The following is a 115,343-nucleotide window of genomic DNA, read 5'->3' as shown; positions in this document are numbered from 1 at the left end:
TTCCGGACGGCGGCGGCGAACCCGGCGAATACCCTTTCACCCGCGGCATTTACCCGGTGCATTATCAGCACCAACCGTGGATGGACCTGCAGATCATCGGTTACGGCGTGCCTAGCCAGCTACGAGAGCGGATGGATCTCGTCAAAGCGGCGGACGGCGCCAAAGGCTACTTCGGCGGCGAGGCGTACAATATCATCTTCGATATGCCCACCTCGATGGGCTATGACCCGGACACGCCCGGCGTGCGCGGCGCGATCGGCGAGGCCGGCGTGTCGATCTGCAAGGTGTCGGACTTCGAGGTCCTGTTCGCGGGCAAAGACCTTTCGACCACCCACGTGTCGATGGTGTGCAACGCGGGCTCCCCGCCCATGCTGGCGCTCTACCTTGCCGCAGGCGCCCGGATGGGATTCAGCGGAGATCAGCTGGGCGGCAACATCACGAACTACATCTGGGATTTCTTCGGGCACTGCGGCGGTGTCAACTTCTCGCCGGCAGGCAGCTACCGGCTCTGCGTGGACCTGGCGGTGTACTGCGCACAGCATGCGCGGAAGTTCAACACACTGACGGTGAGCGAGCACAACATCTGCGAAGCCGGCGCGAACCACACCCAAGCGCTTGCCTTCAGTCTGGCCACGATCATCGCACTGAACGAGGAGTGCGTGGCGCTGGGAATCGACCCGGAGACAGTGGTCGGCAGGTACGGGTTCCATGTGCGCTACGGCGAGGACTTCTTCGAGGACATCGCCAAGACGCGGGCGCTTCGCCGAATGTACGCGACGATCAACGCGAAGCGGTTCGGCTGCACAAAGACTTCGTCGCTGACAGCACGCATTCACGCGCAGACGGCGGGCTCGCTCTTGACCGTGCAGCAACCCCTGAACAACCTGGTGCGTAACGCCTACGGCGCACTCTCCGCAGTGATCGCGGGCGTCAACGGCATGACGATCAATGCCTACGACGAAGCCCTCGGACTGCCGACGGAGGAAGCAGTCACCCTCTCCCTTCGGACGAGCCAGATCATCGCCTCCGAGACCGGTGTCGCGAAGGTCTCCGATCCGCTCGGTGGCTCGTACTACGTCGAGTCGCTCACTTCGGACATCGAGGCCGCGGCGACCGCGATCATCGAAGAGATCGACGCGATGGGCGGTCTCGTCGCGTGCATCGAGAGCGGCTGGGTGCAGGATCAGGTCGTCGCATCGGCCTATCGCTGGCGCCAGGAGGTCGAGTCCGGCGAGCGGGTCATCGTCGGCGTCAACCGTCACGTCACCGATGAGCCCGACGGGACCAAAGTCTTTCAGCCCAACCCCGACGCCGCTGACCTGGCTCTGGCCGACCTCGAGCGGCATCGTCGCGAACGCGACGGCGCGGCCACTGCAGCGGCTCTCGAGGCTTTGCGTACTGCAGCGAATGAAGTCCGCGCAGGCCGGGCGATCGGGTCCTGTACCGCAGCCCTCGTCGCTGCAGCCGAAGCGGACGCGACCCTTGGCGAAATGCAGGCGGTGCTGTTTGAGGTCTTCGGCCGCAACAAGTGAGAACGGAACGATGATGAAATCTGGTCCGGTGCGGGTTCTGCTCTCAAAGAGCTTTATCGACAGTCATGATCGCGCTATCAAGACAGTCGCGACGGCGCTTCGAGACGCGTCCATGGAGGTCGTCCTTATCGACTACGAAACGCCCGACGATGTCGTGGCCGCAGCCGTGGACGAGGACGTCGACGTGATCGGATTGAGCTTCATGTCCGGCGGACAGGTGGACGTCACCGCGAGCGTGATCGAACAACTGCGGGCACGAGGCGCGACTGACGTTCCGATCGTGGTCGGCGGCACCATCCGCCCGTTCGACGTTCCCGCCCTGGAAGCAGCAGGAGTCGCGGCGATCTTCCGCGGCGGCGAGAAGCTGAGCGCCATGGCCGAGACGTTCGAGAAGCTGGGTCGCGACCGGACCAAGGGCACACGCGATGACGCGAACTGATCCGAAGGTGACGGCCGCTGGTCTGATCACCGCGGCCCGGACCGGAGACCGCCGGGCTCTCGGCAAAATCATCAGCGCGATTGAAAACAGCTCCGCTCTTGGCGAGGAACTCAAGGCCGAGCTTCCGAACGTCCCCGAGCCTGCCCTCGTCGTCGGGATCACCGGTCCGCCCGGAGCGGGTAAGTCCAGCCTGGTCCGAGCTCTCACCGCGGCACTCACCGAAGCAGGCCACCGGGTCGCCGTGCTGCTGGTCGACCCATCGAGCCCGGTGACCGGAGGTGCCGTCCTCGGCGACCGTATCCGACTCAGCCGGGGCTTCGAGCCGGCCAACTCGTATGTGCGCTCCCTCGCCAACCGAGGCCATCCAGGCGGGATCGCAGCTGCGGTCCCAACCGTGATTCATGCGGTCGGAGCAGGTGGATACGACACAGTTCTGCTGGAGACCGTCGGCACCGGACAGTCTGATGTGGACGTCACCGCTGTGGTGGACTGCTGCGTGCTCGCCTCCCCACCAGGCCTTGGCGACGACATCCAGGCAATGAAGAGCGGAATCCAGGAGGTCGCCGACATCCTGGCGGTGACCAAGGCCGACCTGCCCGGCGCCGACCGGGTGGCGAACCATTTCAGCGAGATCGCCCAGCGCCCTGGGGACACCGAGCCACGACCGGTCATCCGGACAGCCGCACTCAACGGGGACGGGGTGGCGGAACTTGCCGCAGCGATTCGCTCGTGGCCGCGGCCGGGGCAGACCCGGACTGGGCGAGCAGAGCCGGCGGGCCGGAGCAAGCAGCAGACGAAGGCCGAGAGGTTGTTCGACCTCACCGGCCGGGTCGCCGTGGTGACGGGGGCGTCCGGCGGGCTCGGCCGCCATTTCGCGCGGGTCCTGCACGCAGCCGGAGCCACAGTGATCGTCGGGGCCCGGCGGCGGGACCGGCTCACCGAACTGGCCGACGAACTCGGCGAGCGAGTGATCCCGGTGCCGTGCGATATCACCGTCGAGTCCGAATGCGACCGACTGATCGACGCCGCGGTTTCGGCGGGCGGGCTCGATGTGCTGGTGAACAATGCCGGCATCGGGGATGTCGGCAGAGCCGAGGACGAATCGGTCGAGCAGTTCCGCGGCGTGGTCGATCTCAACCTGGTCAGCCTGTTCGCGATGAGCCAGCGGGCGGCACGGATCATGATGGATCGCGGCAGCGGCTCAATCGTCAACATCGCATCCGCGCTCGGGCTCGTCGCGTCCACCCCGATCAAACAAGCCGGCTACTGCGCATCCAAGGGAGCGGTGATCAACCTGACCCGGGAGCTGGCCGCGCAGTGGGGCCGAAGCGGTGTCCGGGTGAACGCGCTTGCGCCGGGATGGTTCCGATCCGAGATGACAGACGGCATGTTCGACGATCCGAAAGGCCAGGTGTTCATCGAGCGCAATACGCCGCTCGGTCGCGCCGGCCGCGCCGACGAGCTCGACGGCGCCCTGCTCTTCCTTGCCACGGACGCCTCAACCTACGTCCTGGGCCAGACCATCGCCGTCGATGGCGGCTGGACGATCCATTAGACCTAGGCCTTCTGAGGTCAGAATGCGTAAGCGCTATCGCGAAACGAGACTCCCTCTAGACGGCGCTCTGCGCCCTATCGGCCGACAGATCGTTGTCGGCGGGGCGCGCAGACACCGAACAGGACTCGGGTGGTGAGTTAGGGACGAAACGATGGCGGTCCACTTCCAGGGCGTGCGGCTCGCTTGCTCGAGACGACCGAACTCGGACACCGACCGCTGGATCGTCGCCGCCCGCCCTGCGAAGCTACCGCGCCACTCCTTCGTCTTGCGTGCGGCATGACAAACACGGCCAAGATCGCGCCCGACGTCTTCCACGCCCGCGATCCCGATCATCCGCGAGGCCGGTGTCGGCGCGATCGTCAACACCTCGTGGGAGGGCACACGTCAGGGCGACCCGCATGTCCCCTCGACCTGCGCGACAGTCAAGGGCGGTGTCGAGGCGCCGACGACGTGCATCGCGGTGCAGTACGGCAAACGCCGAGTGCTCTGCAACTCGATCGCCCCGGGCTGGCCCTGACCGAGACGGTAACCGACGGGCTGGTGCCAGAGCAGCCGCAGAAGGCGAAGCTGTTGCGATCCCCTCGCCGCAGGAAGGCACACCGGACGGCGGCGGCGGTCGAGCGTTCCTGGCCTCCGATGAGGCCTACTACGTCATAGGGTCGGTCATCAATACCGGTGGCGGCTCGCACGCCACGGGCGGGCTGTACCAGGTCCTGACCTCCGTCGATGGCGCTCGGCAACATCGACGCGCGCGGACGCGGGCTTGATGGCCGGTCCCTCGAAGCTGCCCGGCTGCCCGGTCGATCCCGCGAACGCGCCCGCGCACGCAGCACCAGGGTGTCGATCCCACCCGAGCGCAGGACGAGTGCCAGATCGCTGCCCGCGAAAGCATTCACCCGGCGCTTGGTGACCAGGATGTCGGCGCGCTCGATCGCCATCGCCGGGTGTATCCCGGTGCCGGGGTTGGACTCGGTGAGGTCGAGATCAGCGGTGAGGCGGGAGAAAAATATGTTCCCGGGGGCCACGTCCGGATAGCCGTCCCGGAACGTTACCCGGACGTGGACCACGTCGATGCCGGCCGAGCGCGCCGCCTCGGCGGCGCGGGCGAGACGGCTCAGCAGCGCGTCGTCCCCGGCGAACGCCGGGGTGACGATCGGCATCAGGCCCAGCAACAGGAATGCCGTCCTCTGGTCCGATGTGGGTCTCCCCGGGTCGCGGGGTCGGTCACGAAAGCTCCCCTATCCAGCACCTTCAGTCGATCACTACAGTCGACTCAACCATGGCGCGCGACAGGTCAGCTTAACGCGCCCGCACTCACACCGGAAGGGCCACCGGGGCGTTCTCGGCCGAAAGTCGCTTGAGGGCGTAAAAATCGATAACCATCCACAATGGACATTCCTCCGAGTAGACCGGGCAACACGCTCCGCTTGACTCAGGTGCCCCAAGCTGACACCATCCAGAGCGACCGTTCGGTTTTCCGAGGGCCGTTCGGTTTTTCCGTGGCAGCGCCGCCCAGCGGAGAGGAATCGACCGACATGACGACCGATACCACGGTAGTGCCCGGCAAGCTGACGGGGGGACGATCTGCTCGCGTATGGAGCCGACCACGTCTTCCACATGCGGTATTCGACAGTGGAGGCCGTGCGCCAGGCCCTGATTCTGACCCGGGGATCGGGCATGGTCCTCGAAACCCACGACGGCCGTCGGCTGCTCGACGCGATCGCCACGCACCACAACGTCAACCTGGGACATTGTCACCCGGAGCTGATTCGCGCCGCGCACGAGCAGATGCAGAGTCTCGATCACGTTCTGACCGTCCCCGGATTCACGAACGAACCGTTAGTCAATGTCACGAAAGCGATTCTGCGCAATCCGCTTCCCGGCATGGCGACAATCTTCTACACGCTGACCGGAGCCGAGGCCGTCGAAGCGACGATGAAAATGGCGCGCTACTACTGGCATGCGCTCGGCCGGAGCACGAAGTCGAAATTCATCTCGCTCAACCTCGGCTATCACGGCAACTCGTTCGCGACACTCGCAGCCACCGGTCGCGACCACGACGGGCTGCCCTCGGCCTCCGGTCGCAGGCTCTTCCCTGCCTTCGATCCCCTTCCCGAGGGATACGTCCATGTCCTCGGACCGTACGACTTCCACGACGGGTCCCGTTCGGCCGAGGAGGAGGCGAGTGCCGCGTGCGACGCCCTTGAGAAGCGCATCGCACGCGAGGGAGCCGACACCGTCGCTGCCTTCCTGTTCGAACCGTTGCAGGGGCACAACTTCTACCAGCCGCATCCGGCCTACTACCGGCGCGTCCGCCAGATCTGCGACGACAACGACATCCTGCTCATCTCCGACGAGATGATCACCGGCTTCGGCCGCACCGGCCGCTGGTGGGGCATGTCCCACTATCCCGGCGTGGAGCCGGATCTGACGGCATTCGGAAAGGGCGTGACGAGCGGCGCGCTTCCGCTCAGCGGTGCGATCACCTCGGCGAAGGTGTGGGAGGTGATCCAGGGTCACGCACCAAAGCGCTCGGTCGAGATCACCGGCACCTACGGCGGTCATCCCACCTTGTGCGCGGTCGCGCAGCGGAACATCGAAGTGCTCGAGGAACAGAACCTGATCGAGCGGGTGGACACCGTGGGCGATTATCTGCGGCAATCACTGCGCCGCGCATTCGACGGCCCAGAGGTCTTCGAGGTCCGTGGAACCGGCATGATCGGCGTCGTCGAGTTCAAGGTCGGCGGGGACACCGACGCCCTGCGCCAGCAGATGGCACTCGAAGCGTTCCTGCGCGACGTCATCATTCGCGCCGAGCGCGGAACAGTGGGTCCCCTCATCAGCATTACCCCGCCATTCATCGCGACCGAAGAGGAGATCGACACCGTGGTGGCGAGGGTCCACGAGGCAGTCAGCGTCGCACTCGCGGCGAACTGAGCACTTCGTGCCCTCACCCGCCCATTCCGCGAGAGGAGTAAGCGTGACCGAAGGTGGGACTCGTGCCCTTATTCCGCCGGGCCGGGAACGGACCGCCGGAGCTGGCTACTCGCCAGGCGTGGTGGTGGCAAACCGGCGACTGGTGTTCGTGGCCGGTCATACCGGACAGGACGACGAGGGCAGGCCAATCGCCGATCCGGAGGCGCAGTTCGTGTCTCTCTTCGAGCGCCTGCGCCAGGTCCTCGCGGCCGCGGACGGAAGTTTCGCCGATGTGGTCGACATGACCTCCTACCACGTTTCCTTCGACACGCTGGAGGTCTTCCTGAAGGTCAAGGCTCGCTACCTCACCGGGCCGGTCCAACCCGCGTGGACAGCGATCGGGGTCAGCGCCCTGGGCATCCCCGGCTGCTTGGTCGAGGTGAAGCTCACGGCCGCCGTATAGAGCGCCCGCACGGGAAGCCGAACCCGCCGAGCGCCATGTTCGGCTTCCCGTGCGTGGGTAGGGCGCTTGCCGCGCACTCAGCTAAGTGATGTCTCATAACTGAACTTGCAAATCGGGCTTGGCCAGGTTCGTGGTTACCCAGCGAGGGTCACTTTGCCAAAAATCGAGTTGCCGGACGAACCCAGAACCCACCCGCATCGGAATCATCGGCGCGGGCGGCATCGCCAGGAAGCCCAACCTGCAGGCGATCCCTTGCGTTGAGCTGGTGGCGGCCTGCAACGCGAGGCCAGAGACAGCCCGTCAGGTCGCCGGCGAGTTCCGCATCCCCGAGGTCGTGGCCCGCTCGTCGATGATCAGCCGAGACGACCTCGATGCGATCTGGATCGGAACACCGCCGATGACGCATGTGCCAAGCATGGGTGCGTGGGAAGGCTTGGCGACGACCTTGTCGCGCACGATCCGAGCTCACTAGTGGATCGTTCCAGCCGCCATCGACGGCGATCGTCTGGCCGAGGACGTAGCTGGAGGGGTCAGTGGCGAGGAACAGGAGCGCGCCGTCCGGCTCGTCAGCGCGGCCCAGCGGTATGTTGCGCAGCCGGGGTGCGCGACGCCGCCGCCTTGGATCCCACCTGCGTCCTGGGAGCACGATAACGGCGAGGCGCAGCACCAACCCGCGGCGGCTGCACTGATCGCCTTCGCTCCGCGCGCGATGGCTCCTCGAGAAGGTCGTGCGCCTCGGGTGACGCCGCGGAGCGCTCGAGTGGCTAACGCCTCGTTAATGGCGTCTTGGTACCACTGATTGCGCCAGCCGCGCGAGCTCACGACGATGTGAACGGATCGGAGGATGGGCCATGACCCAAACCAACGAGGCCTGCGGTGCCCGGCCCATGTCCAGGCAACGAGCAGTCTCGGCTTCAGCTCCCCGGGCGGTTGGCATCGCGAGGCACTCCTCCACGCTCGCCGCGACGTTGACGAGCGAAGACGACGCCCACGAGCAAGGCAGGCTGTCACCGCACGACCGGCTCACGTGCCCGGTACACCGGCGGTGGATCTACGAGTGCGTTTCCTCACCCGCGCACGCCATCCGGGTAACCGGCCACCGCTGGTGCCGACACTGCGACAGGCCGGCGAACATCGCGATCGACGAACTCGCCGGCACTGTCTCAATGACCTGCCCGCACTGCCACCTATCGCAGGACAGCGCCGTGAACCGGCAATTGCTTCAGTGGTGCCGAGCGAGCATCATCGCGGCTCGGCATGATGATGCTCGAAGCTCGTCCGACGCTGGGCGCATGCGAGTTGCGTGACGACCGATCGGCACCACCGGGTCCAACGACACGGAAGATCGGCTGCCGAGCATCCGGGGGTGCACAACACTGCAACCAACCCTGATCGCACCGACATTTCGCTTTCAACTGCGCGTTGCAGGCAATCCATCGACACCAGCCAGGCCTCCGATGGCCACGAGAGATACGCACCCGCCGAGGTTGAGCGTCCGGCGAGGCTGCGGTCGATCTGGACACGACCGCGGCATTGCAGGCCAATTCACCAGCCACATCACGACCGCAATGGACCAGAGGAAAAAGGCGGATCGACGTCGACAAATGAATAGCCGAGCCAGGAATCGAGTTGGCAGATGAACACGGTACGCACCCGCATCGGAATCATCGGCGCGGGAACCATCGCCCGAAAGGTGAACCTGCCCAACTTGCAAGCGCCGCGCACGTCGTACGCGTCGGCCGGGACCGTCTCCAGGGCGCGCTCAGGGAGTTTCCCAGCACGCTTGTGCGCTCCAAGCCCGGACAGCGCTTGCGTGCGCGCGAATTCGGCGAGCGCGATCCATACGTGTTCGCCGAGCTTCAATGCCGCCTCGTGCCCGCGGTCGGCCGCGATCCACGCCAGCTCGAACGCGCCCAGCCCCTTGGTCAGCAGCGTCGTGGTGTGTGTAGCGGTCACCAGCGACCGCAACGCCTCCGGCCTGTCGACATGAGTGTGCAAGGACAGCAGCAGGTCCGGCAGCCGCGCACCGACCTCGGCGTCCTGGTTGGCTTGACGCAGAGCCGCGAGGAGCTGCGTTTCCGACTGCAGCTCGGCCAGGTCACCGGTCGGCGGCTCGGCGCCGTCGAGGTCGGTGGACAGCAGCGCGTCCCGGATCGCGGGGATCGTGGCGTCCGCCTGCGGGTCCCGGATCTCCAGGCCGTCCCCGGTGATGTCTGACAGGCTCACCCGAAGCGCGCCCGCGATCTTCACCAGCGTCGAACGTGGTCGACCGGCTTCTGCTCGTTTTCGATCTTCGACAAATAGCCCTTGCTGATCCCGGACAGGCCGGCGAGCTGGTCGAGCGTCAGACCACGCCAGCGGCGAAAGCGTCGGACGGTGACACCGATCGAGTCCATGCCGACCAGGGTACAGACCCGGGTTTCCCGCAGGGAAACTTTTGTGACCTGCACGTTTGTACGGTCTCTGACCATGCGTAGTCGACCGCCTACCGCCGACCTCCGCACCGGGTGCGCGTGCCGGACCCTGGACAACGCCGAGAGCGTCCTGCGCGTCGAGGTCGACGCCCACGGCCGCATCACCCTCTCCGGCCCTGTCGGCGCCGTGCTGCTCACCGCCGAGCAAGTCGCCGTGCTGCGCAATCTGCTCGGCGACGCGCTCACCGTCTCCCTGCGCGACGCCCGGACCCCTCGGCGGCGTCCGACATGACCGCGCTCATCTACCTCAACCTCGACCACCTCCACCCCGTGATCAACGGAGTCTGGCATCACGCCCGCTTTGCCGCAGTACCCGCACCGAGCGACGCCATCACCACGCTGTGCGGAGAAACCGCCGTCGCGGCCTTCGAGCCGATGACCAGGCGCGCAGCCAACGGCCCGCCGCTTCAATGCCCGGTATGCCATCCCTGATTACGGGATGCGTCCCCGGTTTCCTCCACAAAGCGACCGCTTACAATGTAACGACGGGCGGGCTCGCCGGCCGGCGCGGGACTGGAGGAGGATCGGCGGATGACCACGCTTTCGGCCGACCTGTGGCCCGACGTGCAGCCCGAGACCGCGCGGCGGCTGATGCTCGCCGGGGTGGAGTCGTTCGCCGAGCGCGGGTACCACGCCACCACTACGCGCGACATCGCCGGAGCGGCGGGGATGAGCCCGGCCGCGCTGTACGTGCACTTCCCCTCCAAGGCCGCGCTGCTTTTCGCGATCAGCCGCAACGGCCACGAGCAGACGCTCGCCCTCGTCGAGGACGTCCTCGAGCGCGTCACGGACCCCGTGGAGCGGATGCGGCTGCTCGTCGAGGACTTCGTCGCGTGGCACGCGCGGCGGCACACGGTCGCGCGGGTCGTGCAGTACGAGCTGAATGCGTTGCCGGAGAAGGAATATCAGGTCGTCGCGCAGCTTCGGCGGCAAATCGAGCAGCGCGTGCGCGAGGTGATCGCCGAAGGGGTCGAGTCCGGCGCGTTCACCGTCGCCGACGTCGGGATCGCGGCGCGGGCCGTGCTGTCGCTGGGCGTTGACGTCGCGCGCTGGTACAGCGAACGGTCCCGGCAGACGCCCGCCGAACTCGGCAAGGAGTACGGCGAACTCGTCCTCCGCATGCTCGGCGCGAGCTAGATCGCCAGCACCAGCTTGCCCCGCGCCCGCCGCGACTGGCTCAGTTCGAGCGCGGCCCGCCAGTCGTCCAGCGGGAAAATCCGGGAGACCGGAATCGAAAACCGGCCCTCCGCCGCGAGCGACGCGAACTCGCCGAGGACGTCGTAGCGCGGTTGTGCGCCCGAGCTGACAATGGTCTGGACACCCGGTATGTCTGAGCTGAGGTCGAGGGTCAGCACGTGCCCGGGCTCCTTGACCGTGCGCACGAGTTCGGCCACTGCGCCGCTGAACGGAGCCGCGTCCAGCACGCGGTCGACCGGTCCCCCGGCCAGCGCCGTCACGCGCTCGGCGATCCCGTCCTGGTAGCTGGTGACTTCCGCACCGGCCGAACGAAGCGTCGACGCGTGCGTTTCGCCTGCCGTGACGATCACGCGCGCCCCGCGCAGGAGCGCGATCTGGGCCGCGGCGAACCCGGTGGTGGTGCCCGCACCGTGCACCAGCGAGGTGCCGGAGCCGAGTGCGTCGAGTGCCGCGTAGGCCATTCCGACGGCCATCGGCAACGCCGCGGCGTGCACCGCGTCGAGCCCGTCCGGGCGCGGGAACCACGAATCGAGCACTGCCAGCTCGGACGCGCCCGCGGTCGGGCCGGTGAACGGCGCGCAGCCGAACACCGGGTCGCCGACCTCGACGCCGGTCACGCCTTCGCCGAGCGCGTCGACCGTGCCGGACACCTCAAGCCCGACCCCGCGCGGCAGGTCACCGGCGAACAGGCCCTCGCACAACGCCCAGTCCGCCGGGTTCAGGCCGCACGCCTGGACCGCGACGCGGATCTGGCCCGGCCTGGGTTCCGGGGCCGCCGCGTCCTCGACCCGCAGGACCTCGGCCGCGGGGCCGTGTTCGTGAAAACGAAGGGTGCGCATGGGACTGTCTCCTCGTGAGTGATGACAGAAGCTGTCGTCACTCACGCTACCAGAGGGATGACAGCATCTGCTGTCGCTACACTGGGCGCATGGCTCGATGGGAGGGCAACACCCGGAACCGGCTCGAACAGGCCGCGCTGGCGTTGTTCGAGGAACAGGGCTACGACCGGACGACGGTCGCGCAGATCGCGCAGCGCGCGAACCTCACCGAGCGGTCGTTCTACCGCTGGTTCGCCGACAAACGGGAAGTGCTGTTCGGCGGCAGCCAGGAGCTGGAAGCCGAGTTCGTCGCAGCGATCGACGCCGTCCCGCCGGGCACTCCCGCGCTGCCGACGCTGCTGGCCGCGTTCGCCACTGCGCCGCGCGTATTCCGTCCGCGCGAATTCCTGCTGCGGCGAGCAGCGGTGATCGCGGCCAATCCCCCGCTGCGCGAACGGGAACTGATCAAACTGGTCACTATTTCGGAAACGCTCACCAGCGCATTGCTGGACCGCGGCATTGATCCGGAAACCGCACGATTGGCCACCGACCTCGGACTGTCCGTCCTGCGACTGGCCACCGAACGCTGGGTGGCCAAGGAACGCCGTGACGGCAACGGTTTCCCGGAGGCGTTGTCAGCCGCCGCCGCGGATCTGCTCGCCGTCGCCGCCGACGGAATGCCGCGCTGACACCGCCCGCGCGAAGCGGTCCGCGATGTGCCCGAGGCGCTCCAGCAATTCCGGCGGCGCGTCCTCCACCACGAAGTCGAATTCCCATTGCGCGAGGTAAAAAGGAATGTAGTCGAAGGTTTTCGCGCCGGTGCGCAGGCGGCAGGTTTCGTCGTCGATCGGCTCGACCACCGCGGTCGTCGGCGAAACCCGTGCCGCCAGCACCTCCGCCGGAGCCGACACCCGCAGCGTCACGATGTGCGGATACGGCGCGGTCGCGATCCGGCTCGACACATACGCGGCGAGGTCCTCGGCCGGTGGTTCCCTTGGCGTGAAACGGAAACTGGGCGTCGGAACCCCGTCGATCCGGTCCAGCCGGAAGGTGCGCCAGTCGTCGCGGCCGAGGTCCCACGCGACGAGGTACCAGCGCCAGCCGGTGTGCACGAGCCGCAGCGGCTCCACGTCGCGCTCGGCCACATCGCCCGCGTGCGTGCCGTAGGTGAACCGCAGCCGTTCGTTGTCCCGGCAGGCGGCGGCCACCACGGTGAGCAGTTCCGCGTCGATCATCGGCCCGCGTCCCGGCATCCGGACCAGCGCCGAATCCATCGCCCGCACCCGGTGCCGCAGCCGCGCGGGCAGCACCTGTTCGAGCTTCGCCAACGCCCGCACGGACGTCTCCTCGATGCCCGACACCGTGCCGTTCGCCGCCGTGCGCAGGCCGACCGCCACTGCGACCGCCTCGTCGTCGTCCAGCAGCAATGGCGGCAACGCCGCGCCGGAACCCAGCCGGTACCCGCCCGCGACCCCCGGCGTCGCGTGCACCGGATAGCCGAGCTGCCGCAGCCGTTCGACGTCGCGGCGGATCGTCCGGACGTCGACCCCCAACCGGCCCGCGAGATCCGGACCAGGCCAGTCGCGGCGCGCCTGCAGCAACGAGAGCAGGCGCAACAGGCGTTCGGAGGTTCCATACATGCCGCTCACTCTGCCACGCATCGCGGACAGATTCGGTCCTCGATCACCCAGGACTTGCCGTACTCCGCGATCACCGGCAAAGGTGACCGCATGCTCGACGACCTGCTCGCTGTCGCCCGCGAAGAGGCGGAAGCCGGAAAAGCCGAGGGCGGCGTGCCGATCGGCGCGGCCCTGTTCGACCGGGACGGGAAGCTGCTCGGCCGCGGACACAACCGCCGCGTCCAGGACGGCGACCCGTCGCTGCACGCCGAAACCGCCGCGTTCCGCGCTGCCGGCCGCCGCCCGCACTACCGCGACACGATCATGGTCACCACGCTGTCGCCGTGCTGGTATTGCAGCGGCCTGGTGCGGCAATTTGGCATCCCGCACGTGGTGATCGGCGAATCCCGCACGTTCACCGGCGGCCACGACTGGCTGGCCGGGCACGGCGTCCGCATCGACCTCCTGGACGACCCCGCGTGCGTCGCCCTGATGACGGAGTTCATCGAGCGGGAGCCCGCGCTGTGGTTCGAGGACATCGGCGAGCCGACGTGACTCACGCCAGCGGCGAGAACTCCGTCGGCACCGCGATGATCGAGTCCGCGTCGAGGATCTCCTCCGGCGCGCCCGGCGGCGGCCACATCCCCTTCGCGTAGAGCTCGCGGCGGATCGCGAGCCGTTCGTCCAGGCTCTGGAACGGCCAGATCTGGATGATCCGGTCCGGACCGTCGAGCGCGTACATCACCACGGTCAGCGGATCGACCAAGTGCCGCGCGGGCAACGCTTTCCGCCAGCCGTCGATCGTCGCGGTCAGCCCGCCCGGCCGCAGGTGGTAGTCGCGGATCTCGTACACCGAGCCGTACTTCCCCGGTCGCACCGGCGGGACGAACGGGAACGGCGCGTAACTCTGCAACGACAGGTCAGTCAGGCAGCCGCCGCCGAACGGCTTGCGGCTGCGCCGGGCCCGCAACCGCTCCTCGTCCAGCGCTTGCTGATTCTCGAATCCGCGCAGCACGACCAGTCTGCCGAGCGGGCCGTTCTCCGTCTGCCAGCAGCCGAGCAGCTCGCCGTGCCCCTCGACCCACGGCTGCACGCCCTCGATCGCTTTCGGTCCGTCGAGCAGCTGAAACGACAGAATCGCCAGCTCGTACCGGACGGCTTGCTGCTCCGGGGAAACGTCGGCCCCGCTGATCTGCACTGGTTCGGTCATGACGCTCCAGTTCATGCCTCGCGTTGGTGCCGCTCCGAGGGCGCCGATGACCGGGATTGGCCCCTCCAGCGTGACACAGCGTTCCGACCGCGCACGCTGACCGGTTTCGCCCGCACGTCGTTTGCCCGGTCGTCCGCCCACGGCTTCCCGATAGTCCCGCTCACCGGCATCGCGGAAACCTCCCGGCGACCTCGGTGGGCTTCGGTGAGGTTTTTTCCCACCCGCGCCCATGTCTTGACACTTCTCAATGGTCTAGTCCATTGTGACTGCGCACACACTCGCCCGAGTGCCTGCGAGGCGCCGCCGCCACGTCCGGCTTCGCCAGGTGCTCCGATGCCGCGTGCCTCCGGGCGCGCGTTCCCCCATTGGAGGGCCCATGAAATCCTTGCGCCGCACCACTCCCCGCCGGACACTCGCCGGACGGATCGGCGTACTGGCGCTCGCCGCCGGAGCCGCTTTGTCCACGGCGACCGGCACCGCCTCGGCCACGGGGGATCCCGTTCTGGCGGCGCCGTATCTGTACCAGTGGGGCGGGCAGAGCGATCCGTCCGCCGCGATGGACGCGACCGGCGTCAGCGCGTTCACCCTGGCGTTCATGCTTTCCAGCGGCGGCTGCGCACCGGCGTGGGACGGCAACCGCCCGCTCGACGGCACCGACGCCGCGATGATCCAGAAGATCCGCGCCGCGGGCGGCGACGTGATCCCGTCGTTCGGCGGCTGGCAGGGCAACAAACTGGGCCCGAACTGCGGGTCGCCGGAGGAGCTGGCCGGCGCGTACCAGAAGGTGATCGACGCCTACGCCCTCAAGGCGATCGACCTCGACATCGAGAACACCGACGAGTTCGAGAACGCCGCCGTGCAGGACCGGACCCTCGGCGCGGTCAAGATCGCCAAGGACAAGAATCCGAACCTGCGGGTCGTGATCACCATGGGCACCACGCCGCAAGGCCCGAACGACTGGGGCAAGCGGCTGATCACGCAGGCGAAGGCGCTGGGCGCGGACGTCGACGTGTGGTCGGTGATGCCGTTCGACTTCTCCGACGGCGGCGACATGGTCGCGATGACGAAATCCGCGGTGGACGGCCTGGTCAGCGAACTGAAGTCGACGTTCGGCTGGGACGACGCGACCGCCTACCACCGCGCCGGGCTGTCGTCGATGAACGGCAAGACCGACCGGGCCGGCGAGGTCGTGTCCGTCGCGGACTTCACCGCGATCCGCGACTGGGCCGCCGAACACCACCTGGGCCGCGTCACGTTCTGGGCAACGAACCGCGACTGCGGCGGGATCGACCAGGAGAACTACGCGTTCACGAAGGTCGTGGCCGGATACAACGGCTGATCCCGCCGGGGGGCGGGTTGGCCGCGGTTCGACTGGGCTGCGCCCGGCTGGCGGCGGTTCGGCCAGCCTGCGCCGGACTGGCAGCGGCTCGCCAACCCGAGCCGAGCTGGCGGCGGTTCAGCTGACCGCGGGCGGGCTGGCGGCGGTTCAGCTAAGCGAACCGGAGCTTCGTGCGGTCAGCCGAGCAGGCCTGCGTGGACTGAACCACTGCCTCGGGCCTCTCAGCCGCCCGGTCTGGCGGAGCGCGGCGACGGGGACCTTCCTGCCCGGAGGGTCCCCGTTCCGCCGTCCGTCACGCACTGTGTGCGAGTACGGCCGAACGGGTGAAGATCAGGCAGCGGCGGTGACCGACAGCGCGGCCACTCCGGCCTCGGTCAGCTCGGCGGGGACCCGTCCGGCGGAAGCCACGCCGGTGCCGGGGCGGACGTAGCCGCCCTTGGCGAGCGCGTGCGCGGTCATCTGGTCGCAGCAAGCGAAACCGTCGACGAACAGGTCGGGCTCGCAGCTGGTCGACATCTCCGCGCGCTGCTCCGCGACCGCCTTCAGCATCGCCATCGCGCGATGGGTCAGCTCGACGGCCGCCCCTTCTGAACCGGACACCGGGATCGCCTTCTTCCTCGTGAAGCTACTTACTCCACGTTATCGCCGATTGGGCCGAATGTGTTAACACCCACACTGTAGCCGTTCGGGAATGAGACGAGGCCTAGACCTGTTGGGTTCCCGCCAGACGAGACTCGAGCGTCCGCGCCCACTCGCGCACGATCTGCTCGCGGCGGCGGGTGTCGTCGGTGAGAAGGTTGGCGAGGCCGAGCCCGCGGCCAAGGTCGAGAGTGGCCTGGACCAGCTCGCGCACCCCCGGCTGGGTCTCGTCGACCCCGAGCAGTTCGACCGCGACCCGATGCGCCTCCCGGCCGACGCGCGCCTCCAGCGGCACGAGCACGTCGCGCAACTGGTCGTCCGTCGACGCGACGGCCCACAGTTGCAGCGCTGCCCGGAACATCGGCCCGGTGTAGAGGGTCAGCAGCATCTCGACGACCCACTCGATCCGCGACGCCCCATCCGGCGACCCGGCCGCGCGCGTGCGCAGTTCGTCCAGCTGAGCCTCGCCGAGCAACTCGACAGCCGCGGCGACCAGCGATTCCCGGGTCGGAAAGTGATGCTGCGCGGCACCCCGGGAAACCCCGGCCCGCTCCGCGATGACCGCGACGGTGACCCCATGCCAGCCGCGCTCCCCGATGCAGTCCATCGCGGCCTCGATCAACCGCCGCCGCGTGGTGCGGCTGCGTTCTTGCTGCGGTTCGCGGAGCATCAGGCGTCACCTGCTTGACGGGCGAGGTTTGCCCGCGTGGTGCGGGGTTGGGCGAGGATTGCCCGCGCAGTAAAGAGACGAGCAGGGTTTGCCCGTCCAATACGGGAGGCGGTGAGGTTTACCCGCGAGGCGTAGTGGTGGGCGAGATTTGCCGACGAGGCGCGCGACACCAACCCGCTCCGGGCATCACCAGCCCGCCGAGCCGACTCCTGCCCAGCACCGCGGCCGCCCCGCGCCAGTTCCCGCCGGTCCACGCCCGAACAGGCCATCCGCCACGCACTCCGCGCCGCGAGACTTTCAGCGCGGCCGCCACCAAACCGCCCCGGCCCGCGCCGAACGCCCGGCCGCGCGCCGCAGCCGGGCATCCGATCGCCGACGCACCTCATGACTTCACCACTGCTCAGTACGACTTCGGCAGCCCAAGGCTGTGCTGCCCCACGAAATTCAGCACCATCTCGCGGCTCACCGGCGCGATCCGGCCCAGCCGCACGGCCGTCACCAGGCTGCCCAGGCCGTATTCGGTCGCCAGGCCGTTGCCGCCGTGGGTCTGTACTGCCTGGTCGACCGCGCGGATCGCCACCTCCGCCGCCGCGTACTTCGCCATGTTCGCGGACTCGCCGGAGGCGAAATCGTCGCCCGCGTCGTACAACGAGGCGGCCTTCTGCGTCATCAGTTTCGCCAGCTCAAGCTCGATTTTCACCTGCGCGAGCGGATGCGCGAGCCCCTGGTGCGACCCGATCGGCGCGCCCCACACCTGCCGTTCGTTCGCGTACCCGACCGCCTTGTCCAGGGCGTACCTCGCGGTCCCCAGCGAGAACGACGCTCCCATGATGCGTTCCGGGTTCAGGCCCGCGAACAGTTGCGCGATCGCCGCGTCCTCCTCGCCCACCAGGGCTTCCGCGGGCAACCGCACGTCGTCCAGGAACAGCGAGAACTGGTTTTCCGGCGCGACGATGTCCATGTCGATCTTCGTGAACTCGAACCCGGGCGTGTCCGTCGGCACCACGAACAGCGCCGGCTTCAAGCGCCCGGTCTTCGCGTCCTCGGTGCGGCCGACGACGAGCACCGCGTCCGCCTCGTCGACGCCCGAGATGAACACCTTGCGCCCGGACAGCACCCAGTCGCCGCCGTCTCGGCGGGCGGTCGTGGTGATGCGGTGGGAGTTGGATCCGGCGTCCGGTTCGGTGATCGCGAAGACGATCTTCTTGCTGCCGTCCGACATTCCCGGGAGCCATTGCTTTTTCTGGTCCGGCGTGCCGAAGCGCGACAGCACCGTCCCGACGATCGCCGGCGACACCACCATCAGCAGCAGCGGCGAACCCGCGGCCGCGAATTCCTCCAGCACCGCGGCGAGATCCGCGATCCCGGCTCCCCCGCCGCCGTACTCCTCCGGCAGGTTCACGCCCAGGTAGCCGAGCCGTCCGGCTTCGTTCCACAGCTCGTCGGTCTTCTCGCCCGCCCGGGCCTTCTTCGCGTAATAGTCGTGGCCGTACTTGCCCGCCAGATCGGCCGCGGCCTTCCGCAGCGCCATCCGCTCCTCAGGCTCGACGAAGTTCATCGCGTTCATTCGGTCTCTCCCACCACAGCCAGCACCGCGCCTACCTCGACCTGTTGCCCGACCTCGACCGGCAGTTCGGCGACCACGCCGTCCGCCGGGGCCGAGATCCGGTGTTCCATCTTCATCGCTTCCAGCCACAGCAACGGATCGCCCGCCCGCACACTGTCCCCAGCGGACACGGCGAGCCGCACGACCGTGCCCGGCATCGGCGCGAGCAGCGATCCCGCGGCCAGCGCCGCATCGGGATCGGCGAACCGCGGCTCGGCGGTCAGCGCCACCGAACCCAGCGGCGAGTCCACATAGGACACCGAGCCGTGCCGGGCGACCGCGAAGGTCCGGCGCACTCCGGCGATGTCGAGGACCACCCGGTTCGGTTCGGCCGAGACCAAGACGACATCGTCATAGCCGTCAGCGCGCAGTCCGTCCCGGGTCAGCGAGTAGACGACCTCGTAACGGTTGTCTCCCTTGGCGAATACCTTGCGCTGACCGGCGGAGCGGACGTTGCGCCAGCCGCTGGGCAACCGCCCCAGCGTGGTGGCGGAGGCCCGGTTCCCCGCCGCGTCGGCCAGTGCTGCCGCCAGCGAGGACCACCGTTCCGTGTCCACAGTGGCCAGCGGAGCGGCCAAGGTATCCAGCCCGTGCCGGTCGAAGAATGCGGTATCCGTTTCCCCGGCCAGGAAGGCCTCGTGGCGCAGGATCCGGACCAGCAAGTCGCGGTTGGTCACCACACCGTGGATCTTCGCGCCGGCCAAAGCACCGGCGAGCCGACGCGCGGCTTCCGCCCGCGTGGGCGCCCACGTGATGACCTTCGCCAGCATCGGGTCGTAGTGGACGCCGATCACCGAACCGGATTCCACGCCGGAGTCCAGCCGCAGTCCCGCGCCGTGCGTGAATTCGCGGTCCACTCCGGACACTTCGAAGGTGTGCAGCGTTCCGCTCTGCGGCTGCCATCCGGCCGAAGGATCTTCCGCGTACAGGCGGACTTCGATCGAATGCCCGTTGGCGGCAGGCGGCTCCCCAGGCAAGCGAGCGCCCTCGGCCACCGAAAGCTGCAACGCCACCAGGTCCAGCCCGGTGACGTTCTCCGTCACCGGATGCTCGACCTGCAGCCGCGTGTTCATTTCCAGGAAGTAGAACCGGCCGTCCGGACCGGCCAGGAACTCGACGGTTCCCGCACCGACGTAGTCGATCGCCTGCGCGGCCTTGCGCGCGGCGTCGAACAGTTCGGCCCGCATGGCCTCGTCCACAAAGGGCGATGGCGCTTCTTCGACGACCTTCTGATGCCGGCGCTGGATGGAGCACTCCCGCTCCCCCACCGCCCAGACCGTGCCGTGCGAATCGGCGAGCACCTGGACCTCGATGTGCCGTCCGGTTTCGAGGTACCGCTCGCAGAACACCGTCGGATCGCCGAACGCCGACCCGGCTTCGGCACGGGCGCTCTCCACCGCTTCGGCCAACTCGCCCAGCGAGCGGACCACGCGCATGCCTCGACCGCCGCCCCCGGCGGAAGCCTTGACCAGCAACGGAAGATCGGTCTCGGTCACCGTTTCCGGGTCCAATTCGGACAGCACCGGGACCCCGGCGGCGGCCATCAGCCGTTTCGACTCCACTTTGGAGCCCATGGTCTCGATCGCCGCGGGCGGCGGGCCGACCCAGGTGAGCCCGGCGTCGAGCACCGCGCGGGCGAAACCGGCGTTTTCGGACAGGAACCCGTACCCGGGGTGGATCGCGTCGGCCCCGGCGTCCGCCGCGGCTTTGACGATCAGTTCGGCGCGCAGATACGTGTCGCCCGGAGCGTTGCCCGGCAGCCGGACCGCGACGTCGGCTTCCCGCGCGTGCGGCGCGTCGGCGTCCGCGTCGGAGAACACCGCGACCGTGCCGATTCCGGCGTCCCGGCAGCTGCGGAACACGCGGCGGGCGATCTCGCCCCGGTTGGCGACCAGCAGATTCTGGATCATGGCCCTCACATCCGGAAGACGCCGAAGCCGCCTTCGACGCCCTTCACTGGTCCGTTGTGGATCGCCGACAGGCTCATCCCGAGCACCGTGCGGGTGTCGCGCGGGTCGATGATGCCGTCGTCGTAAAGCATGCCGGAAAGGAACATCGGCATCGATTCCGCCTCGATCTGGTTTTCCACCATGGCGCGCATCGCGGCGTCGTTCTCCTCGCTGTACTCCTGGCCGCGGCTCGCCGCGGCGGCACGGGCCACAATGGACAGCACGCCGGCCAGCTGGGCTGGTCCCATCACCGCGGATTTCGCGCTCGGCCAGGCGAACAGGAACCGCGGATCGTAGGCGCGGCCGCACATTCCGTAATGCCCGGCCCCGTAGGACGCTCCCATGAGGACGGACAGGTGCGGCACCTTCGAATTCGACACCGCGTTGATCATCAGCGCGCCGTGCTTGATGATCCCGCTCTGCTCGTATTCCTTGCCGACCATGTAGCCGGTCGTGTTGTGCAGGAACACCAGCGGCGTGTCGATCTGGTTGGCCAGCTGGATGAACTGCGCGGCCTTCTGCGATTCCTCGCCGAACAGCACGCCCTGCGCATTGGCCAGGATTCCCACCGGATAGCCGTGGATGCTCGCCCATCCGGTGACCAGGCTCGGCCCGTACAGCGGCTTGAACTCGTCGAAATCCGACCCGTCCACGACGCGTGCGATCACCTCGCGCGGGTCGAACGGGATCTTCAGGTCGGTCGGCACGATGCCGAGCAGATCCTCGGCGTCGAACAACGGCTCGGCGTAATCCGGTTTGGGGGACGGACCCTGTTTGGTCCAGTTGAGCCGCTTGATGATGCCGCGGCCGAGCCGGATCGCGTCCTCCTCGTCCACCGCGAGGTAATCCGCGAGCCCGGACGTCCGCGCGTGCATCTCCGCGCCGCCGAGGGATTCGTCGTCGGATTCCTCGCCGGTCGCCATCTTGACCAGCGGCGGACCGCCGAGGAAGACCTTCGCGCGTTCCTTCACCATCACGACGTAGTCGGACATGCCCGGCAGATACGCGCCACCCGCGGTGGAGTTGCCGAACACCAACGCGATTGTCGGTACCTTCGCCGCCGAAGAACGTGTCAAATCACGGAAGATCCGGCCGCCGGGAATGAAGATTTCCTTCTGCGTCGGAAGATCCGCGCCGCCGGACTCGACCAGGTTGATCACCGGCAGCCGGTTCTGCGCCGCGATGTCCGCCGCCCGGAACGACTTCTTGGTCGTCCACGGATTGCTCGCGCCGCCCTTGACCGTCGGGTCGCTGGCCGAGATCAGGCATTCGACGCCCTCTACGACACCGATGCCGGTGATCACGCTCGCGCCGACCCGGTAGTCCGAGCCCCACGCGGCCAGCGGCGACAGCTCCAGGAACGGCGAATCCTCGTCCAGCAGCAGTTCGATCCGCTCGCGCGCCAGCAGTTTCCCGCGCTTGCGGTGGCGTTCGACGTACTTTTCCCCGCCGCCGGCGACCGCCTTGGCGTGTTCGGCGTCGATCTCCGCGAGCTTCTCCAGCATCGCCTCGCGGTTCGCGGCGAACTCGTCGGCCCGGGTGTCGACTGTGGACCTGATAGTGGTCATGCGGTGTATCCCAATCGCTTCGCGGCCAGTCCGGTGAGGATTTCGGTGGTGCCGCCGCCGATGCCGAGAATGCGGACGTCTCGGTAGTGCCGCTCCACTTCGGACTCGCGCATATAGCCGAGTCCTCCGTGCAATTGCACCGCCTCGTTCACAACCCATTCGGCAGCCTGCACCGCGGTGTTCTTCGCGAAGCACGCTTCGGCGATCACTTCCTCGCCGGACACGTGCCGAATCGCGACCTGCCGGGCGTACGTCCGCGCGACGTCGATCTTGCAGGCCATCTCGGTGAGCTTGTGCTGGACGAGCTGCCGCGAAATCAACGGACGCCCGAACGTCTCGCGCATCCGGCACCAGTCCAGCGTCAGATCGAGTGCTCGCTGCGCGTGCGCATAGGCTTGCACCGCCAGCGAAAGCCGTTCGGTGACGAACTGCGTGGCCACCTGAGCGAACCCGCTGTTCTCCGCACCGACCAGGTTCTCCGCCGGCACTCGAACGTCCACATACGACAGTTCAGCGGTGTCCGAAGCCGCCCAGCCCATCTTCTCCAGCTTGCGCGACACGGTGAACCCAGGCGTCCCGCGCTCGACCACGATCAGCGAAAGCCCATGCGCGCCTGCCTCGCCCGTTCGAACCACAGTGGTCACGAAGTCCGCGCGGCACCCTGACGTAATGAACGTCTTGGCCCCGTTGATCACATACTCGTCGCCCTCGCGCACGGCCGTGGTGCGGATCCCGGCGACGTCGGAACCGCCGTCCGGTTCAGTAACCGCCAGCGAACCGATCTTCTCGCCTTCGAGGGTCGGCCGGACCCAGCGTTCGATCTGCACCGGGTCGCCGGCCTCGACGATGTGCGGGACCGCGATCCCGCAGGTGAACAGCGACGCGAACAGTCCGCCGGACCCGCCCGCGTAGTGCATTTCCTCGGCGACCACGAGCGCGTCGAGGTAATTGCCGTCGCCGCCGCCCGCGGATTCGGGGAACGCGACCCCGAGCAGGCCCAGTTGCCCCGCCTTGCGATGCAGGTCGCGCGGCAGTTCCCCGGCCCGCTCCCAGTCGTCCAGGTGCGGCAGCACGTCCTTCTCCACGAACCGGCGCACCGTCGCGCGCAGTTCGGTGCGTTCCGGCGTGCGGAACGGATCCACGGTCACAGCAGGGCCTCCGGAACGTCGAGTTCGCGCGCTCGCAGCCACTCGCCGAGCGCCTTCGCCTGGGGATCGAACCTGGCCTGCGAAGCGACGCCGTCGCCGAGAATGCCCTCGACCACGAAGTTCATCGCCCACAGGTTCGGAAGCAGATGCCGGGTGACCGGCAGTCCTTCGGTTTCCGGCAGCAGACGGCGGAATTCCCCGACGGTCAGCCGGTGCACGAGCCAGCGCCAGGCTTCCTCGGACCGCACCCACACGCCGAGGTTCGCGTTGCCGCCCTTGTCGCCGCTGCGCGCCCCCACCACGAGCCCGAGCGGCACGCGCCGCACCTTGTCCGCCTGCAACGGTTCCGGCAGTGCCGGTTCGTCCACTTCGGACAGCTCAAGCGTCTCGGAAGCGGGGGCGATGTCTACTTTGGATCCGTCCGGCAGCACCGCGACGTGCGGCACCGCGGCAGCGTCCACAAAGGCCGCCGAATAGACCCCGAACGGCGACGCGTCCGAAGGCGGTGCGGTCACGTGGAATCCCGGGTAGCTCGCAAGCGCCAGCTCGATCGCCGCTCCGCTGAACGCGCGTCCGGCGATCTTCGGATCGTTGTCCTTCACCGCGACGTGCAGCAGCGCGCTCGCGCGTTCCTCGGTGTCGGCATCCGCATGATCGGTGCGGGCGAGCGTCCACCGGACCTCGGCTGGCGGACGCTTCGCCAGCGCGCCTTCCAGCTGTTCCCGCACCAGCGCGGCTTTTTCCTCGATGTCCAGTCCAGTAAGGACGAACGTCGTCTCGTTCCGGAACCCGCCGAGCCGGTTCAGACACACCTTCAACGTCGGCGGCGGCGCTTCCCCGCGAACCCCGCTGATCCGCACCCGGTCCGGTCCATCGTCCGACAGCGACAGCGTGTCGAATCGCGCCGTCACATCCGGATTCGCATACCGCGCGCCGGTAATCTCGTACAACAGCTGCGCCGTGACAGTTCCGGTATTGACGACACCGCCTGTGTCCGGATGCTTCGTGATCACGCTGGACCCGTCCGCGTGGATCTCCGCGATCGGGAACCCCGGCACGCCGATCGGCTGTTCCCGGAAGAACGCGTAGTTCCCGCCGGTCGCCTGCGCGCCGCATTCGATGACGTGACCCGCCGCGACCGCACCGGCCAGCGCGTCGTAGTCGTCGCGGGCCCAGCCGAAGTGCGCCGCCGCCGGTCCGACGATCACCGACGCGTCCGTGACCCGCCCGGTCACCACCACGTCCGCGCCGGCCTTGAGACATTCCGCGATGCCCCACGCGCCGAGATAAGCGTTGGCGGTCAACGGTTTCTCGAAGCCGAACTCGTCGGCGCGCGCGATCAGGTCGTCGCCCTCGACGTGCGCGACCTTCACCTCGACCCCGAGTTTCGCGGCCAGTTCGCGCAGCGCGTCGGCGAGCCCGGCCGGGTTGAGCCCGCCCGCGTTCGCGACGATCCGGACGCCTTTGTCCTTCGCCAGTCCGAGGTTTTCCTCCATTTGCCGAAGGAATGTTTTGGCGTAGCCACGAGCCGGGTCCTTCATCCGGTCCCGGCCGAGGATGAGCATGGTCAGCTCGGCGAGGTAATCGCCGGTCAGAACGTCGAGCGGGCCGCCGGTCAGCATTTCCCGCACCGCGGAGAACCGGTCGCCGTAAAATCCGGACGCGTTCCCGACGCGCAACGGCGCGCTCATGCGAACTGCCCCGGTTTGCGCCCCGCCCCGGGCGGGCCGGCGAACGCCTGCGCGATGCCCAGCCATTCCTCGACATCCGCGCCCGTCGCGACCAGATCAGTGTCCGCCGGATGCCGGCGCTGCGTCGCGACCAGGCAGAAGTCGAGCGCACTCCCGGTCAGCCGCTGCTTCGCGTCCTCCGGCCCGAACGCCCACGTGCTGCCGTCCGGCGCGGTCAGCTCGACCCGGAACTCCTCGGTCGGCGGCGCGAGCGAATGCACCTTGTACGCGAAATCGCGCGTCCGCGTGCCGAAGCGGGCGATGTGCCACAGCCGTTCGGTGGGCTCGCGCTCGACGCCGAGCGCGTCGGCGATGTCCTGGCCGTGTGCCCAGGTCTCCATCATCCGCGCGGTCGCCATGGAAGCCGCGCTCATCGGCGGGCCGTACCACGGCAGCTTCTGCCCCTCCGGCACCACGGCCAGCGCCTCGGCCAGCGCGGCTCGTCCGGCTCGCCACTGCGCCAGCAGTTCGGCCGGGGGCAGCTGAGCCCCTTCCTCGGCACCCGCGTCGACGTAGTTTTCGCCGATGCTCAACAGGTTCTCGACCTCGGACTGCCAGTCCTCCGGCCGGCTGGCGGAGATCAGCGATTTGCTGTCGGTCCACGCCAGATGCGCGATCTGATGCGCGATGCTCCAGCCGGGTGCCGGCGTCGGCCGAGCCCATTCCCCGGCGGGCAACCCCGCGACCAGGTCGTCGACCGCCTGCGATTCGGCCGCGAGATCCCGGAGGATCCCCGCGAGATCAGCCATTCCTGCGCCTCCCTGCGTCCGCCGCACCACCTCGTGCGGACCCAGCGTGGACCCTGCCCCCGGAAAAATCAAGCGCGCATGATTGTTTTCCCTCGGCAGCCGAGCTCGCGAGAGAACCCGGGGCTCTGATTCCCTCAGGGTGCCCCTCACGACCCGCCACCGGTCGCCGCCTCCGACGCGCCCCAAGGTGGCATTGGATGCGTTCCACGAACCCAATGCCACATAGGGGCGCAAGCCCCACCACCCACGAAACCGCAACCGCGCACCCCGCCATCGAGGCACCCAGCCTCTCCCCCGCAGCCCGATACGAAGCCTCCCTGCGGGCGGCGGGTGCTTGTCAAGGCATCTTTCCCGCCTTGACAAGCACCCGCCGCCCGTCAGCACAATCAAGCTTCGGGGTGCCCCACGCCAACCCAAGGGCGCAATGTCGCCGCCAGGCGACGAGCCGCCCGCCCAGCCGCCGCCCCACCCTGTTGACACAGTGAAAACAAGCGCCCTACCGTCCTCCCATGGACTCCTACGCGGAGATCGCCTACGAGGTCGCCGCCAAGGTCGCGACCGTCCTGCTCGACCGGCCCGGAGCCCGCAACGGCTACACGATCCGGATGGCCGACGAACTCGCCCACGCCCTCGACCGAGCCGACCGCGACGAGGACGTCCGGGCGGTCGTGCTCGGGACCACCGGCAAGGACTTCTCCGTCGGGGCCGATCTCTCCTCCGGCGGGTTCGACTTCGGCGACCGGCCGCCGGACGACTGGCAGGAGCCCGCGGGCCGCGTGTCGAAGCGGATTTTCACGATGAACAAACCGGTGCTCGCCGCGTTGCGCGGGGCGTCCGTCGGCGCGGGCATCACCATCACGCTGTCCTGCGATTACCGGTTCGCCTCCACCGACTCCAAGTTCGGCTTCGTCTTCACCCGCCGCGGCATCTACCCCGAAGGCGCGTCCGCATGGTTCCTCCCCCGCCTCGTCGGGATGGGCACGGCCGTCGACTGGATGGTCAGCGGACGGCTCTTCGGCCCCGACGAAGCGCTCCGAGCCGGGCTCGTCCACCAGGTCCACGACCCCGACGAGGTCCTCGCGCAAGCACAGACCAAGGCGAAAGAAATCGCCGAGACCACCGCTCCGGTGGCAGTCGCGGTCACCCGGCAGCTGCTCTACCGGATGGCCTCGGCACCGTCGCCCTTCGACGTCCATCAGGTGGACTCGAAGCTCATCTCCCAGCCGGGCTCGAACCCCGACGCCGTCGAAGGCATCGCTTCCTTCTTCCAGAAACGCCCGCCCGAGTTCCCGTTGCGCGTCGACCGCGATCTGCCGCCGTATCTGCCCTGGATCGCCGAATGACCGACTACCCGCCCGAACCGTGGCGCCTCGTCGCCGACGCGTGCATCTCGATGTGGCGAGTCCCCGTCGACGAACTCCCCGCCTTGCCCGCGGAACCCCTGGTCGTCAACAAGCAGGCCGCCGTCTTCACCGCCTGGATCGACTACCTGCCGTCCGGCCAGCTGAGCTACCACGAACTCCTCTCCTGCGTCGCCGTGCGCGGCCGAGGGCTCGCCGCGTCGATCACCGACATCTGGGTCGACAGCGAGGTCTCGCTCGCGGGCGGGCGCGAGCTGTGGGCCATCCCCAAGGAGTTCGCGGCGTTCACCTTCACCGGCGGGCGCACCTTCACCGCGGCGACTTCCGACGACTGGATCGCCACCGCCGCCTTCACCCCGCGCCTCGGGCTCCCGATCACCGTCCCGATACGCTTCGAGATCGCCCAGGACCGCGGCGGCAGCCCGCTGCGTACCCCGGTCGAGTGGCGTTCGAAGCCCCGCGCGGCCGCCGCGGACTGGTCGGTCAACCCCGCCGGGCCGCTGGGTTTCCTGGCCGGGAAACGGCCCGTGGCCAGTGCGGCGCCGCGCGCCGCGAAGCTCCGTTTCGGATCTTGCCCTCGGTGATCGGATAACCCGCCAGGGTGAGACCGACACGCCATACCTTGGGGCCCGTGCGAGCCTCCACCCCAACATGTAGTCTCTGAGAACCGGCAGCCCCCAGCGACGGGGAGACCGCTTGAAGAGGGCGGCCGGGCTGTTTCGCCGAAACCGCAGCGCATGGCCTTGACCGGCCGTGTGCCGCTCGAACGCGCCCATTTCGAGGAACTGTTGGAGACACGCATGTCAGTGGAAACCGGTCAGCGGCCGCCGTCGGCGGCGGAGGGGGCCCCGAGCGCGGTCCGCGTCATCCGGCGGGACGGAAGCGTCTCGCCCTTCGACGCGGGCAAGATCTCGGTGGCGCTGACCAAGGCCTTCCTCGCGGTCGAGGGCGGCGACGCCGCCGCGTCCTCCCGCGTGCACCACGTGGTCGCGGAGCTGACCGGGCAGGTCGAGGCGGCGCTGCTGCGCCACACCGGCCCGGAGACCCCGCTGCACATCGAGCAGATCCAGGACCAGGTCGAACTCGCCCTGATGCGCGGCGAGCACCACAAGGTCGCCCGCGCGTACGTCCTCTACCGCGACGAGCGCGCGAAGGCCCGCGAGGCCGCCGCGCCGGCACACGCCGAGGTCGCGCTGAGCGTCAAGGGCGCCGACGGAACGCTGCGCCCGCTCGACTGGGCGCGCGTTTCGCACGTCGTCGGCGAGGCCGTGGCCGGGCTCGAGGACGTGTCCGCCGAGCCGGTGCTGGCCGAGGCGAAGCGCAACCTCTACGACGGCATCACCGCCGACGAACTGGCGCTCGCGCAGATCATGGCCGCGCGCGTGCTCGTCGAGCAGGAGCCGAACTACTCGTTCGTGTCCGCCCGGCTGCTGCTGGACAAGCTGCGCGGCGAAGCGCTGAGCTACCTCGCCGGAGCCCCGCGCCAGGCCAGCCAGGACGAGATGGCGAGCGAGTACGCGCCGTACTTCCGCGCCTACCTGCGCCGCGCCGTCGAACTCGAACTGGTCGACCCCGAGCTGACCACGTTCGACCTGGACAAGATCACCGCCGCGATCCGCCCCGAACGCGACCTCGACTTCGGCTTCCTCGGCCTGCAGACCCTGTACGACCGGTACTTCCAGCACCACAACGGCGTGCGGTTCGAGCTGCCGCAGGCGTTCTTCATGCGCGTCGCGATGGGCCTGGCGATCCGCGAGGACAACCGCGAAGCCCGCGCGATCGAGTTCTACGAACTGCTCTCGACGTTCCACTTCATGGCGTCCACCCCGACGCTGTTCAACAGCGGCACCAACCGCGCCCAGCTGTCGTCCTGCTTCCTGACCACTGTGGACGACGACCTGGACTCGATCTTCCAGGCGTACAAGAACAACGCGCTGCTGGCCAAGTACTCCGGCGGCCTCGGCAACGACTGGACCCCGGTCCGCGGCCTCGGCGCGCACATCAAGGGCACCAACGGCCAGTCCCAGGGCGTCGTGCCGTTCCTGAAGATCGCCAACGACACCGCGGTCGCGGTCAACCAGGGCGGCAAGCGCAAGGGTGCGGCGTGCGCCTACCTGGAAACCTGGCACGTCGACATCGAGGAATTCCTCGACCTGCGCAAGAACACCGGCGACGACCGGCGGCGCACGCACGACATGAACACCGCCAACTGGGTCCCGGACGAGTTCCTGCGCCGCGTCGAGGCGAACGCCGAGTGGACGCTGTTCTCGCCGAACGAGACGCCGGACCTGCACGACCTCTACGGCAACGCGTTCGCGCAGCGCTACCGCGAGTACGAGGCGGCCGCCGCGCGCGGCGAGATCAAGGTGTTCCGCAAGGTCCGCGCGGTCGAGCTGTGGCGGCGGATGCTGACCATGCTGTTCGAGACCGGCCACCCGTGGATCACCTTCAAGGACCCGTGCAACCTGCGTTCGCCGCAGCAGCACGTCGGCGTCGTGCACTCGTCCAACCTGTGCACCGAGATCACGCTGAACACGAACACCGAAGAGGTCGCGGTCTGCAACCTCGGCTCGGTGAACCTGCTCAAGCACGTCACTCCGTCCGGTTTGGACACCGAGCGGCTCGAGAAGACCGTGCGCACCGCGGTCCGCATGCTCGACAACGTGATCGACATCAACTTCTACACGATCCCGGAAGCGCGCCGTTCCAACCTGCGCCACCGTCCGGTCGGCCTCGGCATCATGGGCTTCCAGGACGCGCTGTTCGAGCTCGGCGTGCCGTTCGCGTCGGAAGAAGCGGTGAAGTTCGCCGACGTGTCGATGGAGCACCTCTCCTACTACGCGATCTCGGCCTCGACCGATCTCGCCGAGGAACGCGGCCAGTACCAGACGTTCGAGGGTTCCTTGTGGAGCAAGGGAATCCTGCCGATCGACTCGATGCAGCTGCTCATCGACGCCCGCCAGGGCGACGGCCTCGACGTCGACACCTCCACGACGCTGGACTGGGCCCCGCTGCGCGAGCGCGTCAAGACCGTAGGCATGCGCAACTCCAACGTCATGGCGATCGCGCCGACCGCGACGATCTCCAACATCTCCGGCGTCGGCCAGTCGATCGAGCCGCTGTTCCAGAACCTGTACGTCAAGTCGAACATGTCCGGCGACTTCACCGTCGTCAACCCGCACCTGGTCAAGAGCCTCAAGGCACGCGGCCTGTGGGACGAGGTCATGGTCAGCGACCTGAAGTACTTCGACGGCAGCCTCGGCCAGATCGACCGGGTTCCGGACGACCTCAAGGCGCTGTACGCGACCGCCTTCGAGATCGAGTCGAAGTGGATCGTGGACGCCGGTTCGGTGCGGCAGAAGTGGATCGACCAGGCTCAGTCGCTGAACCTGTACATCGCGGCGCCGAGCGGCCGCAAGCTCGACGAGCTGTACCGCTACGCCTGGCACAAGGGCCTCAAGACCACGTACTACCTGCGGGCGCAGTCCGCGACGCACGTGGAGAAGAGCACCCTGCGCGGCACCGACGGCAAGCTGAACGCCGTCTCCGCCACCCCGGCCCCGGCCTCTCCGGCTGCCGCGGCCCCGGCCGCCGCGCCTTCCCCGGCGCCGTCGCCTTCGCCGTCCGCCGCGGTTCCGGCCGTCTCCCCCGCGCCGTCGCCGTCGCCCGCCGCGGCCGTCCCGGCGGAACCGAAGGAGATGCCGAAGACCGACGTCGACTTCGTCGCCACCGAGGGCGCGGCCTGCCGGATCGACGACCCCGACTGCGAAGCCTGCCAGTAAGGAACCCCTGCACCATGACCAACGTGGAAACGACGGACGCGACCGGCCTCGGCGAGATCGAGGTCGGCGCGGCCCGGATCAACGTCGACGACAAGCGGATGATCAACGCGCGCGCCGACGTCAACCAGCTGCTGCCGATGAAGTACCGGTGGGCCTGGGACAAGTACCTCGCGGCGTGCAACAACCACTGGATGCCGACCGAGGTCGCGATGCAGGCCGACATCGCGCTGTGGAAGTCGCCGGACGGCCTCACCGAGGACGAGCGGCAGATGCTCAAGCGCAACCTCGGCTTCTTCGCCACGGCGGAGTCCTTGGTGGCCAACAACATCGTGCTCGCGGTGTACCGGCAGATCACCAACCCGGAGTGCCGCCAGTACCTGCTGCGCCAGGCCTTCGAGGAGGCCGTGCACACGCACACCTTCCAGTACATCTGCGAAAGCCTCGGCCTCGTCGAGGGCGAGCTGTTCAACATGTACCGCGAGGTTCCGTCCATTTCGGACAAGGACGCGTGGGCGCTGAAGTACACGCAGAACCTCGAGAACCCGGACTTCGAGACCGGCACGCCGGAGGCCGACCAGGCGTTCCTGCGCGACCTCGTGGCGTTCTACGTGATCTTCGAGGGCATGTGGTTCTACACCGGGTTCGCGCAGATCCTGTCGCTGGGCCGGCGGAACAAGATGGTCGGCATCGCCGAGCAGTACCAGTACATCCTGCGCGACGAGTCGATCCACCTGAACTTCGGCATCGACTGCATCAACCAGATCAAGATCGAGAACCCGCACCTGTGGACCGAGCAGTTCCAGGCCGAGGTGCGCGGGATGCTGCAGGAAGCGTGCGAACTGGAAGTCGCCTACGCGCGCGACACCATGCCGCGCGGCATGCTCGGGCTGTCGGCTGACCTGTGCGAGCAGTACATGCACTTCATCACCGACCGGCGCGCGCAGCAGATCGGGCTGGCCCCGATCTACGGCGAGAACGAAAACCCGTTCCCGTGGATGTCGGAGGCGATGGACCTGAAGAAGGAGAAGAACTTCTTCGAGACCCGCGTCATCGAGTACCAGTCCGGCGGCGCGCTCGACTGGGACTGATCCCGAGGCGCCCGCTGACCGCTCGGCCACGCTCTGGTTCGCCAGGGCGTGGCCGAGTCGCGTCTGAGGATCACCCGAACGGCACGCTCGCGGGTATTGTCAATGCGTCAATAAGGGTGGACCGTGGAGGGCGACCGACATCCCGGACCGGGAGGGCCGCCATGGCGGACACGACCGCGAAAACCGGAATCCCGACGGCGGGCGGCGCGCTCGGCAGCCTCGCCCACGCCGGAAGCGACGGCGTCACCCGGCTTTCGGAAAACCTGCGCGGCCGGATGCCGCCGCTGACCGCGATCCCGTTGCCGCGCAAGGTCGACGAACGCTGGCTCGGCGCGCGCTGGCCGGTCCGCGAGCTCGCCGCGCCGCCCGCCGGCAGCGGCCTGAAACCGGTGCTCGGCGACGACGGGCCGCCGCTGATCGGCCACACGCTGGACGGGATGCGGTTCGGCCTCGACTTCAGCCTGCGCCGCTTCGACCAGTTCGGCCCGGTGTCGTGGATGGGCGTGTTCGGCCAGCGGATCGTGACGCTGTCCGGGCCCGAGGCCACCCAGTCCGCGCTCGTGAACAAGGACAAGGCGTTTTCCCAGGAGGGCTGGAAGTTCTTCATCGAGCGGTTCTTCGAGCGCGGGCTCATGCTGCTCGATTTCGGCGAGCACCACCTGCACCGGCGGATCATGCAGGAGGCGTTCACCCGCGACCGGCTCCGCGGCTACGTCGCGCAGATGGGCCCGGCACTGCGCGAAGGCGTCGCCGCGCTGCCGTCCGGCCGCCCCCGGCTGTACTGGGCGTTCAAGCAGCTGACACTGGACGTCGCGACGCAGGTTTTCATGGGCATGCGCTCGGCCTCCGACGCCGAGCGCATCAACCGCGCGTTCGTGGCCGCTGTGCGCGCCGGTACCGCCGTGGTGCGCTATCCGGTGCCTGGCGGGCGCTGGGCCGCGGGTTTGCGCGGCAGGCGGACGCTGGAGCGGTATTTCGGCGAGAACCTGGCGGCGAAGCGCGACGCGGACGGCGACGACCTGTTCTCCGCGCTCTGCCACGCCGTCTCCGAGGACGGGGACCGGTTCAGCGACGCCGACATCGTCAACCACATGATCTTCCTGATGATGGCCGCGCACGACACGACCACCATCACCGCCAGCGCGATGGCCTACTACCTCGCGAAATATCCGGAATGGCAGGACCGCGCCCGCGAGGAGTCGCTGCGGCTCGGCGGCGACCTGCCGGACCTCGAGGCGCTGGAAAGCCTCGAAACGCTGGACCTGGTCATGAAGGAGGCGCTGCGGCTCCGCGCGCCGGTGCCGTCGCTGGCCCGGAAGACCACAAAGGACACTGCCGTCCTCGGCCACTACCTGCCGGAAGGCACGCTGGTCGGGGTTTCGCCGACGCTGAACCACTACTCCCCCGAGCACTGGACCGATCCGCTGCGCTTCGACCCCGAGCGGTTCGGCCCGGACCGCCGCGAGGACAAATCGCACCGGTTCGCGTGGATGCCCTTCGGCGGCGGCGCGCACAAGTGCATCGGGCTGCAGTTCGGCGGCCTGGAGGTGAAAGCGCTCATGCACGAGCTGCTGCGGGCGCACCGCTGGTCGGTGCCCGAGGACTACGTCGCCAAATGGGACTATGTCTCGCTTCCGGTGCCCGCCGACGGACTGCCCGCCCGGTTGGCCTATCGTTGACGGCCGCCGAGCCGGACGGAATGGTCGACAGCTGGAGACAAAACCGCAGCACAAGCCACCTTCGTGTACTCAAGGTGACTTGATGTCACCAGTTGTGTAGCATCCATCACTCGTTCAGCCGGTAGACACCCTGTTTGGTCCGTGATGCCGTGGCATCACTTGCGGCCAACTCGTACCCAGTGTGGGTCTTCGGATCCTCCGCACCGGGCCTGAGCTGGTCTTTGTCCGCGTATGAAGAGGTGGAGTGTGCCGGAGCCTGGTGCCATGCCAGGGTTGGTCGACGTCGCGCGCAAGTACGCGGCGGCGCTGACCGACACCAACGGAGTAACGCTCCCTCCCGCCGAGGTGGAGCGCCTGCTGCTCGACTTCGCCGGCGAGGTCGCCGCCCGCCCCGAGGACGCGGGCGCCACGCGGCGGTTCACCGCGCTCTTTTCGTCCGCGCCGCTCGGCATCGCGCTGACCGACCCGGCCGGGACCGTGGTCGAGGCGAACGCCGCGCTGGCCCGGCTGCTCGGCACGTCCACGACCGCGTTGCGGGACAAGCACATCGCCGATCTCGCCGCCGGTCCGCAGGACGCGGAGCGGCTGCGCGCCGCGCTCGACAGCCTGCCGCTCACCGCCGACGCCCGCCGGACCGTCCAGAGCGTGCAGCTCGGCCACAGCCGCGACGGCGAACTGACCACGAACGTCACGCTCGCGTCGCTGCCCGGCGACCGGCCGGACACCTACTTCCCGGTGTTCATGGCGGCCGATGACGACGACCTGCACCTGCTCGGCGAACGGCTGCGGCACCAGAACCTGCACGATTCGCTGACCGGCCTGCCCAACAGCGCCGCGTTCAACGCCCAGCTCGAAGTCGCGCTCGGCTCGGGCGGATCCGACGAGATCGCCTTGCTGTACCTGGACATCGACGGGTTCAAGGTGATCAACGACGGGCTCGGCGCCGGCATGGGCGACCTGGTGCTGAAGGCGATCTCGCGAAAGCTGGAGGCGGTGTTCGCCGGTCAGCACGAGGGCTACGTCGCGCGGCTGTCCGGCGACGGCTTCGCGGTGCTGCTGCGCGGCCCGGAGCTGACCGCGCAGAAGACGGTCGTGCTGGCCGACCGGGTGCTGGAGGAACTCAGCGAGCCGGTGTACGTCGACGGGCACGGCATCGGCGTCAGCGCGAGCATCGGGATCGTCGTGCGCCCGGCGAACGAAGGCAGCCACGGCGACCTGCTGCGCGCGGCCGAACTGGCGCTGCACCGTGCCAAGGAGGCGGGCAAGGCGCAGTGGATGCTGTTCGACCCGCAGCTCGACGCGCGAGACCGCAACCGCTACCAGCTCGGCGCGGTGATCGCCGGTGCGCTCGAGAACGGCGAGTTCTCGCTGATCTACCAGCCGACGGTCAAACTCGCGAAACCGGACGAGATCGCCGCGGTGAACGCCGGGCTGCTCTGGAGCCACCCCGAACGCGGCGAACTCGGGCCCGAGGAGTTCTACCCGCTCGCGCAGACCACCGGAATGACCGTGCCGCTGGGCAAATGGCTGCTGCAGGAGTCGCTCGGCGCGACCGCGCGCTGGCGCGAGCAGTACGGCCCCGCCGCGCCGGACGTCTGCATCAAGCTGCCGAACCGGCTGGCCATCGACCCGGATCTGGTGCTGCTGGTCAAGAATCAGCTCGACCGGCACCGCCTGCCCGCACGAGCGCTGCGGCTGTGCACCGACCGCGAGTCGCTCTTCGACGGCGAGGGCGAGGTGCTGGACTCGTTCAGCGTGCTCGCCGACCTCGGCGCGCAGCTCGTGCTCACCATCTCCGGATCGTCGGACCTGGAACTGATCCCGCGCTACCAGCTCCCGGTCAAGCACGTGATCCTGAGCGGCCCGGTCGTCGACGCACTGGCCGTCCCCGACCCGGCCGAGACCGACGTGCGGCACCTGTCGCAGCTGGTCACGCGAGCGAAGGAACTGGGGCTGCGCATCGGCGCGGAGGGCGTGCGCGACGCCGGACACGCGGAACGCCTGCGGGAACAGGGCGTACTGGCGGCACGGGGCTCGTTCGTGGCGGAGTCCGCGACGGGCGACGAGGTCGACGAAATGATCGCCCGGCACGCCAGCTGACCCATCCGCTGCCAGCCCGGTACCGAACTACAGGCACGACGACCTTTCCGGAAGGACCCCTCCGCGATGCAGCCCGGCGACCTCGCCCCCGACTTCACCCTTCCCGACGACCAGGGCGTGGAGCGCACCCTGTCGGCCCTCCTCGCCGACGGCCCGGTCGTGCTGTTCTTCTACCCGGCCGCGATGACCACCGGCTGCACCGCGGAGAGCTGCCACTTCCGGGACCTGGCCGCGGAATTCGCCGAAGCGGGCGCGCAACGCGTCGGCATCAGCCCGGACGCCGTCGGCAAACAGCGCGAGTTCTCCGCCAAACACGGTTTCGACTATCCGCTGCTGTCCGATGTGGACGGTACGGTGGCGAAGCAGTTCGGCGTGTGGCGCAAAATCCTGCCCCTGCACACGAAACGGCAGACGTTCGTGATCGGAACTGACCGGCGGGTGCTGGACGTGATCAAGAGCGAGCTGAACTTCACCGCGCATGCTGACCGGGCGCTGAAGGTGCTGCGGGAGCGCGCGGACGCCTGACCGGCACCAGTCGAGAACACCGAGCGGTCTCAAGCCGATTACGCGGGCCGCTCGAGCCGCCACACCACGTTCACCTCGCTGCAGGCCGACGGAAGCCGCCCCTCCGCCGGTTCCTCCCCCGCCTGGGAAAACCCCAGCCGCTCCGGGACCGCCTGGCTGCGCACGTTCCGCGCGTCGTGCTTGATCATCACCTGTGCAGCCCCCAGCCGCCAAGCCAGAGCGACCAGCAGAGCGCTCGCCCGCGTCACATACCCCTTGCCCGTCTGGGATTTAGCGAGCCAGTATCCGATTTCCCACCCGTCCGCGCGGCGCATCAGGCCGCAGCTGCCCGCCAGCTCGCCGTCCGGGGTGTAGATCGCGTAGTTGTATTCCTCGCCGCTCTCCCACTGCGAGGCCGCGCGCGTCAGGAACTCGTCGCCCTTGGCCAGGTCGTACCCGTCGATCGCCCACGGCATCCACGCGGCCAGGTGGTCCAGTGATCCCACGACGGTCTCCACCTGCGCGTCCCGATGCTCCGGGCACCAGCGAGCGAGGGTGACCACACCGTCGGTGAGCGTGTCTTCCATCGGGCCATCCTGACAGCGCGAACGGCGGCGGGCTCGCGATTTTCCGCGAAGCCCGCCGCCGTCTCGCGACCGAGCGTCAATTCACCACGATGTCCTGCGGAACCTCGGTGTCGTTCTTCAGCGCGTCGAACAGCTCCGCCGACTTCTTCTTGTCCCAGTGCTCCGCCGACGCGTCGGTGATCGGCATCGTCGTGGTCGTGACCCCGCCCGACGAGATGCCGCGCATCGCGAACGCCAGGCCGACCAGGTTGTGCACGTGGTCGCCGGTGTCCATGGTCAGCGCCTTCGGCGCGGAGCCCAGCAGCGGGAAGAAGTCGAACGGGTTCAGCAGCGTCCCGGGGCTCGCGATCTGGCTCACCAGCGCGCCGATGAACTTGCGCTGGTTCGCCACCCGGTCGAGATCCGAGCGCGGCGTCGCGTCGGCGTGCCGCATCCGGACGAAACCGAGCGCCGAGCGTCCGTCGAGCTTCTGGCAGCCAGCCTTGATGTCGATGCCGGTCATCGGGTCGTTCATGTCCTTGTCGATGCACATGTCGACCCCGCCGATTGCGTCGACGATGTTCGCGAACCCGCCGAACCCGATCTCCGCGTAGTGGTCGATGTGCAGGCCGGTGGCCCCTTCGACGGTTTGGACCAGCAGCTTCGGCCCGCCGAGCGAGAAGGCGGCGTTGATCTTGCTGGTGCCGTGGCCCGGGATCTTCACCTGCGAGTCGCGCGGCAGGCTCAGCAGCGTCGGCTTCGTCGAGTTGTCCGGCAGGTGCGCGATCATGATCGTGTCGGTGCGCGCCCCGCCCGCCTCGCCCGAATCGCCGGTGGCCAGGCGCTCCTCGTCGGCCGCCGTCATGCCCTGGCGGCTGTCCGACCCGACGATCAGCCAGTTCGTGCCCGAGGCCGCGGCCGGGCGGCCGGAGTAGTCGCCGATCGCGTCCACCCGGTTGATGGTGAACTCCAGGTACGCCCAGATCGCGCCGAGGAACAGCACGAACACGATGAGCAACGTCATCAGGATCTTGCCGATGCTCCAGCGGCGACGACGGCGCGGCCGCGGCTGGCGGCCCCCGTAGTCCGGAGGGTCCTGCCTCGGCGGCGCGGGCGGCGGCGGGGCCGGGGCCTCGCCGCGCGCGCCCATCGGCCGGGTGCGGCCGTCGTACGGGCTGGGTCCTCTCCCTGGCAGCGGCAGCATCTGTGCCCGCTGCTGCTGCCGCGGGCGTGCGGGGGGCTGCGGTGGCCTGGGCGGCATCCGCCGCCTGCCGTCGTCGCCTCCGTACGTCATGGGCCTGTCTCCCCGATCCGGTGGTGCGCGTGGCCGCACAGCCTCCTGCACGGCCCTCCTGCGTTGGACGTGCGGGACCCTACGCGGGTTGTTCCGGAAGCGGGAGACGGGCTCAGCGCGGGTCCGCGAACCCGAACTGGTGGACCTTGAGATACCCCGACCGGAACCCGGCCTCGGAGTAGGCGAGATAGAACTCCCACATCCGCCGGAACACGTCGTCGAACCCGAACCCGCGGATGTCGTCCCAGCGCTGCTGGAAGCGGTCCCGCCACAGCTTGAGCGTGCGGGCGTAGTCCTGGCCGAACTCGCGCATCCCGGCCAGCTTCAGCCGGGTGTTCTCCCGCATCCCGTCCTCGATCGCCTGCACCGACGGGATGATGCCGCCGGGGAAGACGTACTTGTGGATCCACGTGTAGGACTTGGCCGCGGCCAGCATCCGGTCGTGGTCCATGGTGATCGCCTGCAGGCCGAACCGCCCGCCCGGGCGCAAGCGCTTGCCGATCGTGGAGAAGAACGTGGGCCAGTAGGACGCGCCGACCGCCTCGATCATCTCCACGCTGACGACCGAGTCGTACTCGCCGGTGGCCTCGCGGTAGTCGCACAGCCGCACGTCGACGCGGTCGGAGAAGCCCGCCTCCGCGATCCGGGCGTCGGCCAGCACCTTCTGCTCCTGCGAGATCGTCAGCGACGTCACCTTCGCGCCGCGCGAGGCCGCCCGGATGGACAGCTCGCCCCATCCGGTGCCGATTTCCAGCACCTCGCTGCCTTCGCGCACTCCGGCGTAGTCGAGCACGCTGTCGAGCTTGCGGTGCTGCGCCTGGGTGAGCGTGTCCCCCGGGCCGAACAGCGCCGAGGAGTACATCATCGACTCGTCCAGGAACGCGCTGAACAGGTCGTTCGACAGGTCGTAGTGCCGGTGGATGTTCGACCGCGCGCCCTCGATCGTGTTCTCTTCCGACGACGGCTGCATGCGCTCGGCGAACCGGCGGAACCGCTGCAGGAAGGGCGGCACGAGCGTGGCGAGCCGTTCGGCGAAGGGCGTCAGCACGCCGGCCAGGTCTTCCGCTGTCCAGTCGCCGACCAGGTACGCCTCGCCGAAGCCGATCTTCGCGTCGGCGCCGAGCCGGTGGAAGAACGCGGCGGGCCGGTGGATGCGCATTTCCGGCGCGTCCGGGCCGCCCGCGCCGAGCACCGTGCCGTCCGGGAACGTGACCCGTACGTCCAGCGTTTTCACCGCGTGCCGGAACAGCGCCTCGGCCGCGCGCGCCCGCAGCGGCGAATGCGGCGGCGTGGCGAGACCGGGCCATCGGGATTCGTCGGGCACCGGCTGCGAGACCACTGTCGGATCGACTCGTGACGTGGACAAGACACTCCCTCCGAACGGGCTTTCGAGCCCTTCCCCATGATATTCCCGCTTCGTCCCCGCTGCCCTCGCGACCGGGCCGCGCCCTCCGGTTACCCCGGGATGCGCAGCCGGTCGGCGGAAGGGCGGGACCAGGCCTGACGAAGAGTTTCGTCCGTCTCGCCCACTCCGATCCGGTCCAGTGTGAAAGCACACATCAGCCGGGTCCAGACCGCGGGACGGCGGAGCATCGAATGGCCCTCCCCGGCGATCTCGAACCGCGCCACCAGGTCGGTGACCTCGCGGGCGCGCACGGCGAAGGCGTAGGACTCGGCGGGCGAGGTCATCCGGTCGCGGGTGCCGTGCGCGATCAGCACCGCACGGCCCGCGACGGCGTCCACCGGCTCGCCCTGCGGCGTCCACGGGGCGAGGGCGCACACCCCGGTGACCGCCGGGTCGTCGGCGACCCGCAGCGCGACGCGGCCGCCCATCGAATGGCCGACGAGGACCACCGGGAGCCCGGGATGGTCGGCGCGGATCCGGTCGAGGGCCCAGCGGGCGTCCGGCACCGGGCTTTCGGTCCGTCCGTTCCAGCCGTACAGGCGGTTCCGCATCAGCCGGACTTCCAGGCCGTGCCGCCGTCCGGCGCGGTGCAGCGCACGGGCCAGCGGCACCATCCGCTGATACGCCAATCGCCAGGGCCGGACGACCACGGTGCTGCGTTCCGCCCCGCCGTGCAGGACGAGCGCCACCGCGCGGGTCTGCCCGGTGGCCCGCCACACCCGCACGGCCGGATCCTCCTGGCCGCCTTGCCATTTCCCGTTCACCGGCACCCCCGTCGCGATCAACTCCACGGTAATCCACCACGAAGCGTGGCCACCCGATAGATTCGGCCCCCGGACCCGCGAGGAAGGGCAGGTGTGGTGAGCGCCACGGATCTCGTGAAGAGCACTTCGGACCAGCTTGCGGCGGCCGCGGAGGCCAACGCCGCGCAGGTGTCCGCCGCCGCCGGCCTGCTGCTGGGGGTGATCCGGGCCGATGCGCTCGTCTTCACCGCCGGAGCCGGGCATTCCTTGGCAGCGGTCGCCGAGACGTTCTACCGCGCGGGCGGGCTCGCCTGCGTGTATCCGCTGTACCACCCGGAACTGCTGCCGCTGCACGGCGCGCAGCAGAGCACGCGCACCGAGCGCCGTTCCGGGCTCGCCGAGGAGGTGCTGGCCGAACGCGCGCCGGGACCGGACGACGTGCTGGTCGTCTTCTCCACGTCGGGCGTGAATCCGTACCCGGTCGAACTGGCCGCCGGAGCGCGCCGCCGCGGTGCCGCGGTGATCGCCGTGACCTCGCGGGCTTGCGTAGCCGCCGCGCCCCGCCGGTCCGCGACGACGCTGGCCGAGGAGGGCACGGTGGTGCTGGATTCGCTGGTGATTCCCGGTGACGCCAGTTACCCGGCGTCCGCGCCCCGCACCGGACCGCTGTCCACTGTGGTCAACGCGTTTCTGTGGAACCTGATCCTGGCCGAGGTTTACGACCGGGGCACCGCCGAGGGGCTCGACATCCCGTTGTGGCGCAGCTCCAATGTGGAGGGTGGCGACGCGGCGAACGCGGCGCTGCTGGCCAAGTACGAACCCCGGGTGCCCGCGTTGCGCTGATCGCCTCATGGGTGTTGGTCACGGTTCTCACCGTGACCAACACTCACGAGCCCCTACGCCGCAGCGGGTTCCTCCGAGAACTGCGTGTGGTACAGCTCCGCGTACCGGCCTTCCCTCGCCAGCAGTTCCTCGTGCGTGCCGCGTTCCACGATGTCGCCGTTTTCCACCACCAGGATCAGATCCGCCGCCCGCACGGTCGACAGCCGGTGCGCGATCACCAGCGACGTCCGGCCTTCCAGCGCTCCGGTGAGCGCCTCGCCCACCGCGGCCTCGGATTCCGAGTCCAGGTGCGCGGTCGCCTCGTCCAGCACCACGACCTTCGGCTGCGCCAGCAGCAAGCGCGCGATGGTGAGCCGCTGCCGTTCCCCGCCGGAGAGCCGGTAACCGCGTTCGCCGACCGTGGTATCGAGTCCGTCCGGCAGCGAACGCACCAAATCGCCCAGCCGGGCCTTTTCCAAAGCGGACCAGATCTCGTCGTCGGTGACCTCCGGGCGCGCGTAGCTCAGGTTGGCCCGGATCGTGTCGTGGAACAGATGCCCGTCCTGCGTCACCACGCCGACGGTTTCGCGCAGCGAAGCGAAACTCAGCTCCTTGACGTCCACATCGGACAAACGCACCGAACCGGCGTCCACGTCGTACAGCCGCGGCAGCAGCGAAGCGATCGTCGACTTGCCCGCACCGGACGAACCGACCAGCGCGACCATCTGCCCGGCTTCGGCGCGGAAGCTCACGCCGTGCAGCACCTCTTCGCCGCCCCGGCTGTCCAAAGTGGCCACGTCCTCCAGCGAGGCGAGCGAGAACTTGTCCGCCGCCGGGTAGCCGAACCGGACGTCGGAGAACTCGACCGAAACCCCGCCCGCGGGCAGCTTCTTCGGCTCGGCCGGCTCCTTGATCATCGGCTCGAGGTCCAGCACCTCGAAAACGCGCTCGAACGACACCAGCGCGGTCATCACGTCCACGCGCACGTTCGCGAGCGCGGTCAGCGGCGTGTACAGCCGGGTCAGCAGCAGCGCCAGCGCCACCACGGTGCCCGGTTCGAGCTTCCCGGTGAGCGCCAGGTAGCCGCCGAGGCCGTAGACCAGCGCCTGCGCGAGCGCGGACACGAGCGTCAGGCTCGTCATGAACCAGCGCGTCAGCATCGCGGTGCGGACGCCGATGTCGCGCACCCGCCCGGCGCGGAGGCCGAAGTCGGCGACCTCCTGGCGCGGCCGGCCGAAGAGCTTCACCAGCGTCGCGCCCGGAGCGGAGAACCGCTCGGTCATCTGCGTGGTCATCCCGGCGTTGAGCTGCGCGGCCTCGCGCTGCAGTCCGGCCATGCGGCGGCCGAGCCGGCGGGCGGGCAGGACGAAAATCGGCAACAGCACCAGCGCGACGAGCGTGACCTGCCACGAGAGCGACACCATCACCGCGAGCGACAGCACCAGCTGGATCACGTTCGTGACCAAACCGGACAAAGTCGCGGTGAACGTGCGCTGCGCCCCGATCACGTCGTTGTTGAGCCGGCTGACCAGCGCACCCGTGCGGGTGCGCGTGAAGAACGCGATGGGCAGCTTCTGCACGTGCTCGAACACCGCCACGCGCAGGTCGTAGATGATGCCCTCGCCGATCCGGGCCGACTGCCAGCGTTCGGCGAGCCCGAATCCGGCGTCGAGGATCGCGAGCGCCGCGATCACCACCGACAGCCAGATCACCACGTTCAGCTCGTGCCCGCCGACGATCGCGTCGACCACCTTGCCCGCGAGCACCGGCGTCGTCACGGCGAGCACCGCCGAGATCACGGTGAGCACCAGGAAGGCGAGCAGCCGCGCCCAGTGCGGACGGGCGAACCGCGCGACGCGGCGGACCGTTCCCCTGGTCAGCGCTTTCGGCGCGTCGCCCGCCCGCATCGCGGAGCTCAGCAGCGCCCACGTGTTGTCCATCGGAGTGTCCCCCAGTTGGTGAAAACCTCTAGTTTAGTTGAACTTTTTTCCGGAGATGCCCTGCACAACACCGGGACGACCGGCATTCTTCCCGACGGCCGCGAGGAGAACCCCGAGGGACTCCGATTCCCTCGCGGACCGGGGCACAGGCGGCGCGGCCCGGCTCGGTAGCCTGGCGTTTCGGGGTCGGCGAGCCGGGGAGGAAACGCGGGTGCAACTGCTGATGGCCCCTGCGCGCGGCGAAGCTGCCCGTCCCGTGCGCGTCGCCGCCTGGGATCTCGTTTTTTATCTCGGCTGCTTCGCCTTCGCGCTCGGCACCGCGCTCGCTTCGGAGTTCTACGGATACCGGATCTGGGGCAATTTCGCGGTCGCCGGATATGGATTGGCCGCCGCGCACAGCGCCTGGCTCACCATTTCCGCGCGCCGCGGAATGCAAACTAACGGCAAATTCTCCTCGCGCTGGATCGGAATCGGCGCCGTTGTCGTACTCGCGATGTGCGCGCCGTTGCTGATGCTCGTGATCCGGCGGCTGACCGGAACGGACTGGCTGATCACCCCGTTCTCCTGGGCCGCGCAGCCCGAGGTGTGGGTGATCGAACGCAGCGCGGATCTGTTGCTGCGGCACGGAACCCCGTACGTCGACATCGCCGCGCTCGGCCGCGCACCGGAAGTGAACGACTACACGCCGTACGGCCCGGTGATGACCGTTTTCGGGCTTCCGCGCGCGTTGTTCGGCGGCAGCCCGGTCCTCAACGCACTGACCGACGCGCGCTGGATGTTCGCGCTCGCCGCGGTGCTCTGCGCGTACGCGTCCTGGCGGCTGCTGAACCGGCCCCGGATCCCGGTTTTCGCCGCACAGCTCGCGATCGCCTGTCCGCTGACCGCGCTGACCTGGGCGGTGGCCGGTCCGGACCTCGCGATCGTGGGCCTGCTCGTGCTGACGTTCGCGCTCGCCGCGGCGGACCGTCCAGGATGGAGCGGGTTCGTGCTGGCGCTGGTGATCAGCGCGAAACTCATCGTCGCGCCGGCGGCCGCGGTGCTCGCGGTCTTCGTTTACCGACGTGCTCGCGGCAAAAATCCTTGGGCGGCAACGGGTCGCTTCGCGGCGGCGCTGGCCGCGGCGACGATCGCGTTGCATCTGCCGGTGTATCTGGCGAACCCGGCGGCGTTCACCGAGCACGTGATCCGCTTCCCGCTCGGCATGGGCGCGGTCCGCTCCCCCGCGGCGAGCCCGCTGCCCGGGCATCTGATCGCACAGACCGGACCGGCCGGCACCGCGATTTCCCTGGTGCTGGTGGGTGTTGCGGCGGTGGCGATGCTGATCTGGCTGGCACGCCGGCCCCCCGCGACGGGATCCGCTGCGCTGACGCGAACCGCCGTCGGACTCGGCGCGTTGATCCTGCTTACTCCGGCCACCCGGTACGGCTACCTCGTGTACCCGCTGGTACTCCTCGGCGCCGCACTGACCTTCCGGGCCTCCGGACCGACCGCGCGCCCCCCGCGCAACGGCCGCGCTGACGCTACTTCTTCTTGACTCGCGTGGCCCCGCCGCGCCCCCGCAACTGGACCCCGGACTCCGACAGCACCCGGTGGACGAACCCGTAGGACCGTCCGGTGGATTCCGCCAGCGCCCGGATGCTCGAGCCCTTCTCGTATTTCTTCTTCAGGTCAGCGGCCAGCTTGTCGCGCGTGTTGCCGGTGATCCGCGCGCCTTTCTTGAGATCAGCCACGTCGATCGCCTTCCCGCCGAGTGGTGGTTCCGGGCCATTCACGGCCCCTGCCGGGGCAATGATCGAACACTACGCGCCGGATTGCCAGACGACAGCCGTAAAACGATCGAAACCGCGATCACATTGGGCCATTCCAGTGCCGTGCCCGACACGGTCAGCACCCGAACGGACGCACTCGGTCAGGCAAGCTGGACAAGTTCCAGATAATCCGCCGACCAGTGGTCCTCGGTTCCGTCCGGAAGCAGGATCACGCGCTCGGGTTCGAGCGCCTCGACCGCGCCCGGGTCGTGCGTCACCAGCACGACCGCGCCGGCGAAGCTGCGCAGCGCGTCGAGAACCTGCGCGCGACTGGCCGGGTCCAGGTTGTTCGTCGGTTCGTCCAGCAGCAGCACATTGGCTTGGCTGGACACGAGTCCGGCGAGCGCGAGCCGGGTCTTCTCGCCGCCGGACAGCGTTCCGGCGGGCTGGTCGAGCTGTTCGCCGGTGAACAGGAACGAGCCGAGCAGGTTCCGCAGCTCCTGCGCGCCGGTGTCCGGCGCGAGATGGCGGATGTTCTCCCACACCGACGCTTCGTGGTCGAGCGTTTCGTGTTCCTGTGCGTAATAGCCCAAACGCAATCCGTGACCCGGTTGGACGGATCCGGTGTCCGGGGTTTCCATTCCGCCGAGCAGCCGGAGCAAGGTCGTCTTTCCGGCGCCGTTCAACCCGAGCACCACGACCTTCGAGCCGCGGTCGATCGCCAGATCGACGCCGGTGAAGATCTCGAGCGAACCGTACGACTTGGACAATCCGTCGGCGGTGAGCGGCGTGCGCCCGCACGGGGCCGGTTCCGGGAATTTGATCCGGGCGACCTTGTCCGCCTGACGGGTCTCGTCGAGCGAGGACAGCATCTGCTCCGCGCGCCGGGCCATGTTCTTGGCCGCGACGGCCTTGGTCGCCTTCGCGCCGAGCTTCGCGGCCTGCGCCTGCAGCGCGGACGCCTTCTTCTCGGCGTTCGCGCGCTCGCGGCGGCGGCGCTTCTCGTCGGTGGCGCGCGCGTCGAGGTAGCGCTGCCAGCTCATGTTGTAGATGTCGATCTCGCCGCGCGTGGCGTCGAGGAACCACACCTTGTTCACGACGTCCCCGAGCAGTTCGACGTCGTGGCTGATCACCACGAGCCCGCCGTCGTGCTGTTTGAGGAAGCCGCGCAGCCAGGTGATCGAGTCGGCGTCGAGGTGGTTGGTCGGCTCGTCCAGCAGCAGGATCGTCTCGGATTTGCCGCCCGCGCCCGCCTCGGCGGCGGCGAACAGGATGCGCGCCAGCTCGACGCGGCGGCGCTGGCCGCCGGACAGCGTGCTGAGCGTCTGGGCGAGGATGCGGTCGGCGAGGCCGAGGTTCGAGCAGATCCGCGCGGCCTCGCTCTCCGCGGCGTACCCGCCGAGCGAGGAGAACCGCTCCTCGAGCCGCGCGTAGCGGTTGATCGCCTTGTCCCGCTGCTTCTCGTCGACCAGCTCGGACATCGCGGTCTGCGCCTTTTCCATGTCGCGCAGCAGGGTGTCGAGCCCGCGCGCGGACAGCACGCGGTCCTTCGCGGTGACCGACAGGTCGCCCTCGCGCGGGTCCTGCGGCAGGTAGCCGAGTTCGCCGCTGCGCCGGACGTCGCCGGCGTGCGGTTCGCCCTCGCCCGCGAGGACTTTCAGCGAGGTGGTCTTGCCCGCGCCGTTGCGGCCGACGAGGCCGATGCGGTCGCCGGACTGGATGCGGAGGGTGGCGCCGTTGAGCAGGATGCGCGAACCGGCGCGCAGCTCAAGGCCGGTGGCCGTGATCAAGAGAACTCCCGGAGACGGGGGCGGTCAGGTGGACGTGCTGGAGCGCCCCGGCACCGCGTGCGATGCGGGGCGGGCGGTTATTCTCTCTGAATCCGCACCAATGCCCTGTTGACCACGAACCCAGTGTACGGGTCGGCGTCGAACGGTTTTCGCGGCCGTGTCCGGATTCACTCGCTGTCCACTGTCTGTTCTCTCACCACCAGCTCCACCGCCCGGGCCCGCAGCGCCGCTTCGGCCAGTACCTCGCGACGGGGTTCGGGGATGTCCAGCACGCGCGGCTCGGCCCGGTCGAACAGCTTCGCGAGCCGTCGGTCGGCGCGCAGTTCGTCGAGCGCCCGGCGGTCGCCGCCGAGCACCACAGCGTCCACTTCGGACAGTCGGGGCAGCAGGACTTCGCAGGCGTCCTGCGCGGCCGATTGCAGTGCGGCCCGGGTCTGGCCTTCGCGACGGCGCGCGAAGCGATGCTGCGACCAGCCTCCCGCCGCGGTTCGGCCTTGCACGCGATGGCGGTCGGTCCGGGAGAGAACCACGCGGCCGTCGTAAGCGAGTCCGAGCGAGTGTCCGCCTTTCCGGACCAGCAGCAACGCGATCAGCCTCGGCGTTCGCACGTGGGAGAGCAACGATTCGACGGCCAGTCCGGGGTATTCGCCTTGCTGTCGTAAGGGTCCAAACGGGACAGTCGCGGTGGCCGTGGTGCCGTTTCCGGCTTCGATCCGCACCTGTGTCGCAGCGAGAACGGTGGCGCGCACGCCGTCGTTGCGTTCGGCGAAGCGCGCAAACCAGCCCTCGAGCCGTTCGGGCGGGACTTCCACCGCCCGTCCGCCGCCTGCGACCTGCCGTGCCATATCCGAAACGGTACGGGGCCGCCGCGTGGTGCGACGGCCCCGCATCCCTCAGGTGGGCTGAGGCCGCACCGGCGCCGCGGTCACCGTGGCCTTGGCGATTCCCGGCAACGCGGCCGCACTCAGGCCCTGCGTGCGCATCTTCTCCCGCACGAGCAGCTTTCTGTCTATTTTGGACTCGATCGTGGTCGGGCCCGCCGGACGTCATAGGCCGTTCAGCCGAGCCGGTCTCCTCCCCGACGGATCCTCCCTGAATCTCCTGCCGCGCAACGCCGCATGGTCACAGTTCCAGCCACATAATGCGCAATCCGACCCGCCCCTCGGCCGGATGCTGAAACGCCCCCGGCGCGACGCCCAGCGTCACGAACCCCAGACTTTCGTACAACCGGATCGCGTGGACATTGGTCTCGACCACCGCGTTGAACTGAATCGCCGCGAACCCGGATCGCCGCGCCCAAGCGATCAGGTCGACCGCCAAGGCCCGCCCGACGCCCGAGCCGCGCGCGTCGCGGGACACCATCAGACTCCCCGAAGCGACGTGGCTGCCCGGACCGGGCCGGTTGGCGTACATGTTCGCCGTGCCCAGCACCCGGTCGCCCTCGACCGCGACCACCACCCGGGCCGGGACCGGAAGCATCCACCGCTGCTGGGCTTCCGCTTCGCTCATGGCCGGGTCGTAAGCAAACGTCCGCTGCTCGGTCACCACGTCCTGCACGATCGGCCAGATCCGCGGCCAATCGCCGGCACCGGCTTCCCGGATCGCACAAGGCATCTGCCTACGGTGCTGATTGGACGCCCGAGGGCGCAACTTATTTACAGCACAAAGGAATCCGACCAAGGCTGGCTCGACCGGCCGGACAACGCTTCCAGCAGCGTCACCGCCTGCTTGTCCGTCAGCGAAGCCACGAAGTCCACGACGGCCCGCCCCCGGGCCAGCCCGCGCACCGCGTCCGCGCCCTCGACCCGCTCGCCCGTCGCGCCCACCAGCAGCTCCGGCGCGGTCCGGGCGAGGGCCGAATACTCGCCGTGCGCCAGTTCCATCAGGTCGTGCAGCCGGCGCGGCAACCGGGACGCCTCGTCGCGGTCCAGGAGCCAGGCGTCCAGCGCGTCGACCAGCGTCGTCACCAGGCTGGCCTGGCCGCGCTGGTGCAGGGCGAGATCGGGGCGCAGCAACACGAACCGCCGGTGCACGAACTTCAGGACCTGCACCTCGTGCCACTGCGCGGGCCGCAGCGAGACGTGCCCGGACCGGGTCGGGGGCGACGACAGGACGAAAACCCCGTCCACCAGCCGCACCATCCAGTTCGACGAGAACGCGGCCGTCGCCTGTTCGGCTTCGGTCGAGCCGTCGAAGCCGTCCGCGAGCAGGCCGTCGACCAGTTCGCGCTGGACCCGGGCGACCGCCGCGGCGAAGGCGTCGTCGTCCACGATCCAGCTGTCCTTCAGGTGCATCCGGCGACGCATCCGTTCCAGGGAACGGCCTGGCCGGCGGATTTCGGCGTTCAGCCGCGCGTCGTCCAGCGAAGCCAGATCGACGGCGTGCGCCAGCCACTCCCCCAGTTCGGCGGCGACGGGAGCGTGTTGCAGGACGCCGATGCGGTGGAAGTCCTGCAGATCGTGGATCGCGTACGCGATGTCGTCGGCAGTGTCCATCACGGACGCTTCGACCGTTTGCTGCCACGGCTCGATCCGCCCGGCGAACGGGGCCCGTGCCTGCTCGAAGTCGTCCAATTCGGTGACATAGGCGGAAAACTTGCTCGCACCGGTGCCCGGAGCGTCGTCCGGTTCGGCGGCGCCACGCGGCGGCTGCGGCATCGCGGTCGGATGCGGCCGCGGGTAGTGCAGGCGCGCCCACGGGTACTTCAGGACCGCGGCGCGGACCGCGGTCGTCAGGTCCAGGCCGATCGCGGACGGGCCGCGCACGTCCGTCGTGGTGAGAATCCGGAACGTCTGGGCGTTGCCCTCGAAACCATCGGCGAGGCCGAACCGGTGCCGGGCGATGCGGTCCAGGGTCTGCTCGCCGAGGTGCCCGAACGGCGGGTGCCCGAGGTCGTGCGCCAGCGCGGCGGCCTCGCACGCGTCCGGGTCGCAGCCGCCGAGTTTCGCGGCCAGTTCGGCCGACTCGCTCGACCCGGTGATCCGCTCCGCGATCCCGCGCGCGACCTGCGCGACCTTCAGGCTGTGCGTCAGCCGGTTGTGCAGCAGCCCGGCGCCGCCGGCGCTGACCACCTGGGTGACCCCGCCGAGGCGTGCGAAGAACGGCGACGCGGTGATCCGGTCGCGGTCGACGCGGAACGGGCTGGTCGCCAGATCGGTGAACCCGCCGGCTCCGTTCTCCGGGTCCCGGCGCGCTGCCCTCGGATCGGTGTCGTCCATGCGTCCCACCGTATCCGGCCGTCCGGCAGGATTGCGGGATGACCGACGTGCTGGTGGCGGGCGGCGGCCCGGCCGGACGGGCGCTGGCGGCCGCGTGCGCCCGGCGGGGGCTGGAAACTGCCCTGATCGACCCGGATCCGCACCGAAAGTGGGCGAATACTTACGCGCTGTGGGCAGACGAAGTGCCTGAGCTGCCGGGCAAAGCGATCGCCGCGGCTCCGGCGGCGACGCTGGCGTTCGGGACCCGCGAGCACCGCGTCGACCGGGCGTACCGGGTGCTCGACAACGCCGGGCTGCGCGAGTGGCTCACCGAACCGAAGGTCCAGGTCGTCACGGGCAAGGTGACCGGCGCGGAGCACGGCCCGCACGGTTCGACGATCCTGCTCGCCGACGGTCGGCGGCTGGCCGCGGCCGTGTTCGCCGACGCGTCGGGAGCGCCCAAGCTCCGTCCTCCGCGCGCCGAGCAGACCGCGTACGGGCTCGTGCTCCCCGCGGACCAGGCGGAGCGGCTCGCCCCGGCGGACACCGCGGTCTTCATGGACTGGCGCGACGGCACGGACAGCTTCCGCTACCTGCTGCCCCTCGGCGACGGCTCCGTCCTGGTCGAGGAGACCTCCCTGGCCCGCAAGCCCGGGCTCCCGGTGCCCGAGCTCGCCCAGCGGCTGCACGCGCGGCTCACCGCGGCGGGAATCCGTCCGGCAGGCCGGGTCGAACGGGTGCGGATCGTGCTCGACGTCCCGCTGCCGAAGCGCGGCCAGGCGGTGCCGTTCGGGGTCGCGGGCGCGCTCGTGCACCCGGCGACCGGCTACAGCCTCGCGACCGCGCTGCAGCTCGCGCCTCGCGTCGCGGATGCTCTCGCGGACGCGTTCGACGCGGGCCCGCCCGCCGCGGCCGGCGCTGCCCGGAAGGCATTGTGGCCGCCCGAAGCCCGTGCTGTGCATGCCTTGCGCCGCCACGGACTCCGTGCATTGTGCGGAATGTCACCCGCCCAGTCGGCGCAATTCTTCGACCTGTTCTTCAGCCTCCCCGTCCCGGCGCAGCGCGCGTTCACCTCGGGCCGCGCCGACCTGCCCGGCACTGCCGCCACCATGGCAAACCTGTTCCGCTCCGCACCGGGCGGCCTTCGCCGGAGACTGCTCGGCTGAGTACGTGCCGGGAATTTTCCCGCGCCCGATCGAGGGAACGGAAAAGCATTCTGTTACTCCGATCCGGTGGGGCAAAGTGCCGCGTCGGTGAACATCAGCTGACAACGGTTTCGCGGTCCCTTCGACGGTGCGAGTATCGCGTCCGTGACGACGCTGCGTGCGGTCCGATTCGCCTTCCAGCCGATGTACAGCTTGCACACCGGCGGAGTCGTCGCGTACGAAGCACTGGCCCGGCCGGGCCGGGGCACGGCGCACGAACTGCTCGCCGAGGCCCGCCGCGCGGGCCGGCTCGCCGAGGTCGACCTGGGGCTGGCCGCCGCCGCGGTGCGCCAGGAGACCGAGCGCCCCAGCGCGCTCCCGCTGCACCTCAACCTCTCCGCGCGCACGCTCGCGTCGCCGCTGGAGTCCTTCGACGAGCTGATCGCCGAGCTCAGCGCGGCCGGACGGCGCACCCGCGACGTGGTGCTCGAGGTCGGCCCGCCGTTCACGCATCTGCCCACCGGCCGTCTGCTCGACGGCATGCGCGCGCTCACCGAACTGGGCTTCCGGCTCGCGCTCGACGGGCTCGGCCGCGGCGACCTGCCGCTGGCGCTGCTCGCGCAGTCGCCGGTGGACCTGGTGAAACTCGACCGCAGCGTGCTGCGCGGCCTCCCCGGCGACCCGGCGTCGACCGCGGTGGTCGAGGCGCTGCTGCACTACACGACGCGTACGAACATCCGGCTGGTCGCGACTGGGATCGAGACCGATTCGCAGCTGGACGCGGCACAGAGCCTCGGCGTCCGGATCGCGCAGGGCAACCTGCTCGCGCCGCCCGCCGCGCACCGGTCCGCGCCCGCCTCCGGCGCGGTCCTCCCGGAGGACCGGCGCACGCCCGCGCCGCCGCAGGCCCCGCGCGTCGGCGATTTCCTGCGCCCGGCCACGACCTTGCCGGTCGACGCGACCTGCGACGACGTCCGCGAGGTGCTCGCCGCCGCGGACGCGCCGAGCGGCGTGGTCGGCGTCGACGCGGACAACCGTCCACAGTGGTCAGTCGACCGGACGCGGTTCCTCGTGACCATCACCGGCCCGTACGGGCACGCCCTGCACGCGAAGCGGCCCGCCGCGCGGCTCGCGGACAAACCGCACCTGATCGAGGCGGGCGCGAGCGCGCTGGAATTCCTCGAGCTGGTCACCGACGCCGACTGGGGCCGCACCGGCGACGACGTCGTGGTGGTCGACTCGGCCGGGCGCTGCCTCGGCGTGGTGCTGGTGACCGAGGTCGTGCGCGGGGTCGCCGAGGCGAAGGTCGAAGAGGCGGTCACGCTCAGCCCGCTCACCCGGCTGCCGGGCAGCGAGGCGGCGGCGCGCGACGTCGAACGCCGGATCGCGAGCGGCGAGCAGTTCGTGGCGGCGTGGCTGGACGTCGACTCGTTCAAGTCCGTCAACGACAACGCCGGGTTCGCCGCGGGCGACGACCTGATCCGCGCCCTGGGAGAAACCCTCACCGACCTTTCCCGGCGGCTGCCGCGGATGCGCGTGAGCCACGTCGGCGGCGACGATTTCCTGATCGTGTGCGATGTGGACGAAATCGGCACGGTCGCCGCGGCTTTGCTGGACACGCATTGGTCCGCCGAAGGCATGCCGGTCACGGTCTCGCTGGCGACGCTCGTATGCGGCAGCGGCACGATTCCGTCCTATCGGGACGCTTCCCGGCTGCTCGCCCCGCTGAAGAAACGCGCCAAAGCCGTCCCCGGATCCAGCTGGGTCCTCAGCCGCCCCGGCAGCGACCGCGTCGAAGTCCTGCGCGGCATCGGCCGGGAAGTCGCCATCAGCCGGTCGGCGTGACAAAGCCCGACTCGTAAGCCCGGATCACCGCCTGCGTCCGGTCCCGGGCACCGAGCTTCGACAGCACGTTCCCGACGTGCGTTTTCACCGTCTGCAACCCCAGAAACAGCTCCGCGGCGATTTCCCCATTGGACAGTCCGGCCGCCATCAGCCGCAGCACGTCGCGTTCCCGTTCGGTCAGGAAATCCAGCGGCGCCGCCGAAGTCGCGCGCGAACGACGTGCGGCCATGCCCCGGATCGCGGCGGGAAACAGCAGCGAATCCCCCGCCAGCACCGTGCGGATCCCGGCGACGATCTCCTCCGGGCGAGCACGTTTCAGCAGGAATCCGCTCGCCCCGGCGAGCAACGCGTCGTACACGTAGTCGTCGTTTTCGAAGGTGGTCACCACGATCACCTTCGGCGGATTATCCACAGTGGACAGAAGATGCCCAGTCGCGCGGATCCCGTCCACCGCGGGCATCCGCACGTCCATCAGCACGACGTCCGGGCGCAGCTGCTCGACGAGACCCGGCACCTCCGCGCCGTCGGCCGCCTCGCCGACCACGGTCAGGTCCGGTTCGCTGTCCACGATCGCGCGCAGTCCGGCCCGGATCAGCCGTTCGTCGTCCACCAGCAGGACTCGCACGCTCACCGGTTCCCCCACGGCACCGTCACCACGACCTCCCAGTTTTCGCCCACCGGCCCCGCGGCCAGCTTGCCACCCACCAGTTCCGCCCGCTCCGCCATGCCTCGCAGGCCGCGGCCGCCGCGGGCGCGCGACGGCCGGGCCGAGCCGAGCGGGTTCGCGACTGCGGCCCGCAACTGCCCGTCAGCGACCGCCAACGCGATGGTCACCGGCACCTTGCCCGCGTACCGCACCGCGTTGGTGAGGCATTCCTGCAGGATCCGGTACACCTCGCGCGACACCACTGCGGGCACCTTCGCGATGTCGCCTTCCACTTCGAGGCGGCAATCCGTGCCGGACTGCTGCGTGACGGTGATCAGCGCGGGGAGGTTGGCGAGGCCCGCGTGCGGCGTCCGGTCGCGTGCTTCTTCGCGAAGTAGGCCGAGGACGTGGTCAAGATCGTCAAGGGCGGTGCGAGCCGATTCCTCGATCGCGGTGAGCGCTTCCTCGGTGAAGCCGGGGTCGGTGTGCAGCGTCCGCCGCGCGGCCCCGGCTTGCAGCGTGACCACTGACAGCGCGTGGCCGACGGAATCGTGGAGTTCGCGCGCGAGCCGGGTGCGTTCGGCGAGCAGGTCGGTGCGGCGTTCGAGCTGCGCGATGCGTTCGGCGGCGGACCAGCCGAGCAACCGGGCCGCCGCGCGGCGCAGCAATCCGCCGACGCCCCACACGAAGTAGATCAGCACGACGAAGGCCACCACGAACGCCGCGGGCAGCCACGCCGACGCCCAGCCGCGCGGAACCGTCAGGTGGGCATCTGGCGTGTCGACAAGCCGACCGGTAAAGACGGCGTTGATCGCGAACCCGAATCCGGCCGGCAGCGCGAGCGTCGCGAGCCCGGTGAACATGCCGGCCACGACGTGCAGCACGAACATCGCCGCACACCGCACGCGGCCGCGTCCTGGCGCAGGCTGGGCGAGCAATTCCCGCACCGCCGCGGCTTCCAGCACCCGCACCGCGGGAAGGAACGCGGTCGCGGCCAGCACGACGAGCATCACGACGAAACCGACGAGACTCGCCCAGCCCACCGTCGTGGCGAACGGCATCAGCGACGGCATCGCGACCACGGCGAGCAGCAGGTACGGCACGCTGAGCGCGGCGCCCAGGATCAAGTACACCCACCGGCGATAGGTGACCGCGCTGACCAGCGGACGGAAGAAACGCACCCGCCAATCCTGACAGGCGGTTCCGGCGAACGCCTCCCTCCAGAGCGGGACCCTGCCGCGGAGTTTCTGGCGGCCTGCTGGCCGACGCTTACTACACCACCTCGTCGGACAGCGAAATCAGAACGCCGACCACGAGTGGCTCGCCGTTCTGGCGTTGGCCGTTGACGTGGCCGGGAGGCGCACGCTCAACGCCGTACGTGATGCCGGACCGCTGACCGGCACCCTGCTCGAACACGGTGGCGAAGTGTCCGGATTCGACTTGAGCAGCGCCAAGCCCAGGGCTTCGCTCCTTATAGCGGTCGTGAGCGGCGATCCCGGTTCTAACCGGCATAAACACTCACCAGGTCCTCAGTAGACAGTCGTCGTCACCCGGGTGCCCTCGGTCCGGAACCCGTTGGCCCACAACTGCTGCACCTTCGCCGACTCCTGCGCATCCGGCTTGGCGTTGGTGCACGACGTCCCCGGCCCGTGGCCCGACATCAGTTCCGAGCACGGGCCCGAATAGTGGTCTGGCAGCCCGAGGTTGTGGCCGAGTTCGTGCGCGGCGATGCGGGTCGGGTCGTAGCCCTCGGCGACCTGGCTCGTGTCCAGGTAGACGTCGCCCTTGCCGTGCCCGTCGGTTTGCGTGTACGACCCCCCGCTGTGCACCTCGTGGATCACGACCGTCGCCTTGCCCTCGTCCTTCACCAGCCGCACGTCGCTGACCGCGGCGTTCCAGTTCGCCGCGCCCTGGTCGATCTGCGCGACGTAGTCCGGCGCGCCGGCCGAGCTGTAGTAGACGGTGGTCGTCGCGGCGGCGGACGCGGCGGGCGCGGTCGCCACGCCGAAGCCGAGCGGCGCGGCGGTCGCCATGGCCAGTGCGGCGATCCGCCGGAACCCTCGTGCGTGCATCGTGTCCTCCGTAGCTCGTCGAGAAAGCAAGCAACCCTTGTCCGCTCGACGACGTTAGAAGTTCACCACCGCCGGAGACTACGTCCGAAAGTAGGAGGCTCCCCCTCGAGAGGGAGGCCCGTCCCGCCGCGGCTGGATCCGCGCGCGCCGCCGCGCTGGTGTGCTCGTCGGCATGCAAACGCTGCTGCTCGGCCTGCTGGCCTACGTCGTTGTGCTGTGGCCGCTCGTCGCCGCGGCGCGCAAAGTGCTCGGGGTGCGCGTCGGAATCGTCCGGGCACTCGGCGCCGCGCTGGCGGGCTGGCTCGTCGCGGGCACTGTCGTCCGGACGTTCCCGCTGGTCGTGCTGACTACCCCGGGCGTCGCGGTCGGCCTGCTGATCCCGCTGGCGGGCAGCGCGCTCGCGGTGACCCTGCTGGTCCTTTTCGTCGCCGAACTCGCGATTCCGTCCGGCGGGCCGGGCTTGTTCGCCCGGATGCGCTCACTGCGGTCCCGCGCGGCCCGCACCCGCCGTTACTCGCGGATCATGCGCATCGCGATCCGGCACGGCCTCGGCTCGTTCCTCACCGGCCGTCGCACCGCGGATCCCGACGGTTCGGCGAAGCTCGCGCGATCCCTGCGGCTAGCCCTCGAAGAAGCGGGCGTGACATTCGTGAAGTTCGGCCAGCTGCTCTCGACGCGCGCGGATCTCCTGCCGCCGGTGTACATCCGCGAACTCAGCCGGCTGCACGACCAGGTTCCGCCCGCTCCCGAAGACGAGGTGCGCGCTTTGCTGCGCGAGGAAACCGACCTCACCGCCTTCGCGCACATCGACGACGAACCCCTTGCCGCGGCGTCGATCGCGCAGGTTTACGGTGCCCGGCTGCGGTCCGGCGCCGAGGTCGTCGTGAAGGTGCAACGACCCGGAATTCGCGAGCAGGTGGACCGGGACATCGACATCGTCCGCCGCCTCGCCGCCGTGCTGTACGAACGCGCTGGCTGGGCACGTTCGCTCGGCGTGCGGGAGCTGGCGGACGGATTCGCCGAGTCCCTTGAGGACGAACTCGATTTCCGCACCGAAGCCGCGAACATCGAAGCCATTGCCGCGCATCCGGTTCCCGGCGTCACGCTGCCGACTGTCCACAAAGCACTGTCCACGGAGCGCGTTCTGGTGATGCGACGATTGGAGGGCAAGCCGCTCTCGACAAGTTCCGTGCACTCCCGCGAGGACCTCGCCCGGACCTTCCTGCGCGGCCTGCTCGATCAGGTGCTGCTGGGCGGGGTATTCCACGCGGATCCGCATCCGGGCAACGTTTTGCTGCTCGAAGACGGCACCCTGGGACTGCTCGACTTCGGTTCCGTTGGCCGTCTCGACACCGGCCTGCGCGCCGGGCTGCAAGCGCTGCTGCCCGCCATCGACCGCGGCGACCCGGCCGGCGTCCGCGACGGGCTGCTCGAAATCGTCCACCGCCCCGACGATCTCGACGAACAACGTCTGGAACGCGCCCTCGGCACCCTGCTGGCCCGGCATTTCGGACCCGGCCGGACACCAGGTCTCGACTTGTTCACCGGCTTGTTCCGCGTCATCGCCGACTTCCGCCTGGCCGTCCCGCCGCCGATCGCCGCGGTGTTCCGGGCGCTGGCGACCATGGAAGGCACGCTCGCGACGCTCGCCCCCGACTTCGACCTGGTCGCCGAATCCCGCGCCTTCGCCGCCGAACGCATCGGCCTGCGCCCGGAAACCCTGCGTCGCACCGTCACCGACGAATTCACCGCCTTGCTGCCGGTGCTGCGCCGCCTGCCGCGTCGCGTCGACCGGATCGGCGCTGCGCTGGAGGAAGGCAGGCTGTCGGTGAACCTGCGGCTGTTCTCCGACGAACGGGACCGCGACCTGGTGACCGGCCTGGTGCACGAGGTGCTGCTGGCCCTGGTCGGCATCGCGACCGGGCTCATGGCCGTGCTGCTGCTGGCGAGTTCGAGCGGCCCGCAGCTGGTGCCCGGGCTGACGCTGAACCACGTGTTCGGCTACAACCTGCTGATGATCAGCGCGCTGGCGGGACTGCGGCTGCTTTTCGTCGTCTTCCGCCGCTCCGGACGGCAGGCACGGGCAGACCGGCGAATCCGTTGAGCAGCCCAGGAAACTGAGCGATCCTCGGTTCCGCCGCTACCCGGCGGAAACCCACCCCTCCGCGGCGGCCGCCCGGCGGCGTTTCCTGCCCCGGCGCACCCCGGTGACCACCGCGCCCAGGAATCCGATCAGGAACGCCCCGGCCCCCGCCCCGACGAGCACCCGCCCCACGAACGGCCCCTGATCGACCTCCGGCGCGCCCGGCAGCCCCGCGGCGGTGAACGCCGTCGTCGGGGGCAGGGTGCGCACCCACCACGGGTTCGCTCCGGTGGCCACGACCACCCCGTACACCTCGGACACCGGCACCGAGCCGCTGTTCCCTCCGTAACGGACCTCCACCTGCCGCGAGTCCCATCCCACGTCGCGTCGATCGCTGGCGAGAAACACCGTGCCCAGCGGGACGAGGACGTGGAACTGGGGGCCGTCGCCGCTCGCGTAGGATTCGTCGACAGACTTCCCGTTCACCACGATCCGCCGGGCACCGTCGCAGCACCGCACGTCATCGCCGCCCACGCCGATCACCCGGCCGATCAGGGCGTATGCCTTGTCGTCCGGTTGCGCGGGCATGCGTGCCAGCACTACGTCGCCCCGGTGGTAGACCTGCCCGTCCCGGTTGACGAGCACGGCAATCGTGTGGGCGGGCACCGCCGGGGCCATCGCGTTCACCGGCACCTTCACCCCGCGATAGCTGAACACCGTCACCAGCCCGTACCCGCATCCGGCCACCCCGGCCAGCGCGACCACGACGAACAGCGCCAGCACCGCCGAAAACCGGCGAGGCGCGCGGGACACCGGCGGCGGAGCCGGGAAACCGTCGATCACCTCGCGAGGATCGGCGAGAACCGCGGATCCGTTACGCGGCCCGGGATCGTCCGGGCGGATTGTGCCGTTCTGTCCATAATGGACACCCGAAACCATCCGGTGCCGTATAGGTCGTTATACAGACATCACCGGCCCAGGGTCGCGTGGCCGGGCCGGACATCGAACTGTCCCGTCGCGAACCCGGGATTCCAGGTGAACGCGACCGTTCCGGCTAGCGCCACCACGAAGGCCAGTCCGCCGAGCACCAGGACGAACACCTCGGCCACGATCGGGTAGACGCCGCCCATGAGCAGCCTCGGCCGCACGAGCAGCCAGGCCAGCCAGGTCGCCACGCCGAGCGCGAAACACACCGCGGCCACGGACACCGCCGCGACGGCCAGGCCGCGGCCAGGTCTGTCCCCGGAAGAGGCCACGGTTCCAGAGTCAGGTTCGGTCATCAGCCAGTAACAGCACCCAACCCGACAGAATTCGGCGTTCCGCCCGCGGGCACCCGGACGCACCAGTACCGGACACGCCGAAGGCCGCCCCCGGCGAACCGGAAGCGGCCTTCGCACGCACCGAACCTCAGACAGTGAAACCGAGCGCCCGCAACTGCTCGCGGCCGTCGTCGGTGATCTTCTCCGGGCCCCACGGCGGCATCCAGACCCAGTTGATCCGGAAGTCGTTCACCAGGCCGCCGGACGTCAGCGCCGCCGACGTCTGGTCCTCGATCACGTCGGTGAGCGGGCAGGCCGCCGACGTGAGCGTCATGTCCAGCGTCGCGGTGTTGTCGGGTTCCACCCGGATGTCGTAGACCAGGCCGAGGTCCACGACGTTGATGCCGAGTTCCGGGTCGACGACGTCGCGCATCGCTTCCTCGACGTCCTCGATCTTGGCGATGTCGGCGGGGACGGCGGCGGCCTGCTCGGGCAGGTCCGCGGCGGTGCGCCCCTCGCGCGGGTCGGTAGCCGTCTCTTCGCTCATGCCTTCTCAGCTCCTGTGGTGGTGCTGGACACCGCGTCCTTGAACGCCATCCAGCCGAGCAGGGCGCACTTCACGCGCGCCGGGTACTTCGCGACGCCGGCGAACGCGACGCCGTCCTCCAGTACGTCCTCGTCCGGTTCGACCTTGCCCTTGCCCTGCATCAGCTCCACGAAGGCGTCCATGGTCTCGAACGCCTCGCCGACGCTGTGCCCGACGACCAGGTCGGTGAGCACCGACGCGGACGCCTGGCTGATCGAGCAGCCCTGCCCGTCGTACGACACGTCCTCGACCTTGCCGTCGCTGACCTTCACCCGCAAGGTGATCTCGTCGCCGCAGGTCGGGTTGACCTGGAACGACTCCGCGTCGAACGGTTCGCGCAGGCCGCGCCCGTGCGGGTTCTTGTAGTGGTCCAGGATGATCTCCTGGTACATGCTCTCGAGATTCATCGCGCAGCCCCGTCCTGAGCCACCCCGAAGAACTTCTGCGCCTCGCGGATCCCGGCGACCAGAGCGTCCACTTCGGACAAGGTGTTGTACAGGTAGAAGCTCGCCCGCACGGTCGCCGGCACCGAGCAGGCCCGGTGCAGCGGCCACGCGCAGTGGTGCCCCACCCGCACCGCGATGCCGAGGCTGTCGAGCACCTGGCCGGCGTCGTGCGGGTGCACGCCGTCGATCACGAACGCGACGGTGGCGCCGCGGTCCTTCAGGTCGGTCGGCCCGACGATGCGCACGCCCGGGATCTCGCTGATGCCCGCGATCGCGGCCGCCGCCAGCTCGTGCTCGTGCGCCGCGACGCGGTCCATCCCGATGGCGGACAGGTAGTCCACCGCCGCGCCGAGGCCGATCGCCTGCGACGTCATCGGCACCCCGGCCTCGAACCGCTGCGGCGGCGCGGCGAACGTGGTGCGCTCCATCGTGACCAGCTCGATCATCGAGCCGCCGGTCAGGAACGGCGGCATCGCCTCGAGCAGTTCGGTCCGGCCGTACAGCACGCCGATCCCGGACGGGGCCAGCATCTTGTGGCCGGAGAACACCGCGAAGTCGACGCCGAGCGCGTGGAAGTCCACCGGGAAGTGCGGCACCGACTGGCAGGCGTCGAGGACGGTCAGCGCGCCGACCTCCCTCGCCTTCGCCACCAGCTTGGCCACCGGGTTGACGGTGCCGAGCACGTTGGACTGGTGCGCGAACGCGACCACCTTCGTGCGCGGCGTGATCACCCCGTCGAGGTCGGACAGGTCGAGCCTGCCCTCGGAGGTGACCTTGAACCACTTCAGCGTCGCCCCGGTGCGCTGGCACAACTGCTGCCACGGCACCAGGTTCGCGTGGTGCTCCATCTCGGTGATGACGATTTCGTCGCCCTCGCCGATCCGGAACCGCTCCGCCTCGGGTCCGGCCGTCGCGGCGTTGCTCATCGCGTACGCCACGAGGTTGATGCCCTCGGTGGCGTTCTTGGTGAACACCAGCTCCTCCGGGTCCGCGCCGACGAATTCCGCGGTCTTGGCACGCGCGGATTCGTAGGCGTCGGTGGCCTCTTCGGACAGCTGGTGCGCGCCGCGGTGCACGGCCGAGTTCGACGTGAACACGTACCGCCGTTCCGCGTCGACCACCTGCACCGGCCGTTGCGAGGTCGCCCCGGAGTCCAGGTACACCAAGGGTTTCCCGTCGCGCACGGTGCGCGTCAGGATCGGGAAGTCGGCACGCAGTGCCGCCACGTCAAGGGGAACAGAGTTGGTCGGGCTGTTCGAAGCCGTGGTGGTCATCGAGCCAACTCCTCTCTCTCGGTGTCGTCGGGAACGGGGCGCGGAAAACGGTCAGGCCTTGGCGGGCTCGGGAGAGCCGGCGTACTTGACGTAGCCGTTCTCCTCCAGCTCGTCGGCCAGCTCGCGGCCGCCGGACTCGACGATGCGGCCGTCGGCGAAGACGTGCACGAAGTCCGGGGTGATGTGCCGCAGGATGCGGGTGTAGTGCGTGATCAGCATGACGCCGACCTCGTTGCCCGCCTTGTATTCGTTGACGCCCTCGGACACGACGCGCAGCGCGTCGACGTCCAGGCCGGAGTCGGTCTCGTCGAGGATGGCGAACTTCGGCTTGAGCAGCGCCAGCTGCAGGATCTCGTGGCGCTTCTTCTCGCCGCCGGAGAAGCCCTCGTTCACCGAGCGCTCGGCGAATTCCTGGGAGATGCCGAGCTTGCCCATCTCCTCCTTGACCTCCTTGACCCAGTGGCGCAGCTTGGGAGCCTCGCCCCGGACCGCGGTGGCCGCGGTGCGCAGGAAGTTCGACATCGAGACGCCGGGGACCTCGACCGGGTACTGCATGGCGAGGAAGAGGCCGGCGCGGGCGCGCTCGTCGACGCTCATCTCGAGCACGTTCTCGCCGTCCAGCAGCACCTCGCCGGAGGTCACCGTGTACTTCGGGTGCCCGGCGATCGCGTAGGACAGGGTGGACTTGCCGGAGCCGTTCGGGCCCATGATCGCGTGCGTCTCGCCCGACCGGATGGTCAGGTTGACGCCCTTGAGGATCTCCTTGGCTCCGTCTTCGGTGGTCACCGAAGCGTGCAGGTCCTTGATTTCCAGGGTAGCCATTCTGCTTTTCCTAAAGAGTCTGAAGTGGACGGACGACGGGCTCAGGCGCCCACGGCTTCGAGCTCGGCCTCGATCGCGGCTTCGAGGCGCTCGCGCACCTCGGGCACGCCGATGCGGGCCAGGATCTCGTGGAAGAACCCGCGCACGACCAGCCGCCGCGCGGCCTCCTCGCCGATCCCGCGCGACTGGAGGTAGAACAACTGCTCGTCGTCAAACCTTCCCGTGGCGCTCGCGTGGCCGGCGCCCTCGATCTCGCCGGTCTCGATCTCGAGGTTCGGCACCGAGTCGGCGCGCGCCCCGGGGGTCAGCACGAGGTTGCGGTTCAGCTCGTAGGTGTCGGTGGCCTCGGCGGCCGCCCGGATCAGCACGTCGCCGATCCACACCGTGTGCGCGCCGTCGCCCTGCAGGGCGCCCTTGTACATCACGTTGGACTTGCAGTTCGGCACCGCGTGGTCCACGAACAGCCGGTGTTCCTGGTGCTGGCCGGCGTCGGCGAAGTACAGGCCGAGCATCTCGACGTCGCCGCCGCGGTCGGCGAAGGTCGCCGTGGGCGACACGCGCACCAGGTCGCCGCCGAGGGTGACCACGGTGTGCTTGAGCGTCGCGTCGCGGCCCAGCCGCAGGTGCTGCTCGGACACGTGCACCGCGTCGTCGGCCCAGTCCTGGACGCTGACGACGGTGATCTTGGCCGAGTCGCCGATGACGAACTCGACGTTGTCCGCGTAGGTGCCGGAGCCGACGTGGTCGAGCACGATCACCGCGTTGGCGAACGCCTCGGCGCGCACCTGCAGGTGGCCGTAGGCGACCTTGCCCTCGCCGGGGCCGTGCACGCGCAGCACCGACGGCTTCGACGTCTCGGTCTCCTTCGGCACCGTGACGATCGTGGCCTTGGCGAACGACGAGTACGCCTGCGCCGCGATGCGGTCGCTCGGCACGCCCGCCTCGCCGAGGCGCGCGTCGTCGCGGCCGACGGTCTCGATCTTCAGCTCCGGCGCGGCCTCGGTCTCCAGCGTGATCTCGCCGGAGGCGACGGCGGACCCGTCGTGCAGGCCGCGCAGGCGCTTCATCGGGGTGAAGCGCCAGTTTTCCTCCCGGCCGCCGGGGACCTCGAAGGCCTCGACGTCGTAGGAGGTGAACCGCTCCGCGCGGGAGGCCGCCGGGATGACGGCCCCCTCGCGGAGCGCCTCGGAAACGTTGTTCTCCGAGGCCACGGACTGTGTTGACTCCATTTAGCCGACGGACCCTTCCATCTGCAGCTCGATCAGGCGGTTCAGCTCGAGCGCGTACTCCATCGGCAGCTCGCGCGCGATGGGCTCGACGAACCCGCGCACGATCATCGCCATGGCCTCGTCCTCGGCCAGGCCGCGGGACATCAGGTAGAACAGCTGCTCTTCGCTGACCTTGGACACCGTGGCCTCGTGGCCCATGGACACCTCGTCGTTGCGGATGTCCACGTACGGGTACGTGTCCGACCGCGAGATGGTGTCCACCAGCAGGGCGTCGCAGACCACGCTGGAGCGCGAGTGGTGCGCCCGCTTGGCGACCTTGACCAGGCCGCGGTAGGACGTGCGGCCGCCGCCGCGCGCGACCGACTTCGACACGATGGTCGAGGACGTGTGCGGCGCGAGGTGCTCCATCTTCGCCCCGGCGTCCTGGTGCTGGCCCTCGCCCGCGAACGCGACCGAGAGGACCTCGCCCTTGGCGTGCTCGCCCATCAGGAAGACCGACGGGTACTTCATCGTCACCTTGGAGCCGATGTTGCCGTCGACCCACTCCATGGTCGCGCCCTCTTCGCACTTGGCGCGCTTGGTGACCAGGTTGTAGACGTTGTTCGACCAGTTCTGGATCGTCGTGTAGCGGCAGCGGGCGCCCTTCTTCACGATGATCTCGACGACCGCGGAGTGCAGCGAGTCCGACTGGTAGATCGGCGCGGTGCAGCCCTCGACGTAGTGGACGTAGGCGTCCTCGTCGACGATGATCAGCGTCCGCTCGAACTGGCCCATGTTCTCGGTGTTGATCCGGAAGTAGGCCTGCAGCGGGATCTCGACGTGCACGCCCTTCGGCACGTAGATGAACGAGCCGCCAGACCACACCGCCGTGTTCAGCGCGGAGAACTTGTTGTCGCCGGCCGGGATCACGGAGCCGAAGTACTCCTGGAAGATCTCCGGGTGCTCCTTGAGCGCGGTGTCGGTGTCCAGGAAGAGGACGCCCTGCTCCTCCAGGTCCTCGCGGATCTGGTGGTAGACGACCTCGGACTCGTACTGCGCGGCGACGCCGGCCACGAGGCGCTGCTTCTCCGCCTCGGGAATGCCCAGCTTGTCGTAGGTCTTCTTGATGTCCTCGGGCAGGTCGTCCCAGCTGGCCGCCTGCTTCTCGGTGGACCGCACGAAGTACTTGATGTTGTCGAAGTCGATCCCCGAGAGGTCGGCGCCCCAGTTCGGCATCGGCTTGAGGTCGAACAGCTTGAGCGCCTTCAATCGGGCGTCGCGCATCCACTCGGGCTCGGACTTCTTCGCGGAGATGTCGAGGACGACATCCTCGTTCAGACCGCGGCGGGCGCTGGAGCCAGCCTCGTCGGAGTCCGCCCAGCCGAAGGCGTATTTGCCCAGGGACGCGATGGTCTCTTCCTGGCTCAACGGCTCGGTGGTGGGAGTGCGCTGCTCGGCAGCGGCAGTCATGCGGGTTTCCCTCCATTCGGGATCCGTGGTGCGTGCCCTTCCGGCGGCGGGGCCGCTTCTCCGGGCGTCGTGCGGTCCGGCTCGGGATGGGCCGGGATACCCGCCGGTCCGGCGGGTACGTGTGTGGTGCACGCGTTGTCTCCGCGCGCGATGGTCGCCAGCCGCTGGACGTGGGTGCCCAGCAGCTTCGCGAACGCTTCCGTCTCGGCCTCGCACAGCTGCGGGAATTCCGCGGCGACGTGCGCGACCGGGCAGTGGTGCTGGCACAGCTGCGCGCCGACGTTCGCGGCCGGGGCTCCCGCGCCGATCTGGCGGGTCGAGGCAGCGTAGCCCTCCCTGCTCAGCGCGGTGGCGAGGGCCTCGGCGCGCTCCACCGGATCATCCGATCCGGTGATCGCCTGGCGGTGCGGGCCGACGAGTCCTTCGACCCGGCGCTCGGCGAACGCGCGCACCGCGTCCGGGCCGGCGTGCTCGGCGAGGAAGCGGATGGCCGACACCGCGAGGTCGTCGTAGGCGTGCCCGAACCGGGCCCGGCCCGCCTCGGTGAGCAGGAAAAGCTTGGCCGGGCGGCCGCGTCCGCGCGGGCCCCTGCGCGGGGCGTCGCGGGTCTCGGCCTCGCCGTCGGCCTGCAGCGCGTCGAGGTGCCGCCGGATGGCCGTCGGGCTGATGCCGAGCTGCTCGGCGACCACCGCGGCGGTCATCGGGCCCTGCTCCAGCAGCAGCCGGGCGACCTCGTGCCGGGTGCGTCCCTCGGCCACGTTCACGGCGCTGACCTGCACGGGAACGCCGACGGCCGCGGTGCGCGGCTGGTCGCCGCGCCCCTCGCCGATGGTCCCGTTCTTTTTCACAACACAAGTGTGTCTTATTTCCGGCCGCCGGGCAAAGGCGGGGTGTTGCGCAGTGACCCGACTCACGCGGAAACCGGAGCGCGCCCGCGCCCGGAGGTCCGTGAAGGGCTCCTTGAGGGAATCTAATTCCCTCAAGGAGCCCTTCACGGACTGCGAACCCGCCCTCGATACGCTTCCGGGCGTGGCAGTCGGCGAACACCCGGATCAACGGGCACCGGAACCGGACGTATCCGGCACATCCGGCGACACCGTGACCGCGCTGCCCGCGACCGCTCCGTCTCCCGTCGGCCCGCGCCGCACCGATCCGCTGAACGCCGCCGAGACCCGCGGCCTCGACGTGGTCCGCCGCTTCGGCACGGTCGGCTCGCTGTTCCTCGCGCTCGGGTCCCTCGGGGCCGGGGCCGCGCCGGTGATCAACCCGGTGCAGGACCTGCCGGTGCTGCGGCTGTTCATCCGGATCCCGACGGTGTCGCTCGCGATCGCGTTTTCCGGGATGGGCATCCTGGTGCTGAGCTGGCTCATGCTCGCCCGGTTCGCCCGTCCGGCGAGCGCGCGGCTGGCCACCAGCGGCCAGCTCGCCCGCACCGTCGCGATGTGGGTCGCGCCGCTGCTGCTGATCCCGCCGCTGTTCTCCCGCGACGTCTACAGCTATCTCGCGCAGAGCGAGATCGTCCACCGCGGCATGGACCCCTACCAGCTGGGCCCGGCGCAGGCGCTCGGCGTCGCGGACCCGCTCACCGCGGGCGTCACCAACATCTGGCGCGAGACGCCCGCCCCGTACGGACCGCTGCTGCTGCGGCTCGGCGGCTGGCTGGCCCCGGTCGGCGGCAACAACATCGTCGCCGGCGTGCTGCTGCAGCGCGGTCTCGCGATGGTGGGCGTGCTGCTGATCGTGTGGGCGGTGCCGCGGCTCGCCCGGCGGTTCGGCGTGCAGCCGGCCACCGCGCTGTGGCTCGGCGCGGCGAATCCGTTGCTGATCTTCCATTTCGTCGCGGGCGCGCACAACGATTCGCTGGCCATCGGGCTCATGGTGGCCGGGCTGGAGATCGGCATCCGGCGGCTGCCGGTGCGGGTCAAGGGCGACAGTCCGCCGCCGCTCGCGAAGGGCGAATTGCTTTTCATCGCGCTCGGCGTCGTCATCATCACCGTCGGCGCCACGGTCAAAATCCCGGCCGTGCTGGCGTTGCCGTTCCTTTCGGTGATGGTCGCGCGCAGGTGGCACGGACGGCTGAAAGACCTCGTGTGGGCGGGCGCGCCGATGGCGCTGCTGTTCGGCGTGGTGCTGACCGCGATCTGCGTCGGCACCGGACTGGGCTTCGGCTGGATCGGCGCGACGGCGAGCACGCCGGGGCTGGTGCGGTCGTTCATCTCCCCCACCGCGGAGATCGCCAACCTCAGCGGCGTCCTCGGCATCACGCTCGGGCTGGGCAACCACACCGACGCGCTGGTGCCGATCCTCGGCACGCTCGGCAACGTGATCACCGCGGCCGTCACGATCAAATTCCTGTGGGCCAGCTTCAAATGGCGGTACCGGCCGATCATCGGCCTCGGCGTCTCGCTGGGCGCGGCGATGATCCTGCAGATCAACCTCCAGCCCTGGTACCTGCTGTGGGCGGTGATCCCGCTCGCCGCGGCGGCCGGGACGTCGCGGTTCCGGGTGGTCGCCACGGTCGTCAGCGCCGCGCTGCCGTTCCTGCTGCCGCCCACCGGCGGCACCTTCGACGGCCGCTCCTACGTCCTGCCGTGGGCCTACGGCGCGGCCGCTCTGGTGACCCTCGGCGGCCTCGCGATCGTGTACCGGCTTTCGCCGCTGCTGTTGTCCAGGACACCTCCGGCGTCCCCAGCACCGCGCGCGCCCGCTGACGTCGTATCGTGATTCGTTGTGGACAACCCCGCCGTCGAGATCTCCGGCTTGGCGAAAAGCTACGGCTCCACCACCGCGGTCGACGGCATCGACCTGCGCATGGAGCGTGGTTCCCTGCTGGCCCTGCTCGGGCCGAACGGCGCCGGAAAAACGACCACTGTCGAGATTTGCGAGGGTTTCCGCAGACCTGACGCGGGCCAGGTGCGCGTGCTCGGGCTCGACCCCGTCGCGGACAGCTCTCAGCTCCGCCCCCGCGTCGGCATCATGCCGCAGGGCGGCGGCGCGTACCCGGGCGTGCGCGCGGAGGAAATGCTGCGGCTGGTGGCGTCCTGCGCGGCGAATCCGCACGATCCGGCGTGGCTGCTCGAAGTGCTCGGGCTGGGCGGCGCGAAGCGGACGCCGTTCAAACGGCTCTCCGGCGGGCAGCAGCAGCGGCTGTCCCTGGCGTGCGCGCTGGTCGGCCGCCCGGAGCTGGTGTTCCTGGACGAGCCGACCGCCGGCATGGACCCGCAGGCGCGGCGGCTGGTCTGGGACCTGCTCGCGGCCCTGCGCGCGGACGGCGTGAGCGTGCTGCTCACCACCCACCTGATGGAGGAGGCGGAAACGCTGGCCGACCAGGTGGTGATCGTCGACCACGGCAAGGTCGTCGTCGAAGGCACGCCGCATTCGCTGACGCTCGAGGCGGGCGAGGCGGCGCAGCTGCGGTTCCGCGCCCGCCGGAAGCTCGACACGACGCTGCTCGAAGCCGCGCTGCCGGAGGGGTACCGGGTCAGCGAAACCGCGCCCGGTTCGTACCTGGTGGAGGGCGCGGTCGACCCGCAGGTGGTCTCCGCCGTCACCGCCTGGTGCGCGCAACAGGGCGTACTGCCCGAACAACTGCAAGTCGGACGGCGGACCCTCGAAGAAGTGTTCCTCGAACTCACCGGACGGGAGCTGCGCGCATGAGTTCTCCGTTCCCCGCGGGCACTTTCGCCCCCGCACCCGGCCGCGGTTCGCTCGGCAAGATGCTGCGCACGCACGCGCGCGTCGAGGCCGCGCTGACCCTGCGGCACGGCGAGCAGCTGCTGCTCACCCTGATCATCCCGCTCGCGCTGCTGATCGGCCTGAGCCTGCTGGACATCCTGCCCGCGAGCCAGCTCGGCTCGGCGTCCAAAGTGGACTGGATGACGCCGAGGATCCTCGCGCTGGCGGTGATGTCGTCGGCGTTCACCGGCCAGGCGATCGCGCTCGGCTTCGACCGGCGGTACGGCGTGCTGAAGCGGCTTTCCGCGACGGCACTGCCGCGCTGGCTGCTCGTGGCCGGACGGCTCGTGGCGGCGCTGGTCGTGGTGCTGCTCCAGTCGGTGGTGCTCGGCGTGGTGGCAGCTTTCCTGGGCTGGTCTCCGTCGGCCGCCGGGATCGGCTCCGCGGTGGTGCTGCTGGTGCTGGGGACGCTGGCGTTCGGCGCGCTGGGCGTGCTGCTGGGCGGCGCGTTGCGTGCGGAAGCGGTGCTCGCGTTGGCGAACATCGTGTGGTTCGTGCTGCTGCTGGCCGGCGGCATCCTGCTGGCTCCGTCGGCGTTGCCGTCCGGGGTCGGGCTGGTGGTGTCGCTGCTGCCGTCGGGCGCGCTGGCGGAAGGCATGCGCGCGGCGCTGGTGGACGGCCAGTTCCCGGTCGGGCCCGCGGTGGTGCTGGTGGTATGGGCCGTGGCGGCCGGAGCACTGGCGACGCGGACCACGAAACTTACCTGAATCCCACATCCTTTTTTCTGGATCACCGCGGAAATCAGGCGGCTAATGTGACCGCCACCGCACCCGATTCCTTGCGCACGCTGGCAAATCTCGGCGGAACAATACCGCCGCGTGAAGGCGGGAAAACGCGCGCGAGTATTCTTTCCGCGTGTCCCTTCGCAGTTTGATCGCCCGCCTGCCGTATCCGTCCGCCGGGGTCCAGCGCGCGGTCGGGATCGCCGCGGTGGTCGCGCAGGCAGGCATCGGCGTCACCGGTTCCGTGGTGCGCGTGACCGGGTCCGGGCTGGGATGCCCGACCTGGCCGCAGTGCGTCGCGGGCAGCCTGGTGCCGGTGCGCCATCCCGGCATCGACGCGGTCACCCAGTGGATCGAGTTCTCGAACCGGATGCTGACCGGCGTCGTGATCGTCGTGGCCGCACTCGCCGTGCTCACCGCGTGGCGGATCCAGATCGACCACCCGGAGCGCAAGCGGCTGGTGAAGCTCGCCTGGACGATGCCCGGCGGCGTCGTGCTGCAGGCGGTCATCGGCGGGATGACCGTGCTGGCGAAACTGGAATGGTGGACGGTCGCGATCCACTTCCTCGCCTCCACGCCGCTCGTGTGGCTGGCGGTCCTGCTGCTGAAGGCGTTCCGCGAAGGAGACGAACCCGCGCGCCCGCTGGTCCCGAAACTGGGACGGCAGATGCTGGTGCTGCTGACGGTGCTGATGTGGGCCGTCCTCATCGCGGGCACGACGGTCACCGGAGCGGGCCCGCACGGCGGCGACGTCAACACGCACCGGCTCGACGCCCCGATCGAGCAGCTGGCCCGGATCCACAGCGGCCTGCTGGTCGCGTACCTGCTCGTGCTGGGCGTCTTCGGGCTCACGCTGATGCGCGTCGGCGCGCCGAAGCGCGTGTGGCAGCGGTACGCGTGGGTGTGGATTGTCGCGCTGCTGCAGGGCGTTCTCGGTACCGTGCAGTACGCGCTGGGCGTGCCGGAGGCGATGGTGTCCTTCCACGTGCTCGGCTCGGCCCTCGTGATCGTCGCGACCGCGTTGCTGTGGACCGGCACCCGCGACCGCGGACCGGTCACCTCGCTGGAGCCCGCGGAGAAGCGGGAACTCGCCACCGCGAACTGACGGTCATCCGGGCGTAACTGCGCGTCGGCCCGGCGGACAGGTCCGCGGCTTACCGTCGTCGCCGTCCGGCTTTCCGAAAAGCCCGAGGTGCCGCCATGCCGACCGCCCCTGCCCGCCCCGGAAAACCTCTTCTCTCCGGCCGGCGCGGGACCGCCGAGATGCTCGTGCTCAAGACGTTCCTGCTCGTGCCGTTCGCCGCGCTGATCGCCGCCGTGCCGCTGCTGTGGGGATGGGGCATCGGCTGGACCGACCTGATCCTCGCGACCGTCTTCTACGTGCTCGCCACCCTCGGCGTGACCGTCGGGTACCACCGCTATTTCACGCACGGCGCGTTCAAAGCGGGCCGCCCGCTGCGGATCGCGCTCGCGATCGCGGGCAGCATGGCCGTGCAGGGTTCGGTGATCTTCTGGGTCGCGAGCCACCGCCGGCACCACGCGTTCTCCGACCGGGAGGGCGATCCGCATTCGCCGTGGCTGTTCGGCACCTCGCCCGCGGCGCTGCTGCGCGGGTTCTGGCACGCGCACATGGGCTGGATGTTCCAGCGCGAGGTCACCAACGCCGACCGGTTCGCCCCGGACCTCGTCGGCGACCGCGACCTGCGCGTGGTGAACCGGTTCTTCTGGCTCTGGATCACCCTCAGCCTCGGCCTGCCCGCCGCGCTCGGCTGGGCGTTCAGCGGCACCTGGCAGGGCGCGCTGACGGCGTTTTTCTGGGCCGGGCTGGTGCGGATCGCCTTCCTGCACCACGTGACCTGGTCGGTGAACTCGGTGTGCCACCTGATCGGCGACCGCCCGTTCGCCAGCCGCGACCGCGCGGCGAACTTCTGGCCGCTGGCGCTGCTGTCCATGGGCGAGTCGTGGCACAACTCCCACCACGCCGACCCGACCTGCGCCCGGCACGGCGTGCTGCGCGGTCAGGTGGACGTGTCAGCGCGGGTGATCTGGGCGTTCGAACGCCTCGGCTGGGCGACCGACGTCCGCTGGCCGCGAGCGGAACGCCTCGCCGCCAAACGCGTCCAGCAGCCCGGCTGACTGTCCGTGAAGGGCTCCTTGAGGGAATCTGATTCCCTCAAGGAGCCCTTCACGGACCTTTAAGCTAGGCCAGCTGCTGCCGGACCGCCGACGCGAACCGCAACGGCGCACCCGCGTCCGCGTGCCGGAACCCCAGCGACGGCTCAGTCAATTCCAGCTCCAGGACCAGCGGACGACCGTCGTCGCCACGGACCAGATCGACCCGCGCGTACAGGAGTTCCGCCCGCAAAATCCCCAGCAGCCCGCACGCGGCGTCCAGCGCGTCCTCCGCCGCCGCGCGCACCTCCGGGGCCGGAACCGCGGCCGCGAGCCGCTCTTCCCGGTACAGCCCGGAAGCGTCCACTTCGGACTCCAGCGGCGCGAATTTCGTGAAGGCATGCGAATAAACGCCGCCGAAGTACACCACGGCGATCTCGCCCTGAGTGTCCACACTGGACTGATACGGCTGCACGAGCGCGGTGCGCCCCTCGTCGTGCAACGCGCGGAGATGCTTCTCCGCCTCGGCACCGGCGGCCTCGAACCGGGCGGCCCCGCGGCCTCCCGCGCCCACCGAAGGCTTCACCACGAACGGCTTCTTCGGCCAGCGCGGCTTCTCCCCCGGCGGCACGATCTCGACCGGCACCGTCGGCACGCCCGCGTCGAGCAGTTCGCCGAGATACGCCTTGTCGGTGTTCCAGCGCACGACCGCGGCCGAATTGCTCAGCCCCGGCACGTCTTCGCACCAGCGGAGAAATTCCTCGCGACGCTCCGGGTAGTCCCAGGCGGCGCGCAGCACCACGACGTCCGCGGAAGCGAAGTCGGCACCGGAATCCCAGGCCGCCCAGCTCAGCGTGAACCCGAGGTCCGCGAGCGCGGGCAGCACCGCGGCCTCGTCGCCGTCGCCCTCGGGCAGCGCGGCGCAGCCGACGAAAATCGCCGAGCGGGTCACCGGCCGGCTCGCGGCCCGGCCATCTTGCGCCGGTGCGCGGCGCCGATCTTCACCGTCTTCACGGTTTCGCTGTCCCACTCGGCGGCCTCGAGGTCGTCGACCTGCTCGACCAGCGCGGTCCCGGTCTCGACCCCGTCGACCAGCACGTCGCCCATCGCCCCGTCCGGGCCCACGAGCACGACGCGCGCGCCGGCGATGCCGATGTTTTCGACCACCGCGCGCGACGGTTTGCCGTGCTTGGCCACGAAGGCGCGAGCGGACGCCAGCTGGCGGGCAGTGGGCGCGGTCGGCGTGTTTTCGGTCTCCTCAGCCACGTCCGGAGCTTAACCCGAGACCCCCACCCCCGCGGCCCGACCGTGTTCTCGGCCATAGTGGACGTCAGACGCGCACATCTCGAGGAGGAAGCATGCCGACCGCAGTGCAGGTGAGCCGGACCGGCGGCCCGGAAGTGCTGGAACTGGCCGAGATCGAGCCCGGTCCGCCGGGCGCGGGCGAACTGCTGGTCGAGCTCGCCGCGGCGGGCGTCAACTACATCGACACCTACCAGCGCCAGGGCATCTACCCGATCGACCTGCCGTTCGTCCTCGGCTCCGAGGGCGCCGGGACGGTCGTGGAGACCGGCGAGGGCGTCACCGAATTCGCCCCCGGCGACCGCGTGACCTGGCAGGGCGTGCTCGGCAGCTACGCCCAGCGCGCGGTGGTCCCGGCCAGCGCCACGGTGAAGGTGCCGGACGGCGTGTCGGACGAGATCGCCGCGGCCACGATGCTGCAGGGCATGACCGCGCACTACCTGGTGCGTTCGACCTACGAGGTCAAGGCGGGCGACGACATCCTCGTCCACGCGGCCGCCGGCGGCGTGGGTTTGCTGCTGGTGCAGCTGGCGAAGGCGCGCGGCGCGCGAGTCCTGTGCACCGTGTCCACCGACGAAAAGGCTGAGCTGGCCCGAGGCGCGGGCGCGGACCACGTCATCCGCTACGACCGCGAGGACTTCGCCGCCGTGACCCGCGAGCTGACCAACGGCGAAGGCGTCGCCGTGGTGTACGACGGCGTGGGCAAGAGCACCATCGACGGCAGCCTCGCGAGCCTGAAGATCCGCGGCACGCTGGCGCTGTTCGGCGCGGCCAGCGGCCCGGTGCCGCCGATCGACCCGCAGCGGCTCAACTCCGGCGGTTCGCTCTTCCTGACCCGCCCGACGCTCGCCCACTACCTGCGCACCCGCGAGGAACTCGACTGGCGCGCCGGCGAACTGTTCGCCGCGGTGCGGGACGGTTCGCTGAACGTCCGCATCGGCGGCCGCTACCCGCTCGCCGACGCCCGCAAGGCCCACGAGGACCTGCAGGGACGCCGGACGACCGGGAAGCTGCTGCTGATTCCCTGACTCAGGAAACCGAAAGGGCGTCGGTCACGAACACCAGCGTTTCGTTGGGCGCGATGCCGCGTCCGCCGTCCTTGTAGGCGAGGGCGGGCGGGATGATCATCAGCCGCCGCCCGCCCTGTTTGACGCCGACGAGGCCCTGGTCCCAGCCCTCGATCACCTGGCCGGCGCCGAGGTCGAGGCCGAACGGCTCGCCGCGGTCGAACGAGCTGTCCAGCTTCTTCTTGTCCGACCAGGTGACGACCAGGTAGTTCATGGACAGCTTCGACCCGGCGGCCGCGGCCTTCCCGGTGCCCGCCGAGAGATCCTTGGTGAGCAGCTTCTTCGGCGGGGCGCAGCCGTCCGGGATGGTGATCGTCGGGACCTGGCCGAAGCTCCCGGTGGTCTTGATGTCGTCCGCGGTGCATTCGCGGTTCGGGGTCGCCGGGGCCGCGCTGCTGTCGCCGCCGCAGGCGGTGAGGCCGAACACGGCGACTGCCGCGACCGCGCCGAGGACGGCTGTCCTGCCGAATTTCTGCATTCCGGAAGATTAGCCAAGGCCTCCGAGAGCCGGGACCGGCGGACCAGTACGCACCACGCCGAGCCGTTGCGTCGCCCGGGTCAGCGCCACGTACAGGTCGTTGAGCCCGCGCGCCGACCCCGACACGATCTCGTCCGGCGACACCAGCACGACCCCGTCGAACTCCAGCCCCTTCGCCCAGTCGACCGTCAGCACGCTCAGCCGCTCGTCCTCCGGAAGCAGCTTCCGCACTTCGTCCCAGCGGCCGCCAGGCACCAGCACCGCCACCGTTCCACCGTCCACAGCGGACAGTTCGGCGTCCACCAGCGAAGGCAGTTCCTCTTCCAGCGATTCGACCTTCACGCCCCACGGCGGCACGCCGGTCTCCCGTACCGACACCGGTGCGGCCAGGTCCACGTCGAGTTCGGCGAGCACGCCCGCCGCGACCGCCATGATCTCCGCCGGGGTCCGGTAGTTCACCGTGAGCTGCTCCAGCCGCCAGCGGTCCGCGACGTACGGCGACAGCACCTCGTCCCAGGTCCGCGCTCCCCCGGCGGCCCCGGTCTGCGCGACGTCGCCGACCAGCGTCATCGACCGGTTCGGCGTGCGGCGCATCAGCAACCGCCAGTCCATCGCGGACAGTTCCTGCGCCTCGTCCACGATCACGTGCCCGAACGTCCAGGTCCGGTCCTGCGCGGCCCGCTGCGCCGCGGTCAGCTCGCTGCGCGCCTGCTGGCGTTCGGCGAACAACTCGGCGTCCAGCACGTCGGACACCCGCAGGATCTCCTCGTCCTGGATTTCCTCGTCCTGCTCGAGAATGTCCAACACGCCCTCGGCATAGGCGCGCTCGACGCGTTCCTGGCGCTTCTGCTCGGCCTGCTCCTCGGAGTCGTCGCTGCCGAGCAGTTCGGCCAGTTCGTCGAGCAGCGGCACGTCGGCGGGCGTCCACTTCGCGTCGCGGCCGCTTTCCAGGTGCTTCCGGTCCTCTTCGGACAGCAGCTCGCCCGCCGCCCGGTCGAGGTGTTCGCGCTCGGCGAACAGGTCGTCCAGCAGGCCCGCCGGCGTGAGTTTCGGCCACAGCGAGTTCAGCGCGGCCGCGACCGACGGGCTCGCCGCCAGCTCGGCGCGGATGTCCTGGACGTCCTGTGCGTCCAGCAGGTCCTCGCCCAGCGAGCGGGCGGCCTGCCGGGTGAGCGCGTCGAGGACGTCGGACACGAACAGCCGCCGCGCGAGGTTGTGCGGCCGCCGCGAGCGACGGGCCCGGGCGCGCGCCTGCGTGCAGGTCTTCCGGTCCAGCTTGAGGATCTCGCGTTCGTGCTCGATCTCGATCACCGGATCGGGTACACCTTGCCGGTCGCGGACCGCCTTGGCGAGCACCTCGGCCATCACCAGCCGGCCCTTCACCTCGGCCGCTTCCGGGGAGTCGACGCCGTCGGCGTCCAGGCCCGGCCACAGCTGCCCGATGGTCGACAGCAGCACGCCGGTCTCGCCGAGCGACGGCAGCACCTGGCCGATGTAGCGCAGGAAAGTCGAGTTCGGGCCGACGACGAGCACGCCCCGCGTGGTCAGCTGCTGGCGGTGCGTGTACAGCAGATACGCCGCGCGATGCAGGGCGACCGCGGTCTTCCCGGTGCCCGGCGCGCCCTGCACCACCATGACTCCGCCGAGCGGCGCGCGGATGATCCGGTCCTGCTCGGCCTGGATGGTGGCGACGATGTCGGCCATCTCGCCGGTCCGCCGCCGCTCCAGCGCGGCCAGCAGCGCGGCCTCTCCGGCGAGCCCGAGGTCCTGGCCCTGGTCAGCGGCGGTCAGATCGAGGATCTCGTCGTCGAACCCGGTGACGCGACGGCTCAGCGACCGCAGATGCCGTCGCCGGCGCACGCCGTCCGGCGACGCGGCGGTGGCCAGGTAGAACGGCCGCGCGACCGGCGCGCGCCAGTCGATCAGCAACGGCCGGTAGTCGTCGTCCTCGTCGAACAGCCCGAGCCGTCCGATGTACGCGGTTTCCTCGTCGGATGTGCCGGGAACGAAGTCCAGCCGCCCGAAGCACAAGCCCTGCTCGACCGAGCCGAGCTGGGCGAGCCGGTCGCTGTGCAGAGCCGTGGCGGCTTCGCGTTCGGTCCGCGCCTGCGGCGTCCCGCCGGTCTGGCGCAGGGTCTCGTCCAGCCGGCGCTGGGTCTGGGCACGTTCGGCGTCGAGCTTCGCGAACAGGGCGTCGGTGTAGGCCTGCTCTCGGCGCAGCTCGGCTTCGTAGGCCGGTTCCTCGGGCAAGGAAAGGTCCTGCTTTCAGGTCGGGATCGGGGCCGGAAGAGTGCAACCGGCGAGGATCCCGGGCCATTCCTGCCCGGTCCGAAACGGGTCAGTACGGCTCAGAACGGGAGGCCGAGGACCGGCAAGCCGATCGCCGAGTCGACCGCCAGCGCGACGAACACGATCATCAGGTACGTGTTCGACCGGTGGAACAGCGCCATCGGCTTGGTCTCCTCGCCGCGGTGCACGGCGGCCTGCAGCCGGTGCGCGTAGAAGAGGAACCAGCCGCCGGCCAGGATCGCGAAGGTCGCGTACAGCCAGCTGGTGACCGGGAGCAGCAACAGCGTCCAGGCGACCATCACCCACGAGTAGATGACGATCTGCCGGGCCACGTGCTCGGCGGTCGCGACGACCGGGAGCATCGGCACGCCCGCGCGCTCGTAGTCGTCGCGGTACTTCATGCCCAGCGCCCAGGTGTGCGGCGGGGTCCAGAAGAAGATCACGCCGAACATCACGAACGCGGGCCACTGCACGGTGCCGGTGACCGCGACCCAGCCGATCAGCACCGGCATGCAGCCGGCCGCGCCGCCCCAGACCACGTTCTGCGACGTCCGCCGCTTGAGGCCGAGGGTGTAGACGAAGATGTAGAACAGGATGGTCGCGATCGCGAGGACCGCCGCCAGCAGGTTCACCGTGAAGTACAGGACGGCGAACGAGGCGATGCCCAGGACGAGCCCGAAGACCAGCGCGTTGCGCCGCGGCACCGCGTCCTTCACCAGCGGGCGCCGCTTGGTGCGGTTCATGACCTTGTCGATGTCGCTGTCGATCACGCAGTTGAGCGCGTTCGCGCTGCCCGCGGCCATCGTGCCGCCGACCAGCGTCGCGACCACCAGCCACGGGTTCGGCACCTCGCGCCCGGCGAGGAACATCGCGGGGATCGTGGTGACGAGGAGAAGCTCGATCACGCGCGGCTTCGCCAGTGCGGCGTACGCGCCGGCCACCTGGCGGAAGCTTCGCCGGGCCCCGCGCGGTCGCCCGCCGTCCGGGGGTACGGCGCTGGTGTCTTCACTGCGTCCGTGCGCAGCGTTCACCAACGACATTTCTCTCCCTGAGTCAGTCCTGGGCCGGGCGGCCCGGAAGAAAAGGTGGTGCTCGGTGACATCTCCCGTGCCTGGCCCGCGATCGATGTTAGACGTGGCGGACCGGCTCGACGCCCGCGGGTCCGGGACACGCCCGGCGGTGTCTCGTCCGTCACGTCCGCCGCCGCGGGCCGCGATGAGTCGCGAAAGCCCGCGGCGGGTAGCCGGAAACCGACAGGCGGGCAGGATCACCTCACCCGCGGGGCTGTCGCCCGCGCTCGCGCGCACGCGTACGCACTAGGGTGACAGCGTCGGGCCGCTCGCTCCGCCTGCACAGCGCCGTCAGCAGGAATATCGTCCCTTCGGGATCGATTGAGATGACTGAGGGCGCACAGCGCGGCACCCGAGCGGCACGCACGGAATACAGCCACCACTTCACCGACGCAGGAGTTCGAGTTCAGTGTCCGAAACCTCTAGCAGCGAGACCAACCCCTTGCTCCGGCGCAACCTGCCGGCCGACTGGACCGAGACCGACACCCGCGCCGTGGACACCGCCCGCGTGCTGGCCGCGGACGCCGTGGAAAACTGCGGCAGCGGGCACCCGGGCACTGCGATGAGCCTAGCGCCGCTGGCGTACACGCTGTTCCAGCGCACCATGCGGCACGACCCGGCCGACCCGGAGTGGCCCGCCCGCGACCGGTTCGTCCTGTCCGCCGGGCACTCCAGCCTCACCCTCTACATCCAGCTGTACCTGGCCGGGTTCGGCCTCGAGCTGGAGGACCTCAAGCAGCTGCGCCGCTGGGGTTCCAAGACCCCGGGCCACCCGGAGTACCGGCACACCAAGGGCGTCGAGACCACGACCGGCCCGCTGGGCCAGGGCCTCGCGAACGGCGTCGGCATGGCGATGGCGGCGCGGCGCGAGCGCGGCCTGCTCGACCCGGACGCCCCGGCCGGCGAGAGCATCTTCGACCACCACATCTACGTGATCGCCTCCGACGGCGACATCGAAGAGGGCGTCACCTCCGAGGCCTCGTCCATCGCGGGCCGCCAGCAGCTGGGCAACCTGATCGTCTTCTACGACGACAACAAGATCTCGATCGAGGACGACACCAACATCGCGCTGTCCGAGGACGTCGCGAAGCGGTACGAGGCCTACGGCTGGCACGTGCAGACCGTCGAGGGCGGCGAGGACGTCGTCGCGATCGAGGCGGCCATCAAGGCGGCGCAGGCCGAGACCCAGCGTCCGTCGTTCATCCAGCTGCGCACGATCATCGGCTACCCGGCCCCGACGAAGATGAACACCGGCAAGGCGCACGGCGCGGCGCTGGGCGCGGACGAGGTCGCCGGCGTCAAGAAGGCGCTGGGCTTCGACCCGGAGAAGAACTTCGACGTCGAGGACGCGGTGCTCGCGCACACCCGCCAGGCGATCGAGCGCGGCGAGAAGCAGCGCGCCGAGTGGCAGGAGCGCTTCGAGGCGTGGGCCGCGGCGAACCCGGAGCGCAAGAAGCTGGCCGACCGGCTGTCGACCCGCACGCTGCCCGAGGGCTTCGCGGACAACCTGCCGTCGTGGGAGCCGGACGCCAAGGGCATCGCCACCCGCAAGGCCTCCGGCGAGGTGCTGAACGCGCTGGCCGAGCCGCTGCCCGAGCTGTGGGGCGGTTCCGCGGACCTGGCGGAGAGCAACAACACCACCATGAAGGGCGCCGACTCGTTCGGCCCGGCCGAGGCCGGCACCGACATGTGGAAGACCAACCCGTACGGCCGCACGCTGCACTTCGGCATCCGCGAGCACGCGATGGGCTCGATCCTCAACGGCATCGCGCTGCACGGCGGGACCCGCCCGTACGGCGCGACCTTCCTCACCTTCTCCGACTACATGCGCCCGCCGGTCCGGCTCGCCGCGCTGATGAAGGCGCCGGTCATCTACGTGTGGACGCACGACTCGATCGGTCTCGGCGAGGACGGCCCGACCCACCAGCCGATCGAGCAGATCGCCGCGCTGCGCGCCATCCCGGGCCTCAACGTCGTCCGCCCGGCGGACGCCAACGAGACCGCGTACGCGTGGAAGGCCGTGCTGGAGGACGTGCACCACCCGTCCGGCTTCGCGCTGACCCGGCAGAACGTGCCGGTGCTGGAAGGCACGAACGCCGAGGGCGTCAAGAAGGGCGGCTACGTGCTGGCCGAGGCGTCCAACGGCAGCCCGGAGGTCGTGCTGATCGCGACCGGTTCCGAGGTCCAGCTTGCGGTCGAGGCGCGCAAGACCCTCGAGGCCGACGGCATCCCGACCAGCGTCGTGTCGATGCCGTGCGTCGAGTGGTTCGACGCGCAGGAGCAGGACTACAAGGACGCGGTGCTGCCGCCGACGGTCAAGGCCCGCGTTTCGGTCGAGGCCGGGATCGCGATGCCGTGGCAGCGGTTCACCGGTGACGCCGGGGTGAACGTTTCGATCGAGCACTACGGCGCTTCGGCCGATGCTGCCACGCTGTTCCGCGAGTTCGGTTTCACCGCCGAGGCCGTGGTCGACGCCGCGCGTCGCTCGATCGCCAACACCAAAAACTGAAATGCCGCCTCATCCCCACCACCCACCCTCAACGGAGGCGCTACGCGCCCAGAAGGGATGAAAACCATGAGCACTGATCGGCTCGCGCAGCTGTCCGAGGCAGGCGTCTCGATCTGGCTGGACGACCTCTCGCGGGAGCGCCTGAACTCGGGCAACCTCGCCGGGCTCATCCGCGACAAGCACGTCGTCGGCGTGACCACCAACCCGACCATTTTCGCGAATGCGCTGTCGAAGGGCGACGCGTACGACGAGCAGGTCAACGAGCTCGCCGCGCGCGGCGCGGACCTCGACGGCACCGTCCGGGAACTGACCACCACCGACGTGCGCAACGCCGCGGACCTGTTCCGCGACGTGTACAACGCCACGAACGGCGTCGACGGCCGCGTGTCCATCGAGGTGGACCCGCGCCTGGCGAAGGACACCGAGAAGACGGTGGCCGAGGCCAAGGACCTGTGGAAGACCGTCGACCGGCCGAACGTGATGATCAAGATCCCGGCGACCGAAGAAGGCCTGCCCGCGATCACCGCGGTGCTCGCCGAGGGCATCAGCGTCAACGTCACGCTGATCTTCTCCGTCGAGCGCTACGAGGCGGTCATCAAGGCCTTCTTCGCCGGCTTGGAGCAGGCGAAGGCCAACGGCCACGACCTCAAGGGCATCCACTCGGTCGCGTCGTTCTTCGTGTCCCGGGTGGACACCGAGGTCGACAAGCGGCTGAACGCGATCGGCACCGACGAGGCCAAGGCGCTGCTGGGCGAGGCGGCCATCGCCAACGCGCGGCTCGCGTACGCGGCCTTCGAGAAGCTGTTCGCCACGGACCGGTGGAAGGCGCTCGCCGAGGCCGGCGCGAACGCGCAGCGTCCGCTGTGGGCCTCCACCGGCGTGAAGGACCCCGCCTACTCCGACACCCGTTACGTCGACCAGCTCGTGGTCAAGGACGTCGTGAACACGATGCCCGAGAAGACCATGGACTCGGTCGCCGACCACGCCGAGATCACCGGCGACACGGTTTCCGGAAAGGGCGAGCAGGCGCAGGCGATCTTCGACAAGCTGTCGGCGGCCGGCATCGACGTGCCGGACGTGTTCGTGACGCTGGAGACCGAAGGCGTCGAGAAGTTCGAGAAGTCCTGGCAGGAACTGCTGGACACGGTGACCGGGCAGCTGAACAAAGCGAGGGGCTGAACCAGAGACCATGAGCGGGGACGAAACCGGCGTCGTGATCGTCGACGCCGAACTGGCAGAAAAGGCAGCGCCGCTGGCGCAGCGGCTGGCCGCCGACGGCGCCGCTGCCAAGCTCGCCGCCCAGGACCCCACGCTGTGGGGTCCGGACGCCGAGTCCGAAGCGTCGATCCGATTGTCCTGGACGACGTTGCACAAGTCGTCGCGTCCGTTGATCGGGGAAATCGAAGCGCTGCGCGCGGAACTGCGCAGCGAGGGCGTGGACCGCGTGGTGCTCGCCGGCATGGGCGGTTCGTCGCTCGCGCCGGAGGTCATCACCGCCACCGCCGGCGTCCCGCTCACGGTGCTCGACACGACCGACCCCGGCCAGGTGGCCGACGCGCTCGCGGGCGACCTCGAGCGCACGGTCATCGTGGTGTCGTCGAAGTCCGGCGGCACCGTGGAGACCGACAGCCACCGCCGGATTTTCGCCAAGGCGTTCGCGGACGCCGGGATCGACGCGGCGCGGCGGATCGTCGTCGTGACCGATCCCGGCTCCCCGTTCTCCGAACTGGCGGAGAAAGAGGGCTACCGCAAGACCTTCCTGGCCGATCCGCACGTCGGCGGCCGCTACTCCGCGCTGACCGCGTTCGGCCTCGTGCCGGCCGGTCTCGCGGGCGCGGACGTCGCGCGGCTGCTCGACCAGGCGGCGTCGGTGGCGGAGACGCTCGCCGAGGACACCGCCGAGAACCCGGCCGTGCAGCTGGCCGCGGCTTGGGCCGCGGCACATGAAGCGGGCGCGGAGAAGGTCGTGCTGGCCGACACCGGCTCCGGGATCAAGGGCTTCCCCGACTGGGCGGAGCAGCTGATCGCCGAGTCCACCGGCAAGCTCGGCACCGGCCTGCTGCCGGTGGCCGTCGAAGGCCCGGACGCCCCTGGGTTCGCCGACCACGGCAAGGACGCGACCGCGGTCGCGATCGGCGCCCCGGAAGGCGCGGCGCAGGTCTCGGTGACCGGCCCGCTCGGCGCGCAGTTCCTGATGTGGGAGTTCGCGACCGCGCTCGCCGGACGGCTGATCGGGATCAACCCGTTCGACCAGCCGGACGTCGAGGCGGCCAAGAAGGCGGCTCGCGCGCTGCTGGACGACCCGGAGAAGCTGAAGGGCGGCGAAGCACCGGCCACTGTGGACGGTGCGGTCGAAGTCTTCGGCAGCGAAGGAGTTTCGACCGACGGCAAGCTCGCCGACGTGCTGCGCGCGTTCTTCGGCTCGGTGGCCGACGGCGGGTACATCGCGGTGCAGGCCTACCTGGACCGGCTGGACGACGCGTCGACTTCGCTGCTGCGCACCGAAATCGCCAAGCGGACCGGCGTGCAGACCACGTTCGGCTGGGGCCCGCGGTTCCTGCACTCCACCGGGCAGTACCACAAGGGCGGCCACCAGAACGGCAGCTTCCTGCAGATCACCGGCGCGGTCGGCGAAGACCTGTCCGTGCCGGACCGCCCGTACACGCTGGGACAGCTCCAGCACGCGCAGGCGCTCGGCGACGGCCAGGTGCTCGCCGAGCACGGGCGCCCGGTGCTGCGGCTGCACCTGACCGACCGCGCCGCCGGGCTCGCCGAGCTCGTCCGGGCAGTGCAGGAGGCCGCCCAGTGACCACTTGGCGCAACCCGCTGCGGGACCCCCGCGACAAGCGGCTGCCGCGGATCGCCGGGCCGTCGAGCCTGGTGATCTTCGGCGTGACCGGCGACCTGGCGCGCAAGAAGCTCATGCCCGCCATCTACGACCTCGCGCACCGCGGGCTGCTGCCCGCCGGGTTCTCGCTGGTCGGCTTCGCCCGCCGGGACTGGGAACACCAGGACTTCGGCGAGCTGGTGCACGATTCGGTGCGCGAGCACGCGCGGACGCCGTTCAAGGAGTCGGTCTGGAACCGGCTCGCCGAAGGAATCCGGTTCGTCCAGGGCACTTTCGACGACGACGAGGCCTTCGACCGGCTCGCGAAGACCGTGCGCGAACTGGACGAGGAACGCGGCACCGGCGGCAACACCGCGTTCTACCTGTCGATCCCGCCGGGCGCGTTCCCGGTGGTGACCAAGCAGCTGGCGCGTTCGGGCCTCGCGCAGGCCGACGAGAACACCTGGCGGCGCGTGGTCATCGAGAAGCCGTTCGGCCACGATCTCAAGAGCGCCAAGGAGCTCAACGCGATCGTGAACGACGTCTTCCCCGAGGAGTCGGTGTTCCGCATCGACCACTACCTCGGCAAGGAGACGGTGCAGAACATCCTGGCGCTGCGGTTCGCGAACCAGCTGTTCGAGCCGATCTGGAACGCGAACTTCATCGACCACGTGCAGATCACCATGGCCGAGGACATCGGCCTCGGCGGCCGCGCGGGGTACTACGACGGGATCGGCGCCGCGCGCGACGTCATCCAGAACCACCTGCTTCAGCTCCTCGCCTTCACCGCGATGGACGAGCCGCTGTCGTTCGAGCCGAAGGCGCTGCGGTCGGAGAAGGCCAAGGTGCTGGCGGCGACCAAGCCGATGATGCCGCTCGACCAAACCACCGCGCGCGGTCAGTACGCGGGCGGCTGGCAGGGCGGCACCAAGGTGCCGGGACTGTTGCAGGAAGCCGGTTTCGCGAAGGACTCGAAGACCGAGACCTATGCCGCGGTGACGCTGGAGGTGCAGAACCGCCGCTGGGCGGGCGTGCCGTTCTACCTGCGCACCGGCAAGCGGCTCGGCCGTCGCGTCACCGAGATCGCGGTCGTGTTCAAGCGCGCGCCGCACCTGCCGTTCGACTCCACCTCGACTGAGGAGCTGGGGCAGAACGCGCTGGTCATCCGCGTGCAGCCGGACGAGGGCATCACGCTGCGGTTCGGGTCGAAGGTGCCGGGGACCACGATGGAGGTCCGCGACGTCACGATGGACTTCGGCTACGGCCACGCGTTCACCGAATCGTCGCCGGAGGCCTACGAGCGGCTGATCCTGGACGTGCTGCTGGGCGAGCCGTCGCTGTTCCCGGTGAACGAGGAAGTCGAGCTGTCGTGGGAAATCCTCGACCCGGTGCTGTCGCACTGGGCGAAGCTCGGCACCGCGCCGGAGCAGTACCCGCCGGGCAGCTGGGGACCGAGGTCCGCTGACGAAATGCTGGAGCGTACCGGCAGGCACTGGAGGCGTCCGTGATCATCGACCTGCCGTCGACCACGACGTCGGCGCTGAACAAGAAACTGGTGGAGATCCGCGAGCAGGGCGGCCAGGTCGCGCTCGGCCGGGTGCTGACGCTGGTGATCGTCGCGGACGACGACGCCAAGCTCGAAGACGCCATCGAAGCCGCGAACGACGCCAGCCGGGAGCACCCGTCGCGGGTGATCGTCGTGGCGAAGGGCGCGCGCACGGCCGCGCCGCGGATAGACGGCCAGATCCGCGTCGGCGGCGACGCCGGTGCGAGCGAGGTCATCGTGCTGCGGCTGTACGGCCCCCTGGCCGCGCAGGGGCAGAGCGCCGTGGTGCCGCTGCTGCTGCCGGACGCGCCGATCGTCACCTGGTGGCCGGGCGTCGGTCCGAAGGCCCCCGCGGAGGACCCGCTGGGCCAGCTGGCGCAGCGGCGAATCACCGACTCCGCCGCGGAAAAGAACCCCATAAGGGCTCTCACCACGCGCGCGAAGGCCTATGTGGAGGGCGACACCGACCTGGCGTGGACCCGGCTGACCCGCTGGCGGGCGCAGCTGGTGTCGGCGCTGGACCTGCCGCCGTACGAGAAGATCACCGGCGCGACGGTGACCGGCGAGGCCGACTCGCCGTCCACCGAACTGCTCGCGGGCTGGCTCGCCGAGTACCTCAAGGCTCCGGTGCACCGGGTCAAGAGCTCGAGCGCGCAGGGCATCATCTCGGTGAAGCTGGAGCGGAAGTCGGGCGCGGTGGAGCTGACGCGGCCGGACGGGCGGGTCGGCACGCTGACCCAGCCGGGCCAGCCGACGCGGCGGATCGCGTTGCAGCGGCGCAGCAATCCGGAGTGCCTCGTGGAGGAACTGCGGCGGCTCGACCCGGACGAGATCTACGAGGCGGCGCTGCACGGGCTGCACAAGATCGCCGCGTCCAACGGGTCCAAGCCCGCTGCCGCCAAGGCTTCCGCTGCGGCCAAGCCCGCTGCCGCCAAGCCCGCGGCCAAACCCGCCGCGGCGGCGAAGCCGAAGGCGACCGGCCGCAAGGCGGCGGAAAAGAGCACCTCATGAGCCGGACCGAGGTCGTCGTCTACGAAAACCCGGACCTGCTGGCCGCGGCCGCCGCGGCCCGGCTAGTGACCCGGATCGTCGACGTGCAGGCGGCCCGGGGCACGGCGTCGGTGGTGCTCACCGGCGGCGGCACTGGCATCGCGGTGCTGCGGGAACTGCGGGAGTCGAGCGCGCGGGACGCGATCGACTGGTCGCGGTTGGACATCTACTGGGGCGACGAGCGGTTCGTCCCGGCGGATTCGGACGAGCGCAACGAGAAGGGCGCGCGCGAAGCCCTGCTCGACCACGTGCCGCTGGCTCCGGAGCGGGTGCACGCGATGGCCCCGTCGGACGGCGAGTTCGGCGACGACGTCGACGCGGCCGCCGAGGCGTACGCGAAGGTGCTCTCCGACGCGGCAGGCCCCGATGCCGATGTGCCGGAGTTCGACATCATGCTGCTGGGCCTGGGCGGCGAGGGCCACACGGCGTCGCTGTTCCCGGAAACCGACGAGGTGCGCGAAACGCAGCGCTCGGTGGTACCGGTCCGCGACTGCCCGAAGCCTCCGCCGACGCGTGTGTCGCTCACGCTGCCGGCCATCCGCCGCGCCCGCGAGGTGTGGCTGATGACGGCGGGCACCGCCAAGGCGGACGCGGTCGCGCAGGCACTGGCCGGTGCGCCGGAAACGCAGATCCCGGTGTCAGGCGCCCGCGGCTACCGGCGGACGTTGTGGCTCTTGGACCGCGAGGCGGCCGGGAAGCTGACGAAGGTGTACCAGCCGCCAGCTGAGTAAGACAGTTTTGCCGAGAAGGGCTCCTCGTGCGTTGGCGCGGGGAGCCTTTTTCGTTGCGGGGCAAGGATACTGAGCTTTTGCGTTCCTACGCGAGCACCAGCCCTACTCCCCCGCCGCCTCCGCGCCGGTCAGCACTGCCGCCGTCGCCGCCAAGTGGTCCGTCAGCAACTCCGCCGCCGCTTCCGGATCCCGGCTCAACGCCGCCCGCTCCAGTCCCTCGTGCTGGGCGAGGACGTCCTCCACCGGAATCCGGTACGCCGGGTGCACCGTCCACCGCCGGGCCAGTTCGCTCGCCATCCACATCCGGTCGAAGGTCTCCAGCAGCACCGCGTTCCCGCAGCCGTCGAGCAGCGTGCGGTGGAACAAGCGGTGCGCTTCCGCCCAAGCAGCGGAGTAGTAGCTGCCTTCCTCCGGCACATACATCGGCGTCCGAGCGAGCCGGTGCCCCGCCGCGCGCACTCGCGTCTCCCACTCCAGGTCTCCGCGCGCGACCGACATCCGCAGCATCGCGGGCTCGACCGTCCGGCGCGCCTCGATGATCTCCTGCCACCGCTGATCAGCGAGCGTGGGCACGGCGAACCCGCGGTTCGTCAGCCGTTCCGCCAGTCCCTCGCCGACCAACCGGACCAGCGCCTCCCGCACCACGGCGAGGCTGACCTCGTACCGCGCCGCCAGTTCCTGCGGTTTCAGCGCCTGTCCTGGCTCGACCTCGCCGCGCATGATCGCGTCGCGGACCCGGTCGTAGATCTGCTCGGACAGCATCTGCTTCATGCTGCCAGGATAGACAATCTGCCAAATCATCGATTATAAGCGCCATGGTCGATGGTAGGCTGCGCCAGCGAGGGGAGCTTGTTCTTCCGTTCGCGCCGACCGGCGACCCGGCCGACGCCCCGCCCGCGGGATCACGATGGCCGCGCGGTTTTCGTCGCGACCGCGGAGATACCCGCGTAAACCGCCTGCTCACCCCAGTCAGTGCCTCGTGCTCGCCACCACGCGGCGGCCTTCGACTGCGCAACGACACTTCCGCCCACCCGCACGGGTGATCTCTCCCCTGTTCGCGTGGGCCCGACCTGGGCGGCAAACGGAGCAACTGACACTCGGCCAAAAAGCGGCTCACCACGATGTGGGAACAGCCGTATGGTGAACGTAAGGTGATGTGATCGACACAAGGTGACGTCACCTGCCCGGCGTTCATCCTGTTGGAGCAGTTGTGGAGATTACAACACCACAAGTACCACTCTGGGTGAAACTTACTGGCAACACACACGTTCCCGTTAGCATCCGCACATTTGTTCACCGCCGCGCGTCCCGATCGGGTGGCCGGAGCATCTCATCACTAAGTCCACAAGACGAATGGGGTCGCCGCGATGAGCACTGAGGGACTCTCGATTCCTGGCATCTCGATGAGCAGCTCCGCCGCGGGAGCCGCCCGGCGGGCCAGGCGCGCCAGCCTGACCGGGGCGTTCGCCGTGTTCCGGAAACCCCTCGTCGCGACGATCGCCATCGAGGCGGTGGTCGTGCTGCTGGCGGTGCTCGACGTCTGGCTCGTCGTGCCACCGAAAGCCCAGCCTTATTCGCTGTACCTGTCGGCCGCCGCGTGCCTCGCGGTCGTGGTGCGGCGGCGCTTCCCGTTCCTCGCGGTGCTCGCCGCGGCGCCGGGATTCTTCGCCGGATGGGCACAGCTCGCGTCGATGCTCAACCTCGGCATGCTCGCCACGCGGCGGCAATCGCACTGGCAGACCTGGGTCGGTGCCGGATTGGTGTTCACCTGCCGGTTCGTGCGGTGGCCGCTCTCGGAGTTCGCGGACCTGAGCTGGCGCGAACACGTCCTCGACGGGATCTACGGCGTGCTGGTGGCCGGAATGCCGATCGCGATCGGCCTGCTGATCGGGGCGCGCGCGGAGATCTCGGCGAAGCTGGCCGAACTGGCGAAGAGCCGCGACCGCGAACGCCGCTTCCACGCCGACGCGGTGCGCGCCGAGGAACGCGCCCGGCTGGCCCGCGAGATGCACGACGTCGTTTCGCACCAGATCACTCTGATCGCCATGCAGGCGGGCGCACTGCAGGCGCAGGCCAAAGACGGCGCGGCGCTGGAGACGGCGCAGGTCATCCGCAAGCTGTCGACGCGGACGCTGGAGGAACTGCGGTCGCTGGTGAGCGTGCTGCGCTCCGGGTCCGGGGACGACGGCCCGCGGCCCGGGATAGGGGAACTGGACCACCTGATCCGCACGTCCGACGTCCCGGTGCAGCTGACCGTCGAGCAACTCCCGGACAGCCTGCCGAGCCAGGTCTCCGCGGCGGCGTACCGGACGGTGCAGGAATGCCTGACGAACGTCCACAAGCACGCCCCCGGCGCGACGGCCACGATCCGCATCCACGCGGCGAGCGGCGCGCTGGACATCGAGGTGGAGAACGCCCGCGCCTGCCGCGCCGGCGAAGCCTTCCCCTCAGGCGGCCACGGACTCACCGGACTCGCCGAGCGCGCCCGCCTGCTGGGCGGAAGCTTCGAAACGTCCGACACAGAGGACGGCGGGTTCCGGGTACGGGCCCGGTATCCACTGGACCGCTGACGAGGGCTGACTGGGTTCTCGGGCGCGGTCGCGCCGGTTGTCACCGGCATGACCACACCCGAGGCTCTCTGCGGAACCTGCCGCGGTTTCCTGCTGCGGACCGGTTTCCGCGGTGCTCCGGACCGGGCAACGACAGGCCAGGTGAAGGATCCACCGGCACCGATCAGCCGGGCTCGGCCTGCGGCACAGGAATGCGCCGCGCGGCACCTGAACCTTTGCCTGCCCTGCCATGGCCCGGACCTGCGCTGCCGTGGTCAGCCTTGCCCCGGTCCACCAGCCTTGCCCTGCCCTGATCCGCCCTGGTCTGGACCTGCTCCCCCAGGTCCAGGCCGCCCGAACGGCAGCAATCTCCTCCCACGCCGCCCACTCGGCAAAGGTCTGGACCTCTACCGGCCAGGGTCCAGACCACCCAAGACTCCCCGGGAACTAAAAAACCACCGGCCCTCGCCCTCGCGGACGGGAAGCCGGTGGTCCCGGAGAAAGAACCGTGCCTCAGATCAATTCGCGGCGCTGGCGGAGACGCTCGAGCGCTTCGGCGAGGATGGCCTCGCCGTCGGCGTCGCTGCGGCGTTCCTTCACGTAAGCCAGATGCGTCTTGTACGGCTCGGTACGAGGCGCGGCGGGCGGATTCTGCTCGTCCTGACCGCCCGGGAGCCCGCAGCGCGGGCAGTCCCATTCGTCGGGGATTTCCGCGTCCATCGCGAACGACGGGCGAGCCTCGTGCCCGTTCGCGCACCAATACGACACCCGGCGCCGTGGCGCCGATTCACCCCGCTCCGATTCGCCCGAAGGACCGGCACCCACGCGGGTGCCGCGAATCGCGTTACCGCCAACCATGAATCCTCACCCGTTGGAATCGGCGGCGCGCCCCCCAATAGGCACGCCGATCGCAAGCCCCCTTCCGGGGACCCGGTCAGACCTTGAGCAGGAGGCCGAGGCCCACGATGCTGATCAGCCAGATGGCCCCGAGCAGCAGCGTGATCCGGTCGAGGTTCTTCTCGGCGACGCTGGATCCCGCGAGACTCGACTGCATCCCCCCGCCGAACAGCGACGACAGGCCGCCGCCCCGGCCGCGGTGCAGCAGCACGGCCACCACCAGCAGCACGCTGGAGGCGATCAACAGGATTTGCAGGAACAGCTTCATGTCATCCTCTGTGCTTGTCTGAGCATGCAGGGGTACGGCCGGATCCGCACAAGTGTGCGGATCTTCACCGTACCCCTGGACTCGTCCACTGCTCTAGTGACGGACCGAACACACAGGCTACCCGGTAGTGCCCACGATCAGGGCAGCGGGCCGCCCGCGGCGAGCGCGCAGAGCTTGGTGAACTCCTCGCCGTCCAGGCTGGCACCGCCGACCAGCGCGCCGTCGATGTTGTCCGCGGCCACCAGCTCGGAGACGTTCCCGGACTTCACCGAACCGCCGTAGAGCACCCGGACCGCCGTGGCGACCTCGTCGCCGTACTTCTCCGACAGCGTCCCGCGCAGGGATTTGCAGACCTCCTCGGCGTCGGCCGCGGTGGCGACCTTGCCGGTGCCGATGGCCCACACCGGCTCGTACGCGATCACGACGGACTGCACCTGCTCGGCCTTGAGCCCCTTGAGGCCCTCGACCAGCTGGTTGCGGGTGTGCTCGAGGTGCTCGCCCGCCTCGCGGATCTCGAGCTCCTCGCCCACGCACAGGATCGGCGTGATGCCGTGCTTGAGCGCGGCCTTGACCTTCTTGTTGACCAGCTCGTCGGTCTCGCCGTGGATCGCGCGGCGCTCCGAGTGGCCGACGGTGACGAAGCTGCAGCCCAGCTTCGCCAGCATCGGGCCGGAGATGTCGCCGGTGAATGCTCCCGAGTCCTGCGGCGACAGGTCCTGCGCGCCGTAGGTGAGCGAGAGCTTGTCGGCGTCGACGAGGGTCTGCACGCTGCGGATGTCGGTGAACGGCGGCAGCACCGCCACGTCCACCTTCGCGTAGTACTTCTCCGGCAGCGCGAAGGCGATCTTCTGCACCAGGGCGATGGCCTCGAGGTGGTTGAGGTTCATCTTCCAGTTGCCTGCCACCAGGGGCTTGCGTGCCACTTAGTTCTTCCCCTCCAGCGCCGCCACGCCGGGCAGCTCCTTGCCTTCCAGGTACTCCAGCGAGGCGCCGCCGCCGGTGGAGATGTGCGAGAAGCCGTCCTCGGGAAGGCCGAGCTGCCGCACCGCGGCGGCCGAATCGCCGCCGCCGACCACGGTGAACGCGTCGCTCTTCACGAGCGCCTCGGCCACCGCGCGGGTGCCGCCGGCGAACGCTTCGAATTCGAAGACGCCCATCGGGCCGTTCCAGAAGACGGTCGCCGCGTCGGCGAGCTTCTGCGCGAACAGCTCGGCGCTGCGCGGGCCGATGTCGAGGCCCATGCGGTCGGCCGGGATGGCGGTGACGTCGACGGCCTCGTGCGCCGTGTCGGCCGCGAAACCTTCCGCCGCGAGCACGTCGACCGGCAGCACCAGTTCGACGCCGCGCTTCTCGGCCTCGGCGAGGAAGCCCTTGACCTGGTCGAGCTGGTCTTCCTGCAGCAGCGACGTGCCGACCTCGTAGCCCTTGGCCTTGAGGAACGTGTACGCCATGCCGCCGCCGATGAGCAGCCGGTCGACCTTGGTGAGCAGGTTCGCGATGACGCCGAGCTTGTCGGACACCTTCGAGCCGCCGAGCGCGACCACGTACGGCCGCTTGACGTCGTCGGTGAGCTTCTTCAGCACGTCCAGCTCGGCCAGCACGAGGCCGCCCGCGTACGCCGGGAGCACCGCGGCGATCTCGTAGACGGAGGCCTGCTTGCGGTGCACGACGCCGAAGCCGTCGGAGACGAACGCCCCGCCCGGGGTCAGCGCGGCCAGCTCGGCCGCCAGCTCGGACCGGTCGACGGCGTCCTTGCTGGTCTCGCGCGCGTCGAAGCGCACGTTCTCCAGCAGCACGACGCCGCCGTCGGCCAGCCCGGCCACCAGCGCCTTCGCCGACTCGCCGACGAGGTCGCCGGCCAGCGGGACCTCGGAGCCGAGCAGGTCGCCCAGCCGCTTCGCGACCGGCGCGAGCGTGAACTTCGGGTCCGGCTCGCCCTTGGGGCGGCCGAGGTGCGCGGTGACGACGACCTTCGCGCCCGCGTCGGCGAGCTTCTTGATCGTCGGCAGCGCGGCCCGGACCCGGCCGTCGTCGGTGATGACCGACCCGTCGAGCGGGACGTTCAGGTCGCTGCGCACCAGCACGTAGCGGCCCTGAACGCCCTCGCCCAGCAGGTCGTCGAGGTTGTTGACGCTCATCCGGTTCAGAGCTTCGAGCCGACGAGCTTGATCAGGTCGGCGAGGCGGTTCGAGTAGCCCCACTCGTTGTCGTACCAGCCGACGACCTTGACCTGGTTCCCGATCACCTTGGTGAGCGGCGAGTCGTAGATGCAGGACGCCGGGTCGGTGACGATGTCCGAGGACACGATCGGGTCGACCGAGTAGCGCAGGATGCCGGCCAGCGGGCCCTCGGCGGCGGCCTTGTACGCCTCGTTGATCTCGTCGACGGTGGCCGACTTCTTGAGGGTGACGGTGAGGTCGGTGGCCGAGCCGGTCGGGACCGGGACGCGCAGCGCGTAGCCGTCCAGCTTGCCGAGCAGCTCCGGCAGCACGAGGCCGATCGCCTTGGCCGCACCGGTGGAGGCCGGGACGACGTTGAGGGCGGCGGCGCGGGCGCGGCGCAGGTCCTTGTGCGGGCCGTCCTGCAGGTTCTGGTCCTGCGTGTAGGCGTGGATCGTGGTCATCAGGCCCTGCTCGATGCCGAAGGCGTCGTTGAGGACCTTGGCCAGCGGGCCGAGGCAGTTGGTGGTGCAGGACGCGTTCGAGATGATCGTCTGCGAGCCGTCGTACTTGTCGTCGTTGACGCCGAGGACGACGGTCAGGTCCTCGCCCTTGGCGGGCGCGGAGATGATGACCTTCTTCGCGCCGCCGGCGATGTGCGCCTTGGCGGCGTCGGCGTTGGTGAAGAAGCCGGTCGACTCGACGACGACGTCCACGCCGAGGTCGCCCCAGGGCAGGTTGGCCGGGTCGCGCTCGGCGAGGGCCTTGATGGTCTTCCCGTCGACGACGATGCCCTCGTCGTTGACGCTGACCTCGCCCGGGAAGCGGCCGAGGATCGAGTCGTACTTGAGCAGGTGCGCCATCGTGTTGACGTCGCCGAGGTCGTTGAAGGCGACAACTTCGATGTCGTGACCGCTGGCCTTAACGGCACGGAAGAAGTTGCGGCCGATCCGGCCGAAGCCGTTGACACCTACGCGAACGGTCACTGCTGCCACTCCTCTGGTGTTGATCACGGCGGCGGCGCACCGGCCGCCGTCCGCTGAAGTTGGACACTGCGGAAGTTCCCCGGGGCGCCCGCCCCGGACGACTTCTGCGACTTCCGGAATCGGTGCAACCCTAGCGTGCGGGCGCCGTTGCCCCGGACTGCCCTGACGAGACTTCCACCACTGCCGGGAGACGTCAAGAATCGATTAAGAACCCAGCTCAGCCGGGTGGGGACCGGAAACGGGGCGGGCGCTCCCTCCGGTGCCGGGGGCGGGAACGGACCAGTCGCTTGATCGGTCTTGGTGCCCCGGTTCACGCTGTCGGGCGGGTTTCGCCGAGCCTCGCGGGGCGGGGGCGCGCGGGGGCGGGCGGCGGTCGCGGTCCGCGGTTGGCTCGGACACAGGTACCGCCGGTCGGCCGAGTCTCGGGGCGCTTCCCGCGCTCGTCTGCGCCAGTCCGGGCGTATGGGGCGACTCGGGCCAATACGGCCAACCCTGTTGGGCTAAGTTGATCTTCGCGCTTCCGTGGGGCATCGGAAGGCGATCAAGGGCCGGAACGGGCGAAATGCGGCCAGGCGGGTGCCCGCCGCAGGGAAAATTCCACCGGGCCGACCCCGATACGCAGGTCGTCCCGGCCAGGGGCAGGGCGGTGAGAGCTGACTCGGCGTCCGGCGCTGCCGCCGCCCGACGCGGTTATCAGAAGCCGTTCCGCCGCCCGCCGTCAGCAGCTCAACCACCGCCGGAGCTGTCAACAGCCCAGCCACCGCCTGAGCCAACCGGGCAACAGCCGCCCTGTCGTCGCCCGACCCGGCCACCGGACCGCACCGGCCACCGCCGGACCTGGCCAGCGGTCAGCACCAGCCACCACCGGACCGGGCCGACCGGGCAGCAGCCACCACCGCACCCGACCGCCAGGCAGCACCAGCCGCCACCGGCCCCCGCCGCCAGACAGCACCAGCCACCGCCGAACCCAGCCACCGCGCAGCAGCCACCACCGCACCCGGCCGCCAGACAGCACCAGCCACCGCCGGACCGGCCGCCAGGCAGCACCAGTCATCGCGTGACCCCGCCGCCAGGCGGGCGGGTCGGCCGGGTCGCTGAGCAAGCCGGGCCGCTGGGTCGTCCGGCCGTCACCCGGCACGCCCGCCGCGGGTCGCTTCGGCACAGTGCGCAGCGTTATCCAGACAGCTCCTTCTCCGCCGGGGTCCGGAACTTCGGCACTACTCGCGCCTCCCCCAGCCATTCGCTCAGCCGGGCGGCCTCGGCGTCCACCGCGGCGGTCTTTTCCGCTCCGATGTCCTCCAGCAGGCGGACCGCGACTTCTCCCGACGGGCGGTGGCACCAGGCTCCGACGATCCGGCCGTCGCTCCAGATCGTCGGGCCGATGTTGCCGCTGCGGTCGAACAAGGCGGCGCGGTGCGGGCCGACGTACCAGTCTCGGGATTGCCAGCCCATCGCGGTCGGGTCGAGGGCCGGGAGCAGGGCGATCCACGGGTCGGGAGCGGCGACCGGGGCCAGGTCGTCGGGCAGGGCGATCGCTGGCTCGCCGTCCAGGTCGACCTCGGCGGGGGCGAGGGCGGTCAGGGCCTTTTTCGTCTGGCCTGCGGTCCAGCCGGTCCACCAGCGCAGGTCGGCGACCGGTGCGGGACCGAAGGCGTAGAGCCATCGCCGGGCCAGGGCGGTGCGGGCTTCGTCTTCGGAGAGACCTGGCCAGTCGGCGGTGCCAGGAGCGGAGACGGAGCGGGCGGACCCGTCGATGGTGCCAATGTCAGAGCGGTTCGGTCGCCCGACGGCATCGCGATCGGAGCAACCCGACCGGCCGATGCTGCCGGAGCCAGCACGATCCGACAGCCCAGCACTCCCACGATCGGAGCGACCTGGCTGGCCAGCGCCATCGAGGTCGGAGCCGTCTGGCTCGGCAGCGGATCGGCCTGATTCGGCTCCCCCGCCAGAGCCGGGAATAGCCGACCCAGCAGCGCTTCCGGCAAGCCAATCAGTCAGCGGAGACCAGTAGTACTGCGTGCTTTGCCAGCTCCCCCTCGGGCGACCGCGCACGATGCGGCCTTCGGCGGCCAGCTGGAACAGCACCCGGCTGGTGACGTTGCCGATCGACTCGTACGGTTTCCCCTTCGCCATCAGCAGTTGCTGCCGCAGGCGCGGTTCGTCGTCCGCCAGTTGCTGGGCGGTCGCCGATCCCCTGGCGTGCAAGGCTTTGTCGACGCTCGCCATCACCTCGTCCAGCCACTCGCCGGGACGCGGCACATTCTCTGGATGGCCTTGGGTGCCCAGCTGCTTTTCCAGCAGGCGGCGTTGGCGGGCGGCGATGTCGTACGAGCAGGCAGCCTGTACCAACCCGGCAGTCGCGATGTCGGTGACAAAGACCGTGCGGCGCATGCCGAGGATGCGCAGGAGGGTGCGCCGGGAGTACAGCGCGTCCTCGACGTCGGCGACCGAGACCGCGTGCACGCGCGACCAGGCGGACAGGTACACCGACGCGGGATCGGTGGCGTGCAGCGCGACGACGCCGTCGACTGCTTCCTCGACGGTCGTCACCCGGGCCGCTAGGCGGTGGCGTACGCCGAGGCGGGCCCGGCGCTGGGCGAGGGTCATCTTCACGACTCGATTCCTACCAGCAAGGTCCGACAGAAACCGCATCCGTGCTGGTCAACCGCCGGAACCGGCGAGCGTGACGGTCCGCACGGCGACGAAACCAGAACTGGGCCGGTCGGTACCGGTCCTGGGGTTCCCGCTCGCCATCCTGTCCGATCCGGACGGACGGATCGCTTTCGTCTCCGGCGCGGAATCGACCGCGGTGGAAGTCATCGATCTCGAAACCCGCAACCTGGTGACCACATTGGACACCCAAGCGGCTGGGGCGCCAAGCGGACACGGGCTGGCGTACGTGCCCGTCGCCTGACAGGCCTCGGCGCGCGGTGACCGCGCGCCAGCCAGACCGTCAGGCCGGTTGTTCCTCTTCGGACGGCTTCACCGACGGAGAAGAAGACGCCCGGCTGAACATCCGGGTCGCCGAAAGACGAGCCACCCCGTCCGGGTCCCCGAGATCGTCGAGGGAATTCCGGATCGTCGCGTCCACCGACAGGTACTTCCGCCCGGCGCGCAGGTCCGCGTCGTTGCGAAGCCGCACGATCAGCGGGAACTCCGCGAGCGCGCCCGCGTCGAACAAGCCCGTCGTGTAGATCAGCTGCACGCCCAGCGCCTCCGCCACGGCCCGCTGCAGCTCCAGGAGGTACCCGGCGGACGCACGGCCGATCGGGTTGTCCAGGAACAGCACGCCCGAATGCCGGTTCCGTGCCTTGCCGCGGTTGTTGGCCCGGAGCGCGGCGAGCGTGCAGTACAGGATGATCGCCGCGGTCAGCTGCTGCCCGCCGGAGAACACGTCGCGGATTTCGGACACCCGCTGCCGTTCAGTGCGCAGCACGGAGTCCGGCTTGAGCATGTCGACCCGGTACCCCTTGGGCGCCGCGACATGCACGCCGCGCAGCACCAGCGACAGCCCGTCCCGCTTCACGTCGCGGCCGTCGGCGGTCTTGCCCGCGGCCGCCTCGTCGACGACCTCGCCCAGTTTTTCCGCCAGCACATGGTCTTCCAGCTCGGTGAACCGGATCCGCAGGAATTCCTGGCCGGACCAGTCGCCGAGCCCGTCCGGCAGCCGCGACACCCGCTGTGCGGACCGGAGGGTGCGCAACGCGCCTTCGACCATGCCCTGCAGCCGCGTGATGATGCCGCCGCGATGCCGGTCGATCTGCGCGAGATCGTCGGTGAGCGTCCGCAGCCGGGGCCGCAGCGCCTCGCTCCATTCCGCCGCGTGCGCGGGAAGCTGGTCCCGCTTGACGGAAATCACCTGCTGCCGCACCGGGGTGCTGAGCTTCTCGAACCGCTTTTCGGTCGCGTACTGCGCCAACTGGTCCGCCGCCGCGCGCACCCGCCGGTCGCCGGAGTCGGCCGCCGCCTGCGCGTCGTTGAGAACGGTGTTGAGCTGGTTGTACCGGGTCCGCGCGGACTCGACATCGCCGTCGTACGCGTCCGCAGACTCCTCGGAACGCAAGTGCGCCAGCGATTCCGACAGCAACCCGAAGCCGGACGCCGACGCCTTGCCCGCCTCCAGCGTCGCTTCCGCCGCAGCTCGGCGTTCCTGCAGCTCTTCCCATTTCCGGGCCGCCGCAGACACTTCCAGCGAAGCCGCGTCGATCAGCTCAAGGCCATGCTCGATGTCGCGCGGCCGCTCCGCCGGGGAAGCGACGCCGGTCTGCAACGGCAGCGCGTCCAGCTCAGCCCGGCGCGTCGACACCTGGCCAATCGCCTCGGTGCGTTCCTCTTCCAATGCATCGACAACCCGCCGCGCTCGCGCCAACGCCGCCGCCCGCGTGGAAGCATCGGAACCGTCAGGCGTCTCCAGCAACGCTGCCGCCCGCACCCGGACCTCTTCGTCCAGCGCTTCCAACGCCGACGACGCCGCTGCCTCAGCGGATTCCGCCTGCTCCAGCTCAGCCCGGAGATCGCTGCCGACCTCGACCTTCGCGTACGCCTCCGAAGCCGACGCGAAGGTTCGCCGCAACGCGTCCACCGGTTCCGAGGGCGCTTCGACGTCCTCCGGCAGCTCAGCCGCGCCCGGCACCTCGGCCAGCTCGGACCGTGCGGTGGTGACGGTGCGACGGTGTCCGTCCGCGGTTCGCTGCTCCTCCGCCGCCTGCTCGCGCAACCGCGCCGCCCGCGCCGACGCCTCGGCCGCCGACGTCTCCGCGCGTTCCGCGATTTCCGTTGCCCGCTCGACTTCTTCGGTCCACTCCGCGACGCGCGCGGCCCGGGTGGACAGTTCACCGAGCCGACGCGCCTTCTCCTCGGCTTCCGCGGCCGCGGTCCGCAATGCCGGGACCCGCTCACGCAAGGCGGCGGCTTTTTCGCTCAACCGGGCGAATTCCGCCTCAGCCTGCGCCAGCGCGGTCTGCGCGGTTTCCCGCGCGACGCGAGCGCTTTCGGCCTGCTCCGCGAGCGTCCCGATCGCACCCGCCGGATAGTCCTCGCGCCAGGTGGTGAGCTTCCAGGTCAACGCGCCATCGGCCGCCAGCGACTCCGACAGCTGCTCCAGCCGGCGCTGCCGTTCCGCATGCCGCTGCGCCACGGCCTCCCGCTCGGTGTCGGCGGCTTCCTCGTCGTACATCGCCGGGTTCGGCGGCACGAGGAACTCGACGCCCGCCGCAGCCGGAACATCCGCCGCCTGGAACGCATCGGTGGTACCGACCGCGACGACCGCGCTCGGCAACAGCCGGGAAGACTCCAGCACCTCGCGCGCCCGCTTGACCTGCGCCGCGTCGTTCAACAGCACGCCGGCGACGAGCTGCGGCATCCGTTCCAGGACTTCGGCACGCCGTACTGAGTCCAGTTTGGACAGATAACGCCAGCCTGACCACGCGGTGATCCCGGCCTGCTCCAACGCATCCAGCGCGGTCTGCACGTCCTCCGGCGGCGGCAGCAGTCCGCCCGACCCGAGCGCGGCGAGCGCCCGCTCGTCGGCCTGCTCCTCCATCCGCAGCGCGGTCTGCTCCTTCTCGACCGCCGCGCTCGCGTCGCGCAACCGCTGCAGCAGCACCGGAAGATCGCTCTCCAGCTTGACGTCGTCCGCGCCGAGCAGCTCCATCAACCGAGGTTCCGCGGCCAGCGCGTCGGTGCGCCGGTGCGCGCGCTCGAGGTCTTCCGCCGCCCGTACCAGACGGTCCTGAGTGGACCCGGCGAGCTGATGCGCCTCGTTCACCGAACGCTGCGCCGCTTGCAGATCCTCGCCGACCCGGTCGAGTTCCTGTTCCCGGCGAACGGATTCTGCAGCCGCGGCTTCGGCTTCCGCGCGCGCGGACCGCGCCGCTTCCGCGACATCCGCCCCGGAGGGCAACAGTCCGCTTCGGACGGACTCGGAGATTTCCTCGCGCAGTTCGGCAATCCGTGACGACAGACCGCGCGCCTCGGCCCGACGACCAGCAGCCAGGTTCGCCGCTTCATCCCGCTCGGTCTGCGCCTTCTCCGCTTCGGCGCGCAATGCGTCCGCGTGTGCCTCGGCTTTGTCCGCCTGCCGCTGCGCATCTCGCGCTAGCGCAAGCAAACCACGCCCCAACGCGACCGCCGCCGCGTCCCGCGCGGCCAGCGCCGGTTTCGCCTTCTCCTCGCGGTTTCCGACCAGTTCGCGCAGATCTTTCGCCTTGCGCGCAGCATTCAACCGGTTCAGCACGGTCGCGGTTTCGCGCCACGCTTCGGCCTGCGTCTTCGCTTCCGCCAGCTCGCCGTCGACGCGCTCGCGTTCGATCTGCGCTTCTTCCAAACGCAGGACCGCAACCAGCCGCCGCAGCTCGGTGACGCCCGCGGTCAGCCGCCGATGGTCGCCCTCGGCGAGCTTTTCGGCGGTCCGCACTTCCTCGACATGCTCCTCCAAGCCGGACAGCCGCGCGTTCTCCAGCTCGTTGCGCGCGTGGATCCGCCCGGCCAGCTCGCTGAGGTCTTCCCGTGCCGATTCGGCGATCCGGCGCGACGCCGCGGCCACGCCTTCCTCCTCGGCCAGCGGACCGAGCAGTTCCAGCGCGCCCTCGACGAACTCCTTCTCCGCCATCAGATCGCCGCGCTGCGCGAGGTTGTTCGCGTACGTCGACACGACCTCGGCGAGGTCCTTCGGCTCGTCCTCGGACAGCACCGCGCGCAGCAGGAACTCCACGAACGCCTCGTCGGTGGAGAACTGGAACGCGTCGGCCGCCTCGCCCTCGCCCGCGTTCATCGCGCGCTGGTAGCGGAACAGCTCGGTGTCGAGGCCGAGCTGGTCGAGCCGTCCGGTCCACTCGTGGTGCCGGCGCGTCCAGAACAGCTCCAGCTCCGGTTCGGCCATCGCCGCGCCCGCGATCCGGTCGTGGAAACCGGACATGGTGAGCAGCCTGCCGTCCTCGGTCAGCGGCAGCGAATCGAGGCCGACGTCGGCGGTGGGGCGGAAGCAGTACCAGGAGTCGATCAGGTTCTCCGAGTCCGCGGACGTCACGTGCCCGCGCCACTCCGACACCTTGCCGGTGATCACCCGCTGGCCGGTCTCGACGTGCAGCCACTCCAGCACCACGTGCGCGACGTCCTTGGCCGTCACGAACTTCTCCAGCACCTTCGTGCTCGTGGTGCCGACGACCTGGCGCCGCCCGGGCAGCATCACCGAGAAGATCAGCTTGATCAGCACCGATTTGCCACCGCCGTTCTCGAGGAACAGCACGCTCGCCGGCGACGGTCGGCGCACCGGGCCGCCGGCGTGGATGCCCGCGGAGAACAGCGCGTCCTGCTTCGGCGCGGTGATCGTGGCCCCGACGCCGCTGAAGTCCAGCACCACGTCCTGGTACCGGGCGCCCGCCGGGCCCACCGAATGCAGGCGGACCCGCGAAAGCTCGTACATCCGTTTCCCCTCTTACTGCAGCGTGTCCGAGGCCGTCGCACGCAGCGTTCCCCCAGGCCCGGCGACCGCGACGACGTCGAGCGCGAGCAGGTCGTCGAACGCGGCGTCCGCGGCCAGTTCCCGCACCTGGATCTGGTACCGCGGCGTCGTGCGGTAGGTCCCGCCCTGTTCGTCGCTCACCGGCACCAAAAAGCCTTGGTCGGCAAGGAATCGCAGCGCACGCGAAACCATGCCGCGAGTGGTGTCCGCCGCCATCCGGCCGTCCTTCGTCGCCGCGGCGGCCGGACGGCGAGCGTACGCGCGCCACGCCTGCTCCAGCTCCGGCGCGTCGGCCAGCGGGTCGTTGTTCGCCTCGGCCAGCTGCGCGCGCTCGTCGAGGACGCGCGCCGCTTCGCGGACCATCGCGTCGACCTGCTCGACGCTCACCCGTCCGATGTAGGTGTCGTTGGCCAGGTCGTCCGGCCGCGGATAGCCGAGCGCGGCCGTCGCGAGGTGGATGAGGCCGTGCAGCACCTTTTCCGTCTCGCGCCGCTCGCGGATCTTGGCTTGCCGCGCGTAGCTGTCCATCTTGATCTCGAAGACGGACTCGTCGGTGGCCGCGAGCACGCATCCGGCCTGCTGCGTCACCTCGAGCACCATCAGCCCGAGCCCGGAAGCGACCGCGTGGGTGAGCGCCTTGAACGCGTTGTCCTCGCCGTAGCGGCGCACCAGCTCGCCGTAGACGACGTCGCGAGCCGGCAGTTGCTTCGGGCGCATCCCGAAAGCGACGAGCCGCGCGGCGGCCTCGGCGTCGACGCTCGTGTGCGTCACGGGCATCAGGCGACCTCCTCGGTCTCGTCGTCCGCTCGTTCGACCTCCGCGGTGGACAGCAGCAGATCCGCGCCGCCGAACTCCGGGTCGTCGAGCAGGGTGCCGTCGTCGACGGCGAGCAGCACGTGGCGTTCCCCCTGCCGGCGCGCCGCGCCGACCTCGGGACTGTAAGCGTGCAGCGCACGCAGCGCGACCAGGGACGCCAGGTTCGGCTGCCCGGAGCGGCGCGCGTCCTCCAGCAGCCCGGACAGCCGGCGCGGCACGTCGGGAAGGTCGAGCAGTTCGTCGGCGAGACGCCAGACGTCGTCGCCGAACCGGTCGGTCACCTCGGCGGGCACCAGCTCCGGCTCCGGCACCTCGCCGACCAGCTGGTCGCGTTCCGGGGCGGGCCGCAACAGCAGCGACACCAGCGAAGACAGCGACGGCACGACCGGCGTCGCGATGCCGGCGACGGCGTGGAAGAAGTGCTCGGCGGGCGCGGTGGCGTCGGCGAGCGGCAGCCCGAGCGTCGGCATCAGGAGCTGGCCGAACAGGTCGAGCGTGGCCCGCTGCGGCGGTCCGGAGAACTGCTGGCGGTCCTGCTCGGCGCGGAAGACCGCGCCCGCGTCCGCGATCCGCGACTGGAGCTTGGTGTGCCGCCGGATGCAGTCGGCGACGATGTCGACCAGTTCGGCCGCGCGGCGCTTGTGGTCGGCGTCCTCGGATTCGTCCCGCGCGGTGGTGATGTTCTTGAGGATCGCGTTCTCCGCGCGAAACCGCGACTCGATGTGCCCGAGCGCCGATTCGATCAGCTCCGGCACCTCCTGCTCCCAGTCGACCGCGCGCACGTCGCGGCGAGTCGCGTCGAGCTTCGCGCGCAGTGTCTCGCCGTACTGCACGGTGCGGTAGCGCGCCTGCTCGGCGGCTAGCTTCGCGTCCGCGAGGCGGCCGCGGTTGATCAGGTTCTCCAGCTTCACCTCGGCCGCGATCTGCGCCGACTCGACGTCCGTGTCCAGGGCTCCGACCAGCACGTTGATCGCCTCGTCGGTGGCGCGCAGGTACACCTCGCCGTCGGGGGCGGCCAGCTCGACCAGGAGCTTGAAGTCGAACTGGCGGCGCTGGTAGCCGCCGGGGCCGAGCGAGCCGTACACGCGCCGGAAGCCGCGGTCGGTGGTGCCGACGTTGATCAGGTTGTCCAGCACCCACTTGGCCACGCGCACGTGCTCTTCCGGCGTGCGCGAGGGCGCCTGCAGCGAGATGAACGGCAGCAGCCGGTCGATCACCTGGTCGTGCCCGGCCCCGGTGTCGAAGTCCATCGCGATGGTGACCTGGTCGATCGTGTGCAGCGCGATCTCGGCCATCTGGTACACCGTGGCGTCGGCCCAGTCGAGCTTCGCCTTGCGCGCGTCGAGGTCGTGCAACGGCGCGGTGCAGGCGAGCGCCTTCAGCCGACGGGTCAGCCCCTCGTCGGCGAGCCCGGCGGCGCCCATCTCGTCGTATCGCACAGCAGGTCAGGCTAGTCGGCCTGCCCGAGCGCCCGCACACGCGGACGGCTAGCGTGGCGGGCATGCGGGAGATGACCAGGGCGGAGTGGTGGAAGTTCGCGAGCGAGGGCACGCGGACCGGGATGCTGGGGATCGTGCGGGCCAACGGGGCCCCGGTCGTCACGCCCGTGTGGTTCCTGCTGAACGAGGGCCCGAACGGCGACGAACTGATCTTCACCACCGGCACTGACACGCTCAAAGGCAAGGCCCTGCGCCGCGACGCGCGGCTCTCGCTCGCCGTGGACGACCAGCGGCCGCCGTTCTCGTACGTCCAGTTCACCGCCGAGGCGGAACTGCACCACGACCTGGACGAAATGCTGGAGTGGGCCACCCGGCTCGGCGCGCGGTACATGGGCGAGGAGAACGGCCCGGCCTACGGCAAGCGCAACGCCGTGCCGGAAGAATCCCTCGTCCGGGCGAGGATCACGAAGGTGATCGCCCGGGCGGACATCGCCGGGTTCTGACCTGCCGGTTCCCTCGACGCACGCTCCGCGGCGCTCGCTGCGGAGCGTAATGCCGCGATCGCACTATTGACACCGCGCCTGCCGAGGGTGTGTGATCTGTCCCGATAAATAGGAAACTTTCCTAACGAATATCTTCCGCCGCCGCCCCGACCCCCTCAAGCAGGAGGCCCCCGTGGCACGACGCTCGACGTTGAGCGCGCTGTTCGCCGGTACCGCGGCGACCGCGCTCGGCTGCGCACTGCTGACCCCGGTCACCGCCACCGCGGCGACCGGGGATTACGAGTCCGAGGACGCGACGCTTTCCCAGGCCAAGATCGCCACGAACCACTCCGGGTACTCCGGGAAGGGATTCGTGGACTTCGACAACCTCGTCGGCAGCTACGCCGACTACTCGGTCAACGCGGCTCAGGCCGGCACGCACACGCTGACTTTCCGCTATGCCAACGGAACCTCCGACGACCGGCCGATGAAGCTCGTGGTCGACGGCGGCGACAAGGGCACGGTTTCCTTCCCCAGCACCGGTTCCTGGACGACCTGGAAGACCGTCACCGCGACCGTCCAGCTCACCGCGGGCGTCAACCACGTGCGCACCGTTTCGGCGTCCGCGAACGGCGGCCCCAACACCGACAAGATCACCGACAGCTTCAGCGCCCCGGTCGACACCGAACCGCCGACGCCGCCGAAGAACTTCCAGGTGTCGAACATCCGGCCCACCGCGGCGGATTTCCGCTGGGACCCGGCGACGGACAACGTCGGCGTCACGCGGTACGAGATCAACCGCGGCGGCAACACGCTGAAGGTCGTGGACGGCAAGACCACCTCGGCGACCGTCGACCAGCTGACGCCGAACACGTCGTACGACATCTCGGTGATCGCCTACGACGCGGCGGGCAACCCGTCCCAGCCGAGCAACGTCGTCGGCGTGAAAACCCCGCCCAGCGACGACAAAACCCCGCCGAGCGTGCCTGGTTCGCTCAAGGTCACGGGCAGCACTTCGGACAGCATTTCGTTGTCCTGGAAGGCTTCCACCGACGACAGCGGCTCGATCGCGGGCTACGACGTGTACCAGGGCAAGGACCTCGTCTCGACCACGACGCAGACTTCGGCGACGGTCACCGACCTCAAGCCGAACACGTCGTACACGTTCACCGTGAAAGCCCGTGATCCCAACGGAAACGCCTCCGCGGCGAGCAACGCGGTCACCGCGAAGACGACGGGCAGCACCGGCGCGGGCGGCGGAATCCCGTCGTACGACAAGGACATCGCGAAGGTCGACCTCGGCTGGGCGGTCGGTTTCCTGCCGAACGGCAACGCACTGGTGACCGAACGGGACCGGTTCGAACTGCTGCAGATCACCCCGGACGGCAAGAAGACGACGCTCGGCAAGATCCCCGGCGTGGTCACCACGAACGGCGAGGGCGGGCTGCTCGGGCTGGCGATCTCGCCGCAGTGGAACACCGACCACGCGGTGTACCTCTACCACACGTCGGCCAGCGACAACCGGATCGTGAAGGTCACCTACGACGGCACCACGCTGTCGAAGACCACCACCCCGGTGCTGACCGGCATGGCCAAGAACCAGTACCACAACGGCGGCCGGATCGCGTTCGGCCCGGACGGCAAGCTGTACGCCACCGTCGGCGACGCGAAGGTCAAGGCCAACGCGCAGAACAAGAGTTCGCTCAACGGCAAGATCCTGCGGCTCAACCCGGACGGTTCCGCGCCGAGCGACAACCCGTTCTACGCCACCGGCGGCAACGCGCGGTACGTCTGGAGCTACGGGCACCGCAATCCGCAGGGCCTCGCCTGGGATTCGCGGGGGCGGCTGTGGTCGTCGGAATTCGGCGAGAGCAGCCAGGACGAGCTGAACCTGATCCAGAAGGGCGGCAACTACGGCTGGTCGGCCTGCGAGGGCACGATCGGCGACTGCGCGGGGACGATCGCGCCGAAGAAGACGTGGCCGACCTCGCAGGCCGGACCGTCCGGCATCGAGATCGTGAACGACTGGATCTACATCGCGGCGGTGACCGGCCAGCAGTTGTTCGTCACGCACATCAAGGGCGACAGCGTCGGCGACGTGTCGGCGGTGTTCTCCGGCCGGTGGGGGCGGCTCCGCTCGGTGACCAAGACGCCGGACGGGCACCTCTGGGTGACCTCGACGAACAACGACAAGCTCGGCGGCACGCCGGACACCATCGACAACGTGGTGGTGCAGCTGAAGTTCCCCGGCGCGGCGCTCGCCGGATAAGCCGCGGCAGGGTGACCGGAGCGGCGCCGGTCACCCTGCCGCACCTCATTCTTTCACCAGTTCGTAACAGCGGATGCGCGCCTTCGCGTCGAAAACCGGGACAGTGACCATGATTTCGTCCGCGCCGGTCTGCTTCGCCAGCTCCGCGAGCCGCGCCTGGACCTGGTCCCGCTCGCCGTACGCCTGCGCCGCGCGGAAGTGCTCGAGCTGCGGGATCATCTCCGGAGCGAACTCGTAGCCCGCGGCCTCCTCCGGCGTGAGCATCGGCTGGTCTCCCCCGCCGCCGGTGAGCAGATGGGATTTGAGGACGTTCATCGGCCCGGACAGGTATTCCGCCTCGGCCTCGGTGTCCGCGCAGATCGTCTCGACGCACAGCAGCACATACGGGTGGGAGCGCCACTCGGACGGCTGGAACTTCTCCCGGTAACGCTCCAGCGAGGCCGCGGTGTTGTCCGGCCGGATGTGATGCGCGAACGCGATCGGCAACCCGCGCTCGGCAGCGACCTCCGCGCCCGCCGGGCTCGAACTGAGCAGCCACGGCTCCGGCACGGTGACGCCGCCCGGGAGCACCTTGTCGCTGCCGAGATGCTTCAGCAGCTCGTCGACGTCGGCGTGGTAGTCGGCTTCCTGAGCTGGCTCACCTCCGCGGCGCAACGCGCGGATGATCTCCGGATCGAGCGCGCCCGGCCCGCGGCCGACCCCGAGATCGACCCGGCCGCCGGTGAGCGCGGACAACGTCCCGAACTGCTCCGCCAACGCGAACGGCGCGTGGTTCGGCGCGAGCACCCCGCCGGACCCGACCCGCACCCGGGACGTCACCGCGCCCGCGTGCGCCGCGAGCACCTGCGGGGACGCGCTGGCGATGGCCGGGGAACCGTGATGCTCGGCGAACCAGAGCCGGTGGTAGCCGAGATCGTCAACCCGCCGTGCGACGGAGGAAAGCGGCTCAAGCGCCGCCGTGGCCGACTGCCCGGCTTCGACCAGCGCGAGTTCAAGTGCGGAGAGCGGCACATCGATCATGCCCCCACGGTAGCGAACCCAGCGGTGTGGCGGGGGTGATTTGTCCACTGTGGACGAAGTCTTGCCGGCAGGCGGCGACCGGCGTGCGGCAGCTCCACGGAGTGCTGAAGCCGGGCATGTGCGGAAAGCGCAGGACGCGGCAGCGGGTGCTGCGGAAGGCGCAGCAGAACGCTCATGGGGCGGGGCAATCGCAGGGCTCGGCCAGCACGGCGGGGAGGCTCCTGCGGGGGATCCTCGTGAGTGTTTGTGCCGGTTCTCGCCGGGGTCTTCCGCCGGCGCTCGACGTGGCTCCCCGCGCGGGCCTGCCGTTGGGGTCCTGGCTTCGCCCAGCCTGGGCCCAGCGGTCGCGCCGCGGCGCGCCAGAGGGTTCGCGGAGGCCGTGCAGCCGCCGGGGCCCCAACACAGCATGTCGGACAACGGTTCCCCGCGTAGCTCAGCCGCAGCGGCTCCAGGCAAGCCCACGCGCAAGCCACCGCAACCGGCCGGGCACCCATCGCCGCCCCAACCGCAGCGACCGGGCTAGGCAGCCAACCCCGCCCCCGCGCGACTCACCGCCACCAGCCCGAGCAGGCCACCTCTCCCCGCACAAGCCACCACAACCTGGGCACCTTCCGGCCGGGCTCAGCAGACAACCCCGCCACTGCCCAGGCCGCGACCTGCCTGGGCAAGCGCCGCCAAGACCCGCCAGCAGCAGCGTCAGGCTTCTTCTTCCAGCATTTCCGGGGTCACCGCCGATTCGGTGTCCGGGATACTCAGCTCCTTCGCCCGCTTGTCCGCCATCGCCAGCAGCCGCCGGATCCGTCCGGCTACCGCGTCTTTCGTCATCTGCGGGTCGGACAGCTGGCCCAGTTCCTCGAGCGACGCCTGGCGGTTCGACAAGCGCAGGCGGCCGGCGGCGAGCAGGTGGTCCGGGGCGGTGTCGCCGAGGATTTCCAGCGCGCGCTCCACCCTCGCGGCCGCCGCGACAGCCGCACGGGCCGAGCGGCGCAGGTTCGCGTCGTCGAAGTTCGCGAGGCGGTTGGCGGTCGCGCGGACCTCCCGGCGCATCCGGCGTTCTTCCCACTGCAGCACGCTCGTGTGCGCGCCCAGGCGGGTCAGCAGCGCGCCGATGGCGTCACCGTCGCGGACCACGACCCGGTCCGCGCCCCGGACCTCGCGGGACTTCGCTTGGATGCCCATCCGGCGGGCCGCGCCGACCAGGGCCAGGGCCGCCTCCGGGCCCGGGCAGGTCACTTCCAGCGACGACGAGCGGCCCGGTTCGGTCAGCGAGCCGTGGGCCAGGAAGGCGCCGCGCCAGGCCGCTTCGGCGTCGGCCACCCCGCCGGACACCACGGCGGCGGGCAGGCCTCGCACGGGACGGCCGCGCTGGTCGATCAAGCCGGTCTGGCGCGCCAGGCCCTCGCCGTCCTTCACCACGCGCACGACGTACCGCGTCCCCTTGCGCAGGCCGCCGCTCGCGGTGATCACGTGCACGTCCGAATGATGTCCGTACAGCTCGTGGATCTCCTTGCGCAGCCGCCGCGCGACCGAACCCGTGTCCAGCTCCGCCTCGACCACCACCCGGCCGGCCACGATGTGCAGCCCGCCCGCGAAGCGAAGCAGCGACGCGACCTCCGCCCGGCGCGGCCCGATCTTCGTGATCTCGAGCCGGCTCAGTTCGTCCTTCACCGCGGCGGTCATCGCCATGTACTGCCCCTCCTGCCTTTCGCTGCGCGCCCGCCGTCACCCACAGTGCTCCCCGCCGAGGCCCAATGCCTCTCGCATGCACTGGGCGAGCGCACCAGGATCATGCCGTCCCGCCACGACCGGGTCGGCCACCGCCCCCAGGCAGGCCCTGGCTCCGAGGCGTTCGGCCGCCCGGCGCAGGCTTGCCGGGTCAGGGACGGAATCACGGTCCGCGACGACGGCGTCGACCCGCAGCGCGGGCGCGTGTTCGAAGAGTACGTCCAAATGCCGCTCCGGGGAGAATCCGCCGGTTTCCCCCGGTTGGGGGACCAAGTTCAGCACGACGACCTTCGTCGCCGTCGTGCGGACGAGCGCGTCGTGCAGATCCGGGACCAGGAGATGCGGCAGCACGCTGGTGAACCACGAGCCGGGGCCGAGGAACACGACGTCCGCCGCCAGCACCGCCTCGATCGCCTCCGGGCAGCCGCGCGGCGGGCGTTCCTGGCGACCGGCCGGGTGCAGCGAGATGCGGTGCACCTGGCCGGGCGTGCTGGCGACCGCGACCTGGCCGCGGATGCGCCGGATCGCGTCCGGGTCCTCGCTGTCCAGGCCGCTGACCTCGCCCTCGATCTCCAGCGGCTCCGGCGACATCGGCAGCACCCGGCCGGAGATGCCCATCAGCCTGCTCGCCTCGTCGAGCGCGGCCACCGGGTCGCCGAGCACCTCGAACAGCCCGGCGAGCAGCAGGTTGCCGACGGCGTGCCCGGCGAGCGCGCCGTCGCCGCCGAAGCGGTGCTGGAACACCTCCGCCCACAGCCGCCCGCCGTCCTCCGCGGCGAAGGCGGCGAACGCCTGGCGCAGGTCGCCCGGCGGCAGCAGCCCCAGTTCGCGCCGCAGCCTGCCGGACGACCCGCCGTCGTCGGCCACCGTCACCACCGCCGTGACGGCGCGGGTGATCCGCCGGAGCGCGGTCAACGTCGCGTGCAGCCCGTGTCCTCCGCCCAGCGCCACCGCGCGCACGTCACTCCCGGCCAAGATCCCGGTGCACCACCTTTACTGCCATGCCGTCCTCATTGGACAGTCTCTGGGCGAGTTCCTCGGAGATCGCGACGCTGCGGTGCTTGCCGCCGGTGCAGCCGACCGCGAGCGTCAGGTACCGCTTGCCCTCGCGCTTGTAACCGGCGCCGATGAGCCGCAGCAGCTGGTGGTAGCGGTCGAGGAATTCCTCGGCGCCTTCCTGCGACAGCACGTAGTTGCGCACCTCGCCGTCGAGGCCGGTGTGCTCGCGCAGCTCCGGGATCCAGAACGGGTTCGGCAGGAACCGCACGTCCATCACCAGGTCGGCGTCCATCGGCAAACCGTACTTGTAGCCGAACGACAGCACGGTGACGCGGGTCTGCGTGCTGGCCTCGGAACCGAACGCGTCCTCGATCTTCGCGCGCAGGTCGTGCACCGACAGCGCGGACGTGTCGAGCACCAGGTCGGCCTCCTCGCGCAGCGGCGAAAGCAGCTTGCGCTCGGCGGTGATGCCGTCGGCGAGCCTGCCGTCGCCCTGCATCGGGTGGCCGCGGCGGACCGATTCGAAGCGGCGCACCAGCACCGCGTCGGTGGCCTCCAGGAACAGCACGCGCGGTTTGTACCCGCGCGCGTCCAGGTCCTTGATCACCGAGGCCAGGTCGTCGGTGAACGCGCGCGACCGCACGTCCATCACCACCGCCACCTTCGTGATCGCGCCCCGCGCCTGCGCGCCGAGCTCGACCATGGTGGCGATCAGCTCCGGCGGCAGGTTGTCGACCACGAACCAGCCGAGGTCTTCCAGGCATTTCGCCGCCGTGGAGCGGCCCGCGCCGGAGAGGCCGGAGACGACCGCGACCTCCATCCCGCTGCCTCGTTTTTCCTCTTCCGCACTCACGTGTGCTTCCTTCCCGATCACGACCCCTGGTCCCCTCCCGGTACTGCCCGCGGTGCGGCGCCGGTCTCCCCGGCCAGTGCCGCCACCACGGCCTCGGCAGTGCGCCTGCCGAAACCGGGCACCGCTTCGATTTCCTCGACCCGGGCCTGTTTGAGCTTCTTCACCGAGCCGAAGTGCTTGATCAGCGCGGTGCGCCGAGCCTGCCCGAGTCCGGGCACACTGTCCAATTCGGACGCCTGCATGCGTTTGGCGCGCTTTTCGCGGTGGTAGCGAATGGCGAACCGGTGCGCCTCGTCGCGCAGCCGCTGCAGCAGATAGAGCGCGTCGGACGTGCGCGGCAGGATCATCGGGTCCGGTTCCCCGGGCAGCCACACCTCTTCGAGCCGCTTCGCGAGCCCGACGACGGCGATGTCGGTGATGCCCAGTTCGGCGAGCACGTCCGCGGCCGCGGTGGCCTGCGGGCCCGCGCCGTCGACGACCAGCAGGTTCGGCGGATAGGCGAACTTGCGCGGGCGGCCGGTCTCCGGGTCGATCCCGGCGCGCACCGGCCGGACCGCCTCGTCCCCCGGTTCCTCGGCGGCGTCGGAAGCGACTTCCGGAGCGGTTTCCGTTGCCTCGGCCGCGTTTTCGGCCGTTTCCTTGAGATAGCGGTGGAATCGCCGCCGCACGACCTCGGCGATGGACGCGACGTCGCCCTCGGTCGCCGCCTCGCGCAGCGCGAACTTGCGGTACTCGGACTTGCGCGGCAGCCCGTCCTCGAACACCACCAGCGACGCCACGACGTCGCTGCCCTGGATGTGGCTGATGTCGATGCACTCGATGCGCAGCGGCGCGCTGTCGAGCGCCAGGTAGTCCTGGAGTTCCTGCAGCGCCGCGGACCGCGCGGTGAGATCGCCCGCGCGGCGCAGCTTGTGCTGGGTGAACGCTTCCTTGGCGTTGCGCTCCACCGTTTCCGCGAGCGCCTTCTTGTCGCCGCGCTGCGCGACCCGCAGCCGCACCCGCGAACCGCGCAGACCGGACAGCCATTCGGCGACCGCGTCGGCGTCCGCGGGCAGCTCCGGCACCAGCACCTCGCGCGGGACGACCGGACCGGTCTCGACGTCGTCGCGGCCCGCGCGATCGGATTCCTCGCCGTAGAACTGGGTCAGGAAGTGGTCGACCAGCGCCGGGACGTCCATTTCCTCGGCCTTGTCGATCACCCAGCCCCGCTGCCCGCGCACGCGCCCGCCGCGCACGTGGAACACCTGGACGGCCGCCTCCAGTTCGTCGTGCGCGAAGGCGACCACATCGGCGTCCGTGCCGTCGCCGAACACCACGGCCTGTTTTTCCATCGCACGGCGCAGCGCGCCCAGGTCGTCCCGCAGCCGCGCGGCGCGCTCGAACTCCAGCTCCTCCGACGCCTCGGCCATCTCGCGTTCGAGCCGCTTCACCATCGCGTCCGTGCGGCCGGCGAGGAAGTCGCAGAAGTCCTCGACGATCGCCCGGTGCTCGTCCGCGGACACCCGGCCGACGCACGGAGCCGAGCATTTGTCGATGTAGCCGAGCAGGCACGGCCGCCCGATCTGCCCGTGCCGCCGGAAGACGCCGGCGGAACAGGTGCGGGCCGGGAAAACGCGCAGGAGAAGGTCGAGAGTCTCGCGGATCGCCCACGCGTGCGAGTACGGCCCGAAGTAGCGGACGCCCTTCTTGCGCGCGCCGCGGTAGACGTGCAGCCGGGGGAATTCCTCGTTCAGCGTGACGGCGAGGACCGGGTAGCTCTTGTCGTCGCGGTAGCGGACGTTGAACCGCGGGTCGAACTCCTTGATCCAGTTGTACTCCAGCTGGAGCGCCTCGACCTCGGTCCCGACGACGGTCCACTCGACGCTCGCCGCGGTGGTGACCATCTGCCGCGTGCGCGGATGAAGGCCGGACAGGTCGGCGAAGTACGAGTTCAGCCTGCTGCGCAGGCTCTTCGCTTTGCCCACGTAGATGACTCGCTTGGCGGCGTCGCGGAACTTGTACACGCCAGGCGAGTCCGGGATGCTCCCCGGCTGAGGTCGGTAGGTGGTCGGATCAGCCACGTGCCCACTGTATGGCGAGGGCCCGACAGTTTCCGTGAGACCCCGTGCGCGAGGCCGGTGCGGACGCGCCAGGCCGACGCGGGACGCGATCTTCGGGAGCCGCGGTGCGCGACCCGGTCGCCTTGCACCGTCGGCGGAGACCTGCCGTAGCGTAGAGCTTCGACGACCCGCCGAGCGATCAGGGAGCAGCCATGACCGTCCGCGTCGCCACCTGGAACGTGAACTCCATCGTTCCCCGGCTGCCCCGCGTGCTCGACTGGCTCGACCGGACCGCGCCGGACGTTCTGTGCCTGCAGGAAATCAAGAACACCACCGAAGCCTTCCCCGCCGAAGAGATCACCGCGCGCGGGTACGAGGTCGCCGCGTACGGGCTGGGGCGGTGGAACGGCGTCGCGATCCTCTCCCGGGTCGGGCTCGACGACGTGGTGCGCGGGCTGCCGGGCGAACCGGGCTTCGACGGGCAGGCCGAGGCGCGGGCGATCGGCGCGACGTGCGGCGGGATCCGCCTCTGGTCGGTGTACGTGCCGAACGGGCGCGAACCGCAAAACCCGCACTACGCCTACAAACTCGAGTGGTTCGAGAAGCTCAGCGACCTCGTCGGCGAAGAAATGCGGAACGCGCGTCCGTTCGCCGTGCTCGGCGATTTCAACGTCGCGCCCACCGACGACGACGTCTGGGACATCACGCTGTTCGCCGAGTCCACGCACGTCACCGGACCCGAACGGGCAGCGCTGAAGAAGCTCCGCGACGCCGGGCTGTCCGACGTGTTCCCGCGGCCGCTGAAGTACGACCACCCGTTCACGTATTGGGACTACCGCGCCGGGAATTTCCCCAACAACAAGGGAATGCGCATCGACCTCGTCTACGGCAACGAGGTTTTCGCCAAGGCAGTCACCGATTCCTACGTGGACCGCGAAGCCCGCAAGGGCAAAGGACCGTCGGACCACGCGCCGATCGTCGTGGACCTGGAGCTGTAAGAACTCAGGCCTCGGTCGCGGCCCGGTGCAGCTTCCGCAGCGCACGCACCGCCGTCACCGCGCGTTCCCGGTCCACCGCCTGCACGGCCATCACCGAGAAGTACTCGTCGTCCGGCAGTTCCAGACGGGCCCACGAAGCGCCGTCCGGGAAGCTGATCGACAGCACCTGATCCCAGGTGAACGCCCGCCGGGCGAGCACATTCCGGACCTCGATGCCGGTGGCGTCCGCGCGGACCCGGGCGGTGCCGAACAGCATCGTCCCCGCCGCGAGTGCGATGCCGATGCCGATCATCGCGATCTGGTCCGACGCCTCGAACACGACGCCGGTGTGCGAATTGCGCAACAGGACCGCCACCACCACGAACGCCGCGAGCAGCGCTACCGCCAGCACGCTGCACATGATCAGCGCGCGCCGCGGCCGGATCACGAGGGTGGTCTGCTGCTCGGTCATCACGCTCACACGAATCCCCGCTCGGTCCACGGCTTGCCGAGGCCGCGCAGCACGTGCGCGGTGTCGAGCGCCGCCACGGCCGCTTCGTAACCCTTGTCCTCCACCGAACCGGGCATGCCGGAGCGGTCCAGCGCCTGCTGCTCGGTTTCGCAGGTCAGCACGCCGTTGCCGACCGGGGTGCTCTCGTCGAGCGCGACCCGGGTGAGGCCGGCGGTGACCGCGTCGCACACGTACTCGAAGTGCGGGGTGCCGCCGCGGATCACGACGCCCAGCGCGACGACCGCGTCGTGGTTGCGCGCCAGCGCCTGTGCCGCGACCGGAAGCTCCACCGCACCCGCCACCCGGATGACCGTGGGCTCTTCCTCCAGCCCGGCGTCCTTCGCCGCGGCGAGCGCGCGCTCCAGCAGGACGTCGGTGATCTTCGCGTTCCACCGCGTCGCGACGACAGCCAGCCGCAGGGACTTGCAGTCGCGCAGGTCGAGCGCGGCTTCCGGCCGCCCCTCGCCGCTCATCGCGTGGTGTCCTCCTCCGTGCCCGCGTCGGCCGCGCCGACCTGGTCGTAGTGCTCGAGCTGACTGAGGTCGTGCCCCATCCGGTCGCGCTTCGTGCGCAGGTACCGCAGGTTTTCCGGGTTCGGCGAGATCGGCAGCGAGACCCGGCCGGTGACGCGCAGGCCGTAGCCCTCGAGTCCGACCCGCTTCGCCGGGTTGTTCGTCAGCAGCCGCATCGAGCGGACGCCGAGGTCGCACAGGATCTGCGCGCCGGTGCCGTAGTCGCGCGCGTCCGCCGGAACGCCGAGCGCCAGGTTCGCGTCGACCGTGTCCGCGCCCGCGTCCTGCAGCTGATACGCCTGCAGCTTGTGCAGCAGGCCGATCCCGCGGCCCTCGTGCCCGCGGATGTACAGCACGACGCCGCGGCCCTCGTCGGCCACCTTCTGGAGCGCGGCGTCCAGCTGCGGGCCGCAGTCGCAGCGCAGCGAGCCGAAGACGTCGCCGGTGAGGCATTCGGAGTGCACCCGGACCAGGATGTCCTCGCCGTCGCCGATCTCGCCGTACACGAAAGCGACGTGCTCGATGCCGTCGAGCAGGCTGTCGTACCCGACCGCGCGGAACGTGCCCGCGGCCAGCGGAATCCGCGCCTCAGCGACGCGTTCCACCTGCTTCTCGGTGCGCCGCCGGTAGGCGATCAGGTCCGCGATCGAGATGATCTTCAGATCGTGGTCGGCGGCGAACACTTCCAGCTCGTCGCGCCGGGCCATGTCGCCCTCGTCCTTCTGCGACACGATCTCGCAGAGCACGCCGGCCGGGTGCAGACCGGCCAGCCGGGCCAGGTCGACCGACGCCTCGGTGTGCCCGGGACGGCGCAGCACGCCGCCTTCCTTGGCGCGCAACGGCACCACGTGCCCGGGACGGCGGAAGTCCTTCGCGGTGGCCTCGGGGTCGGCCAGCAGACGGGTGGTGTGCGCCCGGTCGGCGGCGGAAATGCCGGTGGTGATGCCCTCGGCCGCGTCGACCGTGACGGTGTACGCGGTGCCGCGCTGGTCCTGGTTCGTGTGGTACATCGGCGGCAGGTCGAGCCGGTCCGCCTCGTTCTCGGTCAGCGCGACGCACACGTAGCCCGAGGTGTAGCGGACCATGAACGCGAGCAGCTCCGGCGTCGCCTTCTCGGCGGCGAAGATGAGGTCGCCCTCGTTCTCGCGGTCCTCGTCGTCCACGACGACCACCGCGCGCCCGGCGGCGATGTCCGCGATCGCGGCCTCGATGGCGTCCACGTCGACCGCCGCGCCTGCTCCGCACGGGGTCCATCCGGTCTGCGGCTCGGCCGCCTTCGTCTCGCTCACGGGTGCTCCTTCGCTGCCGCCGCCGGGTGGATGTCACACATTGTGCGCGTTCGCGGCCACGTGTGGCGCAGTGAGCTTCTCCACGTACTTCGCTACGACGTCCACTTCGAGGTTCACGAAGTCGCCCTCCTCGCGCCTGCCGAGGGTCGTCGCCTCG

Annotated in this window: 102 protein-coding genes and 2 pseudogenes (2 of these 104 cut by a window edge); 42 read left to right on the top strand and 62 right to left on the bottom strand. The window is 69.9% G+C overall.

What is annotated here, in order from left to right; translation table 11 throughout:
• The 4 genes from H5411_RS09235 to H5411_RS49270 form a co-directional block, all read left to right on the top strand.
• Window positions 1–1,532 carry the 3' portion of an acyl-CoA mutase large subunit family protein gene (locus tag H5411_RS09235; RefSeq protein WP_183123560.1) on the top strand. The gene continues 157 nt to the left of window position 1, outside the view, so the window shows 1,532 of its 1,689 coding nt (coding positions 158–1,689); its start codon lies off the left edge, out of view; it ends in the stop codon at window positions 1,530–1,532.
• A gap of 28 nt (window positions 1,533–1,560) precedes the next feature.
• Entirely contained in the window at window positions 1,561–1,971 is a 411-nt protein-coding gene (locus H5411_RS09230) for a cobalamin B12-binding domain-containing protein (RefSeq protein ID WP_183123559.1), read from the top strand.
• Window positions 1,958–3,526 (top strand): SDR family oxidoreductase, encoded by a 1,569-nt coding sequence (locus H5411_RS48890; RefSeq protein WP_220816689.1) that lies wholly within the window; start codon window positions 1,958–1,960, stop codon window positions 3,524–3,526. Before H5411_RS09230 ends, H5411_RS48890 begins: the two co-directional genes overlap by 14 nt.
• 322 nt (window positions 3,527–3,848) lie before the next feature.
• Window positions 3,849–4,043: an SDR family oxidoreductase gene (locus H5411_RS49270; protein ID WP_183123573.1), complete on the top strand. Its 195-nt coding sequence runs from the start codon at window positions 3,849–3,851 to the stop codon at window positions 4,041–4,043.
• Here H5411_RS49270 and H5411_RS09215 read toward each other — a convergent pair.
• On the bottom strand, window positions 3,949–4,686 hold the full coding sequence (locus H5411_RS09215; protein WP_183123558.1) for a cysteine hydrolase family protein: 738 nt from the start codon (window positions 4,684–4,686) through the stop codon (window positions 3,949–3,951). The two genes, H5411_RS49270 and H5411_RS09215, sit on opposite strands and share 95 nt — an antisense overlap.
• A gap of 481 nt (window positions 4,687–5,167) precedes the next feature.
• On the opposite strand from H5411_RS09215, the gene H5411_RS09210 reads away from it, so the two are divergent.
• From H5411_RS09210 to H5411_RS09200, 3 genes are all read left to right on the top strand, one after another.
• Window positions 5,168–6,463, top strand: a complete 1,296-nt coding sequence (locus H5411_RS09210) for an aminotransferase family protein (RefSeq protein WP_183123557.1) — start codon at window positions 5,168–5,170, stop codon at window positions 6,461–6,463.
• A 43-nt stretch (window positions 6,464–6,506) separates the two neighbouring features.
• On the top strand, window positions 6,507–6,905 hold the full coding sequence (locus tag H5411_RS09205; RefSeq protein WP_220816688.1) for a Rid family hydrolase: 399 nt from the start codon (window positions 6,507–6,509) through the stop codon (window positions 6,903–6,905).
• 118 nt (window positions 6,906–7,023) lie between these two features.
• On the top strand, window positions 7,024–7,377 hold the full coding sequence (locus H5411_RS09200; RefSeq protein ID WP_183123556.1) for a Gfo/Idh/MocA family oxidoreductase: 354 nt from the start codon (window positions 7,024–7,026) through the stop codon (window positions 7,375–7,377).
• A 1,085-nt stretch (window positions 7,378–8,462) separates the two neighbouring features.
• Here H5411_RS09200 and H5411_RS09195 read toward each other — a convergent pair.
• Entirely contained in the window at window positions 8,463–9,155 is a 693-nt protein-coding gene (locus tag H5411_RS09195) for a hypothetical protein (protein ID WP_246368873.1), read from the bottom strand.
• The gene (locus H5411_RS47460; protein WP_246368872.1) at window positions 9,152–9,301 is read right to left on the bottom strand and encodes a helix-turn-helix domain-containing protein; all 150 of its coding nucleotides are present in this window, start codon (window positions 9,299–9,301) and stop codon (window positions 9,152–9,154) included. The genes H5411_RS09195 and H5411_RS47460 overlap by 4 nt, the downstream gene beginning before the upstream one ends.
• A gap of 73 nt (window positions 9,302–9,374) precedes the next feature.
• On the opposite strand from H5411_RS47460, the gene H5411_RS09190 reads away from it, so the two are divergent.
• From H5411_RS09190 to H5411_RS09180, 3 genes are all read left to right on the top strand, one after another.
• Window positions 9,375–9,611 (top strand): hypothetical protein, encoded by a 237-nt coding sequence (locus H5411_RS09190; protein ID WP_183123555.1) that lies wholly within the window; start codon window positions 9,375–9,377, stop codon window positions 9,609–9,611.
• Window positions 9,608–9,811, top strand: coding sequence for a hypothetical protein (locus H5411_RS09185; RefSeq protein WP_183123554.1), 204 nt, complete (start codon window positions 9,608–9,610; stop codon window positions 9,809–9,811). The genes H5411_RS09190 and H5411_RS09185 overlap by 4 nt, the downstream gene beginning before the upstream one ends.
• A 99-nt stretch (window positions 9,812–9,910) precedes the next feature.
• The gene (locus H5411_RS09180) at window positions 9,911–10,516 is read left to right on the top strand and encodes a TetR/AcrR family transcriptional regulator (RefSeq protein WP_183123553.1); all 606 of its coding nucleotides are present in this window, start codon (window positions 9,911–9,913) and stop codon (window positions 10,514–10,516) included.
• On the opposite strand, the gene H5411_RS09175 is transcribed toward H5411_RS09180, so the two are convergent.
• Window positions 10,513–11,415, bottom strand: a complete 903-nt coding sequence (locus H5411_RS09175; RefSeq protein ID WP_183123552.1) for an NADP-dependent oxidoreductase — start codon at window positions 11,413–11,415, stop codon at window positions 10,513–10,515. The genes H5411_RS09180 and H5411_RS09175 overlap by 4 nt on opposite strands.
• An 89-nt stretch (window positions 11,416–11,504) precedes the next feature.
• Here H5411_RS09175 and H5411_RS09170 point away from each other — a divergent pair, with 89 nt between their 5' ends.
• A complete protein-coding gene (locus tag H5411_RS09170; RefSeq protein WP_183123551.1) occupies window positions 11,505–12,083 on the top strand; it encodes a TetR/AcrR family transcriptional regulator in 579 nt (192 codons plus the stop codon).
• On the opposite strand, the gene H5411_RS09165 is transcribed toward H5411_RS09170, so the two are convergent.
• The gene (locus tag H5411_RS09165; RefSeq protein WP_183123550.1) at window positions 12,030–13,034 is read right to left on the bottom strand and encodes a helix-turn-helix transcriptional regulator; all 1,005 of its coding nucleotides are present in this window, start codon (window positions 13,032–13,034) and stop codon (window positions 12,030–12,032) included. The genes H5411_RS09170 and H5411_RS09165 overlap by 54 nt on opposite strands.
• A 90-nt stretch (window positions 13,035–13,124) precedes the next feature.
• Between H5411_RS09165 and H5411_RS09160 the strand changes: the two genes are divergently transcribed.
• Window positions 13,125–13,568 carry a nucleoside deaminase gene (locus tag H5411_RS09160; protein WP_183123549.1) on the top strand — a complete coding sequence of 148 codons (444 nt, stop codon included), beginning with the start codon at window positions 13,125–13,127 and terminating at the stop codon, window positions 13,566–13,568.
• A 1-nt stretch (window position 13,569) separates the two neighbouring features.
• Here H5411_RS09160 and H5411_RS09155 read toward each other — a convergent pair whose 3' ends face one another.
• The gene (locus H5411_RS09155; protein WP_183123548.1) at window positions 13,570–14,223 is read right to left on the bottom strand and encodes an NIPSNAP family protein; all 654 of its coding nucleotides are present in this window, start codon (window positions 14,221–14,223) and stop codon (window positions 13,570–13,572) included.
• A 376-nt stretch (window positions 14,224–14,599) separates the two neighbouring features.
• Between H5411_RS09155 and H5411_RS09150 the strand changes: the two genes are divergently transcribed.
• Window positions 14,600–15,562, top strand: coding sequence for a chitinase (locus tag H5411_RS09150; protein WP_183123547.1), 963 nt, complete (start codon window positions 14,600–14,602; stop codon window positions 15,560–15,562).
• A 330-nt stretch (window positions 15,563–15,892) separates the two neighbouring features.
• Here the strand turns inward: H5411_RS09150 and H5411_RS09145 are convergent, their stop codons facing one another.
• The 8 genes from H5411_RS09145 to H5411_RS09110 all read right to left on the bottom strand — a co-directional run bounded on the left by H5411_RS09145 (window position 15,893) and on the right by H5411_RS09110 (window position 25,621).
• A complete protein-coding gene (locus tag H5411_RS09145) occupies window positions 15,893–16,162 on the bottom strand; it encodes a hypothetical protein (RefSeq protein ID WP_312877978.1) in 270 nt (89 codons plus the stop codon).
• 103 nt (window positions 16,163–16,265) lie between these two features.
• Window positions 16,266–16,871, bottom strand: a complete 606-nt coding sequence (locus tag H5411_RS09140; protein WP_183123546.1) for a TetR/AcrR family transcriptional regulator — start codon at window positions 16,869–16,871, stop codon at window positions 16,266–16,268.
• Between the two features lie 400 nt (window positions 16,872–17,271).
• Window positions 17,272–18,438 (bottom strand): acyl-CoA dehydrogenase family protein, encoded by a 1,167-nt coding sequence (locus H5411_RS09135; protein WP_183123545.1) that lies wholly within the window; start codon window positions 18,436–18,438, stop codon window positions 17,272–17,274.
• Window positions 18,435–20,387, bottom strand: coding sequence for an acetyl/propionyl/methylcrotonyl-CoA carboxylase subunit alpha (locus H5411_RS09130; protein ID WP_183123544.1), 1,953 nt, complete (start codon window positions 20,385–20,387; stop codon window positions 18,435–18,437). Before H5411_RS09130 ends, H5411_RS09135 begins: the two co-directional genes overlap by 4 nt.
• A gap of 5 nt (window positions 20,388–20,392) precedes the next feature.
• Window positions 20,393–21,994, bottom strand: coding sequence for an acyl-CoA carboxylase subunit beta (locus H5411_RS09125; RefSeq protein ID WP_101438631.1), 1,602 nt, complete (start codon window positions 21,992–21,994; stop codon window positions 20,393–20,395).
• Entirely contained in the window at window positions 21,991–23,142 is a 1,152-nt protein-coding gene (locus H5411_RS09120; RefSeq protein ID WP_101438630.1) for an acyl-CoA dehydrogenase family protein, read from the bottom strand. The genes H5411_RS09125 and H5411_RS09120 overlap by 4 nt, the downstream gene beginning before the upstream one ends.
• A complete protein-coding gene (locus tag H5411_RS09115; protein WP_183123543.1) occupies window positions 23,139–24,833 on the bottom strand; it encodes an acyclic terpene utilization AtuA family protein in 1,695 nt (564 codons plus the stop codon). Before H5411_RS09115 ends, H5411_RS09120 begins: the two co-directional genes overlap by 4 nt.
• Window positions 24,830–25,621 (bottom strand): TIGR03084 family metal-binding protein, encoded by a 792-nt coding sequence (locus H5411_RS09110; protein WP_183123542.1) that lies wholly within the window; start codon window positions 25,619–25,621, stop codon window positions 24,830–24,832. Before H5411_RS09110 ends, H5411_RS09115 begins: the two co-directional genes overlap by 4 nt.
• 509 nt (window positions 25,622–26,130) lie before the next feature.
• Here H5411_RS09110 and H5411_RS09105 point away from each other — a divergent pair.
• From H5411_RS09105 to H5411_RS09075, 7 genes are all read left to right on the top strand, one after another.
• A complete protein-coding gene (locus tag H5411_RS09105) occupies window positions 26,131–26,964 on the top strand; it encodes an enoyl-CoA hydratase-related protein (RefSeq protein ID WP_183123541.1) in 834 nt (277 codons plus the stop codon).
• Entirely contained in the window at window positions 26,961–27,566 is a 606-nt protein-coding gene (locus H5411_RS09100; RefSeq protein WP_183123540.1) for an acetoacetate decarboxylase family protein, read from the top strand. The genes H5411_RS09105 and H5411_RS09100 overlap by 4 nt, the downstream gene beginning before the upstream one ends.
• Window positions 27,567–27,782: 216 nt before the next feature.
• A complete protein-coding gene (locus H5411_RS09095; RefSeq protein WP_183123539.1) occupies window positions 27,783–30,764 on the top strand; it encodes a ribonucleoside-diphosphate reductase subunit alpha in 2,982 nt (993 codons plus the stop codon).
• Window positions 30,765–30,778: 14 nt separating this feature from the next.
• Complete coding sequence (locus tag H5411_RS09090) at window positions 30,779–31,852, top strand: ribonucleotide-diphosphate reductase subunit beta (protein ID WP_101438624.1); 1,074 nt, start codon at window positions 30,779–30,781, stop codon at window positions 31,850–31,852.
• 275 nt (window positions 31,853–32,127) lie between these two features.
• Complete coding sequence (locus tag H5411_RS09085) at window positions 32,128–33,531, top strand: cytochrome P450 (protein ID WP_183123570.1); 1,404 nt, start codon at window positions 32,128–32,130, stop codon at window positions 33,529–33,531.
• 264 nt (window positions 33,532–33,795) lie between these two features.
• A complete protein-coding gene (locus H5411_RS09080; RefSeq protein WP_220816687.1) occupies window positions 33,796–35,631 on the top strand; it encodes a diguanylate cyclase domain-containing protein in 1,836 nt (611 codons plus the stop codon).
• Between the two features lie 66 nt (window positions 35,632–35,697).
• The gene (locus H5411_RS09075; RefSeq protein ID WP_183123537.1) at window positions 35,698–36,156 is read left to right on the top strand and encodes a peroxiredoxin; all 459 of its coding nucleotides are present in this window, start codon (window positions 35,698–35,700) and stop codon (window positions 36,154–36,156) included.
• Window positions 36,157–36,194: 38 nt separating this feature from the next.
• Here H5411_RS09075 and H5411_RS09070 read toward each other — a convergent pair whose 3' ends face one another.
• The 4 genes from H5411_RS09070 to H5411_RS09055 all read right to left on the bottom strand — a co-directional run bounded on the left by H5411_RS09070 (window position 36,195) and on the right by H5411_RS09055 (window position 40,191).
• A complete protein-coding gene (locus H5411_RS09070) occupies window positions 36,195–36,722 on the bottom strand; it encodes a GNAT family N-acetyltransferase (protein ID WP_183123536.1) in 528 nt (175 codons plus the stop codon).
• 76 nt (window positions 36,723–36,798) lie between these two features.
• A complete protein-coding gene (locus tag H5411_RS09065; RefSeq protein WP_183123535.1) occupies window positions 36,799–37,995 on the bottom strand; it encodes an LCP family protein in 1,197 nt (398 codons plus the stop codon).
• Between the two features lie 112 nt (window positions 37,996–38,107).
• A complete protein-coding gene (locus H5411_RS09060) occupies window positions 38,108–39,361 on the bottom strand; it encodes an SAM-dependent methyltransferase (protein ID WP_101438618.1) in 1,254 nt (417 codons plus the stop codon).
• An 89-nt stretch (window positions 39,362–39,450) separates the two neighbouring features.
• Window positions 39,451–40,191: an alpha/beta hydrolase gene (locus H5411_RS09055; RefSeq protein ID WP_312877971.1), complete on the bottom strand. Its 741-nt coding sequence runs from the start codon at window positions 40,189–40,191 to the stop codon at window positions 39,451–39,453.
• A gap of 66 nt (window positions 40,192–40,257) precedes the next feature.
• Between H5411_RS09055 and H5411_RS09050 the strand changes: the two genes are divergently transcribed.
• Complete coding sequence (locus H5411_RS09050) at window positions 40,258–40,986, top strand: sugar isomerase domain-containing protein (RefSeq protein WP_183123534.1); 729 nt, start codon at window positions 40,258–40,260, stop codon at window positions 40,984–40,986.
• 53 nt (window positions 40,987–41,039) lie between these two features.
• Here the strand turns inward: H5411_RS09050 and H5411_RS09045 are convergent, their stop codons facing one another.
• Window positions 41,040–42,905: an ABC transporter ATP-binding protein gene (locus H5411_RS09045; RefSeq protein ID WP_183123533.1), complete on the bottom strand. Its 1,866-nt coding sequence runs from the start codon at window positions 42,903–42,905 to the stop codon at window positions 41,040–41,042.
• A 223-nt stretch (window positions 42,906–43,128) separates the two neighbouring features.
• Between H5411_RS09045 and H5411_RS09040 the strand changes: the two genes are divergently transcribed.
• On the top strand, window positions 43,129–44,439 hold the full coding sequence (locus H5411_RS09040; protein WP_183123568.1) for a glycosyltransferase 87 family protein: 1,311 nt from the start codon (window positions 43,129–43,131) through the stop codon (window positions 44,437–44,439).
• On the opposite strand, the gene H5411_RS09035 is transcribed toward H5411_RS09040, so the two are convergent.
• From H5411_RS09035 to H5411_RS09015, 6 genes and pseudogenes are all read right to left on the bottom strand, one after another.
• The gene (locus tag H5411_RS09035) at window positions 44,426–44,635 is read right to left on the bottom strand and encodes a helix-turn-helix domain-containing protein (protein ID WP_003071237.1); all 210 of its coding nucleotides are present in this window, start codon (window positions 44,633–44,635) and stop codon (window positions 44,426–44,428) included. The genes H5411_RS09040 and H5411_RS09035 overlap by 14 nt on opposite strands.
• A 179-nt stretch (window positions 44,636–44,814) precedes the next feature.
• Complete coding sequence (locus tag H5411_RS49265) at window positions 44,815–45,741, bottom strand: ABC-F family ATP-binding cassette domain-containing protein (protein WP_376772110.1); 927 nt, start codon at window positions 45,739–45,741, stop codon at window positions 44,815–44,817.
• 123 nt (window positions 45,742–45,864) lie between these two features.
• Window positions 45,865–46,452 (bottom strand): annotated as a pseudogene (locus H5411_RS49260) (ATP-binding cassette domain-containing protein); the annotation flags it as partial.
• A gap of 158 nt (window positions 46,453–46,610) precedes the next feature.
• Window positions 46,611–47,288, bottom strand: a complete 678-nt coding sequence (locus H5411_RS09025) for an acVLRF1 family peptidyl-tRNA hydrolase (RefSeq protein WP_183123531.1) — start codon at window positions 47,286–47,288, stop codon at window positions 46,611–46,613.
• Window positions 47,289–47,565: 277 nt separating this feature from the next.
• Complete coding sequence (locus H5411_RS09020) at window positions 47,566–48,057, bottom strand: GNAT family N-acetyltransferase (RefSeq protein ID WP_183123530.1); 492 nt, start codon at window positions 48,055–48,057, stop codon at window positions 47,566–47,568.
• A 41-nt stretch (window positions 48,058–48,098) separates the two neighbouring features.
• Window positions 48,099–49,661 carry a deoxyguanosinetriphosphate triphosphohydrolase family protein gene (locus H5411_RS09015; RefSeq protein WP_183123529.1) on the bottom strand — a complete coding sequence of 521 codons (1,563 nt, stop codon included), beginning with the start codon at window positions 49,659–49,661 and terminating at the stop codon, window positions 48,099–48,101.
• A gap of 38 nt (window positions 49,662–49,699) precedes the next feature.
• On the opposite strand from H5411_RS09015, the gene H5411_RS09010 reads away from it, so the two are divergent.
• Entirely contained in the window at window positions 49,700–50,806 is a 1,107-nt protein-coding gene (locus H5411_RS09010; RefSeq protein WP_183123528.1) for a lycopene cyclase family protein, read from the top strand.
• Window positions 50,807–50,950: 144 nt separating this feature from the next.
• Entirely contained in the window at window positions 50,951–52,630 is a 1,680-nt protein-coding gene (locus H5411_RS09005) for a GGDEF domain-containing protein (RefSeq protein WP_183123527.1), read from the top strand.
• Here the strand turns inward: H5411_RS09005 and H5411_RS09000 are convergent.
• The 4 genes from H5411_RS09000 to H5411_RS08985 all read right to left on the bottom strand — a co-directional run bounded on the left by H5411_RS09000 (window position 52,614) and on the right by H5411_RS08985 (window position 55,348).
• Window positions 52,614–53,261 (bottom strand): response regulator, encoded by a 648-nt coding sequence (locus tag H5411_RS09000; protein ID WP_101441181.1) that lies wholly within the window; start codon window positions 53,259–53,261, stop codon window positions 52,614–52,616. The two genes, H5411_RS09005 and H5411_RS09000, sit on opposite strands and share 17 nt — an antisense overlap.
• Entirely contained in the window at window positions 53,258–54,457 is a 1,200-nt protein-coding gene (locus tag H5411_RS08995; protein WP_101438608.1) for a sensor histidine kinase, read from the bottom strand. Before H5411_RS08995 ends, H5411_RS09000 begins: the two co-directional genes overlap by 4 nt.
• 91 nt (window positions 54,458–54,548) lie before the next feature.
• The gene (locus H5411_RS08990) at window positions 54,549–54,692 is read right to left on the bottom strand and encodes a hypothetical protein (protein WP_158242532.1); all 144 of its coding nucleotides are present in this window, start codon (window positions 54,690–54,692) and stop codon (window positions 54,549–54,551) included.
• A gap of 113 nt (window positions 54,693–54,805) precedes the next feature.
• Window positions 54,806–55,348 (bottom strand): snapalysin family zinc-dependent metalloprotease, encoded by a 543-nt coding sequence (locus H5411_RS08985; RefSeq protein WP_183123526.1) that lies wholly within the window; start codon window positions 55,346–55,348, stop codon window positions 54,806–54,808.
• Between the two features lie 172 nt (window positions 55,349–55,520).
• On the opposite strand from H5411_RS08985, the gene H5411_RS08980 reads away from it, so the two are divergent.
• Entirely contained in the window at window positions 55,521–57,452 is a 1,932-nt protein-coding gene (locus tag H5411_RS08980) for an ABC1 kinase family protein (protein ID WP_101441180.1), read from the top strand.
• Window positions 57,453–57,488: 36 nt separating this feature from the next.
• On the opposite strand, the gene lepB is transcribed toward H5411_RS08980, so the two are convergent.
• From lepB to H5411_RS08935, 9 genes are all read right to left on the bottom strand, one after another.
• Entirely contained in the window at window positions 57,489–58,370 is an 882-nt protein-coding gene (lepB, locus tag H5411_RS08975) for a signal peptidase I (RefSeq protein WP_101438606.1), read from the bottom strand.
• A gap of 29 nt (window positions 58,371–58,399) precedes the next feature.
• Window positions 58,400–58,687, bottom strand: a complete 288-nt coding sequence (locus H5411_RS08970; protein ID WP_312877968.1) for a hypothetical protein — start codon at window positions 58,685–58,687, stop codon at window positions 58,400–58,402.
• A 151-nt stretch (window positions 58,688–58,838) separates the two neighbouring features.
• On the bottom strand, window positions 58,839–59,237 hold the full coding sequence (locus H5411_RS08965) for a metal-sulfur cluster assembly factor (protein WP_037359221.1): 399 nt from the start codon (window positions 59,235–59,237) through the stop codon (window positions 58,839–58,841).
• Window positions 59,234–59,683, bottom strand: coding sequence for a Fe-S cluster assembly sulfur transfer protein SufU (gene sufU / locus H5411_RS08960; RefSeq protein WP_101438604.1), 450 nt, complete (start codon window positions 59,681–59,683; stop codon window positions 59,234–59,236). Before sufU ends, H5411_RS08965 begins: the two co-directional genes overlap by 4 nt.
• Entirely contained in the window at window positions 59,680–60,996 is a 1,317-nt protein-coding gene (locus tag H5411_RS08955) for a cysteine desulfurase (protein WP_101438603.1), read from the bottom strand. The genes sufU and H5411_RS08955 overlap by 4 nt, the downstream gene beginning before the upstream one ends.
• 51 nt (window positions 60,997–61,047) lie before the next feature.
• Window positions 61,048–61,818, bottom strand: coding sequence for a Fe-S cluster assembly ATPase SufC (sufC, locus tag H5411_RS08950; RefSeq protein WP_101438602.1), 771 nt, complete (start codon window positions 61,816–61,818; stop codon window positions 61,048–61,050).
• A gap of 41 nt (window positions 61,819–61,859) precedes the next feature.
• Entirely contained in the window at window positions 61,860–63,047 is a 1,188-nt protein-coding gene (gene sufD, locus H5411_RS08945) for a Fe-S cluster assembly protein SufD (protein ID WP_101438601.1), read from the bottom strand.
• Window positions 63,048–64,496: a Fe-S cluster assembly protein SufB gene (gene sufB, locus H5411_RS08940; RefSeq protein WP_101438600.1), complete on the bottom strand. Its 1,449-nt coding sequence runs from the start codon at window positions 64,494–64,496 to the stop codon at window positions 63,048–63,050.
• Window positions 64,493–65,344: a helix-turn-helix transcriptional regulator gene (locus tag H5411_RS08935; RefSeq protein WP_208637463.1), complete on the bottom strand. Its 852-nt coding sequence runs from the start codon at window positions 65,342–65,344 to the stop codon at window positions 64,493–64,495. Before H5411_RS08935 ends, sufB begins: the two co-directional genes overlap by 4 nt.
• A gap of 250 nt (window positions 65,345–65,594) precedes the next feature.
• Between H5411_RS08935 and mptB the strand changes: the two genes are divergently transcribed.
• The 5 genes from mptB (at window position 65,595) to H5411_RS08910 (ending at window position 71,089) form a co-directional block, all read left to right on the top strand.
• On the top strand, window positions 65,595–67,220 hold the full coding sequence (gene mptB / locus H5411_RS08930; protein WP_183123566.1) for a polyprenol phosphomannose-dependent alpha 1,6 mannosyltransferase MptB: 1,626 nt from the start codon (window positions 65,595–65,597) through the stop codon (window positions 67,218–67,220).
• A 6-nt stretch (window positions 67,221–67,226) separates the two neighbouring features.
• Window positions 67,227–68,153 carry an ABC transporter ATP-binding protein gene (locus H5411_RS08925; RefSeq protein WP_183123524.1) on the top strand — a complete coding sequence of 309 codons (927 nt, stop codon included), beginning with the start codon at window positions 67,227–67,229 and terminating at the stop codon, window positions 68,151–68,153.
• Window positions 68,150–68,938: an ABC transporter permease gene (locus H5411_RS08920; protein ID WP_183123523.1), complete on the top strand. Its 789-nt coding sequence runs from the start codon at window positions 68,150–68,152 to the stop codon at window positions 68,936–68,938. The genes H5411_RS08925 and H5411_RS08920 overlap by 4 nt, the downstream gene beginning before the upstream one ends.
• A 148-nt stretch (window positions 68,939–69,086) precedes the next feature.
• Window positions 69,087–70,058 (top strand): COX15/CtaA family protein, encoded by a 972-nt coding sequence (locus H5411_RS08915; protein WP_183123522.1) that lies wholly within the window; start codon window positions 69,087–69,089, stop codon window positions 70,056–70,058.
• 95 nt (window positions 70,059–70,153) lie between these two features.
• Window positions 70,154–71,089: an acyl-CoA desaturase gene (locus tag H5411_RS08910; protein WP_101438597.1), complete on the top strand. Its 936-nt coding sequence runs from the start codon at window positions 70,154–70,156 to the stop codon at window positions 71,087–71,089.
• A gap of 64 nt (window positions 71,090–71,153) precedes the next feature.
• Here H5411_RS08910 and H5411_RS08905 read toward each other — a convergent pair whose 3' ends face one another.
• Both H5411_RS08905 and H5411_RS08900 read right to left on the bottom strand, forming a co-directional pair.
• A complete protein-coding gene (locus tag H5411_RS08905) occupies window positions 71,154–72,017 on the bottom strand; it encodes an ATP-grasp domain-containing protein (protein WP_101438596.1) in 864 nt (287 codons plus the stop codon).
• Window positions 72,014–72,331, bottom strand: a complete 318-nt coding sequence (locus tag H5411_RS08900; RefSeq protein ID WP_101438595.1) for a hypothetical protein — start codon at window positions 72,329–72,331, stop codon at window positions 72,014–72,016. Before H5411_RS08900 ends, H5411_RS08905 begins: the two co-directional genes overlap by 4 nt.
• A 92-nt stretch (window positions 72,332–72,423) precedes the next feature.
• Here H5411_RS08900 and H5411_RS08895 point away from each other — a divergent pair, with 92 nt between their 5' ends.
• A complete protein-coding gene (locus H5411_RS08895) occupies window positions 72,424–73,395 on the top strand; it encodes a quinone oxidoreductase family protein (RefSeq protein WP_101438594.1) in 972 nt (323 codons plus the stop codon).
• A gap of 1 nt (window position 73,396) precedes the next feature.
• Here the strand turns inward: H5411_RS08895 and H5411_RS08890 are convergent, their stop codons facing one another.
• From H5411_RS08890 to H5411_RS08880, 3 genes are all read right to left on the bottom strand, one after another.
• Window positions 73,397–73,912 (bottom strand): FKBP-type peptidyl-prolyl cis-trans isomerase, encoded by a 516-nt coding sequence (locus tag H5411_RS08890; protein ID WP_101438593.1) that lies wholly within the window; start codon window positions 73,910–73,912, stop codon window positions 73,397–73,399.
• Between the two features lie 9 nt (window positions 73,913–73,921).
• Complete coding sequence (locus H5411_RS08885) at window positions 73,922–76,162, bottom strand: HelD family protein (protein WP_183123521.1); 2,241 nt, start codon at window positions 76,160–76,162, stop codon at window positions 73,922–73,924.
• A gap of 98 nt (window positions 76,163–76,260) precedes the next feature.
• Window positions 76,261–77,241: a heme o synthase gene (locus H5411_RS08880; protein WP_101438591.1), complete on the bottom strand. Its 981-nt coding sequence runs from the start codon at window positions 77,239–77,241 to the stop codon at window positions 76,261–76,263.
• Window positions 77,242–77,680: 439 nt separating this feature from the next.
• Between H5411_RS08880 and tkt the strand changes: the two genes are divergently transcribed.
• The 6 genes from tkt (at window position 77,681) to pgl (ending at window position 85,934) form a co-directional block, all read left to right on the top strand.
• Window positions 77,681–79,780, top strand: a complete 2,100-nt coding sequence (gene tkt / locus H5411_RS08875; RefSeq protein ID WP_183123520.1) for a transketolase — start codon at window positions 77,681–77,683, stop codon at window positions 79,778–79,780.
• Window positions 79,781–79,846: 66 nt separating this feature from the next.
• Window positions 79,847–80,959: a transaldolase gene (gene tal / locus H5411_RS08870; protein WP_101441176.1), complete on the top strand. Its 1,113-nt coding sequence runs from the start codon at window positions 79,847–79,849 to the stop codon at window positions 80,957–80,959.
• A 10-nt stretch (window positions 80,960–80,969) separates the two neighbouring features.
• Window positions 80,970–82,589, top strand: coding sequence for a glucose-6-phosphate isomerase (locus H5411_RS08865; RefSeq protein WP_101438589.1), 1,620 nt, complete (start codon window positions 80,970–80,972; stop codon window positions 82,587–82,589).
• Window positions 82,586–84,115, top strand: coding sequence for a glucose-6-phosphate dehydrogenase (zwf, locus tag H5411_RS08860; RefSeq protein WP_183123519.1), 1,530 nt, complete (start codon window positions 82,586–82,588; stop codon window positions 84,113–84,115). The genes H5411_RS08865 and zwf overlap by 4 nt, the downstream gene beginning before the upstream one ends.
• Entirely contained in the window at window positions 84,112–85,164 is a 1,053-nt protein-coding gene (opcA, locus tag H5411_RS08855; protein WP_183123518.1) for a glucose-6-phosphate dehydrogenase assembly protein OpcA, read from the top strand. The genes zwf and opcA overlap by 4 nt, the downstream gene beginning before the upstream one ends.
• Window positions 85,161–85,934, top strand: a complete 774-nt coding sequence (pgl, locus tag H5411_RS08850) for a 6-phosphogluconolactonase (RefSeq protein ID WP_101438586.1) — start codon at window positions 85,161–85,163, stop codon at window positions 85,932–85,934. The genes opcA and pgl overlap by 4 nt, the downstream gene beginning before the upstream one ends.
• A 102-nt stretch (window positions 85,935–86,036) precedes the next feature.
• On the opposite strand, the gene H5411_RS08845 is transcribed toward pgl, so the two are convergent.
• Window positions 86,037–86,696: a GntR family transcriptional regulator gene (locus H5411_RS08845; RefSeq protein ID WP_208637700.1), complete on the bottom strand. Its 660-nt coding sequence runs from the start codon at window positions 86,694–86,696 to the stop codon at window positions 86,037–86,039.
• A gap of 605 nt (window positions 86,697–87,301) precedes the next feature.
• Here H5411_RS08845 and H5411_RS08840 point away from each other — a divergent pair.
• On the top strand, window positions 87,302–88,504 hold the full coding sequence (locus H5411_RS08840) for a sensor histidine kinase (RefSeq protein ID WP_167442037.1): 1,203 nt from the start codon (window positions 87,302–87,304) through the stop codon (window positions 88,502–88,504).
• Between the two features lie 492 nt (window positions 88,505–88,996).
• Here H5411_RS08840 and H5411_RS08835 read toward each other — a convergent pair whose 3' ends face one another.
• The 6 genes from H5411_RS08835 to H5411_RS08810 all read right to left on the bottom strand — a co-directional run bounded on the left by H5411_RS08835 (window position 88,997) and on the right by H5411_RS08810 (window position 95,400).
• Window positions 88,997–89,341, bottom strand: coding sequence for an RNA polymerase-binding protein RbpA (locus H5411_RS08835; RefSeq protein WP_009075886.1), 345 nt, complete (start codon window positions 89,339–89,341; stop codon window positions 88,997–88,999).
• 76 nt (window positions 89,342–89,417) lie between these two features.
• Window positions 89,418–89,648 (bottom strand): preprotein translocase subunit SecG, encoded by a 231-nt coding sequence (gene secG / locus H5411_RS08830; protein WP_033292761.1) that lies wholly within the window; start codon window positions 89,646–89,648, stop codon window positions 89,418–89,420.
• A gap of 137 nt (window positions 89,649–89,785) precedes the next feature.
• A complete protein-coding gene (tpiA, locus tag H5411_RS08825; protein ID WP_101438584.1) occupies window positions 89,786–90,571 on the bottom strand; it encodes a triose-phosphate isomerase in 786 nt (261 codons plus the stop codon).
• Window positions 90,572–91,786 (bottom strand): phosphoglycerate kinase, encoded by a 1,215-nt coding sequence (locus H5411_RS08820; RefSeq protein ID WP_183123517.1) that lies wholly within the window; start codon window positions 91,784–91,786, stop codon window positions 90,572–90,574.
• A 5-nt stretch (window positions 91,787–91,791) separates the two neighbouring features.
• A complete protein-coding gene (gene gap / locus H5411_RS08815) occupies window positions 91,792–92,793 on the bottom strand; it encodes a type I glyceraldehyde-3-phosphate dehydrogenase (RefSeq protein WP_183123516.1) in 1,002 nt (333 codons plus the stop codon).
• A 1,173-nt stretch (window positions 92,794–93,966) separates the two neighbouring features.
• On the bottom strand, window positions 93,967–95,400 hold the full coding sequence (locus tag H5411_RS08810) for a winged helix DNA-binding domain-containing protein (RefSeq protein WP_220816686.1): 1,434 nt from the start codon (window positions 95,398–95,400) through the stop codon (window positions 93,967–93,969).
• Between the two features lie 76 nt (window positions 95,401–95,476).
• Between H5411_RS08810 and H5411_RS08805 the strand changes: the two genes are divergently transcribed.
• Window positions 95,477–95,707 carry a hypothetical protein gene (locus tag H5411_RS08805; RefSeq protein WP_183123514.1) on the top strand — a complete coding sequence of 77 codons (231 nt, stop codon included), beginning with the start codon at window positions 95,477–95,479 and terminating at the stop codon, window positions 95,705–95,707.
• A 39-nt stretch (window positions 95,708–95,746) separates the two neighbouring features.
• Here the strand turns inward: H5411_RS08805 and H5411_RS08800 are convergent, their stop codons facing one another.
• Genes H5411_RS08800 through H5411_RS08790 form a run of 3 tightly spaced genes read right to left on the bottom strand, consistent with a single transcriptional unit; the run spans window position 95,747 to window position 102,495 of the window.
• Entirely contained in the window at window positions 95,747–100,216 is a 4,470-nt protein-coding gene (locus H5411_RS08800; protein WP_183123513.1) for a coiled-coil domain-containing protein, read from the bottom strand.
• Window positions 100,217–100,228: 12 nt separating this feature from the next.
• The gene (locus H5411_RS08795; protein ID WP_009075875.1) at window positions 100,229–101,032 is read right to left on the bottom strand and encodes a hypothetical protein; all 804 of its coding nucleotides are present in this window, start codon (window positions 101,030–101,032) and stop codon (window positions 100,229–100,231) included.
• Window positions 101,032–102,495 (bottom strand): hypothetical protein, encoded by a 1,464-nt coding sequence (locus tag H5411_RS08790; RefSeq protein ID WP_101434554.1) that lies wholly within the window; start codon window positions 102,493–102,495, stop codon window positions 101,032–101,034. The genes H5411_RS08795 and H5411_RS08790 overlap by 1 nt, the downstream gene beginning before the upstream one ends.
• A 77-nt stretch (window positions 102,496–102,572) precedes the next feature.
• Here H5411_RS08790 and H5411_RS08785 point away from each other — a divergent pair, with 77 nt between their 5' ends.
• Together H5411_RS08785 and H5411_RS08780 are read left to right on the top strand one after the other, a co-directional pair.
• Complete coding sequence (locus tag H5411_RS08785) at window positions 102,573–103,013, top strand: PPOX class F420-dependent oxidoreductase (RefSeq protein WP_101434555.1); 441 nt, start codon at window positions 102,573–102,575, stop codon at window positions 103,011–103,013.
• Between the two features lie 199 nt (window positions 103,014–103,212).
• Window positions 103,213–105,258, top strand: a pseudogene (locus H5411_RS08780) (PQQ-dependent sugar dehydrogenase); the annotation flags it as partial.
• Between the two features lie 48 nt (window positions 105,259–105,306).
• Here H5411_RS08780 and H5411_RS08775 read toward each other — a convergent pair.
• The 5 genes from H5411_RS08775 to uvrC form a co-directional block, all read right to left on the bottom strand.
• Window positions 105,307–106,281 (bottom strand): LLM class flavin-dependent oxidoreductase, encoded by a 975-nt coding sequence (locus tag H5411_RS08775; RefSeq protein ID WP_183123511.1) that lies wholly within the window; start codon window positions 106,279–106,281, stop codon window positions 105,307–105,309.
• A 696-nt stretch (window positions 106,282–106,977) separates the two neighbouring features.
• A complete protein-coding gene (gene whiA / locus H5411_RS08770) occupies window positions 106,978–107,967 on the bottom strand; it encodes a DNA-binding protein WhiA (protein WP_093574335.1) in 990 nt (329 codons plus the stop codon).
• Window positions 107,968–108,003: 36 nt separating this feature from the next.
• Window positions 108,004–108,966: a gluconeogenesis factor YvcK family protein gene (locus H5411_RS08765; RefSeq protein WP_037359138.1), complete on the bottom strand. Its 963-nt coding sequence runs from the start codon at window positions 108,964–108,966 to the stop codon at window positions 108,004–108,006.
• Window position 108,967: 1 nt separating this feature from the next.
• Window positions 108,968–109,825 (bottom strand): RNase adapter RapZ, encoded by an 858-nt coding sequence (gene rapZ, locus H5411_RS08760; protein ID WP_020658140.1) that lies wholly within the window; start codon window positions 109,823–109,825, stop codon window positions 108,968–108,970.
• A gap of 50 nt (window positions 109,826–109,875) precedes the next feature.
• A complete protein-coding gene (gene uvrC, locus H5411_RS08755; RefSeq protein ID WP_183123510.1) occupies window positions 109,876–111,918 on the bottom strand; it encodes an excinuclease ABC subunit UvrC in 2,043 nt (680 codons plus the stop codon).
• Between the two features lie 191 nt (window positions 111,919–112,109).
• On the opposite strand from uvrC, the gene H5411_RS08750 reads away from it, so the two are divergent.
• Entirely contained in the window at window positions 112,110–112,895 is a 786-nt protein-coding gene (locus tag H5411_RS08750; protein ID WP_183123509.1) for an exodeoxyribonuclease III, read from the top strand.
• Between the two features lie 4 nt (window positions 112,896–112,899).
• On the opposite strand, the gene H5411_RS08745 is transcribed toward H5411_RS08750, so the two are convergent.
• The 4 genes in view from H5411_RS08745 to H5411_RS08730 are tightly spaced (at most 33 nt apart) and all read right to left on the bottom strand, a layout consistent with a single transcriptional unit that may run on beyond the window.
• Window positions 112,900–113,346 (bottom strand): PH domain-containing protein, encoded by a 447-nt coding sequence (locus H5411_RS08745; RefSeq protein ID WP_101440641.1) that lies wholly within the window; start codon window positions 113,344–113,346, stop codon window positions 112,900–112,902.
• A 5-nt stretch (window positions 113,347–113,351) separates the two neighbouring features.
• Window positions 113,352–113,858 (bottom strand): 6,7-dimethyl-8-ribityllumazine synthase, encoded by a 507-nt coding sequence (gene ribH, locus H5411_RS08740; protein WP_183123508.1) that lies wholly within the window; start codon window positions 113,856–113,858, stop codon window positions 113,352–113,354.
• Window positions 113,855–115,186 (bottom strand): bifunctional 3,4-dihydroxy-2-butanone-4-phosphate synthase/GTP cyclohydrolase II, encoded by a 1,332-nt coding sequence (locus H5411_RS08735; protein ID WP_312877954.1) that lies wholly within the window; start codon window positions 115,184–115,186, stop codon window positions 113,855–113,857. Before H5411_RS08735 ends, ribH begins: the two co-directional genes overlap by 4 nt.
• A 33-nt stretch (window positions 115,187–115,219) precedes the next feature.
• A protein-coding gene (locus H5411_RS08730) for a riboflavin synthase (RefSeq protein WP_183123507.1) crosses the window boundary here: on the bottom strand, window positions 115,220–115,343 show its end. 482 nt of this gene lie beyond the right edge of the window; only the last 124 of its 606 coding nucleotides appear in the window; its start codon lies off the right edge, out of view — the gene reads right to left on this strand; it ends in the stop codon at window positions 115,220–115,222.

Source organism: Amycolatopsis echigonensis (assembly GCF_014174495.1).
GTDB classification, from domain to species: domain Bacteria; phylum Actinomycetota; class Actinomycetes; order Mycobacteriales; family Pseudonocardiaceae; genus Amycolatopsis; species Amycolatopsis echigonensis.
This window is presented reverse-complemented; position numbering and strand designations above follow the sequence as displayed.

Coding starts and splice junctions, on each gene's coding strand:
- H5411_RS08795 (WP_009075875.1), bottom strand. CDS start 101,032: ATGCCCGTGACGCACACGAGCGTCGACGCCGAGGCCGCCGCGCGGCTC.
- H5411_RS09140 (WP_183123546.1), bottom strand. CDS start 16,871: ATGCTCCGCGAACCGCAGCAAGAACGCAGCCGCACCACGCGGCGGCGG.
- whiA (WP_093574335.1), bottom strand. CDS start 107,967: ATGGCGATGACCGCCGCGGTGAAGGACGAACTGAGCCGGCTCGAGATC.
- H5411_RS09105 (WP_183123541.1), top strand. CDS start 26,131: ATGGACTCCTACGCGGAGATCGCCTACGAGGTCGCCGCCAAGGTCGCG.
- H5411_RS09215 (WP_183123558.1), bottom strand. CDS start 4,686: ATGCCGATCGTCACCCCGGCGTTCGCCGGGGACGACGCGCTGCTGAGC.
- H5411_RS09185 (WP_183123554.1), top strand. CDS start 9,608: ATGACCGCGCTCATCTACCTCAACCTCGACCACCTCCACCCCGTGATC.
- H5411_RS09115 (WP_183123543.1), bottom strand. CDS start 24,833: ATGAGCGCGCCGTTGCGCGTCGGGAACGCGTCCGGATTTTACGGCGAC.
- H5411_RS09075 (WP_183123537.1), top strand. CDS start 35,698: ATGCAGCCCGGCGACCTCGCCCCCGACTTCACCCTTCCCGACGACCAG.
- H5411_RS09025 (WP_183123531.1), bottom strand. CDS start 47,288: ATGGCACGGCAGGTCGCAGGCGGCGGACGGGCGGTGGAAGTCCCGCCC.
- H5411_RS08965 (WP_037359221.1), bottom strand. CDS start 59,237: ATGAGCGAAGAGACGGCTACCGACCCGCGCGAGGGGCGCACCGCCGCG.
- sufC (WP_101438602.1), bottom strand. CDS start 61,818: ATGGCTACCCTGGAAATCAAGGACCTGCACGCTTCGGTGACCACCGAA.
- H5411_RS08910 (WP_101438597.1), top strand. CDS start 70,154: ATGCCGACCGCCCCTGCCCGCCCCGGAAAACCTCTTCTCTCCGGCCGG.
- H5411_RS09070 (WP_183123536.1), bottom strand. CDS start 36,722: ATGGAAGACACGCTCACCGACGGTGTGGTCACCCTCGCTCGCTGGTGC.
- H5411_RS09170 (WP_183123551.1), top strand. CDS start 11,505: ATGGCTCGATGGGAGGGCAACACCCGGAACCGGCTCGAACAGGCCGCG.
- sufU (WP_101438604.1), bottom strand. CDS start 59,683: ATGAATCTCGAGAGCATGTACCAGGAGATCATCCTGGACCACTACAAG.
- H5411_RS09065 (WP_183123535.1), bottom strand. CDS start 37,995: ATGACGTACGGAGGCGACGACGGCAGGCGGCGGATGCCGCCCAGGCCA.
- H5411_RS09160 (WP_183123549.1), top strand. CDS start 13,125: ATGCTCGACGACCTGCTCGCTGTCGCCCGCGAAGAGGCGGAAGCCGGA.
- H5411_RS08880 (WP_101438591.1), bottom strand. CDS start 77,241: ATGTCGTTGGTGAACGCTGCGCACGGACGCAGTGAAGACACCAGCGCC.
- rapZ (WP_020658140.1), bottom strand. CDS start 109,825: ATGGAGGTCGCGGTCGTCTCCGGCCTCTCCGGCGCGGGCCGCTCCACG.
- H5411_RS08890 (WP_101438593.1), bottom strand. CDS start 73,912: ATGCAGAAATTCGGCAGGACAGCCGTCCTCGGCGCGGTCGCGGCAGTC.
- H5411_RS08985 (WP_183123526.1), bottom strand. CDS start 55,348: ATGCACGCACGAGGGTTCCGGCGGATCGCCGCACTGGCCATGGCGACC.
- H5411_RS08810 (WP_220816686.1), bottom strand. CDS start 95,400: ATGACCCTCGCCCAGCGCCGGGCCCGCCTCGGCGTACGCCACCGCCTA.
- H5411_RS08920 (WP_183123523.1), top strand. CDS start 68,150: ATGAGTTCTCCGTTCCCCGCGGGCACTTTCGCCCCCGCACCCGGCCGC.
- H5411_RS09130 (WP_183123544.1), bottom strand. CDS start 20,387: ATGATCCAGAATCTGCTGGTCGCCAACCGGGGCGAGATCGCCCGCCGC.
- sufD (WP_101438601.1), bottom strand. CDS start 63,047: ATGGAGTCAACACAGTCCGTGGCCTCGGAGAACAACGTTTCCGAGGCG.
- lepB (WP_101438606.1), bottom strand. CDS start 58,370: ATGGTTTCGGGTGTCCATTATGGACAGAACGGCACAATCCGCCCGGAC.
- H5411_RS08750 (WP_183123509.1), top strand. CDS start 112,110: ATGACCGTCCGCGTCGCCACCTGGAACGTGAACTCCATCGTTCCCCGG.
- pgl (WP_101438586.1), top strand. CDS start 85,161: ATGAGCCGGACCGAGGTCGTCGTCTACGAAAACCCGGACCTGCTGGCC.
- H5411_RS08840 (WP_167442037.1), top strand. CDS start 87,302: ATGAGCACTGAGGGACTCTCGATTCCTGGCATCTCGATGAGCAGCTCC.
- H5411_RS08865 (WP_101438589.1), top strand. CDS start 80,970: ATGAGCGGGGACGAAACCGGCGTCGTGATCGTCGACGCCGAACTGGCA.
- H5411_RS09020 (WP_183123530.1), bottom strand. CDS start 48,057: ATGCCTTGTGCGATCCGGGAAGCCGGTGCCGGCGATTGGCCGCGGATC.
- H5411_RS48890 (WP_220816689.1), top strand. CDS start 1,958: ATGACGCGAACTGATCCGAAGGTGACGGCCGCTGGTCTGATCACCGCG.
- H5411_RS09080 (WP_220816687.1), top strand. CDS start 33,796: ATGCCAGGGTTGGTCGACGTCGCGCGCAAGTACGCGGCGGCGCTGACC.
- H5411_RS47460 (WP_246368872.1), bottom strand. CDS start 9,301: ATGGACTCGATCGGTGTCACCGTCCGACGCTTTCGCCGCTGGCGTGGT.
- ribH (WP_183123508.1), bottom strand. CDS start 113,858: ATGAGCGGCGAGGGGCGGCCGGAAGCCGCGCTCGACCTGCGCGACTGC.
- H5411_RS09175 (WP_183123552.1), bottom strand. CDS start 11,415: ATGCGCACCCTTCGTTTTCACGAACACGGCCCCGCGGCCGAGGTCCTG.
- H5411_RS09135 (WP_183123545.1), bottom strand. CDS start 18,438: ATGAACGCGATGAACTTCGTCGAGCCTGAGGAGCGGATGGCGCTGCGG.
- H5411_RS08790 (WP_101434554.1), bottom strand. CDS start 102,495: ATGGGCGCCGCCGGGCTCGCCGACGAGGGGCTGACCCGTCGGCTGAAG.
- H5411_RS08845 (WP_208637700.1), bottom strand. CDS start 86,696: ATGCTGTCCGAGCAGATCTACGACCGGGTCCGCGACGCGATCATGCGC.
- H5411_RS09180 (WP_183123553.1), top strand. CDS start 9,911: ATGACCACGCTTTCGGCCGACCTGTGGCCCGACGTGCAGCCCGAGACC.
- H5411_RS09190 (WP_183123555.1), top strand. CDS start 9,375: ATGCGTAGTCGACCGCCTACCGCCGACCTCCGCACCGGGTGCGCGTGC.
- H5411_RS09085 (WP_183123570.1), top strand. CDS start 32,128: ATGCCGCCGCTGACCGCGATCCCGTTGCCGCGCAAGGTCGACGAACGC.
- sufB (WP_101438600.1), bottom strand. CDS start 64,496: ATGACTGCCGCTGCCGAGCAGCGCACTCCCACCACCGAGCCGTTGAGC.
- H5411_RS09150 (WP_183123547.1), top strand. CDS start 14,600: ATGAAATCCTTGCGCCGCACCACTCCCCGCCGGACACTCGCCGGACGG.
- H5411_RS09040 (WP_183123568.1), top strand. CDS start 43,129: ATGGCCCCTGCGCGCGGCGAAGCTGCCCGTCCCGTGCGCGTCGCCGCC.
- tal (WP_101441176.1), top strand. CDS start 79,847: ATGAGCACTGATCGGCTCGCGCAGCTGTCCGAGGCAGGCGTCTCGATC.
- H5411_RS08745 (WP_101440641.1), bottom strand. CDS start 113,346: ATGACCGAGCAGCAGACCACCCTCGTGATCCGGCCGCGGCGCGCGCTG.
- H5411_RS08835 (WP_009075886.1), bottom strand. CDS start 89,341: ATGGTTGGCGGTAACGCGATTCGCGGCACCCGCGTGGGTGCCGGTCCT.
- secG (WP_033292761.1), bottom strand. CDS start 89,648: ATGAAGCTGTTCCTGCAAATCCTGTTGATCGCCTCCAGCGTGCTGCTG.
- H5411_RS08895 (WP_101438594.1), top strand. CDS start 72,424: ATGCCGACCGCAGTGCAGGTGAGCCGGACCGGCGGCCCGGAAGTGCTG.
- H5411_RS09090 (WP_101438624.1), top strand. CDS start 30,779: ATGACCAACGTGGAAACGACGGACGCGACCGGCCTCGGCGAGATCGAG.
- H5411_RS09165 (WP_183123550.1), bottom strand. CDS start 13,034: ATGTATGGAACCTCCGAACGCCTGTTGCGCCTGCTCTCGTTGCTGCAG.
- H5411_RS09095 (WP_183123539.1), top strand. CDS start 27,783: ATGTCAGTGGAAACCGGTCAGCGGCCGCCGTCGGCGGCGGAGGGGGCC.
- H5411_RS09100 (WP_183123540.1), top strand. CDS start 26,961: ATGACCGACTACCCGCCCGAACCGTGGCGCCTCGTCGCCGACGCGTGC.
- H5411_RS09015 (WP_183123529.1), bottom strand. CDS start 49,661: ATGGACGACACCGATCCGAGGGCAGCGCGCCGGGACCCGGAGAACGGA.
- H5411_RS09110 (WP_183123542.1), bottom strand. CDS start 25,621: ATGGCTGATCTCGCGGGGATCCTCCGGGATCTCGCGGCCGAATCGCAG.
- H5411_RS09125 (WP_101438631.1), bottom strand. CDS start 21,994: ATGACCACTATCAGGTCCACAGTCGACACCCGGGCCGACGAGTTCGCC.
- H5411_RS08775 (WP_183123511.1), bottom strand. CDS start 106,281: ATGATCGATGTGCCGCTCTCCGCACTTGAACTCGCGCTGGTCGAAGCC.
- H5411_RS08820 (WP_183123517.1), bottom strand. CDS start 91,786: ATGAGCGTCAACAACCTCGACGACCTGCTGGGCGAGGGCGTTCAGGGC.
- H5411_RS09010 (WP_183123528.1), top strand. CDS start 49,700: ATGACCGACGTGCTGGTGGCGGGCGGCGGCCCGGCCGGACGGGCGCTG.
- H5411_RS08785 (WP_101434555.1), top strand. CDS start 102,573: ATGCGGGAGATGACCAGGGCGGAGTGGTGGAAGTTCGCGAGCGAGGGC.
- H5411_RS09045 (WP_183123533.1), bottom strand. CDS start 42,905: ATGGACAACACGTGGGCGCTGCTGAGCTCCGCGATGCGGGCGGGCGAC.
- H5411_RS08955 (WP_101438603.1), bottom strand. CDS start 60,996: ATGACCACCACGGCTTCGAACAGCCCGACCAACTCTGTTCCCCTTGAC.
- H5411_RS09155 (WP_183123548.1), bottom strand. CDS start 14,223: ATGACCGAACCAGTGCAGATCAGCGGGGCCGACGTTTCCCCGGAGCAG.
- H5411_RS08980 (WP_101441180.1), top strand. CDS start 55,521: ATGCAAACGCTGCTGCTCGGCCTGCTGGCCTACGTCGTTGTGCTGTGG.
- H5411_RS08800 (WP_183123513.1), bottom strand. CDS start 100,216: ATGTACGAGCTTTCGCGGGTCCGCCTGCATTCGGTGGGCCCGGCGGGC.